Source organism: Salinicola halophilus, from assembly GCF_003206155.1.
GTDB classification, from domain to species: Bacteria; Pseudomonadota; Gammaproteobacteria; order Pseudomonadales; family Halomonadaceae; genus Salinicola; species Salinicola halophilus.
The window spans coordinates 1-113,273 of the sequence record NZ_PZJV01000007.1 but is presented as its reverse complement, the minus strand read 5'-3'; the positions used below and the strand labels follow the sequence as shown (position 1 = coordinate 113,273).

99 protein-coding genes and 4 tRNA genes (1 of these 103 running past the window's edge) are annotated in these 113,273 nt (G+C 65.6%); 40 read left to right on the top strand and 63 right to left on the bottom strand.

The genetic code is table 11. The annotated features are described in order from the left end of the window. Positions 1-1,075, bottom strand: partial view of a DEAD/DEAH box helicase gene (locus DOM33_RS15260; protein ID WP_110670536.1) — the 5' portion only. Its footprint begins 824 nt before the window's first position; 1,075 of the gene's 1,899 nt are visible here — the first part of the coding sequence; the start codon lies at positions 1,073-1,075; its stop codon lies beyond the left edge, outside the window. 138 nt (positions 1,076-1,213) lie between these two features. Here DOM33_RS15260 and DOM33_RS15255 point away from each other — a divergent pair, with 138 nt between their 5' ends. Together DOM33_RS15255 and DOM33_RS15250 are read left to right on the top strand one after the other, a co-directional pair. Beyond that, entirely contained in the window at positions 1,214-1,645 is a 432-nt protein-coding gene (locus DOM33_RS15255; protein WP_110670534.1) for a hypothetical protein, read from the top strand. A 156-nt stretch (positions 1,646-1,801) separates the two neighbouring features. Continuing rightward, positions 1,802-2,116 carry a putative quinol monooxygenase gene (locus DOM33_RS15250; protein ID WP_110670532.1) on the top strand — a complete coding sequence of 105 codons (315 nt, stop codon included), beginning with the start codon at positions 1,802-1,804 and terminating at the stop codon, positions 2,114-2,116. Between the two features lie 109 nt (positions 2,117-2,225). Here DOM33_RS15250 and purL read toward each other — a convergent pair whose 3' ends face one another. After that, entirely contained in the window at positions 2,226-6,149 is a 3,924-nt protein-coding gene (gene purL, locus DOM33_RS15245) for a phosphoribosylformylglycinamidine synthase (RefSeq protein ID WP_110670530.1), read from the bottom strand. 208 nt (positions 6,150-6,357) lie between these two features. On the opposite strand from purL, the gene mltF reads away from it, so the two are divergent. After that, the gene (gene mltF, locus DOM33_RS15240; protein WP_110670528.1) at positions 6,358-7,854 is read left to right on the top strand and encodes a membrane-bound lytic murein transglycosylase MltF; all 1,497 of its coding nucleotides are present in this window, start codon (positions 6,358-6,360) and stop codon (positions 7,852-7,854) included. 66 nt (positions 7,855-7,920) lie between these two features. Beyond that, positions 7,921-9,864, top strand: coding sequence for a sensor domain-containing diguanylate cyclase (locus tag DOM33_RS15235; RefSeq protein WP_162617996.1), 1,944 nt, complete (start codon positions 7,921-7,923; stop codon positions 9,862-9,864). A 100-nt stretch (positions 9,865-9,964) separates the two neighbouring features. On the opposite strand, the gene tadA is transcribed toward DOM33_RS15235, so the two are convergent. Beyond that, positions 9,965-10,459, bottom strand: a complete 495-nt coding sequence (tadA, locus tag DOM33_RS15230; protein ID WP_110670524.1) for a tRNA adenosine(34) deaminase TadA — start codon at positions 10,457-10,459, stop codon at positions 9,965-9,967. Between the two features lie 98 nt (positions 10,460-10,557). Here tadA and DOM33_RS15225 point away from each other — a divergent pair, with 98 nt between their 5' ends. Then, positions 10,558-11,376 carry an acyl-CoA thioesterase gene (locus DOM33_RS15225; protein ID WP_110670522.1) on the top strand — a complete coding sequence of 273 codons (819 nt, stop codon included), beginning with the start codon at positions 10,558-10,560 and terminating at the stop codon, positions 11,374-11,376. Between the two features lie 135 nt (positions 11,377-11,511). Here the strand turns inward: DOM33_RS15225 and DOM33_RS15220 are convergent, their stop codons facing one another. Further along, positions 11,512-12,594: an NAD(P)-dependent alcohol dehydrogenase gene (locus DOM33_RS15220; protein WP_204352715.1), complete on the bottom strand. Its 1,083-nt coding sequence runs from the start codon at positions 12,592-12,594 to the stop codon at positions 11,512-11,514. Between the two features lie 274 nt (positions 12,595-12,868). On the opposite strand from DOM33_RS15220, the gene DOM33_RS15215 reads away from it, so the two are divergent. Next, positions 12,869-13,786, top strand: coding sequence for an AraC family transcriptional regulator (locus DOM33_RS15215; protein ID WP_110670518.1), 918 nt, complete (start codon positions 12,869-12,871; stop codon positions 13,784-13,786). 13 nt (positions 13,787-13,799) lie between these two features. On the opposite strand, the gene DOM33_RS15210 is transcribed toward DOM33_RS15215, so the two are convergent. Then, on the bottom strand, positions 13,800-14,537 hold the full coding sequence (locus DOM33_RS15210) for a sulfite exporter TauE/SafE family protein (RefSeq protein ID WP_110670516.1): 738 nt from the start codon (positions 14,535-14,537) through the stop codon (positions 13,800-13,802). A 114-nt stretch (positions 14,538-14,651) separates the two neighbouring features. On the opposite strand from DOM33_RS15210, the gene DOM33_RS15205 reads away from it, so the two are divergent. After that, a complete protein-coding gene (locus tag DOM33_RS15205; protein WP_110670514.1) occupies positions 14,652-15,155 on the top strand; it encodes a hypothetical protein in 504 nt (167 codons plus the stop codon). 53 nt (positions 15,156-15,208) lie between these two features. On the opposite strand, the gene DOM33_RS15200 is transcribed toward DOM33_RS15205, so the two are convergent. The 5 genes from DOM33_RS15200 to trmB form a co-directional block, all read right to left on the bottom strand. Further along, positions 15,209-15,724, bottom strand: coding sequence for a GNAT family N-acetyltransferase (locus DOM33_RS15200; protein ID WP_110670512.1), 516 nt, complete (start codon positions 15,722-15,724; stop codon positions 15,209-15,211). A gap of 33 nt (positions 15,725-15,757) precedes the next feature. Next, positions 15,758-16,204 (bottom strand): META domain-containing protein, encoded by a 447-nt coding sequence (locus DOM33_RS15195; protein ID WP_162617995.1) that lies wholly within the window; start codon positions 16,202-16,204, stop codon positions 15,758-15,760. 164 nt (positions 16,205-16,368) lie between these two features. Then, positions 16,369-17,742 carry a D-alanyl-D-alanine carboxypeptidase/D-alanyl-D-alanine endopeptidase gene (gene dacB / locus DOM33_RS15190; protein WP_239495388.1) on the bottom strand — a complete coding sequence of 458 codons (1,374 nt, stop codon included), beginning with the start codon at positions 17,740-17,742 and terminating at the stop codon, positions 16,369-16,371. A 289-nt stretch (positions 17,743-18,031) separates the two neighbouring features. Next, complete coding sequence (locus DOM33_RS15185) at positions 18,032-18,361, bottom strand: DMT family transporter (RefSeq protein ID WP_110670506.1); 330 nt, start codon at positions 18,359-18,361, stop codon at positions 18,032-18,034. Next, the gene (trmB, locus tag DOM33_RS15180) at positions 18,358-19,035 is read right to left on the bottom strand and encodes a tRNA (guanine(46)-N(7))-methyltransferase TrmB (protein ID WP_110670504.1); all 678 of its coding nucleotides are present in this window, start codon (positions 19,033-19,035) and stop codon (positions 18,358-18,360) included. The genes DOM33_RS15185 and trmB overlap by 4 nt, the downstream gene beginning before the upstream one ends. Before the next feature lie 446 nt (positions 19,036-19,481). Here trmB and DOM33_RS15175 point away from each other — a divergent pair, with 446 nt between their 5' ends. The 4 genes from DOM33_RS15175 (at position 19,482) to DOM33_RS15160 (ending at position 22,557) form a co-directional block, all read left to right on the top strand. After that, on the top strand, positions 19,482-21,359 hold the full coding sequence (locus tag DOM33_RS15175; RefSeq protein ID WP_110670502.1) for a beta-ketoacyl synthase: 1,878 nt from the start codon (positions 19,482-19,484) through the stop codon (positions 21,357-21,359). Between the two features lie 89 nt (positions 21,360-21,448). Then, the gene (gene coaD / locus DOM33_RS15170; RefSeq protein ID WP_110670500.1) at positions 21,449-21,937 is read left to right on the top strand and encodes a pantetheine-phosphate adenylyltransferase; all 489 of its coding nucleotides are present in this window, start codon (positions 21,449-21,451) and stop codon (positions 21,935-21,937) included. Positions 21,938-21,956: 19 nt separating this feature from the next. Then, positions 21,957-22,205: a YfhL family 4Fe-4S dicluster ferredoxin gene (locus DOM33_RS15165; protein ID WP_110670498.1), complete on the top strand. Its 249-nt coding sequence runs from the start codon at positions 21,957-21,959 to the stop codon at positions 22,203-22,205. Between the two features lie 91 nt (positions 22,206-22,296). After that, a complete protein-coding gene (locus DOM33_RS15160; protein WP_110670497.1) occupies positions 22,297-22,557 on the top strand; it encodes a heme exporter protein CcmD in 261 nt (86 codons plus the stop codon). 99 nt (positions 22,558-22,656) lie between these two features. Here the strand turns inward: DOM33_RS15160 and DOM33_RS15155 are convergent, their stop codons facing one another. Then, on the bottom strand, positions 22,657-24,069 hold the full coding sequence (locus DOM33_RS15155) for an alginate export family protein (RefSeq protein ID WP_110670494.1): 1,413 nt from the start codon (positions 24,067-24,069) through the stop codon (positions 22,657-22,659). A 357-nt stretch (positions 24,070-24,426) separates the two neighbouring features. Between DOM33_RS15155 and DOM33_RS15150 the strand changes: the two genes are divergently transcribed. From DOM33_RS15150 to DOM33_RS15135, 4 genes are all read left to right on the top strand, one after another. Then, positions 24,427-25,779 carry an MATE family efflux transporter gene (locus tag DOM33_RS15150; RefSeq protein ID WP_420820195.1) on the top strand — a complete coding sequence of 451 codons (1,353 nt, stop codon included), beginning with the start codon at positions 24,427-24,429 and terminating at the stop codon, positions 25,777-25,779. 130 nt (positions 25,780-25,909) lie between these two features. After that, on the top strand, positions 25,910-27,223 hold the full coding sequence (locus DOM33_RS15145) for a short-chain fatty acid transporter (RefSeq protein ID WP_110670623.1): 1,314 nt from the start codon (positions 25,910-25,912) through the stop codon (positions 27,221-27,223). A 162-nt stretch (positions 27,224-27,385) separates the two neighbouring features. Then, positions 27,386-27,874 carry an acyl-CoA thioesterase gene (locus tag DOM33_RS15140; RefSeq protein ID WP_239495387.1) on the top strand — a complete coding sequence of 163 codons (489 nt, stop codon included), beginning with the start codon at positions 27,386-27,388 and terminating at the stop codon, positions 27,872-27,874. 36 nt (positions 27,875-27,910) lie between these two features. Beyond that, a complete protein-coding gene (locus tag DOM33_RS15135) occupies positions 27,911-28,969 on the top strand; it encodes a DUF445 domain-containing protein (protein ID WP_204352714.1) in 1,059 nt (352 codons plus the stop codon). Between the two features lie 87 nt (positions 28,970-29,056). Here DOM33_RS15135 and DOM33_RS15130 read toward each other — a convergent pair whose 3' ends face one another. Together DOM33_RS15130 and DOM33_RS15125 are read right to left on the bottom strand one after the other, a co-directional pair. After that, positions 29,057-30,112 carry a hypothetical protein gene (locus DOM33_RS15130; RefSeq protein WP_110670490.1) on the bottom strand — a complete coding sequence of 352 codons (1,056 nt, stop codon included), beginning with the start codon at positions 30,110-30,112 and terminating at the stop codon, positions 29,057-29,059. 195 nt (positions 30,113-30,307) lie between these two features. Further along, positions 30,308-30,646: an I78 family peptidase inhibitor gene (locus DOM33_RS15125; protein WP_162617994.1), complete on the bottom strand. Its 339-nt coding sequence runs from the start codon at positions 30,644-30,646 to the stop codon at positions 30,308-30,310. Positions 30,647-30,902: 256 nt separating this feature from the next. On the opposite strand from DOM33_RS15125, the gene osmF reads away from it, so the two are divergent. Genes osmF through DOM33_RS15100 form a run of 4 tightly spaced genes read left to right on the top strand, consistent with a single transcriptional unit; the run spans position 30,903 to position 34,932 of the window. After that, positions 30,903-31,829, top strand: coding sequence for a glycine betaine ABC transporter substrate-binding protein OsmF (gene osmF / locus DOM33_RS15115; protein WP_110670484.1), 927 nt, complete (start codon positions 30,903-30,905; stop codon positions 31,827-31,829). Then, positions 31,822-33,039 carry an ABC transporter permease gene (locus DOM33_RS15110; RefSeq protein ID WP_239495386.1) on the top strand — a complete coding sequence of 406 codons (1,218 nt, stop codon included), beginning with the start codon at positions 31,822-31,824 and terminating at the stop codon, positions 33,037-33,039. The genes osmF and DOM33_RS15110 overlap by 8 nt, the downstream gene beginning before the upstream one ends. Positions 33,040-33,043: 4 nt before the next feature. After that, entirely contained in the window at positions 33,044-34,171 is a 1,128-nt protein-coding gene (locus tag DOM33_RS15105; RefSeq protein WP_110670482.1) for an ABC transporter ATP-binding protein, read from the top strand. Further along, entirely contained in the window at positions 34,168-34,932 is a 765-nt protein-coding gene (locus DOM33_RS15100) for an ABC transporter permease (RefSeq protein ID WP_338053863.1), read from the top strand. Before DOM33_RS15105 ends, DOM33_RS15100 begins: the two co-directional genes overlap by 4 nt. A gap of 85 nt (positions 34,933-35,017) precedes the next feature. On the opposite strand, the gene DOM33_RS15095 is transcribed toward DOM33_RS15100, so the two are convergent. The 6 genes from DOM33_RS15095 to DOM33_RS15070 all read right to left on the bottom strand — a co-directional run bounded on the left by DOM33_RS15095 (position 35,018) and on the right by DOM33_RS15070 (position 41,065). After that, the gene (locus DOM33_RS15095) at positions 35,018-35,782 is read right to left on the bottom strand and encodes an SDR family NAD(P)-dependent oxidoreductase (protein WP_110670480.1); all 765 of its coding nucleotides are present in this window, start codon (positions 35,780-35,782) and stop codon (positions 35,018-35,020) included. A 98-nt stretch (positions 35,783-35,880) separates the two neighbouring features. Then, a complete protein-coding gene (locus DOM33_RS15090) occupies positions 35,881-36,186 on the bottom strand; it encodes a MarR family transcriptional regulator (protein WP_110670478.1) in 306 nt (101 codons plus the stop codon). Then, on the bottom strand, positions 36,179-38,524 hold the full coding sequence (locus DOM33_RS15085) for an FdhF/YdeP family oxidoreductase (protein WP_110670476.1): 2,346 nt from the start codon (positions 38,522-38,524) through the stop codon (positions 36,179-36,181). Before DOM33_RS15085 ends, DOM33_RS15090 begins: the two co-directional genes overlap by 8 nt. Before the next feature lie 139 nt (positions 38,525-38,663). Then, complete coding sequence (locus DOM33_RS15080) at positions 38,664-39,557, bottom strand: formate/nitrite transporter family protein (RefSeq protein ID WP_110670474.1); 894 nt, start codon at positions 39,555-39,557, stop codon at positions 38,664-38,666. Between the two features lie 175 nt (positions 39,558-39,732). After that, positions 39,733-40,572 carry a formate dehydrogenase accessory sulfurtransferase FdhD gene (locus DOM33_RS15075; RefSeq protein WP_110670472.1) on the bottom strand — a complete coding sequence of 280 codons (840 nt, stop codon included), beginning with the start codon at positions 40,570-40,572 and terminating at the stop codon, positions 39,733-39,735. Positions 40,573-40,933: 361 nt separating this feature from the next. Next, positions 40,934-41,065, bottom strand: a complete 132-nt coding sequence (locus DOM33_RS15070) for an entericidin A/B family lipoprotein (protein ID WP_110670470.1) — start codon at positions 41,063-41,065, stop codon at positions 40,934-40,936. A gap of 160 nt (positions 41,066-41,225) precedes the next feature. Here DOM33_RS15070 and DOM33_RS15065 point away from each other — a divergent pair, with 160 nt between their 5' ends. Next, the gene (locus DOM33_RS15065; protein ID WP_110670467.1) at positions 41,226-41,648 is read left to right on the top strand and encodes an HIT domain-containing protein; all 423 of its coding nucleotides are present in this window, start codon (positions 41,226-41,228) and stop codon (positions 41,646-41,648) included. 21 nt (positions 41,649-41,669) lie between these two features. Here the strand turns inward: DOM33_RS15065 and DOM33_RS15060 are convergent, their stop codons facing one another. The 4 genes from DOM33_RS15060 to DOM33_RS15045 are packed head-to-tail and all read right to left on the bottom strand — an operon-like array spanning position 41,670 to position 44,717. Next, positions 41,670-42,851 carry a nickel/cobalt transporter gene (locus DOM33_RS15060; protein WP_110670465.1) on the bottom strand — a complete coding sequence of 394 codons (1,182 nt, stop codon included), beginning with the start codon at positions 42,849-42,851 and terminating at the stop codon, positions 41,670-41,672. Continuing rightward, positions 42,839-43,516 (bottom strand): DUF1007 family protein, encoded by a 678-nt coding sequence (locus DOM33_RS15055; protein ID WP_239495385.1) that lies wholly within the window; start codon positions 43,514-43,516, stop codon positions 42,839-42,841. Before DOM33_RS15055 ends, DOM33_RS15060 begins: the two co-directional genes overlap by 13 nt. Then, on the bottom strand, positions 43,513-43,971 hold the full coding sequence (locus DOM33_RS15050) for a hypothetical protein (RefSeq protein ID WP_162617993.1): 459 nt from the start codon (positions 43,969-43,971) through the stop codon (positions 43,513-43,515). Before DOM33_RS15050 ends, DOM33_RS15055 begins: the two co-directional genes overlap by 4 nt. Next, positions 43,968-44,717, bottom strand: coding sequence for a hypothetical protein (locus DOM33_RS15045; RefSeq protein WP_110670461.1), 750 nt, complete (start codon positions 44,715-44,717; stop codon positions 43,968-43,970). Before DOM33_RS15045 ends, DOM33_RS15050 begins: the two co-directional genes overlap by 4 nt. A gap of 225 nt (positions 44,718-44,942) precedes the next feature. On the opposite strand from DOM33_RS15045, the gene DOM33_RS15040 reads away from it, so the two are divergent. The 3 genes from DOM33_RS15040 to DOM33_RS15030 all read left to right on the top strand — a co-directional run bounded on the left by DOM33_RS15040 (position 44,943) and on the right by DOM33_RS15030 (position 50,243). Continuing rightward, entirely contained in the window at positions 44,943-46,085 is a 1,143-nt protein-coding gene (locus DOM33_RS15040; protein ID WP_110670459.1) for a glycerate kinase, read from the top strand. Between the two features lie 208 nt (positions 46,086-46,293). Beyond that, positions 46,294-48,768 (top strand): PAS domain-containing methyl-accepting chemotaxis protein, encoded by a 2,475-nt coding sequence (locus tag DOM33_RS15035; protein ID WP_110670457.1) that lies wholly within the window; start codon positions 46,294-46,296, stop codon positions 48,766-48,768. Next, complete coding sequence (locus DOM33_RS15030; protein ID WP_110670455.1) at positions 48,765-50,243, top strand: chemotaxis protein CheW; 1,479 nt, start codon at positions 48,765-48,767, stop codon at positions 50,241-50,243. Before DOM33_RS15035 ends, DOM33_RS15030 begins: the two co-directional genes overlap by 4 nt. A 151-nt stretch (positions 50,244-50,394) precedes the next feature. Here DOM33_RS15030 and DOM33_RS15025 read toward each other — a convergent pair whose 3' ends face one another. After that, positions 50,395-52,035 carry a DNA recombination protein RmuC gene (locus DOM33_RS15025; RefSeq protein WP_239495384.1) on the bottom strand — a complete coding sequence of 547 codons (1,641 nt, stop codon included), beginning with the start codon at positions 52,033-52,035 and terminating at the stop codon, positions 50,395-50,397. Positions 52,036-52,250: 215 nt separating this feature from the next. Here DOM33_RS15025 and DOM33_RS15020 point away from each other — a divergent pair, with 215 nt between their 5' ends. Continuing rightward, positions 52,251-52,814, top strand: coding sequence for a type 1 glutamine amidotransferase domain-containing protein (locus DOM33_RS15020; RefSeq protein WP_110670453.1), 564 nt, complete (start codon positions 52,251-52,253; stop codon positions 52,812-52,814). A 256-nt stretch (positions 52,815-53,070) separates the two neighbouring features. Further along, positions 53,071-54,228 carry an App1 family protein gene (locus DOM33_RS15015; protein WP_338053862.1) on the top strand — a complete coding sequence of 386 codons (1,158 nt, stop codon included), beginning with the start codon at positions 53,071-53,073 and terminating at the stop codon, positions 54,226-54,228. Positions 54,229-54,431: 203 nt separating this feature from the next. Here the strand turns inward: DOM33_RS15015 and DOM33_RS16240 are convergent, their stop codons facing one another. The 4 genes from DOM33_RS16240 to DOM33_RS16230 form a co-directional block, all read right to left on the bottom strand. After that, positions 54,432-54,791, bottom strand: coding sequence for a hypothetical protein (locus DOM33_RS16240; protein ID WP_162617992.1), 360 nt, complete (start codon positions 54,789-54,791; stop codon positions 54,432-54,434). 79 nt (positions 54,792-54,870) lie between these two features. Then, on the bottom strand, positions 54,871-55,524 hold the full coding sequence (locus tag DOM33_RS16235) for a hypothetical protein (protein WP_162617991.1): 654 nt from the start codon (positions 55,522-55,524) through the stop codon (positions 54,871-54,873). 678 nt (positions 55,525-56,202) lie between these two features. Next, a complete protein-coding gene (locus DOM33_RS15010) occupies positions 56,203-57,819 on the bottom strand; it encodes a TIGR04141 family sporadically distributed protein (RefSeq protein ID WP_110670451.1) in 1,617 nt (538 codons plus the stop codon). A gap of 85 nt (positions 57,820-57,904) precedes the next feature. Next, positions 57,905-58,696: a DUF6602 domain-containing protein gene (locus tag DOM33_RS16230; RefSeq protein ID WP_162617990.1), complete on the bottom strand. Its 792-nt coding sequence runs from the start codon at positions 58,694-58,696 to the stop codon at positions 57,905-57,907. Positions 58,697-58,957: 261 nt separating this feature from the next. Between DOM33_RS16230 and DOM33_RS15005 the strand changes: the two genes are divergently transcribed. Continuing rightward, positions 58,958-59,137, top strand: coding sequence for a site-specific integrase (locus tag DOM33_RS15005; protein ID WP_204352712.1), 180 nt, complete (start codon positions 58,958-58,960; stop codon positions 59,135-59,137). A gap of 485 nt (positions 59,138-59,622) precedes the next feature. On the opposite strand, the gene DOM33_RS15000 is transcribed toward DOM33_RS15005, so the two are convergent. From DOM33_RS15000 to DOM33_RS14980, 5 genes are all read right to left on the bottom strand, one after another. Continuing rightward, the gene (locus DOM33_RS15000; protein ID WP_110670449.1) at positions 59,623-61,098 is read right to left on the bottom strand and encodes an aminoacyl-histidine dipeptidase; all 1,476 of its coding nucleotides are present in this window, start codon (positions 61,096-61,098) and stop codon (positions 59,623-59,625) included. A 182-nt stretch (positions 61,099-61,280) separates the two neighbouring features. Continuing rightward, positions 61,281-63,656, bottom strand: coding sequence for a tRNA(Met) cytidine acetyltransferase TmcA (locus DOM33_RS14995; RefSeq protein ID WP_239495383.1), 2,376 nt, complete (start codon positions 63,654-63,656; stop codon positions 61,281-61,283). Positions 63,657-63,665: 9 nt separating this feature from the next. Beyond that, positions 63,666-64,079 (bottom strand): hypothetical protein, encoded by a 414-nt coding sequence (locus DOM33_RS14990; RefSeq protein ID WP_110670447.1) that lies wholly within the window; start codon positions 64,077-64,079, stop codon positions 63,666-63,668. 186 nt (positions 64,080-64,265) lie between these two features. After that, positions 64,266-65,816 carry a DHA2 family efflux MFS transporter permease subunit gene (locus tag DOM33_RS14985; RefSeq protein WP_110670445.1) on the bottom strand — a complete coding sequence of 517 codons (1,551 nt, stop codon included), beginning with the start codon at positions 65,814-65,816 and terminating at the stop codon, positions 64,266-64,268. After that, the gene (locus DOM33_RS14980) at positions 65,813-66,973 is read right to left on the bottom strand and encodes an HlyD family secretion protein (RefSeq protein WP_110670608.1); all 1,161 of its coding nucleotides are present in this window, start codon (positions 66,971-66,973) and stop codon (positions 65,813-65,815) included. Before DOM33_RS14980 ends, DOM33_RS14985 begins: the two co-directional genes overlap by 4 nt. 101 nt (positions 66,974-67,074) lie before the next feature. Between DOM33_RS14980 and DOM33_RS14975 the strand changes: the two genes are divergently transcribed. Beyond that, entirely contained in the window at positions 67,075-67,731 is a 657-nt protein-coding gene (locus tag DOM33_RS14975) for a TetR/AcrR family transcriptional regulator (RefSeq protein WP_110670443.1), read from the top strand. Between the two features lie 92 nt (positions 67,732-67,823). Here the strand turns inward: DOM33_RS14975 and DOM33_RS14970 are convergent, their stop codons facing one another. From DOM33_RS14970 to DOM33_RS14960, 3 genes are read right to left on the bottom strand one after another with little or no spacing between them, the layout of a single operon-like run. After that, entirely contained in the window at positions 67,824-70,043 is a 2,220-nt protein-coding gene (locus DOM33_RS14970) for a xanthine dehydrogenase family protein molybdopterin-binding subunit (RefSeq protein WP_110670441.1), read from the bottom strand. Further along, a complete protein-coding gene (locus DOM33_RS14965; RefSeq protein WP_110670439.1) occupies positions 70,040-71,050 on the bottom strand; it encodes an FAD binding domain-containing protein in 1,011 nt (336 codons plus the stop codon). Before DOM33_RS14965 ends, DOM33_RS14970 begins: the two co-directional genes overlap by 4 nt. Continuing rightward, positions 71,047-71,592: a (2Fe-2S)-binding protein gene (locus DOM33_RS14960; RefSeq protein WP_110670437.1), complete on the bottom strand. Its 546-nt coding sequence runs from the start codon at positions 71,590-71,592 to the stop codon at positions 71,047-71,049. The genes DOM33_RS14965 and DOM33_RS14960 overlap by 4 nt, the downstream gene beginning before the upstream one ends. Positions 71,593-72,102: 510 nt before the next feature. Here DOM33_RS14960 and DOM33_RS14955 point away from each other — a divergent pair. Together DOM33_RS14955 and DOM33_RS14950 are read left to right on the top strand one after the other, a co-directional pair. Beyond that, entirely contained in the window at positions 72,103-72,612 is a 510-nt protein-coding gene (locus DOM33_RS14955; protein WP_204352711.1) for a DUF302 domain-containing protein, read from the top strand. A 108-nt stretch (positions 72,613-72,720) separates the two neighbouring features. Then, the gene (locus DOM33_RS14950; RefSeq protein WP_110670435.1) at positions 72,721-73,431 is read left to right on the top strand and encodes a ribonuclease activity regulator RraA; all 711 of its coding nucleotides are present in this window, start codon (positions 72,721-72,723) and stop codon (positions 73,429-73,431) included. A gap of 194 nt (positions 73,432-73,625) precedes the next feature. Here the strand turns inward: DOM33_RS14950 and DOM33_RS14945 are convergent, their stop codons facing one another. The 5 genes from DOM33_RS14945 to polA all read right to left on the bottom strand — a co-directional run bounded on the left by DOM33_RS14945 (position 73,626) and on the right by polA (position 82,482). Further along, entirely contained in the window at positions 73,626-75,881 is a 2,256-nt protein-coding gene (locus DOM33_RS14945; protein WP_110670433.1) for a xanthine dehydrogenase family protein molybdopterin-binding subunit, read from the bottom strand. Between the two features lie 22 nt (positions 75,882-75,903). After that, entirely contained in the window at positions 75,904-76,932 is a 1,029-nt protein-coding gene (locus DOM33_RS14940; RefSeq protein ID WP_110670431.1) for an FAD binding domain-containing protein, read from the bottom strand. Next, on the bottom strand, positions 76,929-77,639 hold the full coding sequence (locus DOM33_RS14935) for a (2Fe-2S)-binding protein (RefSeq protein ID WP_110670429.1): 711 nt from the start codon (positions 77,637-77,639) through the stop codon (positions 76,929-76,931). The genes DOM33_RS14940 and DOM33_RS14935 overlap by 4 nt, the downstream gene beginning before the upstream one ends. A gap of 408 nt (positions 77,640-78,047) precedes the next feature. Continuing rightward, positions 78,048-79,463: an NADP-dependent phosphogluconate dehydrogenase gene (gene gndA / locus DOM33_RS14930; protein ID WP_110670427.1), complete on the bottom strand. Its 1,416-nt coding sequence runs from the start codon at positions 79,461-79,463 to the stop codon at positions 78,048-78,050. Positions 79,464-79,701: 238 nt separating this feature from the next. Continuing rightward, positions 79,702-82,482, bottom strand: a complete 2,781-nt coding sequence (polA, locus tag DOM33_RS14925; RefSeq protein WP_110670604.1) for a DNA polymerase I — start codon at positions 82,480-82,482, stop codon at positions 79,702-79,704. A 115-nt stretch (positions 82,483-82,597) separates the two neighbouring features. Between polA and DOM33_RS14920 the strand changes: the two genes are divergently transcribed. From DOM33_RS14920 to speA, 3 genes are all read left to right on the top strand, one after another. Further along, positions 82,598-82,924 carry a DUF2782 domain-containing protein gene (locus DOM33_RS14920; RefSeq protein WP_110670425.1) on the top strand — a complete coding sequence of 109 codons (327 nt, stop codon included), beginning with the start codon at positions 82,598-82,600 and terminating at the stop codon, positions 82,922-82,924. 121 nt (positions 82,925-83,045) lie between these two features. Beyond that, complete coding sequence (locus DOM33_RS14915; protein ID WP_110670423.1) at positions 83,046-84,002, top strand: homoserine kinase; 957 nt, start codon at positions 83,046-83,048, stop codon at positions 84,000-84,002. A 213-nt stretch (positions 84,003-84,215) separates the two neighbouring features. After that, positions 84,216-86,123: a biosynthetic arginine decarboxylase gene (speA, locus tag DOM33_RS14910; RefSeq protein ID WP_110670421.1), complete on the top strand. Its 1,908-nt coding sequence runs from the start codon at positions 84,216-84,218 to the stop codon at positions 86,121-86,123. 122 nt (positions 86,124-86,245) lie between these two features. Here speA and DOM33_RS14905 read toward each other — a convergent pair whose 3' ends face one another. The 7 genes from DOM33_RS14905 to DOM33_RS14875 all read right to left on the bottom strand — a co-directional run bounded on the left by DOM33_RS14905 (position 86,246) and on the right by DOM33_RS14875 (position 93,562). Further along, positions 86,246-86,908, bottom strand: a complete 663-nt coding sequence (locus DOM33_RS14905; RefSeq protein ID WP_110670419.1) for a fumarylacetoacetate hydrolase family protein — start codon at positions 86,906-86,908, stop codon at positions 86,246-86,248. Between the two features lie 145 nt (positions 86,909-87,053). Further along, positions 87,054-88,001, bottom strand: coding sequence for an ectoine hydroxylase (thpD, locus tag DOM33_RS14900; protein ID WP_110670417.1), 948 nt, complete (start codon positions 87,999-88,001; stop codon positions 87,054-87,056). A gap of 633 nt (positions 88,002-88,634) precedes the next feature. Next, the gene (locus DOM33_RS14895; RefSeq protein WP_110670415.1) at positions 88,635-88,910 is read right to left on the bottom strand and encodes a hypothetical protein; all 276 of its coding nucleotides are present in this window, start codon (positions 88,908-88,910) and stop codon (positions 88,635-88,637) included. A gap of 145 nt (positions 88,911-89,055) precedes the next feature. Beyond that, positions 89,056-89,661, bottom strand: coding sequence for a Yip1 family protein (locus tag DOM33_RS14890; RefSeq protein WP_110670413.1), 606 nt, complete (start codon positions 89,659-89,661; stop codon positions 89,056-89,058). A 938-nt stretch (positions 89,662-90,599) separates the two neighbouring features. Continuing rightward, positions 90,600-90,675 (bottom strand) — tRNA-Thr (locus tag DOM33_RS14885). Between the two features lie 106 nt (positions 90,676-90,781). Then, a complete protein-coding gene (locus DOM33_RS14880; protein ID WP_110670411.1) occupies positions 90,782-92,311 on the bottom strand; it encodes an efflux transporter outer membrane subunit in 1,530 nt (509 codons plus the stop codon). 144 nt (positions 92,312-92,455) lie between these two features. Beyond that, a complete protein-coding gene (locus tag DOM33_RS14875; RefSeq protein WP_110670409.1) occupies positions 92,456-93,562 on the bottom strand; it encodes an AI-2E family transporter in 1,107 nt (368 codons plus the stop codon). 668 nt (positions 93,563-94,230) lie between these two features. On the opposite strand from DOM33_RS14875, the gene DOM33_RS14870 reads away from it, so the two are divergent. Both DOM33_RS14870 and DOM33_RS14865 read left to right on the top strand, forming a co-directional pair. Then, positions 94,231-94,482, top strand: coding sequence for a hypothetical protein (locus tag DOM33_RS14870; protein ID WP_110670407.1), 252 nt, complete (start codon positions 94,231-94,233; stop codon positions 94,480-94,482). Between the two features lie 343 nt (positions 94,483-94,825). Then, a complete protein-coding gene (locus DOM33_RS14865) occupies positions 94,826-95,302 on the top strand; it encodes a hypothetical protein (protein WP_110670405.1) in 477 nt (158 codons plus the stop codon). A gap of 120 nt (positions 95,303-95,422) precedes the next feature. Here DOM33_RS14865 and DOM33_RS14860 read toward each other — a convergent pair. From DOM33_RS14860 to DOM33_RS14835, 6 genes are all read right to left on the bottom strand, one after another. Then, positions 95,423-95,498 (bottom strand) — tRNA-Thr (locus DOM33_RS14860). Between the two features lie 19 nt (positions 95,499-95,517). Then, positions 95,518-95,592: transfer RNA gene (locus DOM33_RS14855), tRNA-Gln, on the bottom strand. Positions 95,593-95,599: 7 nt separating this feature from the next. Beyond that, positions 95,600-95,675 (bottom strand) — tRNA-Phe (locus DOM33_RS14850). Positions 95,676-95,787: 112 nt separating this feature from the next. Next, the gene (locus DOM33_RS14845) at positions 95,788-96,060 is read right to left on the bottom strand and encodes an oxidative damage protection protein (protein WP_110670403.1); all 273 of its coding nucleotides are present in this window, start codon (positions 96,058-96,060) and stop codon (positions 95,788-95,790) included. A gap of 31 nt (positions 96,061-96,091) precedes the next feature. Further along, a complete protein-coding gene (gene mutY, locus DOM33_RS14840) occupies positions 96,092-97,168 on the bottom strand; it encodes an A/G-specific adenine glycosylase (RefSeq protein WP_110670602.1) in 1,077 nt (358 codons plus the stop codon). A 188-nt stretch (positions 97,169-97,356) separates the two neighbouring features. After that, positions 97,357-99,771: an AsmA family protein gene (locus DOM33_RS14835; protein WP_110670401.1), complete on the bottom strand. Its 2,415-nt coding sequence runs from the start codon at positions 99,769-99,771 to the stop codon at positions 97,357-97,359. Positions 99,772-100,006: 235 nt separating this feature from the next. On the opposite strand from DOM33_RS14835, the gene hisB reads away from it, so the two are divergent. The 4 genes from hisB to hisF all read left to right on the top strand — a co-directional run bounded on the left by hisB (position 100,007) and on the right by hisF (position 102,901). Next, positions 100,007-100,600 (top strand): imidazoleglycerol-phosphate dehydratase HisB, encoded by a 594-nt coding sequence (hisB, locus tag DOM33_RS14830; protein WP_110670399.1) that lies wholly within the window; start codon positions 100,007-100,009, stop codon positions 100,598-100,600. Between the two features lie 55 nt (positions 100,601-100,655). Next, on the top strand, positions 100,656-101,297 hold the full coding sequence (gene hisH / locus DOM33_RS14825) for an imidazole glycerol phosphate synthase subunit HisH (protein WP_110670397.1): 642 nt from the start codon (positions 100,656-100,658) through the stop codon (positions 101,295-101,297). Between the two features lie 81 nt (positions 101,298-101,378). Continuing rightward, a complete protein-coding gene (gene hisA / locus DOM33_RS14820) occupies positions 101,379-102,131 on the top strand; it encodes a 1-(5-phosphoribosyl)-5-[(5-phosphoribosylamino)methylideneamino]imidazole-4-carboxamide isomerase (RefSeq protein WP_110670395.1) in 753 nt (250 codons plus the stop codon). Beyond that, positions 102,128-102,901 (top strand): imidazole glycerol phosphate synthase subunit HisF, encoded by a 774-nt coding sequence (hisF, locus tag DOM33_RS14815; RefSeq protein ID WP_110670393.1) that lies wholly within the window; start codon positions 102,128-102,130, stop codon positions 102,899-102,901. Before hisA ends, hisF begins: the two co-directional genes overlap by 4 nt. An 87-nt stretch (positions 102,902-102,988) precedes the next feature. On the opposite strand, the gene DOM33_RS14810 is transcribed toward hisF, so the two are convergent. From DOM33_RS14810 to DOM33_RS14800, 3 genes are all read right to left on the bottom strand, one after another. Further along, a complete protein-coding gene (locus DOM33_RS14810; RefSeq protein ID WP_110670391.1) occupies positions 102,989-103,756 on the bottom strand; it encodes an RsiV family protein in 768 nt (255 codons plus the stop codon). Between the two features lie 120 nt (positions 103,757-103,876). After that, positions 103,877-104,458 (bottom strand): YjaG family protein, encoded by a 582-nt coding sequence (locus DOM33_RS14805; protein ID WP_110670389.1) that lies wholly within the window; start codon positions 104,456-104,458, stop codon positions 103,877-103,879. Positions 104,459-104,554: 96 nt separating this feature from the next. Beyond that, a complete protein-coding gene (locus DOM33_RS14800) occupies positions 104,555-104,851 on the bottom strand; it encodes an MGMT family protein (RefSeq protein WP_110670387.1) in 297 nt (98 codons plus the stop codon). Positions 104,852-104,919: 68 nt separating this feature from the next. Between DOM33_RS14800 and DOM33_RS14795 the strand changes: the two genes are divergently transcribed. Beyond that, positions 104,920-105,585 (top strand): type 1 glutamine amidotransferase, encoded by a 666-nt coding sequence (locus DOM33_RS14795; RefSeq protein WP_110670385.1) that lies wholly within the window; start codon positions 104,920-104,922, stop codon positions 105,583-105,585. A gap of 7 nt (positions 105,586-105,592) precedes the next feature. On the opposite strand, the gene mnmH is transcribed toward DOM33_RS14795, so the two are convergent. From mnmH to DOM33_RS14770, 5 genes are all read right to left on the bottom strand, one after another. Then, entirely contained in the window at positions 105,593-106,705 is a 1,113-nt protein-coding gene (gene mnmH / locus DOM33_RS14790) for a tRNA 2-selenouridine(34) synthase MnmH (RefSeq protein ID WP_110670383.1), read from the bottom strand. Beyond that, entirely contained in the window at positions 106,702-107,742 is a 1,041-nt protein-coding gene (gene selD, locus DOM33_RS14785; RefSeq protein ID WP_110670381.1) for a selenide, water dikinase SelD, read from the bottom strand. The genes mnmH and selD overlap by 4 nt, the downstream gene beginning before the upstream one ends. A gap of 83 nt (positions 107,743-107,825) precedes the next feature. Continuing rightward, positions 107,826-109,208 carry a DNA repair protein RadA gene (gene radA, locus DOM33_RS14780; protein WP_110670379.1) on the bottom strand — a complete coding sequence of 461 codons (1,383 nt, stop codon included), beginning with the start codon at positions 109,206-109,208 and terminating at the stop codon, positions 107,826-107,828. A gap of 139 nt (positions 109,209-109,347) precedes the next feature. Continuing rightward, positions 109,348-109,806, bottom strand: coding sequence for a copper resistance protein NlpE N-terminal domain-containing protein (locus DOM33_RS14775; protein WP_110670377.1), 459 nt, complete (start codon positions 109,804-109,806; stop codon positions 109,348-109,350). A gap of 156 nt (positions 109,807-109,962) precedes the next feature. Beyond that, a complete protein-coding gene (locus DOM33_RS14770; RefSeq protein ID WP_110670375.1) occupies positions 109,963-111,066 on the bottom strand; it encodes an alkene reductase in 1,104 nt (367 codons plus the stop codon). A 205-nt stretch (positions 111,067-111,271) separates the two neighbouring features. Here DOM33_RS14770 and hisC point away from each other — a divergent pair, with 205 nt between their 5' ends. Further along, on the top strand, positions 111,272-112,324 hold the full coding sequence (hisC, locus tag DOM33_RS14765) for a histidinol-phosphate transaminase (protein WP_110670373.1): 1,053 nt from the start codon (positions 111,272-111,274) through the stop codon (positions 112,322-112,324). A 23-nt stretch (positions 112,325-112,347) separates the two neighbouring features. On the opposite strand, the gene DOM33_RS14760 is transcribed toward hisC, so the two are convergent. Beyond that, positions 112,348-113,088, bottom strand: coding sequence for an SDR family NAD(P)-dependent oxidoreductase (locus DOM33_RS14760; protein ID WP_110670371.1), 741 nt, complete (start codon positions 113,086-113,088; stop codon positions 112,348-112,350). Between the last annotated feature and the right edge of the window lie 185 nt (positions 113,089-113,273).

Sequence of the window (113,273 nt, the reverse complement as noted above, 5' to 3'; positions counted from 1 at the left end):
AGAGCCCCACCGACTCCGTCGGCCGCAGCATGGCGATGACGTCGACGTGGGGCGCATCGAAACCGGTGGTGAGCACCGCCACGTTGACCAGGTACTTCAGTTCGCGGGCCTTGAACGCCGCGATCAGGCGTTCGCGCTCCGGCCCGGGCGTGGCGCCTGTGATCAGCGCGCTCTGCTCCGCCGGCAGTAGCCCGACCACCTCTTCGGCATGAGCGACGGTGGCGGCGAAGATCATCACCCCCTCGCGGTCGGCGGCGCGCGCGAGGATATCGGCGACGATCTGCGGCGTGGCGCGATTGCCCTCGACCACGGCGTTCATGTCGCGCTCGGCAAACTGGCCGTTGCGCTGCGGCATCAGGCGTGAGAAATCGTAGAACGCCATCGCCGCGTCGATGCGCTTGGGCTCGGCGAGATAGCCCTGGCGCACCATCACTCGCAGCGGCTGTTCGAACACGCAGTCGCGAAAGAAAGACGTCTCCGGCCCGCAGACCATGCCGCGGTAGTGGCGGTAGTAGAGAAAGCCCTCGCCGAGGCGATAGGGGGTGGCGGTCAACCCCAGCACCTTGAGGTTGGGCCGGGCCTGACGCAGCCTAGCGATCACCTTTTCGTAGGTGGAGGCCGCACGTGACTGGCTCGCCGGCGAATCCGCCGCCGCTTTCGCGACCGTGTCTGCCGAAATCGACACGCGATGGCACTCGTCGATCACCAGCAGCGTGAAATCGCCGGCGGCGAAGGCATCGAGGCCGTTGACTACCGACTGCACCGAGCCGAACACCACCTGGCGCGTGCTCTCCTTGCGCTTCAACCCCGCGCTGAAGATGTCCGCCTCCAGCCCGTAGGCGAGATACTTGGCGTGGTTCTGCTCCACCAGCTCGCGAACGTGGGCAAGCACCAACACCCGCCCCCGGGCGCGGCGGGCGAGATCGGCGATGACCAGGGACTTGCCGCTGCCGGTGGGCAGCACGACCACCGCCGGATCGTCGCTGGCGCGAAAGTGGGCGATGACGTTGTCGACGGCCTGACGCTGGTAGGGGCGAAGCTCGGGGGCAGCGGGGGCGAGAGCATGCGTGGACATGGCGGGAGGGTATCATGTCAGCTCCGACGCGGGTCGGGCACGAATTGCCCTGAGCTCGCCTGACCCCGAATTCCCGCTGTCTTACAATGGGATCAAGAAGCGACGCCGCTGCGCCGCCGACGATTTGGGAGCCAGACCATGACGAACAGCACATCCACGCAGCCGTCGACGCCTATCGAGGAGTACATCGCGCGTCTCGGCGTATCGGACATCGAGATCGAGGCGATGGACGACCAGGCCGCCCGCTTGCGTCACGACGGGCTCGAGTTCGTGCTGGTAGTGGCACCGGACGAGCCCGCGTTTTTCCAGCTGATGCTACCGGGCGTCTGGCAGGCGGCGGACGCGACGGACCGCCTACGGCTGCTGGAGACCGCCAATGACGTCATGAACACGCTCAAGGCCGCCAAGCTGGTGGTCCACAATCAGGCGGTTCACGTCAGCGTCGAGCAGTTCGTCGCCGGCCCCGAGCAGGGCGCGGCACTGATTCCAGGACTGATGGAGCTGCTCAAGAGCGCCGTAGCCGAATTTCAGGAACGCCTGGGCATGGGCGAGGCGCCGCGGGTCCACTGACATTGCCAGACTCGAAAGCTACATGATCTTCCGTTCCACCGCGCAATGCTCGACCGCGCAATGCTCGCGCTCGAACCATTTCCTTTCTAGGCTCACGTCACGCCCGGCGCCACGGCGCCGGGGTCGGCTCATCCATTTACGCCTAGGGAGCTCGCCATGAGCGATACCAGCCAGTTCGTCGTCATCGCCGAATTCTCCATCAAGCCCGGCCAAGTGCCTGCCTTCCTGGCGCTGGCGCACAACGATGCCAACGAATCATTGGCCAACGAAGAGGGCTGCCTGAGCTTCGAGGTGCTGACGCCCGAGGGCAGCGAAGACCTCGTCGTGCTGCACGAGGTCTACCGCGACCGCGCCGCCTTCGAGCATCACATGAGCATGCCGCACTACGCCCCGTTCAAGGAGGGCGGCGCCCCGCTGCTCGAAGGCGAACCCAAGGTACGCTTCTTCTATCCGGCCACACGCCCGAGCTGAGACCGGTCGGCAACGCCCTTCAAGGTGCCAGTGCCTCAATGAAAAAACCGGCTTNNGCAAGCCGGTTTTTTTGAACCTCAGGCGGGCGCGGCCCGCCTCGAGGCCTGCCTCAGTTCACCCAGGCTCGCGCATTGCGGAACAGCCGCATCCAGGCACCGTCCTCGGTCCACTCGGCCGGGCGCCAGGAGTTGGTCACCGCGCGGGCAACCCGCTCCGGGTGCGGCATCATGATGGTGACGCGACCGTCCGGCGTGGTCAGCCCCGTGATTCCGGCCGGCGAACCGTTGGGGTTGGCAGGGTAACGCGTGGTCACCTGCCCGGCGTTGTCGACGTAGCGCATGGCGATGTGACCGCTGGTCTCGGTGCGGCGCAGGTGACCGCTGTCTTCGAACAGCGCCTGCCCCTCGCCGTGGGCGACGGCGATCGGCAGCGTGGAGCCCGCCATGCCGGCGAGCAGGATCGACGGGCTCTCCTCGACCTTGACCATCGATACCCGCGCCTCGAACTGCTCGGAGCGGTTGCGCACGAAGCGCGGCCAGCGCTCGGCGCCGGGAATCAGTTCCTTCAACTGCGAGAACATCTGGCAGCCGTTGCAGACGCCGAGGCCGAAGGTGTCCTCGCGGGAGAAGAACGCCGCGAACTGATCGCGAGCGCGAGCGTTGTAGAGCGCCGACTTGGCCCAGCCGCCGCCGGCCCCCAGCACGTCGCCGTAGGAGAAGCCGCCGCAGCCGATCAGCCCCTTCATGTCGTCGAGCGCGATGCGCCCTTCGATGATGTCGCTCATGTGGACGTCGACCGCCTCGAAGCCGGCGTGGTCGAACGCCGCGGCCATCTCCATGTGGCCGTTGACGCCCTGCTCGCGCAGGATTGCCACCCGCGGGCGCACGCCGCTATTGATGAAGGGCGCGGCGATGTCGTCGTCGACGTCGAAGCTCGGGCTAGCGGAGAGGCCGGGGTCGCGCGGGTCGAGCAGCGCGTCGAACTCGCTCTTGGCGCACTCGGGATTGTCGCGCAGCGCCTGCAGCCGATAGCTGGTCTCCGACCAGGTTCGCTGGGTGTGCGCGCGGGTCGTCTCCAGCAGCGGCTCTTCGAACAGCGTCACTCGCACCTGATCGTCGTAGCGCGGGCGAGCGATGACGCCGCAGGTCTCGAGGCCGGCAGCGGCAAGCTGGGCGAGCACGAACTCGGTGTCGGCCCGGTTGACCTGGATCACCGCGCCGAGCTCCTCGGCGAAGAGCGCTTCCACCGCGCCCACGGCGTCGTCGATCAGCCAGTCGAGCTTGATCTCGAGACCGCCGCGGCCGGCGAACGCCATCTCCAGCAGAGTGACGATCAGGCCGCCGTCGCTGCGGTCGTGATAGGCGAGAATCTTGCCGTCGGCGTTGAGGCCCTGAATCACGCGGAAGAACGCGGCCAGATCCTCGGCGTCGTCGAGATCGGGGCAGACGTTGCCGACCTGACCGTAGACCTGCGCCAGCGCCGAGCCGCCCAGGCGATTGTGGCCATGGCCCAGGTCGATCAGGATCAGATCGCTCTCGTCCTGGTCGAGGCGTAGCTGCGGCGTCAGCGTCTTCAACGCGTCGGTGACCGGGGCGAAGCCGGTGATGTCCAGCGTCAGGGGGGCGGTGACGCTCTTCTCCTCACCCGCGTCCTGCCAGGCGGTGCGCATCGACATCGAATCCTTGCCCACCGGCACGGCGATACCCAGCGCCGGGCAGAGTTCCATACCGACGGCGTGGACGGCATCGAACAGCGCCTGGTTCTCGCCGATGTGGTCGGCGGCACTCATCCAGTTGGCGGAGAGCTTGATGTCCGAGAGCTGCCCGATGGGCGCCGCGGCGAGGTTGGTGATCGCCTCCGCTACCGCCAGACGCGCACTGGCGGCGGGGTCGATCAGCGCTACCGGCGGGCGCTCGCCCATCGCCATCGCTTCGCCGGCATGGGTGTCATAGCTTGCCGTCGTCACCGCGCAGTCGGCCACCGGCACCTGCCACGGACCGACCATCTGGTCACGCGCCACCGTGCCGGTGATCGAGCGGTCGCCGATGGTGATCAGAAAGCTCTTGGAGGCGACGGTCGGCAGCTTGAGCACGCGATCCAGCGCTTCGCGCAGATCGAGGTTGTCGAGTCCGAGACCCGGCAGGTCGAGCGCACGCCGTTCGAAGCGGCGCTGCATCTTGGGCGGCTTGCCGAACAGCACGCTCATCGGCAGGTCCACCGGGTCGGCCTCGAAATGGCCGTCGCGCACCGCCAGATGGTGCGCTTCGGTCGCCTCGCCCACGACAGAGTAGGGGCAGCGCTCGCGGACGCAGATGGCGTCGAACGTCTCGAGCTGCTCCGGCGACACCGCCAGCACGTAGCGCTCCTGCGCCTCGTTGCACCAGATCTCCAGCGGACTCATGCCCGGCTCCACGCTCGGCACCGCGCGCAGATCGAAGAGCCCACCGCGACCGCCATCCTTGACAAGCTCCGGCAGCGCGTTGGAGAGACCGCCGGCGCCGACGTCGTGAATGAAGGCGATGGGATTGGCGTCATCCAGCGCCCAGCAGCGATCGATCACTTCCTGGGCGCGGCGCTCGATCTCGGGGTTGTCGCGCTGCACCGAGGCGAAGTCGAGATCGGCGCTGGAGGCGCCGGAGGCCATGCTCGAGGCCGCGCCGCCGCCGAGGCCGATCAGCATCGCCGGTCCGCCCATCACGATCAGCTTGGCGCCGACGGCGATCTCGCCCTTCTGGACGTGATCGTCACGCACGTTGCCATAGCCGCCGGCGAGCATGATCGGCTTGTGGTAGCCCCGGCGTTCGATGCCGTTGGCGCCCACCGCTTCCAGCTCGAAGGTGCGGAAAAAACCGTTGAGATTGGGCCGGCCGAACTCGTTGTTGAAGGCCGCCCCGCCGATCGGCGCCTCGAGCATGATGTCGAGCGCCGACTGGATCCGTTCGGGCTTGCCGTAGTCGAAGGCTTCCCACGGCTGCACGAACTCGGGGATGCGCAGGTTGGAAACCGTAAAGCCGGTCAGGCCCGCCTTGGGCTTGCCGCCACGCCCGGTGGCGCCCTCGTCGCGGATCTCGCCGCCGGCACCCGTGGCCGCCCCGGGGTGCGGGGCGATCGCCGTCGGGTGGTTGTGCGTCTCCACCTTCATCAGGATGTGGATGGGCTCCTGCGTCGCGCCGTAGACCCGGGAGTCGGGCGCGGGGAAGAAGCGCCCGCCGCTCGCGCCCTCGATTACCGCGGCGTTGTCGCTGTAGGCGGAGAGCACCTTGTCGGGGGAACACTCGAAGGTGTTCTTGATCATCTTGAACAGCGAGTGACTCTGCGTCTCGCCGTCGATCTCCCAGTCGGCGTTGAAGATCTTGTGCCGGCAGTGCTCGGAGTTGGCCTGGGCGAACATCATCAGTTCGACGTCGGTGGGATTGCGCCCGAGCTCCTCGAACGCCGCGACCAGATAGTCGATCTCGTCCTCGGCGAGCGCCAGCCCGAGCTCGCCGTTGGCCGCCGCCAGCGCCGGGCGCCCGCCGCCGATCACATCCACCGTGGCGAGCGGCGTCGGCGGGTGATGGGAGAAGAGCTTGGCGGCGTCGCTGGCGTCGAACAGCACCGTCTCGGTCATGCGATCGTGCAGGCGCGCGGTCAGCGCCTCGAACGCCTCGGCGTCCGGGGCGGTCTTGAAGCTCACCCGATAGCGAATGCCCCGCTCGATGCGGGTCACGGCGTCCAGTCCACAGTTGTGCAGGATGTCGGTCGCCTTGGAGGACCAGGGCGAGAGCGTGCCGATTCGCGGCACGACCAGGAAGGCGTGACCGGCGCTTGGCATCTCGGGGCCCCCGCCTGCCTCGCCGTGATCCGCGACCCCGTAATCCAGCAGGCGCTCGAGGATCTGGCGCGCCTCGGCGTCGAGATCGGCGTGGTGATCGATGAAGTGGACGTAGTGCGCCGTCAGCGTGTCGACTTCGGGGACGGCGGCGCGCAGCTCGGCGAGCCGCTTGGCGTGACGGAATGCAGATAGCGCAGGCGCGCCTTGCAATTCGAGCATGGCGGGGGAAGCCTCCAGGACGGTCGAGGATCGCGGATCTGTCGGATCGCAGGCAATCGGGCGAATCTAGGCAGCGTGCCGAATTTGTTTGGCGTGCATGATACTGGAAAGCGCGATGGCTCGCTAAGCGCGGCGCCGCTCGGGTACGGATGACAGTCGGCGAGCGGGGGGCTAAGGTGTGGCGTCCGTCGCTACCGATCCCCTCTGAATGTTCGATCTCGCGATGCACCAGCGGCTGATGCGTCCATGGCTGATGTGCCTGGGGCTGATACGCCTGCGGCTGGTGCTGACGATACTCCTGGCCGCGACAGCACTGGCCACTCCCGCCGAGCTGCTCCCCCGGTCGAGCAGCGGCCTCGATCCGATACGTCAACGCGATTTCCTGCAGGTGGCGATGCGCAACGGGCCGCTGACCTTCTACGAAGGCGCCAATGGCCCCACCGGCTTCGAATACGAGCTGCTGCACCGTTTCACGCGTTCGCTCGGCGTGAGCCTGTCGGTGACGTCGCACTCCGCCATCGCCGACGTCTTCGACGACATCGGTCGCCACGATGCCGATCTCGCTGCCGGCGCGCTGTCGCTGGATCACGAACGAACGGGTGTGCGCTACAGCCAGCCGCTGCTCGAGCTGCAGCCACTGGTGGTCTATCGCCGCGGGATGCGACCGGTGCGCACGCTCGATGACCTGCTCGATCTACGCATCGGTACCGTTGCCGGTTCCGGCAGCGCCGAGGCGCTCGCCCGGCAGCAGCAAAACCTGCCGGCGCTCGGCTGGCGCGAGGCGGCGGACCTCAACGTCGCGGACCTGCTGGAAATGGTCGAGCGGGGCGACCTCGACGCCGCCGTGCTCTACACCCACCAGTTCACGCTCAATCGTCTCTTCTTTCCCAACGTCGAGCGCGGCTTTGCGCTGGGCCGGCCGCAGAGTCTGAGCTGGGCCTTCGCTGCCGATACCCCGGTCGATCTACTCGAGGCCGCCAACGCCTTCATCGAGACACAGCGGGAAAGCGGCGCCCTGGCATCGCTCATCGGGCGCTATTTCGGCCACGATGCCTATCTCGAGTACGTCGGCTCGCGGCTGTTCATCCATCACGTGGAAAAGCGCCTGCCCCGCTTCGTGCCCGACTTCAAGGCAGCGGCGCGCGATACGGGCTTCGACTGGCGCCTGCTCGCGGCGCTGGGCTACCAGGAATCCCACTGGGAGCCCGATGCCACCTCGCCCACCGGCGTGCGCGGCTTGATGATGCTCACCCGCCCCACCGCCCGCGAGGTCGGCATCGATGACCGCCTGGACCCCGCCCAGAGTATCGACGGCGGCGCGCGCTATCTTCGCCATATCGAATCCCGCCTGGACGAGGCGATCGACGAACCCGACCGCACCTATATGGCGCTGGCCGCCTACAACGTGGGCCTGGGCCATCTGCTGGACGCCCGCGAGATCGTCAGGCAGCGGGGCGAAGACCCCGACCGCTGGGCCAACGTGCGCGAGGCGCTGCCGCTGCTACAGCGTCGCGAGTGGTACTCGCAGGCGCGCTACGGTTATGCTCGCGGAGGAGAGCCGGTAATCTACGTGCGAAACATTCGCCGTTACTACGAGATACTCAAGTACGTTCAGCGTAGCCAGCAGCAGTTCGACCGGCTCGGAGAGCGCGTGCTCGATGCCGATGAGGTCGCGCCGCTCGATATCGTCGCGCCGCTACTCTAGCCACCCTACCGTCGATGCCACGCCGCCCCTAGGATGACGGCGTCGGTCCGGGAGACGTCGATCGCCATGTCCGCAGCGTCGAAGCTCATGTTCTACCTGGCGCTGCCGCTGCTCTGTCTGATGGCGTGGCCGGGCACGATTCCCGATCAGCGCTGGGTCCTCGTCCCGCTCACCGGTGCGGTGTGGCTGGGCATGCTCGCCGATCGCTGGCACTGTCGGCAGATCAGTCGCTGGCTGCTGATTCCCGCCGCCGTCGCCGCGCTGGCCCTCATGGCAAGTTACGCGGTCGCCGAGAGCTGGATCCCCGCCGCGACCTGGCAGGCCGTGCTCGACTGGCTCCCCGCCGGCGGAAGGCTCTATGACGTCCGCCCGCCGGCGCTGTCGCTTGCCATTCTCATCGGGCTTTCGCTCAATACGCTGCTCTTGATGCGACTCGGGCTCGGCTCGCCCATTCTGCTGGCGCTGGTCGTTTTGGGTCTGTCGATGTTGTCCTATGACACGCTGGCCCCACCCCCCGCCCACGCCACCGCGCTGGTCGGCATCCCGCCGCTGCTGCTCATGACGCTGTGGCTACTGTGGCTGCACCAGTGCCTGGCGCTCTGCCCGATCCTGCGGCGCTATTGGCGACGCATCCTGCCGCCGCTTTGCGTCGGCGCCGTCGTCGCCTCGATCACTCTGCTCGGCTGGCAGAGTCAGCGCGAGAGTGACAACGCGCGTCTTTACAGGCGCATCGCCGAGGACGGCGATCGTCTCGCCACGATGCTCGCCGCGGAGACGAGCTCGCACCTGCAGGCGACGCGGCGCTTCGCCAGCTTCTGGAGCATGCTCGGGCGAGTGCCGTCGCGAGCCGACTGGGAGCGCCAGGCCAAACGCTACTACGACGACTTCGGCTACTTTCGCAGCATCGTCTTCGTCGACCTCGAGGGATCGGTGACGCGGGTCTATCCGCAGCGCGGCAACCAGGCGCTGCTCGGCCTCAACCTCTACGCCACCAATGTCACGATCAAGCAGGTGCTCAATCGCCCGCTGGTCTACGGCATCGAAGGGCTGGGCGGCATCATGAATCTTCGCGGGGGGCGCGGGGTGGTGAGTTTCCTGCCGGTGCGCAACGTGGTCGATGGCACCCTGCTCGGGGCGGTGGGCACGATGGTGAGCATCGACGATCTGATCCACTCGCTGCTGTCACAGACCCGCAGCGACGAACGCGCCATCGTGCTCAGCGGCGAGGATCAGCTCTATTTCTACGACGGCCCCCTCGGCGATCTCGCCGACTGGCAGTACGCCCAGCCGGTCACACTCGGCGCGGACACGCTCACGCTCAGCGTACGCCCGGGCCGTCAGCTGCTGCTCGAGCTGCGCGAGCGCCTGCCGGAGATCACGCTGATCTTCGGCATTCTGCTCGCCTACCTGCTCTACATGGTGCTCTACATCTATCGCCGCCTGAAGCACCAGCACCGACTCGCCAGCGCTGCCAACGATTCCTTGCGCGAGGAGATGACGACCCGCGAGCGCCTGCAGCGCGAGATCGAGTGGCTGGCGACCCACGACGAGCTGACCGAGCTCCCCAATCGCCGCCGGCTGATCACCTGGATGGACACGCAGGGTGCCGGCGCGTCGCTCGCCCTGCTCATCTGCGATCTGGATCACTTCAAGCAGGTCAACGACCACTTCGGGCATCTCACCGGAGACCGCTATCTGCAGACGATCGCGGCACACTGCCGGGCGCCGGTCGAGGCCGCCGGCGGGCTGTTCGCTCGCTACGGCGGCGAGGAGTTCGTCGCCTGTCTGCCGGGCTTCGACCGCAAAGGAGCGCTGGAGATCGCCGAAGCGATGCGCCGGGCCGCCTCGACCGCCGGGCTGATGCGTCCCGACGGTCGACCGGTCACGCTGAGCGTGGGACTGGCACTGCGCGAGGGCGACAGCATCGGCCGCGACCAGCTGCTGCAGGCCGCCGACGACGCGCTCTACCGCGCCAAGCAGTACGGGCGCGATCGCGTCGAGATTGACTGATGTAGCGGTGGGGCTCATGCCGACGCTGCCGTAGGGATTACGCTGACGCCGCGGTGGGACTCATGTCGACACTGCGGGACTTTCGTTGCCCTGCGGCGAACTAGTCGCTGCGGTCGGCGTCGGTGCGGTCGATATCGACTGCGCGACGCTGGGCGAAGAACGTCTTCAGCAGACGCTTGGCGGGGGCGGCGAGCACGCCGCCGCAGACCTCGACGCGGTGGTTGAACCAGGGCTGGACGAAGAGGTTGGCGCGGGACTCCACCATGCCGCCCTTGGGTTCGGCGGCGGCGTAGACCACCCGCGCCAGGCGCGCGTGGATCATCGCCCCGGTACACATCATGCAGGGTTCCAGCGTGACGAAGAGCTGGCAGGCGTCCAGGCGATAGTTGCCGAGACGGCCGGCGGCATCGCGCAGCGCCTGAACCTCGGCATGCGCCGTCGGGTCGTGAGCGGCGATGGGCCGATTGTGGCCGCAGCCGATCACCTCGCCGTCGGGATCGACGACGACCGCCCCCACCGGCACCTCGCCCGCGGCCATCGCCAGACGCGCCTGATCGAGGGCGCGGTGCATGTAGAATTCGTCGCTCTGTCGCATACCCATCCGTCCTGCCGGCCCGCGTGACCCGCCGCGAGTTTGAACCGATACTGGCGGGCGTCACCGATCATCGTTTCTGAAACGCCAAGGATACCCGAATGACGCAAGCGCTGGACGACCTGGTCACCCTACTCAGCCTCGAGGCGCTCGAGGAGAACCTCTTTCGTGGCCAGAGCCAGGATCTCGGCCTGCCGCAGCTGTTCGGCGGTCAGGCGCTCGGGCAGTCCGCCGCCGCCGCCGCGCGTACCGTGGCCGACGACCGCTACCTTCACTCGCTGCACGGCTATTTCCTGCGCCGCGGCGACGCCCACCTGCCCGTGGTCTACTCGGTGGATCGCGTGCGCGACGGCGGCAGCTTCACTACCCGGCGGGTCACCGCCGTCCAGAAGGGGCAGCCGATCTTCTTCTGCAGCGCCTCCTTCCAGGGCCGCGAGCACGGCCTGTCACATCAGACCACGGCCCCCGACGTCGAGCATCCCGAGACGCTCGTCGCCCGCGGCGAGGCGGTCCGCCGGCGCTTCCAGAACCATCCGGTGGAGTTCATCACCGTCGAGGAGCGCCACGCCAACCCGCCCTCGCGGATGATCTGGTTCCGCCTGACCGGCGGTTCACTGCCGCCCGACCCGGCGCTTCATCGGTCGCTGCTCGCCTACGGCTCGGACTTCAATCTGCTGTTGACGAGTCTGCTCGCCCACGACGTCGAATTCGGCGACCCGCGGCTTCGCATCGCGAGTCTCGACCACGCGCTCTGGATTCACGACGACCCCAAGCTCGACGACTGGCTGCTCTACGTGATGGACAGCCCCTGGGCCGGCGGCGCCCGCGGTTTCGCCCGCGGCAGCTTCTACGACAGCGACGGCAAGCTGATCGCCAGTGCCGCTCAGGAAGGGATGGTGCGGGTGCAGGCCGAGTACTGAGCCGCGAGCCGCGAAAGCCGTCTGGACGACATGCAAAGAAAAGCGCCAGCGACGAACGTCGCTGGCGCTTTTTGGCGCTTAGCTTTTAGCTTTTAGCTTTTAGCTCATGGCTCGTAGCTCACCGCTGCCATCTACTCAGCTCGCGTCTTTCAGCGACTGCATGTCGATGACGAAGCGATACTTCACGTCGCCCTTCTGCATCCGATCCCAGGCTTCGTTGATCTGATCGATGTTGATCATTTCGACGTCGCAGGTAATGCCGTTCTCGGCGCAGAAGTCGAGCACTTCCTGCGTCTCCGGCATGCCGCCGATGAGCGAGCCGGCGAGCACGCGGCGACGGAACACCAAGTTGGCGCCGGAGATCGCCGGGTCGATCGGCTCGAGCAGCCCCACCAGGATGTGGGTGCCGTCGGGCTTGAGCGCGGCGAGGTAGGGGTTCAGGTCGTGCTGCACCGGGACGGTGTCGAGCATGAAGTCGAAAGTCTCGGCGATGGCGTTCATCTCGTCGTCGCTGGTGGAGATGACGACGTGATCCGCGCCCTGCTGCTTCGCCTCGGCCTTCTTCGACTCGGAGCGAGTGAACAGCGTGACCTCGGCACCGAGCGCCTTGGCCAGCTTCACGCCCATGTGGCCGAGGCCGCCCATGCCGATGACGCCGACCTTGTCGCCCGGCTTGACGCCGTAGTGCTTGAGCGGCGAATAGGTGGTGATGCCGGCGCAGAGGATTGGCGCGGCGGATTTGAGATCGATTCCGTCGGGCATGCGCACCACGAAGCGCTCGCTGACCACTACCTTGTCGGAGTAGCCACCCTGAGTCAGCGTCTCGTCATGGCGGTCGGGGCTGCCGTAGGTCATCACGAACCCTTCGGCGCAGTAGTTCTCCAGCCCTTCGTTGCACGCCTTGCACGAGCGGCAGGAGTCGACCATGCAGCCAACGCCGACCAGATCGCCGACCTGATACTGGCTCACGTCATCGCCAACGGCGGTGACGCGGCCAACGATTTCGTGGCCCGGCACGACCGGGTAAGCCGCCATGCCCCAGTCATCGCGGGCGAAGTGCAGGTCGCTGTGGCAGACGCCGCAGTAGAGGATCTCGATGGCGACGTCGTCCGGGCGCGGGGCGCGACGCTCGAAGTTCCAGAGTTCCAGCGGTGTGGTGGCGGAGTGCGCGGCGTAGCCTTTCGCCGGGCTCGCTTGGGTATCGGTCGTTTGAGACATGAAAACCTCCGGACTCGAAACCCCGCCGGGACGCGACGAACGCATCCAAAGACGGCGTTTCGGGGTATGAAACCCGGTGGGTCGTGGGTACGTATCCCAGCGGGTGATGTGAACGATGGGAAGTCTGGTCGACATTGCCGCGTTCGGCCATGCTCGTTCCTGTCGCGTCCTTGCGCGATACTACGGCGGTGTCGAGGATAGCTGCTTCCTGCGCGTCCAAGTCATGCACAATAGCCCGATCAACCACTGAATCGTCATGCTTTCGAGATCCGCCATGCTCGACTCCAGCGCCACCGTATCCGACGTGACTTCGAAGACGCCGCCGGCCACCAGCTCACGTCGCTCCACGCATCGCCTCGCCGAGGCGATCGCACCGCTCGCCGTCGGCGAGGGCTTCATCGACACCGCCGTCGAGGGCGTACGCCTCATCGCGGCGCACTGCAGCCACGCCCGCACCCCGTTGATCTACGAACCGGGCCTGTTCGTCATCGCTCAGGGCGACAAGATCGGCTATCTCGGTGAACGGGTCATCCACTACGGGCCGGGCAACTACCTGGTCCAGGCGCTGCCGCTACCGTTCGAGTGCGAGACGCGGGCAGAGGCAGGCGCGCCGCTGCTGGGCATCAACATCGCCTTCGACCCGCTCACCCTCAACGAGCTGGTTCAGCAGATGCCGGTGAAACCGGAAGAGGATGGACGCGCGGCGCCGATGGCCGCCGTCGAGCTCGATGCCGCCATGGAACACGCGGTACTGCACCTGCTCGACTGCCTGAAAGACGAGACCGCCAGTCGCGTACTCGGCCCGGGACGGGTACGGGAGGTGCTGTTCGCCGCGCTGAAGGGGCCGCAGGGCGACTCGCTGCGTCAGCTCGTCCAGCGCAACGGTCAGTACGCGCGCATCGTCGATTCGCTGAACTACCTCCACGGGCACTACCGCGAGACGCTGACCGTCGAAACGCTGGCCGCTCGCGCCAACATGAGCGCCTCGCACTTCCACCACCACTTCAAGCGCACCACCCAGCAGTCGCCGCTGCAGTATCTCAAGCGCCTGCGACTGCTCAAGGCCCGCGCGCTGCTCGGCCAGCACCGGATGAACGTCGCCCGGGCAGCCGGCGAAGTCGGCTATCGCAGCACCTCGCAGTTCAGCCGCGAGTACAAGCGCTACTTCGGCGTCAGTCCCTCTCAGGGTTGAGCCGGCGGCCTCTTCACATCGCGCCGATGAGCCCCCGAGCCAGGTAGTAGCCGCCGACCACGGTGACGATCCAGCGCGTCCAGGTACGAAAGCCGCCGTCGCTCAACCGATTGAGTACTCGATTGCCGCTGCGCGTCCCCAGAAATGCCACCGGAATGCCCAACAGCACCCAGCCCCACTCCTGGGGACCGAGTGCCATCGCGGCACGCCAGTAGAAGACGATCTTCAGCGAATGCGCGACCACCTGCACCAGTGCCTTGGAAGCGACCACCATGCGCCGGTCGAGCCGGGAGCGGATGAAGCCGATATCGATCGTCGGCCCCGAGACGCCAACGGCGATGGTCAACCCGCCGGACACCACACCGCAGAAGAAGGCGTGCCACGGCCGGGTGACGTCGAGATGGAACCAGCGCCTGGGAATCCACACCAGCACCGGCATCAGACCGAGCATGATCAGCACGCCGGTTTCGCTCGGGTGATAGTCCAGAAACGCCAGGCAGAGCGCGGAGGCCGCGGTGCCGAGCGCAATGCGAGCCACGATGGGCCAGGCGATGAAACGACGGGAGAGCCACGCACGCGCACCGTTGGCGCTGAGCTGAATGACCCCGTGCACCGCGATGGCACTGGCGGCCGGCAGCCAGGCGAGCAGAAAGCCCAGCAGGATCAGCCCGCCGGCCATGCCGAACACGCCGGAAAGCACCGAGGTCGCGAACACCACCGCGAGAAAGACGAGCGCCAGCGGAAAGCTCATAAGGGAAAGCTACACTCCAGATACGGTAAGGACGGCGACGCCGATGAGCCGGTCGTAGCGACCGCTACCGGCGCGCCTCCCGGGACCGAGTTTTCCCCACACGAGGCACTCATCATGCGTCACATCTTTTCTCTTTCTTCGGCGCTCGCGTTCGCCGCCGCGACAGTGCTGCCCCCTTCGGCGATGGCCTCCAGCCCTGACGCCTGGGCCGCCCACGAACACCACGTCGTCAGCCGGTGCGTCGCCGCCAGCGGTTTCGAGGACGCCGCCCCCGCCGGCGAACCGGTCATCTTCGATGACGACGCCGGCATTACCGCGCTGCTGATCCAGGGGCACCGCGCAGGCGCCAAACGATCGAGCGACGACGCCCGGACGCAGGATCCCATGGGCGACGATGCCGGCCAGGAGCTCTGCCTCTATCGGCGCGCGAGCGAGACCGTTTACATCGCCGAGGCGGACAAGCTCGCCCAGGGCAGCGACGCCCTTCCCGCCACGCCGACCGACGCGCTCAACGGTCTGGGATCGACGAGCGAGAATGGCCTGGGCGATCCGGACACCCCGGACGACAATGCCCTCAACGGCCTGGACACGGCCCGCGGTGACGCCGCGAGGGAATAGACCGGGCCGCGCACGAACTGACCGCCGCCCGACATCGACTCGCGGCACCCACCTCAGGCGTCGCTGCGTGTCGCGAGTCTGAGCTGGTAGAACGCCAGGTCGAGCCAGCGATCGAACTTGAACGCCGCCTCGCGAATCGTCCCCGAGTGGGTGAAGCCCAGACGTTCGTGGAGCGCGATACTGGCGGCGTTCTCGGCGTCGATACCGCCGATCATCAGGTGGTAGCCCTGAGCCTCGGCGCGCTCGATGAGTGCGGCCATCAGCCGCCGGGCGACGCCGCGCTGGCGAAAGTCACGATCGACGTAGACCGAGTGCTCGACGCTGCTTCGAAATGCCGCCTGCGGACGGAACGCCCCGAAACTGGCAAAGCCCATCAGCCGGCCACTGTCGTCGTCGACGAGACCGATCACCGGCAGACTGCCGTCGCGCTTGGCCTGAAACCAGCCTTCGACGTAAGCGGCGGTTCGCGGTCGGTATTCGTAGAGCGCGGTGGTGTTGACGATGGCATCGTTGAAGATCGCCAGAATCGCCTCGCCGTGACGGGGGTAGTCGCACTCGATGAGAGTCAAGTCGTTGCTCCTGCTCGGAAACCAGCGCGCAGTCTAATACAGCGCATTGGCTTTGAGTTCCGCCAGGGTCTGGCCGTCGGCATCGATGAGTCTCAGTCGCTTGCCCGCCTGCTCGACCCGCGCGGTACGCGCAAGCGCTGCCGTCCAGTCGCGCTCGAGCGTCGCGGCCTCGCCCGGGCAGGCCATACGCGTCGAGGCGATCGGCGAGAAATGCAGCTCGCGGCCGTCGAGCGTGTAGCTCCCCACCAGGCGGTTGCAGCCCGTCGAGCCGGTCACTCTGCCCTGAGTATCGAGCACCATGTGCGCCTCGCGCTGGTCTTCGACGACCGCCACGTCCCTGCCGTCGAGGGTCATGAGCTTCCAGTAGGTGCCGATCAGTTCCTCCGTCGGCTGTCCTTCGCCGGCCGTCGGCGTGGACGGTCCGGCACAGGCCGTGAGTAGTGCCAGCAAGGCTGCCGCCAGTACGCCCTTTCCTCGCATCGTGATTCTCCGCTGTGCAGTTGCCGCCATGTTGCCCCCGCCGCTGCAGCCGGGCAACGGGGCGGGTCGCGCTTGCCCGATCTATCCGCATTCATCGCGCGCATGACGACGAACGCCGACGGGTGTCGGCGTTCGCGCAAGGGTAGATGTCGAACGGCGCTCGATCAGTGGTTTTCGATCATCGCGGTGAGATCGTCCGAGATCATCGGCAGCGTATCGCGCCAGGCGAGATACGGCGTCGAGGCGGTACCGTTGACGAGCACGGAGAAACTCCCCCAGCGGCCGCTCTCGGTGCGGAAATAGCCGGCGATGGCGCGCACCGTGACCGGTTCGTTGAGCGTGCCGGTCTTGATCATCACGTGATCCTGGAAGGTCTGGCTGCCGCGGCGGATGAAGCGCATCGGCCCGTTGGTCGGCACCTGCATGCCGGCGACGAAGGTCGGGAAGAGCGTGGGACGCTCGTACATCGCGCCGAGCAGCGCATTGACGCCCTGCGCCGATACCCGGTTCTCCGGCGTCAGCCCGCTGCCGCTTCTCAACGTCACCGGACCGTGGCCGGGCAGTGCACCGGCGAAACGCTCGAGGGCACTACCCGCCTCCGGCAATCCCTGCTGGGCGCCAGTGGTGAGATCCAGCGCCAGCATGTCGGCCATGAAGTTGTTGGAGTAGTTGAGCGTGCGCAGCAAGAGCTCCTGGAGCGGCTTGCCTTCGATCGCGGCCAGCGGCGTGGCGCTCGAGGGCGGCGGCGCCTGACTCACGGCGTAGCCGCGAATGGCGACGCCGGCCTGCTCGAGCAGCGAGGTGAGCGTGCGCCCGGTCTGGTCCGCCGGGTCCGAACTCGCCTTATAGATGGCCTGCGGCATGGCACCGGCGGGAATCTGTCCGCTCACTCGCAGCAGATCCCCCTGGCTGTCCGTCAGGCGACGCGCGTCGAGCGACACCGAGCCGCCGCCGGCGACGGTCGCGACGTCGTTGTCGACGCGGATCGTCGGCGCCACGGTGTCGCAGCTGGTGACGCGGGCCGGTTCGCCGGGGGCGCCCGGGGTGACCGTCGCACACCAGTTGGCGTAATTGACCGCCGCCGACGAGAGCAGCGCGCTGTAGGCGTTGGTGCCCACGCTTCGAGTCGCACAGCGGTCGGTGGTGATGCAGGCCACCGGACCGAAGCGCCACTGGCTCACCACCAGATCGCCGTCGACCCGCTTCACACCGCGTTCGCGCAGCTTCTGGATCAGCCGCCACAGCTCTTCGGAGGTGAGCGCCGGATCGCCGCCGCCCTCCAGCACCAGGTCCCCGTGGAGCACGCCGCTGGCATCCAGCGAACCGGTCGTCACGAAGCGCGTGGTGAAGCGATGCTGCGGCCCCCAGCGGTCGAGCGTGGCCGCCGCGGTATAGAGCTTGGTCACCGAGGCCGGCGACAGCGGCTGGGTCGGGTTGAGCGCGCCGAGCACTTCGCCGCTGTCGAGCAGCCGCGCCTCGGCACCGAGCACGAACCCGCGATCGGCGAGCTTGGCGACATTGTCGAACCCGGCCGCCACCGCCACGTTCGAGACCAGCGGGAGCGTGAGAAGACACAGAGCCAGGGAACTTCGGATCAGGGAGTGTCGGGCCAGAGGGCTTCGAGCCAGAGAACGTCGAACCAGAGAACGTCGAACCAGAGAGCTTGGGGACAGCCAACGCCGCATGAAAACGCTCGCTCTAAGAAAAGTGAAAGGAAAGCCGCGCCGTCGAGACTATCAGCGTTTCGCCGAATTAGGCGACATCGACCGGTAAACGCCGGCAAAGGGTCTCACTACATGGCGGCCGAGCCGCATGCGGCAGACCCCGTCAATGGGACAGACGGGAGAAGATCTGGATGACGCCGACGCCGGAGATGATCAGCGCCATGCCGAGATAGGCCGGCAGATCGGGGCGCTCGCCGAAGACGACGATGCCGATGAGCGTGACCAGCACGATCCCCAGGCCCGCCCAGATGGCGTAGGTGATTCCCACCGGCAGCACCTTAAGCACCAGCGACAGCGCATAGAACGACAGCGCATAGCCGACGACGACGATGATGCTGGGTATCAGCCGGGTGAATCCCGCCGAGGCCTTGAGCGAACTGGTGGCGACGACCTCGGCGACCACCGCCAGGGCGAGCAGAATATAGCTTTTCATGAACTCTCCAAAGTCGCGTCGAGCACGATGCGATAGCGCCACAGCGTCTGGCCGCTCTCGGCGTACTTGCGCTCGAACGGAGTGAGATGGTCGGCCGCCGGCGTGAACGCTTCCACCGGCGCGTCGCGCCCGCACAGCGTGCTCACCGCCAGCGCGAATTCCTGCGCATAGATCGCCCAGTTGGTGCGAAGTTCGAGCGACCCGCCGAGCGCGATCACGGCCGGGAACACGGGATGACCGTGCCAGCGCTTCTTCAACTGGGCCCGCTTGGGGTACGGGTTGGGGTAGAGCAGATAATGGCGACAGGGTCGCCAGCCCGCGGCTCCTGCCAACCGCCAGAAGTCGACCAGGTCCGCCCGCACCAGCAGTGCGTTCTCCGGCAGCGCGCCGTGATCTCGCCCCAGCCGATCCTCGCTGCGATCGACCCCGATCACCGCGCAGTCGGGGTGGCGTTCGGCCAACTGTCGGGTGGAGAGCCCCACGCCGCAGCCGGCATCCAGGATCAGGGGGCGGTCGATTGCGCTCAGCCAGCGTTCGGCATTGGCGAACGCCGCTCGGGTGTGTTCCGCCGGCGAGCGCTGCCAAACGCTCTCGCGGGCGCGCTCGACGCGGCGGACGAGATCGTCGTGGGGCGCGGTCTGGGGGCTATCGATACGGCGGGAAGCGGCTTTCATGACGGTGACACGGGCTCGGCGAATGAGGGAGACGAAACGATCGCCTAGTCTAGCAGCCGCGTCGCGCCCCGGTGTCGTCCGTGCGCATCCCGCCCCGCGCTTGCGCCGCTCGAGTCTGCCGCCCGCCGCGCGGGGCGTACGGCGCGCCCGCGTGCGGCATGACGCGGGATACGCGCGGGTGTATCATGCCAACCCACATTCAGCCAATCCTGGCAATACGGCCTTGGGTGGCAGGCGCGGCACCCCGTTTATCGTCGATGTCTCTTCGTCATTGGCTTGTCGAGCGAACGCTTTTCACCGCTTTTTCGCCTGACGGCCCCTCGACATTCGCCCCGCCCCGCGGGATCTGACTCCCGCGGGAGCGCGCCGCACCCTCCCCCATCGAAACCGATTGCCCCAACGCTTACGAGGGACATGGCTTGTCACATTTACCGGTGATCGTCGGAATGGGCGGCATCAACGCTGCGGGCCGGACCTCAGGGCACCAGGCCTACCGCCGCACGATTCTCGACGCCCTGCCGCAGACGACCCAGATCCAGACCCTGACCGCGCTGGCGGCCCTGATGCGCCTGGTCACCCAGCGCGACGACGGCCGCTGGGAGACCGCCGACGGCGAGGTGCTCGACACGGCCGCGGCCGCGGATCGCTTCCGGCAGCCGGTGCTCGAGCACACGCTGATTCGGCGGATCGAGGACGACGCCTTCGCCGGGGCGGGCATCCCGGGCAATCGGCCGGTGACCATGAACGTCAGCGAACCGTTCACCTTCACCACCTCGCGCCGCCAGCTGCCGCAACCGCTGCCCGCCGGCTGGGAAACCCGCGAGATCGACGCCAAGACGGTCGAGGTGAGCGTCCCCACCGGCACGCTGGAAGCGCTGCTGCCGGAGCGCCGCCAGGCCTCGGTCCGCGCCGCCGGTCAGCTGCCCCACGGCTTTTCGCCGGAGTCGTTCTACCGCAGCGTTCACCATCCGCGCGGGCTGTCGATGGCGATCTTCGGCGCCAGCGACTGCCTCGGCCAGAGCGGTCTCGACTGGACCGCGCTTCGCGATCGTCTCGATCCGGACGCCATCGCCGTCTACGCCGGCAACTCCATCGGCCAGCTCGACGATGCCGGCTGGGGCGGGATGCTCAAGAGCTACGTCACCGGCAGCCGCGTCACCTCCAAGCAGATGCCGCTGGGCTACGGCCAGATGCCGGCGGATTTTCTCAACGCCTACGTCCTCGGCAGCGTCGGCGCCACCGGGGCGATCCAGGGCGCCTGCGCCACTTTCCTCTACAACCTGCGTCTGGGCGTCGAGGACATTCGCCACGGCCGCCGCCGCGCGGTGATGGTGGGTACCAGCGACGCCCCGGTGACCCCGGAGATCATCGAGGGTTTTCGTGCCATGAGCGCGCTGGCCGACGATCAGAGCCTGATGGCGCTGGACGCTCTCGAACTTCTGACCGACGCCGACTATCAGCGCGCCTGTCGTCCGTTCGCCCGCAACTGCGGCTTCACCATCGCCGAGGCCTCGCAGTTCGTGCTGTTGATGGACGATTCGCTGGCGCTGGAGACCGGCGCGCAGATTCTCGGCTCGGTGCCCGAGGTGCACGTCAACGCCGACGGCTGGAAGCGCTCGATCTCCGCCCCCGGTATCGGCAACTACATCACCCTCGGCAAGTCGGTCGCGCTGGCGCGCTCGATTCTCGGCGACGAGAGCGTGCGCCAGCGCAGCTATCTGCACGCCCACGGCACCAGCACGCCGAAGAATCGCACCACCGAGTCGCACATCTTCGATCAGGTGGCGCGCGCCAACGGCATCGAGAACTGGCCGGTCGCGGCGATCAAGGCCTTCATCGGTCACTCACAGGGCAGCGCCGCCGGTGACCAGATGGCAAGCGCCCTGGGCACCTTCGCCCACGGCTGGATCCCCGGCATCCCGACACTCGATGCGGTCGCCGACGACGTCCACGCCGAGCGACTACGCTTCTTCCAGGATCCGCTCGCCTTCGAGGCCGACGCCAGCTTCGTCAACGCCAAGGGCTTCGGCGGCAACAACGCCACCGGCCTGGTGCTTTCGCCTGCCGTCACCGAGCGGCTGCTGGTCAAGCGCCACGGCCAGCGCGCCGTCGACGACTGGCGCCGGCGCCGCGAGCAGACGCTGGCCGCCGCCGCCGCGCACGAAACCGCCGCCGACGCCGGGCGCTTCGACGTGATCTACCGCTTCGGCGAAGGCGTACTCGACGGTCCGGAACTCGAGGTCAGTGCAGACGCCGTGTCGATTCCCGGCTATGGCCGGCCCGTCTCGCTGAAAGCGGACAACCCTTTCGGCACGCTCGATTGACGTCAGGCTCGATCGGCACGGCACCCGGTCGACACGATGTCCGACCGGACAGACTCGCAAGCGACGGCGACAATGACGAGGTGAATGGCATGCACACCGTGGTCTACCCCGGCACCTTCGATCCGATCACCAATGGCCACCGCGATCTGATCGTCAGAGCCGCGCGCCTGTTCGAACGGGTCGTGGTGGCGGTGGCCGAGAGCCCGCGCAAGACCCCGGCGCTCGACCTCGAGGTACGCACGTCGCTCGCCCGCGAAGTGCTCGGCGACTGCGACAACGTGGAAGTGATCGGTTTCGACGGCCTGCTCACCGAGTTGCTCGCCCGCCTCGACGCCCGAGTCCTGCTGCGCGGGGTGCGCGGCGTCTCTGATTTCGAGTACGAGCTGCAGCTGGCCAACATGAATCGCGCCCAGGCCCCCGACGTCGAGACGCTGTTCCTGACGCCGGCGGTCGAAAACGCCTACGTCTCCTCGACCCTGATCCGCGAGATCTCGCGGCTGGGAGGAGACGTTTCCCAACACGTATCGCCCTGCGTGGTCGACGCGCTGCGTCGGCGATTCTCGGCAGACGGCGGCTGATCGCCGCGAGGAGTTCGACATGGCCCTGATGATCACCGACGAATGCATCAACTGCGACGTCTGCGAGCCGGAGTGCCCCAATGACGCCATCTCCCCGGGCGAGGAGATCTACGTCATCGACCCGGCACACTGCACCGAGTGCGTCGGCCACTTCGACGAGCCCCAGTGCCAGCAGGTCTGCCCCGTGGACTGTATCCCGCTCGACCCCGAACACGAGGAGAGCAAGGAGCAGCTGATGGAGAAGTACGAGATCATCACCGCCGCCTGAGCGGTGATCTTTTCCGTCCAAGCGACAGTCGGCGCCGTGTCGCCATGCAACGCGCGCCGGCCCGCGAGACGTCCCCATCCGAGAGAAGCGCATGACAAACGATCGTCACGACAACGCGAGCCAGGCCCGCTTGCTCAAGCAGTATCGCCGCAACGCGTGGTCGATCCTCGTCGTGGGTGTCGGGGTAGGGTTCGTCGTCATCGCCACCACGCTGATGGGCACGCCGATTCCGCCCACGACGCTGCTGGTCACGATGGGCACGCTCGCGCTGTTCATCATCCTCCAGGTGGTACGCAACGCCCGACTGCTCAAGCGCCTCAAACGGCTGCAGGCTCGCGAGACACCGCACTGACGGTCGTCGAAGCGGCTAGCGCCCGACAGCAAGACGCCATCGCCGCCCCGATCCGTCGATCGGGGCGGCGATGGCGTTTTCGAGGACCGCGCGTCGCGGTCAGAAGGTGTAGGTGGCGTAGAGCTCGATGAGCTGGGCATCGTCGTCGTTGCCGCCGAAACGCTCCTCGGCGCCGGTTTCCGGCGAGGCGAAGGCGTAGATCGCCGACAGCGACAGCCGCTCGGTGACCGACCAGTCGGCGTAGAGGTTGATCTCGTTGGCGAAGTCGCTGTCGCTCACGCCGGCCGCCTCGCGATCGTGATAGCGGAAGTGATAGCCGATCACGCCGGCTTCGAGATCGTCCCGCGGGGAGACGGAAAACCGCACCATGTCGATATCGAGATTGCTGTTGAAAAGCATGTACTCGCCGACGATCTCCCCCATGAACCAGTTACCCCAGCCGCCGGCGAAGTCGTAGAAGAGGGTATCGTAATTCTCCTCGAATTCGGCGTGACGATAGGCGAGCTGAGGCGTCCACGGCAGATCGACGAAATCGTAGGTCGCCTGGACGTACCAGCCGCTGTCGTCGATGCCCTCGTCGTCGTTCTTCTCGTGCACGAGCTGTCCGCCCAGCGACAGATTGGGTACGGCGGCGAACGGCTTGCCCTTGGCGCGCAGGTTATAGACGTCCATGCCGTCGCGGGTGGCGGTGTCGCTGTCGTAGACGCGCAGATAGGCCGCCCCCACCTTGGCCCGCTCCCCGAAGGTGTAGTCGACGTTGATGCCGTTGGCTTTCGTCTCGGTATCCGGCCCGCCGCGCACGTACTGATCCGCCTCCAGATGGAAGAGGTCCCCGTGCCAGCCCTGGCTGTCGATCGATGCCACGGCGGTATTCTCGAAGCCCTCGCTGGGACCGATGTAGTAGCCCGCGTACTTGCCGGTATCGGTGAAGCCATCGCCGACCAGAAAACCCTCGCCGAACTGGAACTTCTGGCGCCCACCGGAGAGCGTGATCGCGTCTTCACCGAGCGTGTCCGCCCACAGGTTGCCGCTGCGCCAGCCGAGGTAGGCGCGGTCGAGCCGGCCGTGCTCCGGATGATTGGGCGTGGCGCCGGCGGCGTCGCCGTAGCGGCTGCCCCGCGTCGCCGCGTAGCTGCCCTGCACGCCGGTGAACCAGGTGCCGGCGTCATCGACGTCCCACTCGGCCGTGAAGCCGGGCTGCACCACCGCCTCCAGCCAGTCCGGGCTTTCGCCGGTCGGGGCGCCGGCATCGATGCTCGAGCTCGAGCCGAAGTTGACGTCGTCGGTGGCGGCGGCGAAGCCGTAGAGCGACAGCCCCCCGTTGAGACGCACGTCGCCGTCGCGGCTCTCGTAGAGCGAATGCGGCGTTGCGGGCGGCACGATGCCGGCATCCTGATAGTCGATGTCGGTGACGGCGGTGTAGGCGAAAACGCTGGAGGCGGGGAGTATCAGCGCGGCGGCGGCAAACGATCGGCGCGACGCGCGACCGATGAACGCGGTTGTTATCGTCATGAGTATTCCCTCGAAAGCGATAAGATCTTGTTATCTCTCGTCGCAAACGGTGTCGACCATGAGGCCTACCGGTAGCGGCGGTTTCCCTACTGTAGAGCAGCCGGTCGTGGGCGCAACTTTCCCGGCCACGTATCCTTTCAGGGTCGCTGCGCCTGTCGCACTCGCCGGCATCGCCACGTTTACCGCCCGCTCTTTCCCCTGGGGGCACCGTGAAGGCGCGCATCGATCGACGTGCATCGACGGCGTATCCTGTGGACCGCACGGGCACGCGCTTCGGCTTTCTGGCCCGTCGCTTGCGGTCAGGCCGGCTGCGAGCCGCCCGCCGACTCATCTTTCATCGACGCGACAAGGACTATCGTGGATCGCCCGACCGCCAGCGACACCGAGCCCCGCCGTTACACCCCGTCCCACATCGGGAAACTGGCCTGGCCGATCATCCTCTCCAATCTCAGCGTGCCGCTGCTCGGGCTGGTCGACACCGCGGTGGTGGGCCATCTGCCGGACTCGCGCTATCTCGCCGCGGTCACCCTCGGGGCGACGCTATTCAGCTTTCTCTACTGGGGCTTCGGCTTTCTGCGCATGGGCACCACCGGGCTCACCTCTCAGGCGGTGGGCCGCGAGAGCGACAGCGACGTTCGTCTGCTGCTGGCGCAGTCGCTGGTGATGGCAGGGGCGATCGGCGTGGCACTGATTCTGCTGGCCGAGCCCTTGATCTCGCTGGGGTTGTGGCTGCTCGACGGCAGTGCGGTGGCGACCGCGCTGGCAAGCGATTACGCCCACATCCGGATCTTTTCGGCACCGGCGGTGCTCGCCAACTACGCCATTCTCGGCTGGTTCATCGGCCAGCAGCGTACCCGTATCACGCTGGCGATCCTGCTGCTCACCAACGGCGTCAACATCCTGCTCGATCTGATCTTCGTGGTCGGCTTCGGCTTCGCCAGCGACGGCGTGGCGTGGGCCTCGCTGATCGCCGACTACAGCGCGCTCGCCTTCGGGCTGTGGCGGGTGGCGGTGCACTGGCGCACTCTCGGCGGGTCGCTGTCACGCGAAGCGCTGCGCTCGTTGTCGCGCTACGCGGAGCTGATCCGCGTCAACCAGCATCTGTTCGTGCGCACGCTGGGGCTGCTGTTCGCGCAGGCGTTCTTCACCGCCCAGGCGGCCAACTTCGGCGACACGGTACTCGCTGCCAACGCGGTGCTGTTGCAGTTCATCATGCTCACCTCCTTCGCGCTCGACGGCTTCGCCAACGCCGCCGAGGCGCTTACCGGGCGCTCGGTGGGCAAGCGCGCCTGGGATGACTTCGGCGATGCTGTCCGCGCGGCGGCCAAGCTTTCGGTGGCGGTGGCCGGCGCGGCGATGCTGATCTTCGCTGTCGGCGGCGATGCGCTGGTAGCGCTTCTCACCGACCTGCCGGAGGTCCGCGCCGCCGCCGCCGACTATCTGCCGTGGATGGTCGCGATGCCGGCGATCGCGGTGTGGAGCTATCTGCTCGACGGAGTGTTCATCGGTGCCACCGAGAGCCGGGCGATGCGCGACACCGTGTGGCTGGCGATCGCCTGCTATCTGCCGACGTGGTGGCTGACGCAGGGGTTCGGCAACCACGGCCTGTGGCTGTCGTTTCTGCTCTTCACTGCGGTGCGTTCGGCGTCGCTCGGCGCCTGCTATTTTCACTATCGGCGCACCCGCTGGACGGCCACGCCCACGACCTGAGGGGGCGCTCGCGGCCGCCTGAGACGGACGCGAGCCCTCGCCGAGGCGCGGCCCGACTCGACCAAGGTTGACTGACGCCGTCGGCGCCCAGGCGCTACGCTCGGCCGACATCCACCGAGAGCCCGTCTCCATGCTCCAGCGTCTATCGCGTCCCGCCGTTCGCATGGTCGAGCGCTATCTGCCCGATCCCTACATCTTCGTGCTGCTGCTCACGCTCGTCGCCGCCCTTGCCGCGATGCTCTTCGAGCGTCAGACGCCGCTGGCGGTGATGCGCGACTGGGGCGACGGCTTCTGGGGGCTGCTGTCGTTCTCGATGCAGATGCTGCTGGTGCTGGTCACCGGCTTCATGCTCGCAAGCTCGCCGCCGATGAAACGCCTGCTCGACCGCCTGGCGAGTCTCGCTCGTTCGCCGGGAAGCGCCATCGTGCTGGTGACGCTGGTGTCGCTGGCAGCGAGCTGGATCAACTGGGGCTTCGGGCTGGTGATCGGCGCGCTCTTCGCCAAGGCGCTGGCGCGGCGCATCCGGGTCGACTATCGGCTGCTGATCGCCAGCGCCTACTCGGGGTTCGTGGTCTGGCACGGCGGTCTCGCCGGCTCGATTCCGCTGACCATCGCCACACCGGGTCACTTCAGCGAGGCCGAGATCGGCCTCGTTTCCACCTCGCAGACGATCTTCGCCGGCTTCAACCTGCTCATCGTCGCCGCACTCTTCGTCATCATGCCGCTGGTCAACCGCTGGATGCTCCCCTCGCCGCGGGACAGCGTCTACGTCAGCGCGTCACGGCTGGCCGAGCCTAGCGCCGACGACCGGGTGACCATCGAGCGCCCGGCGGATCGTCTCGAAACCTCCACGCTGCTCTCCTGGCTAGTGGGTGTGCCGGGGCTCGCCTATCTCGTCTACACGTTCGGCTTCGGCGACGGCGGGCTCAACCTCAATAGCGTCAACTTCCTGTTCCTGATGCTGGCGATCGTGCTGCACCGCACGCCGAGAAGTCTGCTGGCGAGCCTCAACGAGGCGATCAAGGGTGGCGCGGGGATCGTCATCCAGTTCCCGTTCTACGCCGGCATCATGGGAATCATGATGGGCTCGGGGCTCGCCGAGTCGCTCTCCGAGATGTTCGTCGCCATCGCCAGCGCCGAGAGTCTGCCGTTCTGGTCGTTCATCAGCGCCGGGGTGGTCAATCTGTTCGTTCCCTCCGGCGGCGGGCAGTGGGCCGTACAGGCGCCAGTGATGCTGCCCGCCGCCGAGGCGCTCGGGGCCGACGTCGCCCGCGTGGCGATGGGGGTCGCCTGGGGCGATGCCTGGACCAACCTGCTGCAGCCCTTCTGGGCGCTGCCGGTGCTCGCCATCGCCGGGCTCAACGCCAAGGACATCATGGGCTTCTGCCTGATCCAGCTGGTGGTGACCGGCGCGGTGATCGGTCTGGGTCTGACCCTCTTCTAATCCTGTACCAGCGCCACGCCGGGGCCGCCCGCGATGGCGCGATGGGCAGTCGCGGCCAAACGTGATACATCTTGCGCCCAGCGGGCCACGGGCCCAACGACGACGACCGATTCCGAGGCGAGCGTGGCGCAAGACGACATTCCCCGGCAGCACGAGCTGTCGATGACCGTACTCATGACCCCCGACATGGCCAACTTCAGCGGCAAGGTCCATGGCGGGGCGATCCTCAAGAAGCTCGACGAGGTCGCCTACGCCTGTGCCAGCCGCTACGCCGGCAGCTACGTGGTGACGCTCTCCGTCGACCGGGTACTGTTCAAGCAGCCCATTCTGGTCGGCGAACTGGTCACGTTTCTGGCGATGGTCAATCACGTCGGGCGCTCGTCGATGGAGATCGGTATCAAGGTGCTGGCGGAGTCGATTCAGGAACGGGTGATTCGTCACACCAACAGCTGCTATCTCACCATGGTGGCCGTCGACGGCGAGGGCAAACCGGTCGACGTGCCGCCGCTTGCGTTGAACACACCCTTGCAGCAGCTACGCTTCGACAAGGCCGCGCTGCGCAAGAAGCTGCGCAAGCAGGAGGCCGAGGAGGAGCGCGACGCCATGGCCGCGCACCTCAAGGCCTACCCCGCCGGCAGTACTCCGACGTGATACCGCGCCCTCGCCTTCCGCGAACAAGGACGTTCGATGCTCAATAGTGAAACCCCACGCCCGCGCCGGGCGCGCCCCATCAGCCGCCTGAGCGAGCGGCTGCTCGTCGCCTGGGACGTGTCGGTGGTGATACTGGTGATCGTCAATCTGGCGCTTTTGCTGTTCGACAGCCTCTATCTGATTCCGCCGCTCAACGGCGCCTTCGAGGCTGTGGCGCCCGGCCTGCACGCCGCCTACGACGACAACATCCGCGCCAACTTCTTCACCATCGATCTCTACTTCGTCGCCGTTTTCGCCCTCGACGTGCTGCTCGGCTGGATCATCGCCGTGGCCCAGCAGCGCTACGCCCGCTGGTTCTTCTATCCCTTCGTGCACTGGTACGACGTGCTCGGCTGCATTCCGCTGGCGGGCTTCCGCTGGCTGCGTCTGTTGCGCGTGGTCTCGCTGCTGATCCGGCTGCAGCGCCTCGGCGTCATCGACATCAACCGCTGGGCGATCTACCGCTTCTACCGCACCTACTACGGCGTGATGATGGAAGAGCTCTCGGATCGCGTCGCGCTGAAACTGTTGACCGACATACAGAGCGAAGTCCGCCAGAGCGAGCATCTGTCGCGGCGCATCTCGCAGGAGGTAATCCAGCCGCGCAAGGAGGCGCTGGTCGAGGAGGTGGCGGCGAGACTCGAGCGCACCGTCGACAAGAGCTACGCCGAGAATCATCAGGAGATCCATCGCTACGTCGCCGCCCTGGTCGGCCGTACGCTGGAGGAGAACCCCGAACTTCGTCGCCTGCGGCGCCTGCCGATGGGCGATGCGATCTCCGAAGGGCTGGAACGGAGTCTGAGCGACATTGCCAGCCGCGTGGTTCACGAGGCGGTCGACGGCCTGCGCTCGCCGCAGTTCCACCTGCTGCTGTCGGACATGGTGGGCAGCGGTATCGATGCCTGGCTCAAGGTCGACGAGACCACCGACAAGGTCACTCAGGAGGTGCTCATCGATCTGCTGGAACTGCTCAAGGAGCAGATCGCGGTGCAGCGCTGGCGGGACGACTCGCCGCTCGCGCATCCCGCGCGAACCGAGACCCCGCCGACGCGCTGAGCCTCGATCGACGGTCCCGCCCCGGCGGATGCCGAGGCGTCGGATGGCGACCGCTTCGACGTCGCGGCCGTCATCCGGCGGGGCCGGTCAATCGCCGGTGATCTGCAGCAGGGTATAGGGCGCTTCGCACGCCTCGCGAACATCGCGCTCGTCGAAGGAGCCCAGCGACATATCGCGGTCGTTGTCGTAGGCCACGAACAGCCGGTCATGGTCGAGCACGGCCAACCCCTCCGCCTTATGCTCGAACTCCAGTACACCGCCCGCGGCATTCTCGACCATCGAGGGCGCTCGCTCGGCGGCGAAATCGTCGAGCGACAGCGACCAGAGATACCCGCCGATGCGCTCGACGCCCTCGTCCTCGACCTCGAAGCTCGCCATCAGATAGAGGCGTTCGTTGTAGGGATCGTACTCGAGACTGGAGAGCCCGCAGACATGGCGCACGCCGGCGAAGTTCGCGGGGTCGAAACGGTAGCGTTCGCGCAGGGTATCGACGAAGACCAGATTGCCCGTATCGGCGACGCGATAGTGCGCGCCGACGACGCGGCAGACATAGTCGAAGTCGTCGAACGCCTTGCCCTGCTCGCGCACGCCGAAGAGCAGCAGGCCATCGCTTTCGAGCGTCGAATCGGTCGCCGGTACCGCCGCCAGCCCCTCGATCTTGTAATACGGCAGGTCGATCGCGGCATCGAGCTTGCGGCGAAGCTCTAGCGAGCCCTCGATGCCATCGCGCGGGTCAGGGTCGACCACGCGGACCTGCTCGGGCCGGCCGACGGGCCAGATCAGCAGATGGTTGTAGGCGTTGAGCTCGTGGGTCTCGGCGTGGATCCGATCGAAACCGGTCGTCGCGAGGATGTGACGGCCGTCGACGGTCAGCGCGAAATCCTCGTACTTGATCGCGTTCTTGATCGCCGGCGCCGTCAGGTAGGTGAGCGACTCAGGGTCCGGCACGCCGTCGACGAGCGTCACGGCGAAAGCCGCCGAACGCGACTCGCCGGGAATCGGCTTGTCGCTGGCGAGAATCAGTCGATCACCGTCGAAGACCGCAGCGGATACCTCGACATTGACGGGGGTGTCGTCGTCGTGGCGCAGCCCTGAGGGAAAGCAGGTCAGCGTGCCCGATGCAGTGGCATTCATTCGTAGCATCGTTCTCTCCGATGAGCTCGAGTTCTATCCGATGGGCGCAAGCTCTCTTTGCGCACCAGAAAGAGAAGGCGGACCGTCACACGGGCAGACATCGAGACAGGCGGACGTCGATCGCCGACACTGCTGGACGATCCGCCGCCCGCGTTCGACCCCCCGATAAGCGTGCCGCACGAGGGCACGGGGTGAAAAGCGCGATCAGCCGCAGCTGATCGAGGTGATCGTTTCGTCCTCGTCGACGACGACCTGAAGGCGCTCGGGAAGGTGGTCCGTCGTGTAGCTGTGCCCCGGCTCGACGATGCGGATGGTACTGGCGCGTGAGCGGTCCTCGAGCCAGGTTCGCGTGTCGTCGTCGAGGCTCTGACCGGTCAGGCTGCCTACCGCACGTGCACCGCAGGGGTCAGGGGGTGCCGGGGCGAAATCGGGCGGCGGGGGCGGCGCGTCATCCGGCGCCGGCGCGGCGTGACAACCCGCCAGCAACAGGGCGCTCAACGCCATCGCGGCACCCGCTTTCAGCACGTTCTTTCCTTCGCTCATCATGATCTTCCTTAGACAACGTCAGCGTATCGACCCGAGAGGTCGCCTGGCGACCTCGTCGAGCCACTCCTGGCCCCCGGCTTCACGGCCGTCGGCACCGATCGATGCGCCAAGATTAGCAGTTGGCAAAGACGCCGGCACCGGCTGGCTCGACGACAGCGAGCGGACTAGACTCGAACGATACGCGGCATCCTGCCGCCCGAACCGCTCGAACGCCGGGTATCCCCGGCCGCCGCTGATGCCAAGGAAGGACACCATGCGCCATTCGCTCGCCGCAAGCCTCTTCGCCACGACTCTCGCCATGGCAGGTGGCATGGGCCAGGCCGTCGCCCAGGACGACCCCATCCGCGTCGCCTCGAAGATCGACACCGAAGGCGCGCTGATCGGCAACATGATCGTCGAGGTGCTCGAAAACGCCGATCTACCGGTCGAGAGTCGTCTCGAACTCGGCCCGACCAACATCGTGCGGCAGGCACTGATTTCCGGAGATATCGATCTCTACCCGGAGTACACCGGCAACGGCGCCTTCTTCACCGACACTACCGACGATCCGGCATGGAAGGACATCGAGACAGGTTTCGACAAGATTCGCGACGTCGATGCCGAGCAGAACGATTTGGCGTGGCTCACACCGGCCCCGGCGAACAACACCTGGGCGATCGCGCTGCGCCAGACGCTCGCCGAGGATAACGATCTGTCGACCATGGCCGATTTCGGTCGCTGGGTCTCCGACGGCGGCGAAGTGAAGCTTGCCGCCTCGGCGGAATTCGTCGAGAGCGACGCCGCCCTGCCGAGTTTTCAGCGCGCCTACGACTTCACCCTCGACCAGGACCAGCTGCTGGTGCTCTCCGGTGGCAATACCGCGGCCACCATTCGCGCGGCCGCGGAAGGCACCAGCGGAGCCAACGCCGCCATGGTCTACGGCACCGACGGCGCCATCGCCGCGGCCGGGCTGAAGGTGATGGACGATCCCGAAGGCGTGCAGATGGTCTACGCGCCGGCACCGGTAGTCCGTCAGGCGACCCTCGAATCCTACCCGCAGATCGAAGCGCTGCTGGCACCGGTGTTCGAGTCCCTCGACCGCGAAACGCTGCAGGCGCTCAACGGCAAGATTCAGGTCGATGGCCTGCCGGCGGATCAGGTCGCCCGCGACTACCTGACCGAGCAGGGTCTGCTTGACTGACGCCGCCGCGCCATCGTCGAGCGCCGAGCGGCGCTCACCCCTGATCGGCAACCGGGTTCTCCTGACGCTGGTCGTCGTCTGCCTGCTCGGCGTGGGCCTGTTGCCCTTCGCCAGCATGGCGCCCAATCGGCTAGTGTCGGGTCAGTCGATGTCGACGTGGGCCGCATTCGCGCCCTGGCAGCTCGTGACGCTGGCGGGGCTGCTCGCGCTGCTGGCGCTGGCGTCGTTCGCTCACCTGATGCCCCGCCGTCCGGGCCACGCCGTCGCCCTGGCGGCGGCACTCGCCCTGCTGGCGCTGGATTTCGTCGCCCTCGGTGGCTACGCCCACCGCGCCTTGGCGGACGCCTCCCCTGCCGCCCGCGTTTCCCAGGGCAGCGCCTTCTGGGTGCTGCTGTTTGCCGCCGGTCTGATCATGATCGACGCCCTGCAGCGGCTACGTCCGCCCCCCGTCTGGCGGGCGCTCTACGCGGCGACAGCGCTCACCCTCGTCGGCGTCTGTTTCGCGACCGACCTGCTGTCGCCGCTCTCCATCATGCGCGAGTTCGCCAATCAGCGGGACAACTTCGTCGATCAGCTGACGCGCCACCTGGCGCTGGTTGCCGGCGCGCTGGTGCCGGCCCTCGTCGTCGGCCTGCCGCTGGGGCTGCTCGCGCGGCGTCGCCCGGGCGCTCGCAACGTGCTGTTCAGCGTGCTCAACGTCTTCCAGACGCTGCCGTCGATCGCCGTCTTCGGCCTGCTGATCGCGCCGCTGGCAGCGCTCGCCGCGGCACTGCCGTGGCTGCGCGAGGTGGGCGTCGGCGGCATCGGTGCCGCGCCCGCGCTCATCGCACTGGTGCTCTACTCGCTGCTGCCGATCGTGCGCAACACCTACGCCGGGCTCGCCGGCGTCGCCCCGGGCACGCTGGAAGCCGCCCGCGGCATGGGCATGACGGCGCGCCAGATTCTCTGGCGGGTAGAGATACCGCTGGCACTGCCGGTGATTCTTTCCGGGCTGCGCATCGTCACGGTGCAGGCGATCGGTTTGACGGTGGTCGCCGCCCTCATCGGCGCCGGCGGGCTCGGTGCCTTCATCTTTCAGGGACTCGGCCAGTACGCCATCGATCTGGTACTACTGGGGGCCATTCCGACCATCGTGCTCGCGGTGGTCGCCGACTTCACGCTACAGCTACTGGTGGCGCTCAGCCGCCCCACTCGCGCCGGCCAAGGGTGACGCAATGATCGAACTACAGGGCCTCACCAAGCGCTACGCCGGCAAGACCGTGGTCGACGACATCACGCTGACCTTCGAGACCGGCGAATTCGCCGTGCTGATCGGCCCCTCGGGCTGCGGCAAGTCGACCACGCTGAAGATGATCAACCGCCTGATTCCCGCGAGCGGCGGACGCATCACCCTCGGCGGCGAGGACGTTGCCGCGCTGCCCGTGGAGCAGCTGCGCCGGCGCATCGGCTATGCGATCCAGTCGACGGGGCTCTTTCCACACTGGAGCGTGGCGCGCAACGTCGCCACCGTGCCGCAGCTGCTGAAGTGGCCCCGATCGCGCATCGACGACCGCGTCGACGAGCTGCTGGCGATGTTCCACCTCGACCCGACGACGTTTCGCGACAAGCTCCCGCACCAGCTCTCCGGCGGCCAGGCGCAGCGCGTGGGCGTTGCCCGAGCCCTCGCCGCCGACCCGGAAGTCCTGCTGATGGACGAGCCCTTCGGCGCGGTCGACCCGATCACCCGCGAAGTGCTGCAGACGGAGATGCGGCGCGTGCATCAGCAGACCGGCAAGACCATCGTCTTCGTCACCCACGACATGGACGAGGCGCTCTCGCTCGCCACCCGCATCGCCCTGCTCAACGACGGCAAGCTGGTGCAGTACGAACGGCCGGTGGAGATGATGGTCGAGCCCGCCGACGACTTCGTGCGCGAGTTCATCGGTCAGGCGGATCTCGGCCTCAAGCTGCTCTCGCGGCGCTGGGTCCATCAGTATCAGCGCCCGCCGAGCGTTGCCCCCCGCGATGCGCTCCCCGAACCGGGCAGCCACTGGTGGATGATCGATGACGCCGGCCGCCCCACCGCACTGGCCGGCGCCCGGCTCGACGACGAGGACGCCGTCACCCGAGTGAAGGCGGAGTGGACCGCGACGCCGGAGATGAGCATGAAGGAGGCGCTGTCGCGCATGGTGTGGTACCGCGTGATGGTACTGCCGGTGGTCGACGAGAGCGGCCAACTCATCGCCGAGGTCGGTATGCAGGGCGTGATGGGCATCGAGCGGGGGCCGGGCGCCAACGCTTCGTCCACGCGCGCCGCCGGCAACGGCGCTCTGTCCGATAACGACGGCGGGGATCCGGCGTGAGCGGTGCGCGAACGCTTCACCGGCTACGCGCCGCGAGTGCCGGCAGCGGCGTACTGATCGCGCTCTGCGGACTGCTGATCGCGCTGACGCTCGGCATGGCTCAGCTCGAGCCGCTCTTCCGCGCGCTGTTCCCCTCGGTCAGCAACCCGCTTTACACCCGCGACAGCTATCTCAACCTGATGCTCGCGCACATCGGCCTGGTGGTCGTGTCGTCGCTGATTTCGGTCGGCATCGGTATCGCCGCCGGGCTGTTCGTCACCCGCCCCGCGGGGCGCGAGTTCGAACCCATGGTGTCGTCGCTCGCCGCCGTCGGGCAGACCTTTCCGCCCGCCGCCGTGCTCGCCATCGCCGTGCCGCTCGCCGGCTTCGGCTTCGCCCCCACGATCATCGCGCTGTCGCTCTATGGGCTGCTGCCGGTGATCCAGAACACCATTACCGGGCTCGATACCGTCCCCGAGACGACCCGCGAGGCGGCGCGGGGCAACGGCATGAGCGCCTGGCAGATTCTCTGGCGCATCGAACTGCCGCTGGCGATGCGAGTGATCGTCGCCGGCGTTCGCGTCTCGGTGATCATCAACATCGGGACCGCGACCATCGGCTCGACGGTCGGTGCCAAGAGCCTCGGAACGCCGCTGATCGCGGGGCTGGTCAGCAACAACCTCGCCTACGTGATCCAGGGGGCGCTGCTGGTGGGTCTACTGGCGATCGTCGCCGACCTGGCCTTCGAGCGCCTGGAGCGGCGCTTCACCTTCGGCGGCTGATGGCCGTCGTCCACCCCGCATGCGAACCGTCAGTGCCAAACCGCAAGCACCGAGCTGCTGACACCGAACTGCTAGCCCCGAACTGCTAACCAAAGTACTGCGCCCCGTTGATATCGACGACGGTGCCGGAGACGAACGCCGCGCCGTCACTGGCAAGCCACAGCGCCGCGGACGCGACGTCCTCGGGTAGCCCGGCGCGTCCCGCGGGGATGCTGTCGATAGTGGCGCGCTTGGAGGCTTCGGTGGTGAAGGTGGCATGGAACGGCGTGGCCTCGATGAAACCGGGCGCCAGCGCATTGACGGTGATACCGCGGGGCGCGAGTTCCTTGGCGAGCCCGCGGGTAAAACCGAACAGCGCCGCCTTGGCGGTGGCATAGGCGGTCGCGCCGGGGTGGCCGCCGTTGCGGCCGGCGAGTGAGGCAAGGGTGATGATGCGTCCTTGCTGGTCATTCAACAGCCGCATCAGGTGGTGAGTGACCAGAAAGACCGAGTCGACGTTGAGCGCCTGCACCTGACGCCAGAGCGAGAATGGCATCTCCTCAATGGTCGCGCGCTGTACCAGACCGCCGGCGTTGTTGACCAGGATGTCGATGGCGCCGATCTCGCGCTCGAGATCGTCCGCGAACGCCGCCACGGCGGACTCATCGGTGACGTCGAGGGCGTAGGCCAGCGGTGGCGCCCCGCTCGAAGGCGTCAACGCCTCGAGCGCGGCAGCATCGGGCTGGTGGCTGCGATAGGTGACCACCACGCGGGCGCCGGCCTCGGCAAGCCCCCGCGCAATGGCGTAGCCAATACCGGTGCCACCGCCCGTCACGACCGCCACGCGGCCTTCGAGATCGCCTGCTGCCATACCCACCTCTCTCATCGAATGTCGTTCGATCTGGCGACTGTCGTCCGATCTGGCGACCGTCGTTCGATCTGGCGACCGTCGTCTCATCAAGAGAGGGATTATGCGTCGCCGGAGCCGTCCCCGGGAACCTCGACCATGGTCAAGCGAAGCGCCGGGCTCGCCCCACCGGCGGGACGACTGTCGATCCAGCCCAGCGCCTCGAGTTCCGCCGCGGCGCGGCGAACCAGGGCGTGCTCGACCTCGAGCCGGCGCGAGAGCTGCGCGGTGGTCAGCCCCCGCGGCGAGTCGCCGACGTCACGCAGCGCGAGCCAGACCACCCCTGCCAGCGGATCGAGGCCCAGATGCGCCTGTAATAGCGCCGCGAGCGCCTGCGCGAGATCGGCGTCGTCGCCGGTCTCAGGCAAGGCGCGCGCTCGCTTCCAGCCGCACGGCGATGGATTTCGACGCCGGCGTGTGGCTGAAGTCGCCCTTGTGGTCGAGCGGGATCAGCGGGTTGGTTTCGGGATAGTAGGCCGCCGCGCAGCCGGTGGGCGTATCGTAGGCGACGATCTTGAAGCCGTTGACGCGGCGGGTCTCGCCGTCGGCGTTTTCGCCGACCAGATCGACCCACTGCCCGGTGCGAAAACCGAGCCGCTCGATGTCCGTCTGATTGACGAAGATCACCTGTCGGCCGTTCTCGATGCCGCGGTAGCGGTCGTCGTAGCCGTAAACGGTGGTGTTGTACTGATCGTGCGAGCGCATCGTCTGCAACGTCAGCCAGCCCTCGCGCTCGGCGAGACGCTGGTGCATCACCGCCTCCGGCAGCGCGTCGCTCGAGAACTCCGCCTTGCCGGTCGGCGTCGAGAAGCGCAGCTGCGTCACCGGATTGACCAGCCAGAAGCCGCGCGGGGTGCGAACCCGGGCGTTGAAGTCGGTGAAACCGGGAATGACCTCACTGATGTGATCGCGAATGACGTCGTAGTCCTCGCGCATCGCCGCCCAGTCGACCACCTCGCTGCCCAGCAGCCGCTCGGCGATGCCGGTAAGGATCGACACTTCCGAGCGCAGTGCCTTGTCCGCCGGGCGATTGATGCCCGCCGAGCCGTGCACCATGCTCATCGAATCCTCGACGGTGATCAGCTGCGACGTGCCGGCCGTGTTGCGATCGATCTCGCTGCGGCCGATACACGGCAGGATCAGCGCGGACTCGCCGGTCACCAGATGGCTGCGGTTGAGCTTGGTGCTGATGAACGCCGTCAGCCGGCAGTTCGCCATCGAGCGCTCGGTGACACCGCTGTCGGAGATCGCCCGGGTGAAGTTGCCGCCGAGCCCGATGAACACCTTGCCGGGATGATCCCGCATCGCCTGCACCGCAGCTACCGAGTCCACGCCGTGCGCCCGCGGCATCGAACGCGAATATTTCGCTTCCAGCGCATCGAGCAGCGCCTCGGAGGGCTTTTCATAGATGCCCATGGTGCGGTCGCCCTGGACGTTGGAGTGGCCCCGCACCGGCGAGGTGCCGGCGCCGGGACGCCCCAGGTTACCGCGCAGCATCAGTAGGTTGACGATCTCGCGGACCGTCGCCACCGAATGCTGGTGCTGGGTGATGCCCATGGCCCAGCAGGCGATGGTCGCTTTCGAGCGGGCGTAGAGCTCGGCGGCCTGCTCCATCTCGTCGCGGCTCAGACCGGACTGGGATTCCAGCGCCGCCCAGTCGGTGGCTTCTACAGTGGTCCGGTACGCCGCCAGCTGCGCGGTGTGATCGGCGAGAAAGGCGTGATCGAGCACGTCTTCGCCAGCGGCGTCACGGGCGAAGAGCGCCTTGGCCATGCCCCGCACCACCGCCATGTCGCCGCCGAGCTTGGGCCGAAAGTAGTGGCTGCTGATGCGGTGGCTGCCGTTGTGGAGCATCTCGCCGGCTTTCTGCGGGTCGGCGAACTTCTCCAGCCCCCGCTCCTTGAGCGTATTGAAGGTGACGATATCGGCGCCGCGCTCGGCGGCTTCCCGCAGGGTGCCGAGCATGCGCGGATGGTTGGTGCCCGGGTTCTGGCCGAACACGAAGATCGCCTCGGCCTGCTCGAAGTCCTCGAGGCGCACGTTGCCCTTGCCGGTGCCGAGCGCGGCGTTGAGCGCCACGCCGCTCGCCTCGTGGCACATGTTGGAGCAGTCCGGCATGTTGTTGGTGCCATAGAGCCGCGCCAGCAGCTGAAAGACGTAAGCCGACTCGTTGGGCGCCTTGCCGGAGGTGTAGAAGATGGCGTCGTTCGGCGTCGCCAGCGCCTTGAGCTCGTCGGCGATCAGGTCGAGTGCGGCCTCCCAACCGATGGGCTCGTAGTGATCCGTCTCGGCGTTGTAGCGCATCGGCTCGACCAGACGCCCCTGATCCTCGAGCCGGTAGTCGTCCCAGCGCTTGAGTTCGCTGACACTGTGCTTGGCGAAGAAGTCACGCGTGACGCGCTTGGCGGTCGCTTCCCAGGTCACCGCCTTGACGCCGTTCTCGCAGAACTCGAACGACGAGCCGTGCTCCGGATCGCCCCAGGCACAGCCCGGGCAGTCGAAGCCGTCGGGCTGGTTGAGCTTGAACAGCGAGCGCGCGTTGGTACCGATAGCGCGACTGTGGAGCAGGTGCTTGCCGACCGACTTCAGCGCACCCCAGCCGCCGGCCGGGTTGTGATACTCGGTGACCGTCGGGTCCTGCTCGTAGACCGGCCAGTCGCCGGCCGCGCGATCGTCGTGGGCGGAATCGTGGGAATCGTATGACATGCAAAATCTCCAAAACGGTGAGCGACGCCCGATCTCCCTTTACCAGCCGTGACGTCGAATCGCGGCGGCCTTCTCGACCCGCAGGGGGAGAAGGCCAAGCCGCGACGATGGAAAAGCCGCGCTTGTGTCGAACTCTGGCTCAGGCGCGCCTGGCCGATTGCGTCTCCGCGGCCGCTGTCGAGCGCTTGGCGCGGGTCGCTGCCGCGCGGCTGGCATCGACGGCGGCTTCGCCTTGTGCGGCCGGCGCCTCGACCACGGCGTCGAGCGAGTCGTTGGGTCGATAGGCCACGTGATAGGCCAGCCCGACGAAGAGCGCCCCGCCGATCGCGTTACCGATGAACACGGCGATGAAGTTGGGCAGATACTCGCCCCAGGTCACGGCGCCGGTGAAGATGGCCGCCGGAACCACGAACATGTTGGCCACGACGTGCTGAAAGCCGATCGCCACGAAGGCCATCACCGGAAACCAGATACCGAAGATCTTGCCGGCGACGTCCTTGCTGGCGTAACCGAGCCAGACTGCCAGACAGACCAGCCAGTTGCAGCCGATGCCCGACACCAGCGCGTGCCAGAAGTCCGCCTGCACCTTGTGCTGGGCGATCGACACCGTGGTGGCGAGAAAGTCACCTTCCGCCAGCCCCAGGAAATGACCGAAACCGTAGGCCACCGCGAGGCTACCGGCGAAGTTGGCGAGCGTGACCAGCCCCCAGTTTTTGATCAGCGCGCCAGCACCGATGCGCCGCGAGAACAGCGCCATCGGCAGCGTCATCATGTTACCGGTCAGCAGCTCGCCGCCGGCGATCAGCGTCAGCACCAGCCCGATGGGAAAGACCGATGCCCCGATGAAGGTGCGAAGACCGCCCCACTCGGCGGGCATGGTGGCGGTCACGCGGATGTCGAGCAGAAAACCGATGGCGATGAAGGCGCCGGCGAGAAAGCCGAGAATGAGCAGCGCACCCAGCGGGGTCCGGCTCTTCTTGTAACCGGCGGAGACCGCCTGAAGCGCCGTGTCCTGGGGGGAATGGAAAGCCATGAATGCCTCGAGCGATGTCTGAACGGAAACGATGAGTGAAGGCGTGTGACGTTTGGTCACACCCGAGTATCGTATCATTCATATAGCTCAATACGCACAGAAATTATTTGCTCACTAACATTATCGCCGATGGGCTGTGACGCGTCGACGGCCCGCCAGATTCGCGACGGCAGAACTAGACGTCTCCGCGACTGAGCAGCTCCAGGCGCCGCCCGCGATGGCAGTTGATCAGCGTCAGATTGCAGGAGCGGGCGACATTCACCGCCAGCCGCGACGGGTAGGAGAGCGTCGCCAGCGCCGGTATGCGAGCGCGCACGCTCTTCTGCACCAGCTCTAGACTGCAGCGGCTCGAGGTCATGACCGCGGCCGGCATCCGCCCCGCCATCAGACTCTCGCCGATCACCTTGTCGAGCGCATTGTGACGACCGATGTCGAGGCCGAGGCTCGTCGTCTCCCCTGCCGCGGACAGCCCCAGTGCCAGATGCATCCCGGTGGCGGCGCGCTCGCGCAGGGTGTCGAGGCCGCACTGCAGCGCGCTTGCGGCAGGCAAGGCGGTGGTGGGTAGCCGAGTCAGGCCGAACAGCAGCTGCGACTCCTCCTGCACACCACAGGCCCCGCAGCCGCTGGTGGAGAGCGTCGCCCGCGCCTGACTCTCGGCGCGGCGAGCGATCCGGGGCGCCACCGTCAGCCGAACCCGCAGACCGTGCCGGCTCGATTCGGACTCGATCGACTCGACGTCGGCGTAGCGGTCGATGACGCCCTCGCTGTAGGCGAAGCCCACGGCCAGCGCCTCGAGCTGCGAAGGCGTCGCCAGCACGGTCGCGTAGGCGGTGTCGTTGAAGACGATGGAAACCGGTTTCTCGTCCGGCCCGGGGAGCGCCTCGATCGACTCGTGGCTCGCATCGGTGAACGCAAGCGCCGACTCGCTCGCGGCACGCGCGGCGGGTTCGCTCGGAGCAGGGGCCGCATCACACGGGGTATCGCCCCGGCGGGCGCGATCGTCGAGAGCTGACATGGGTGACCTCCGGCCCGGCCGGCGGCGAGGTAAACGGTACGAAAAGAGCGACCGGGCGCGACACTACTTTAGCATGTGCTCGCGTTCGAACCTGCTCGCAAGGTCGCGAAGACACGCCTTCACCGACATCGGTCGGCCGCCGCGCGCGGCGGAAGCCGGCATGCGAAATGGCGCGAGTGAGAATGTCTGGGAAAGCCGCAGAGGCCGGGAAGACACAGAACGCTCGGGGCGGGCAGGAGCATCGGCACTGGGGAGGACGGTCGAGAACCGAGCGGCATACTGCAGCGCGGCGGAGGGAACGAGGGATGGCAAGCGCATCGCCGAAAGCAGAACGCCTGGCGATCGCCAGGCGTACGTCTCGTTAGCTGGCCGCGTCCTGTACGGCTTCGCCACCTTCTTCGATATCCTTGCCCGCGCCACCGATGGTGTTGCAGCCGGCGAGGATGCCTGCGCTGAATAGCGCCAGCAGGGAAAATGCGATGAATCGTTTCATGATGTCGTCCTCCTTAACGGGCTGAAGGATGCGCCGTGACGCATCCGGTCGTACAGTCGTCGACCTGAGTTCCAACATAGCAGAGCGACGTCCTGGTGCGCACAAAATCGGCGTCGTGCCGCCCCGCGCTGCCTAGACACTTCGAAGCTGGAGACACCCCATGCCGAGTCTGACCCTCGATCCCCGCCTCGAGCGCGACAGCGTGCACGTCGTCGATCTGACACTCTGCCAGGTCCGCCTGAGCCTGGACGCCCGCTATCCGTGGCTGGTGCTGGTACCGCGCCGCCCCGACGTCACGGAGCTCTTCGATCTCACCCAGGCCGATCAGCGCACGCTATGGCAGGAGGCCACCGCGCTGGGACAAGCGATGATGCAGCACTTCGAGGGGGACAAGCTCAACGTCGCCACTCTCGGCAATGTGGTCGCCCAGCTCCACGTTCACGTCATCGTGCGCTTCGCCGACGACCCCGCCTGGCCGGGCCCGGTGTGGGGGCACGGCGAGGCGGAGCGCTACGCCGAGGCCGCACTGAAAGATCGCTGCGACACGATTCGCCGCCTGGCCGAGACGCTGAACGTCGGCTGAGCCTCGGGGCGTGCCGCCGCCTCAGCCGCGAGTGAACGGCCCGCTTACCGGCGCCTCGGTGGACTGCGCCGTCGGCGAGCCCAGCAGCGGCGCGCCGGGTGCCTCCCCGCGCTGCCACTGGGCGAGGCTCAGGGAGAGCCCGAGCGCCAGGATCAGCGCGCCGCCGGCCAGTCCCACCCACGCCTGCCAGGGGTGGCGGCTCGCCATCGGCGAGAGCCGCCGCTGCACCCAGTCCCGAGCGAAGACACTCAGCAGCGCCAGCGACGACACCGTCAGCGCCGTGCCCAGCGACATCGCCATCACCGCCACCACGCCCTTGCCGAACTGCCCCAGCAGCGCCGAGGCGCCCAGCAGCAGCACCGCCCCGCTGCAGGGGCGAATACCGATCGACAGCACCGTCAGCAGCGCCCCGCGCCAGTCGCTCGCGGTATCGGGATCGACGTGATGATCGTGCCCGCAGCCGCAGTGCGCCCCGTGCTCGTGCGTGCCACGCAGATCCGCACCCTGCTCGTTCGCACCCTGCTCGTTCGCGCCAGGCGCCGGTGCGGCCGAGCGAACGAAGGGGTCGGGCCGATGGCTGGCGAGTGTCGTCCCGTTCCGGGGCGCGACGACGTCGAAGCGATAGCGGCCAGTCAGCGCCGCGGGCTCGGAAGCGACGGCTGACCCGGCGAACGTCGCCCGATAGAGCCGGCGCAGCGAGCGCACACAGAGCCAGAGCCCGACCAGCGCCACCAGCAGGAAGCTCACCGTCTCGGCCTGATCCACGCTCGCCATCGCCTGACGAGTGAGCCAGCCGAGGCCGAAGACGAGTACGGCGATGAGGGCGATCGCCATCACGCCCTGCAGCAAGGAAGCCAGCGCCGAGAGTGCGATGGCGCGCTTCCACGCCCCGCCCTGCGAGGCGAGGTAGGTGCTCAACACCACCTTGCCGTGCCCCGGTCCGGCGGCATGGAAGACGCCGTAGCCGAAGCTCACGCCCAGCAGCACGCCCCAGGTCGTCACCCCCGGGGCGCGATCGATCTCGGTGATCGCCGAGGTGAGCGCATGGTAGAGATCGCGCTGCCACAGCACGACGTGCACCGCTCCCTGCTGCCACCAGCCGAGCCAATAGATCGCCCAGCCGACGAGCACCACCGCTGCCAGCGGCAGGCCGAATGCCAGCCAGGGTTTCAGTCCGGTTGCGCTGGGTTTCAGGCGGGACATCGAATCTCTCCCGTCTCGGCGAAGAAGCGCCCCAGATTGGGCTCGCCGGACTCGGTCTTGTCGAGCATTGCGGCTTCCATCACTTTCGACGGATCCGGGTCCGCCTTGACGATGTGCGTCGAGCAGCCCGCCGGCGCGCCGGCGAGCGTTAGCGCCCCCGGCAGCGGCTCGCTGCCGTCGGCATTCGCCTCGTGGACCATCTCGATGTAGTAGGTCGGATCGAAGATGCGGTAGTCGAGTTCGTGCCCGGCCATCGGCACGGGTGAGGCGAGCGGCAGCACGAAGCTGAAGACCAGCCGGTCGCCACGCACCTCGGTATTGGTATTGCGCACCTCGCCCTGGGCGACGGGCGCGCCGTCGAGGGTGATGGTGGTGAGATTGTCCTGCGTCGCGAGATTGTTGCGGATCTCGACGCCGAGCGCGTCGAGGCGCTCGGGCATCGTGGTGCCGTCGTCCAGACTGCTCATCTCCTCCATCACCACCTGGCTGTAGAACGGATCCATCCGCCACTGCTGACGCAGCGCCGCCAGCCGGCCGGCCTCGTCGAAGACCCCTTCGACACTGATATCCACCCAGCCGTGCGGGTGGGCGAAAGCCGGGGACGACAGGCCGACGGCGACGAGCGCCAGTAGACCGCTTCCCCAGCGGTAGAACGATCGAATCAAGGCTGTGATCTCATGCGGTTCTGAACGTCGATGAAGAGCGGATCGAGCGCAACGGCATCCAGCGGCTGACCGCCCTGGCGCCCGCTCAACGAGAGATAGGTATCGCCCTGGCGCAGCGCGAGCCCCGGTGGCGGCGTGTCGCCGGTGGTAACCTCGGCATGGATCTGGTAGCCGCTTCGCGACGCCAGTACGGCGTCGACCTGACGCAGATCGCCGTCGGCGTGACGGATCACGAAGCCGCGCTCGGCGAACATCGCAAGCGTCGCCCTGAGCGTCGCGTCGGGATCGGCGTTCAGCGAAATGCTGCGCGGCTCCGGCGCCGGGGCGACCGCGCAGCCGCCGAGCCAGAGCGCCGCCAGCAGCGCAAGCGCCAGGCGCATCGTACGTCGCGACGTCGTTGACGAGGGCGTCGTCGATGGCTGCGCCGTCGAGGGGTGATTGATGGCCCGAGTCATGGCGTAGCCCTCCCCGTCGAAGACGACGCAGGTGCCGGCACGGCGGTGCCCGGCGCCGGGGTTGCGGTAGTGAGCCGCGACTCGATCGCCTGACGCAGCTCGCGGCAGACTCCCTGATGATTGTCGCTGCGCGCGTCGATGAGATAGCCGTCGCGGTCGACCACCACCGAGTCGCGGTCGACGTAGGTGATCGTGCTCGGTGTCGCCACGGAGAGGCGCTCGACGCGTATGGGGTCGCTGTCGTAGCCGTAACCGAACCCTTGAGAGAGGCCGATACCGTAGCCGCTGCGCCCGCCGAACCCGACGCCGCCCCAGAGCCCGGTGCGCCCGAAGGGCGAGTTGAGCGCCCCCAGTCCCGGCTGACGCGTTCGGCGTTCGGCGCTCACCACGCCGAGGGTGACGTCGGTGTCGAGAATGACGTAGCCGCGAGACTCGACCACATCGCGAGTGGCGCGGAGTCGCGCCAGCGGGTCGGCGTCACCCGCCTGCCACTGGCACTCCGGCGGCAGTGCCCCGCCACCTTCCAGCGAGACCGGCGATGGCGCGGAGAGCGACTGGCAGCCGGTGAGCGTGGCCAAGGCCCCCGCGAGCAGCACGCCCGTGCCATGCCGCGCTCGCGCCTGCAGCGCGCTCGCCAGGCGACGGTACCGAGTCGCGTCGCCGTCACGTGTGACGGCGGCGTATGACACGGGTGCGTTGCGACGGCGGGTTTCGCCGCGGTGGTTCGTCATGTCGTTTCGGTTCATCACATCATCCTCGCCGGCGGCGAATGTGAACGGCGTTCAGAATGCCAGTTGGCGTCTTCCGGCGCCACGCTGCCTTGGTCACGCGCCCGGCGCTCGTTGGCGTTCCCTGTCGTGGAGCAATGCCGCTAAGCTGACGACGAGGTCCCGGCGTGGCGGCGCTTCTTCCAACCGCCTGCGGCCAATCGCCGAACCGCCCGCTGCTCTCCACTATCCCAAGAGGACGCCATGAAGATCGTCATCGCCCCCGACAGCTACAAGGATGCCCTCTCGGCGCGCGACGCCGCGGCCGCCATCGCCGAAGGCCTCGCCCGCGGCGCCCCCGAGGCCGAGCTGATCCAGTGTCCGATGGGCGACGGCGGCGAGGGCACGCTGGAGGCGCTGATCGCCGCCACCGGCGCCGAGCGACGTGAAGCGCGCGTCCAGGACGCTCTCGGCCGCGAGCGCACCGCGGCCTGGGGCTGGCTCGCCGAGAGCCGCGCCGCCTTCGTCGAGCTCGCCGAGGCCAGCGGCCTGCAGGCGCTCACACCGGATGAGCGCACCGCGCTTCACAGCACCACCTTCGGCGTGGGCCAGCTCATTCGCGAAGCGCTGGACGCCGGCGCCGAGCGGCTGCTGCTGACGCTTGGCGGCAGCGCCACCAACGACGCCGGCGCCGGCATGCTCGCCGCCCTCGGCGCCCGCCTGCTCGACGCCGAAGGCCGCGACCTGCCCCCCGGCGGCGCGGCGCTCGCCGACCTCGATCAGCTCGATCTCAGCGGTCTGGACCCGCACCTCGCGACGCTCGAGGTCCAGGCCGCCGTCGACGTCGACAACCCGCTGCTGGGCGAGCGCGGTGCCAGCGCGATCTTCGGCCCGCAGAAAGGCGCGACACACGAGGACGTCGAACGGCTCGATCGCGCCCTGGGTCACTTCGCCGAGCGGGTCGCGCAGTCGCTCGGTCACGATGACCGCGACCAACCCGGCGCGGGGGCCGCCGGCGGTATGGGTTTCGCCGCGAAGGCGTTTCTGGGGGCCACGCTGCGCCCGGGCATCGAGCTGGTGATGGAGCACGCAAGGTTCGATCGCTATCTCGAAGGCGCCGACTGGGTGATCACCGGTGAGGGCCAGCTCGACGGTCAGAGCCTTGCCGGCAAGACGCCCATCGGCGTCGCTCGGCGCGCCGCCCGCTTCGGCGTGCCCACCGTGGTGCTGGCGGGCCGGCTCGGCGAAGGCTGGCAGACCGCCTTCGAGCATGACATCACCGCGGCGTTCGCCCTCGCCGACGGCCCCATGTCTCTGGAGACGGCGCTCGACCGCTGCGCCGAGCTGCTGCGCGACCGCAGTCAGACGCTCGGCAGGCTCTGGCACGTCGACCGGGGCGGTCGCTGACATCAGGTCACTCGCTGACATCAGGTCACTCGCTGGCATCAGGTCACTCGCTGACATCAGGTCGATCGATCAGATCGGCCCCGGCACGAAATTTAATTAAAGTTAGCCCGAGTCGTGCCGATGATCGGTGTCATGCCTCATTGCCCCCGTTCGCGCTGATGACAGACCGGATGCCGTCATGAGGAGCCCACCGACCTGGAGTGACCTCATGTCTGCAACCACGGAATCGTCCGCTTCCATCGCTGAAATCGCCTGTTCCAACGACCAGCTCGCCTCGCTCTGGCTGGCCATCAATCGCTCTCAGGCGATCATCGAGTTCGATCCCCAGGGAGAGATTCTCGACGCCAACGACAACTTCCTCTCGCTGATGGGCTATCGGCTCGAGGAGATCGTCGGCCAGCACCACCGCCTCTTCTGTCTCCCCGAGGACGCCGCCAGCCCCGAGTACCGCGCGTTCTGGCAGCAGCTGGCCAAGGGCGAATTCCGCGCCGGCGAGTATCGCCGTCTCACCCAGAGCGGCCGCGAGCTCTGGTTCCGGGCGATCTACAACCCGATCCAGGACGAGAGCGGGCGCACGGTCAAGATCATCAAGATGGCCACCGACGTCACCACGCAGAAACGTCTCGCCGCGGAGCACGCCGGGCGTATCGATGCCATCGAGCGCGCCCAGGCAGTGATCGAATTCGACCTCGACGGCCAGATCCTGACCGCCAACCAGAATTTTCTCGACACCACGGGCTATACGCTCAACGAGATCCGCGGCCAGCATCACCGGCTCTTCTGCGACGGCACCTACGCGCAGAGCGACGACTATCGTCAGCTGTGGCAGACGCTCGCCCGCGGCGAGTTCTTCCAGGGCGAATGCCGCCGCCTGGGCAAGGGCGGCCGCGAGATCTGGCTGCAGGCGACCTACAACCCGATTCTCGATGCCTGCGGACGGCCCTACAAAGTGGTCAAGTTCGCCTCCGACATCAGCGAGCAGAAGCGCATCAACGCCCAGTTCGAAAGTCAGGCCAAGGCGATCGATCGTGCCCAGGCGGTGATCGAGTTCGAACTCGACGGCCACGTGATCCGCGCCAACGACAACTTCCTGTCGCTGATGGGCTATACCGCCAAGGAGATCAGCGGCCAGCATCATCGGCTGTTCTGCGACGAGAACTACGTGCGCGGTGAAGCCTACCGTGACTTCTGGGAGCGTCTGGCCCGCGGCGAGTACGTCAGCGACGAGTTCAAGCGCTACACCCGAAGCGGTGAAGAGGTCTGGCTGCGGGCCACCTACAACCCGATTCTCGATCCGCGCGGCCGCCCGACCCGGGTGATCAAGTTCGCCACCGACATCACCGCGCAGAAACGCAGCACGGCCGAGTTCGAGGGCAAGGTCAACGCCATCGACCGCGCCCAGGCGGTGATCGAGTTCGACCTCGACGGCCACGTGCTCAGCGCCAACGCCCGTTTTCTGGAGACGGTGGGCTATTCCTTCGCCGAGATCGAGGGGCAGCACCACGCGATGTTCTGTCGCCCCGAGTATGCCCAGAGTCAGGCCTACCACGATCTGTGGCAGCGGCTGCGTCGGGGTGAGTTCGCCGCCGGCGAGTTCCGGCGTATCGCCAAGGACGGGCGCGACCTGTGGCTGCAGGCGACCTACAACCCAATCTTCGATGCCAGCGGGCGGCCCTACAAAGTGGTCAAGTTCGCCCACGACATCAGCGCCCAGAAAGCGCGCAACAGCGAATTCGAAGGCCGCATCAACGCCATCGACCGCTCGCAGGCGGTGATCGAGTTCGACCTCAAGGGCAACATCCTGCGGGCCAACGACAACTTCCTCGGCGCGATGGGTTATCAGGCCGACGAGATCGTGGGCCAGCACCACAGCATGTTCTGCGAGCCGGACTATATCGTCAGCCGCGCCTACCGTGACTTCTGGCAGTCGCTCGGCCGCGGCGAGTTCTTCAACGACCGCTTCATGCGACTGGGCAAGCACGGCCGCCGGGTCTGGATCCAGGCCAGCTACAACCCGATCCTCGACGCCGATGCCAAGCCCTACAAGGTCGTGAAGTTCGCCACCGACATCACCGCCCAGGTCGAACTCGAAGAGCAGATTCAGGCTCAGACCTCGGCGATGACCGCCGCGCTGGACAAGCTCAACGACACCATCGCCGGCATCGCCGACAACACCCGCGTGACCCGGTCGCAGGCCCAGGAAACGCAGCGCGAGGCGGAGCGTGGCAGCCAGGCGCTGAAGGACTCGAGCGAAGCGATGAGCGCAATCCAGAAGTCCTCCGAGGACATCGATGCCATCGTCAAGGTGATCGGCGAGATCGCGTCCCAGACCAACCTGCTCGCCTTCAATGCCGCGATCGAAGCGGCGCGGGCCGGCGAACACGGCCTCGGCTTCTCGGTGGTCGCCGACGAGGTGCGCAAGCTCGCGGAGAAGTCCGCCGACGCCACCCGCCAGATCAACCGCCTGCTGGGCGAATCGCTCAAGCGGATCGAGACCGGCAACAGCGTCTCGCGCCGCGCCGCCGATGCCTTCGGGCGTATCGTCGAGGGGGTCGAGCGCACCACCGCCTCCATCGAGGAGATCGACAACACCGCCAATCGCCAGCTCGCCACCGCCGAAGAGGTCGACGCGCTGATCCGCAAGCTCTCCAGCGCGACCAATGCCGAGCGGAGGCAGGCATGACACGCCAGGTCATGGGCATCCTGCGCATCGCCGACAGCGATATCGCGCTCGACGCACGCTGCCTGCAGGAGGTGGTCCGCCTGGAAGCCAACCTGGCCCCGCGCCCGCTGGCGCCGAACTGGTCGCTGGGGACGATGCTGCTGCGCGCCAACCCGCTACCGGTGGTCGATCTTGCCCGACTGCTGGGGCTGGAGAGCGGTGACGCCCCGCGGGAAGCCGGCGATTTCGTGGCCGTGGTGAGCTATCGCGAGCGACGCTTCGGCCTGCGTATCGACCACATTCGCGACGTGGTGGAGGTCCAGCCTTCTCAAGGCTTCGAGCTGACCGACGGCAGCGGCGAGACCCATGCCCTGACGCCTCGCGTACTCGAGATACCGCTGAACGATCGCCCCGCCTACGTGCTCGACCTCGACGCCCTGTTCGCCCTCGATGGCATGGTCGCCGTGCGTGAGCGCGCCGGGCAGACCGACGCCCGCGTGATGGAAGCGACAAACCGTACCGCCGAGCGCTGGCTGATGGCGCGCCGGGGCGAGACGGCGCTCGCGCTGGATACCGCGGTCGTCCGCGAAGTGGTCATGTGCCCCGCGGTGGAGCCGCCGGCGCTGACGCTGTCCGGCTACCTGGGCGACGTTCGCGTGCGCGACTTTACCCTGGCACTGTTCGACCCGTGTGCGCTCATCGGTATCGAGCCCCTGCGGGAGCTGCCGGCGTACATGGTCATTCTCGACGGCCCGGACGGGGCGATCGCGCTGGCTGCCGACCGCGTAGTGACGCTGGTCGAACAGAACGCCCGGCCGAGTGCGGCGGGCGCCGGCTACAGCGATGCCGTGGCCGGTGTCGTCGCCACCGCCAGCGGCGACGCGCTGGTGATCGACCACTACCGCCTGCTGTCGACGCTCAATCTCACCTCGCTGGCCCGCCTGCACGCCGCCATCAGCGGACGCAACGCCGAGGCGAAGGCACGCAAGCTCTGGCGGCGGTTCTCCTACGTGCACTTCAGCTGCGACGGCGAGATGTCGACGCCGCTGGATCAGCTGGAGGCGGTGGCGAACGCACCGGACGAGGCCGAGATCGAGACCGGCGCGCAGCTGGGACGCTCGGTCTCGATGGCCAAGGCCTACGTCGGTGTCTGGCGCTTCAACGAACGCAGCGCCACGCTGGTCGATCTGCGCCTTCTGCTGGGTCGCAACGCCGACACGCCCGCCGCCCACGTGCTGCTGGTCGACGGCGGCGAGGGGCTGGTGGGGTTTCTGGTCGACTCGACCCGGCGCATCGAGTACATCGAGGCACCGGCGGAGAGTCAGTCGATTCGCTGGCGCGGCGACAGCCGCCCCGACGCCACCCCGGCGGAGCGTGCCAAACGGCTGATGTCGCTGGGGGAAGGCGCGCGACGCCAGGTGCTGGCGCTGGTGTGTCTGCAGAGTCTGGCCAACGACTTACTGCGGGAGACGCGCAGCTTGGCCCTGGCGAGCTGAAGTCTGCGGGCGGCGCGATCCGCGCCAAGGCACGCGACGCCGGCTGTATGCCCCCGCCGCCGGGGGCATCGAATCCGGGCGCTTTCCCTTGAATCAGGGCCCTTTCTCTTCAATCAGGGGCCTTTGCCTTGAAGCGGGGCGCTCCACCGCCTCAGGGCTCGTCCGGGCGCTTCTCGTCGCGGTCGTGAGCGTCGGCCACCGGGGCATCGCCGGTGGGCGGCGAGGTTTCGTCCGCGTCGCGGCGCGTATCGCTGCTCGCGTCGTCGCCCTCTGTCACGTCCTCGCGGCCTGTCTCAGCGCCTTTTTCAGTGCCCCTCTCGCGGCCTTTCTCAGCGCCTCTCTCAATGTCTTTCTCCCGGCTTCTCTCGCGGCCTCCCTCCAGTTCCTCGGGGTCTTCGCCCTCGGCGGCCCGCGTGAGGTGTGAGGGTAGCTCGCGCTTCATGCGCACTCCGAGCTTCTCGAGCTGACGCGCCTGCCCGACGAGACTCCCCTGCCCGGTGGAGAGCCGCGACACCGCCTGCTCGTAGCTCGACTGCGCCCGCCCCAGATGCTTGCCCACGTCTTCGAGGCTCGTCACGAACCCCTGAAACTTGTCGAGCAGCTTGCCGGCGCGCTCGGCGATATGCCGGGCGTTCTCGTTCTGGCGCTCGAGATTCCACAGGCTGGCGACGGTACGCAGGCTCGCCAGCAGCGTGGTCGGCGTGACCACCACGATGTCGCGGGAGAAGGCGTCCTGAAACAGCGTCTCGTCGAACTGGAAGGCGACCGCGAACGCCGGCTCCACCGGCATGAAAAGAAAGACGAAATCCGGCGAGCGCAGCCCCGGCAGCTTGGGGTAGTCGCGGCTGGCGAGCGCGTCGATGTGCGCCCGCACCGCCTGCACGTGGGCACGCAGCGCCTGCTCGCGCTCGGCGTCCTCTTCGGCGTTGACGTAGCGCACGTAGGCGTTGAGCGAGACCTTGGCATCGACGATGAGGTGCTTGTCGTCGGGCAGATAGATCACCGCATCCGGGCGCTGGCGGCCGTGCTCGCCCCCCAGCGACACCTCGCGGCGGTACTCGATGTCGCGGCGCAGCCCGGAGCGTTCGAGCACCGACTCGAGCATCACCTCGCCCCAGTTGCCCTGCATCTTCTTGTCGCCCTTGAGCGCCCGAGTGAGATTGGCGGCCTCTTCGGTGATCTGGCGGTTGAGCGTGGCGAGCTGATCGATCTGCACCTTGAGCGTGGTGCGCTCGCGGCTCTCCTGCCCGTGGATCTCCTCCAGGCGCTGACGGAAACCCGCCACCTGCTCGCGAAACGGCTGCAGCAGCGCTTCCAGACTCTCGCGGCTCTGGGCGCTGTAGCTGCGGTTGCGCTCATCGAAGATGCGCCCGGCCAGCGACTCGAACTCGTGGCCCAGCCGGCCCTTGGCGTCTTCCAGCAGCTTGATCTGCTCGGCGTGGTGGTGCTTGGCCTGTTCGAAATGCGTCTCCAGCCGCCCATAGCGCTCGCGCAGGTCCGCCAGGCGCTCGTTGAGCGTCTCGACCTGCTGCTCCCGCGTGGTCAGCCGCTGCTTGAGCTCGCCCAATTGCTCGCGCAGTTCGTCCTGCTGGGTATCGCTCTGGGAGAGCTCCTGCTCGAGCCGCTGCCGCTGACGTTCGCTCTCGTCGAGCCGCGTCTCGAGGTCGTCGTTGACCTCCCGCCGGCGCCGGAGCACCGACAGCGCCGCCACGCCTACCACCAGCGCGCCTAATATCGCGCCCAGCAGCGCCATCCCGATCAGCGACACTGCGCTACCCGCCTCGCCAAACATGCCTCTCTCCTCGTCGTCTTTGCCGTCACCCGGGGGCGAGATACGGGCACCGCCGCCACGGCTGCGTGGCGAGTCTCGGCCCCGGTGGGAACATTCTCCCCTTGAAGTTCGCTGAGACTATCCCAAACTTATGCCTAACGCTGAAACACGGACCCGGATGGCCCGTGGGCGGTTAGTCCATTCATCAATCGTCATATCAAGACCAGGAGGTCAAGATGGCTAATCAACTCGACGGTAAACGTGTCGCCATTCTCGCAGCCGACGGCTTCGAAGAATCCGAACTCGCATCACCGCGTGCAGCACTTCAAGGTCAGGGCGTGGAAACTCACGTCGTGACGCTGGACGGCAAGGGCATTCGCGCCTGGGCCGAAACCGAGTGGGGCGAAACCTACGACGCCGACAAGGCGCTCGATGACGCCGACCCGACGAACTACCACGCGCTGCTGCTGCCGGGCGGTCTGTTCAACCCGGACACACTGCGTACCAACGAGAAAGCGCTGAGCTTCGTCAAAGCGTTCTTCCAGGCCGGCAAGCCGGTCGCCGCGATCTGCCACGCCCCGTGGATTCTGATCAACGCCGGCGTCGTCGACGGCCGTAAACTGACTTCCGTGCCCTCCATTGCACAGGATCTCAAGAACGCCGGCGCCGAGTGGGTCGACGAGTCCGTCGTCTGCGACAGCGGCTTCGTCACCAGCCGTACGCCGAAGGATCTGGACGACTTCAACGCCAAGTTCATCGAAGAGCTCGGCGAAGGTCGTCACAGCAATCAGCACGCCTGATTGCTGCGAGATCGAGAACGACAACGCCCGCCTTCCGGCGGGCGTTTTTGTGTCTGGCCCTCACGCGCGACAAGCCGTACCCAACCGTTGCGCCTGACCGTCGCGCCTGCATACTGAGGCAAGCCGCACCGATACCGGGCCGAATACCGTCGAGGTCTGCCCTGCGCGGACCGTTCACCCATCGATACCGGCCAGGCTGAACGCCGCGGCGCGCCGCCATCGACTGCGCGCCAGCCCCACAAGGACGAGCCAGCCCGTGACCCAAGACGCCACCACGACCCATCGCGACGGCTCCAAGCGCCGGATGTTCTTCGGCAAGCTGATCCACTTCAGCAAGAAGCTGGTCCGCCTGTTCACCCGCCCCATGCGTCGCGACAAGGGCCATGGCGGCGTCATCGTCCACCCCTACCGGGGTTACGGCTCGCAGAAAGAAGCCTTCATCATGGGCCGCGTCTTTCGCCAGCCCCGGCGTCTGGCGCGCTGGGAGCAGGCCGGCGTGATGCAGGACCTGGCCGACCTGGCCCGCCGTCTGGTGCGCCACGGCGTAGCGGATGCCCGCGTCGACATTCGCCTCGGCGCGACGCAGACCACCGTCACTACCGACGCCGATGGCTATTTTCACGCCCATATCGAGATCACCCACACCCTGCCGGCGGAGGCGATCTGGCACACCGCCAAACTGCAGGTGGTCTCCGAAGACGACGCCATCAGCACCGAGACCGAGGTCTACATCCCCCCGGCGAGCACCGACCTGATCGTCATCAGCGACATCGACGACACCGTGATGTACACCGGCGTCGCCAACAAGCTGAAGATGTTCTATCGCCTGTTCATGGAGAAGGCCGATGAGCGCACCGCTTTCCCCGGCGTGGCAGCGCTCTACCGCGCGCTCTACGACGGCGCCGAAGGCAACCGCAAGCGGCCGATGCTCTACGTCTCCCGCGGGCCGTGGAGCATCTACGAGGTGCTGGAGATCTTCTTCAACATGAACCGCATCCCCGTCGGGCCGATTCTCTTCCTGCGCGAGTGGGGCCTGTCGCTCAAGCGCCCGTGGCCGCGCAAGGCGGAGGATCACAAGTCCGACGTGATCCAGAGCATGCTCTCGCTCTACGAGGATCTGCCCTTCGTGCTCATCGGCGACAGCGGCCAGCACGACCCCGAGGTCTACACCGAGATCGTCAAGGCCTACCCCGACCGCGTGCGCGCCATCTACATCCGCAAGGTGGACGACGACGACGAGCGCGACGCCGCCATCGACGCCCTCGCCAAGGAGATCGGGGATTCCGACTGCGAACTGATCCTCGCCAGCGACAGCGCCACCATGGCCGAGCACGCCCTCTCCCGCGGATTCATCTCACAGGAAGGGCTCGACGCCGTGCGCGCCGATACCCGCGCCCAGCAGCAGCGGGAGTGAGTTTTTGTGGACGCTTTGGCTTATCGCCGGAGTGAGGAGGGCTCGGGTATGTGGAAGTGCCAACAAGTTGTGGTGCGCAGGGAGCAATGATGATAGAGGAATGATGGCCGTTAACGCTGAGCACAGCGGCGACCTTGGAATGGCGACGAAGGAGCCATGGAAAGGGCGTCCGGCGGCCACCGGCCGCGTACTGCTGCGACTTGTTAATTTTCTTCGAGGGTGCCAGTTGCGACCCAAGTTAATTTGTTACCAACAACATAGCCTCTGGCTAGCTTGTAAACGAAACCGTCATTCCCATGCTCCAATACATCAATAGCACCTCCGCTGTAGGTAGAGCCATATTCATTAAGAAACTGGAGTTTTGGAGGGCTATCAAACCGAACACCGTATTTTTCGGTGTATTCGCCAAAGTGAGTTAAGACGATCTCACCCTTTACGACCTCTTTTTCATTACTGGCAAAAGGGAAAACCTGAAACAGCCAAGTGGAGAGAAGCCCTGCAGCAACGCTGGTCAGAAAAACCCCGAGTATGTGATCTTTCAGAAATTTACTTATCTTGCTCAACTTGATTCTCACTTGAAAATTAACGCATAACATCACGGGTAAACGGCGCGCAGCGACGGCTATCCCGTGCATGTTCTTGTTATGTTTTGTATTTAGCAATACGATTTAGATCTGACTGGTCCGTAAATACACACAGTTCATTGCTAACCCCCTCATACTCGATATCATGCCATCTGCACATGTTGGTCTCATATGCATTCAATAATTCAGATCCCATCGAAGCGAGTGCCAGACCTTTAAGATGAAACCGAATTTCTCTACCTGTTTCACTATGCCTCAATTTCCTAAGGAGAGTAATAAGTTGATGAGTCAGCATAGATGTTTCATCTCTACCCACATAGTCCAAATATGCGACTTTTGAGATCTTTTGCTCTATCCCAGTTTCCTCTAGTGTATAAAGAAATTTTTCACGCGTTTGGGGATCATTGATATTCTCTCTCAGCTTTTCGCAAAGATATACCCCGTGCTGTCTCGAAGTTTGTAGCTTTTGCCAATCCATTTGATCTACATGAATAACTGCTTGTAGCCTTAGCTGTCGATATATCATATAGAGTGTAAGAACTGAAAGCATAGGCGTATATAAACCGCCCAATGCACTTCCCATTTTTGCCCACTCATCATGTGAAGACCAGATTCCGAATCCAAATTGATAAACGTACACAGCTATAGGAACTAAAAGAATTATTCCAAAAACAATCATTGTATTCTTTGTTCCTAGCTTTCTAAGTGACACGTCAATTTATCCCTATAAATTTCATGTTCGACAAAATTAAGGCATAGCCTAAAAAACATAACGCCGCACTAAGCGGACTAAAATTGTGGGTTAAAATGTGTAGCGAAGCGAAACCTAACCAACTGCTTTAGTTCCGACTTGAGTGCCTTGTTAGGCGAAACCCGAACCAAGCAAATCTGTTTCATCAGTTATTTGAACCGTTTCATATTCTTCGATAATTGCAGCCCCTCGTGTTACCAAACGGTTGTAAAAGCTTGGAACTAAGTCAACGATAAACAAGTGATATCCATTAGCTTTAGATACTTTATATATTATATCTATAAGTGTTTTTCCGAGGCGCTTATGCTGCATAAAGGGAGGCATAAATATATTAGGTATATATACCTGTTGATGTTCATGAGAGATGTTAATTTTAATAATCATAGTTTTTGCTAGTGCATCTTTTTCAACTGTACCTTTAATGAGAATTTCATCCTCTCTAGGTATAATGCGATCCAGCTCATAGAATTGATCTAGATACGGTTTTAAACAGGAGATATTGCTTCTAAGATTCCCGAATTAATTTTACTGCTCATTTCTTACATTACTCCATGTGTGAACTTTGAACGATTCGCCTAACGCCGCGCTCTGCGGCAAATTTGGAGCGCAGCGAAAAATTTGTCCGACAGCAGCGCCTTGTTAGTTTTTCTTTGGCTTGCACTTTTTAGTCTTTAACCAAACGGGGTCAATATCTATTTTAGATAGAGAAATATTGTAATTTAACGCCCATAGTGTTTTTAAAGAATTCTTTAATGTCACCTTTGAAAAAAATGGGAGTTCTTCAGGTATATCCTTGGTTGTAGCAATTGCATAAACCACCCTATATTTACTTGGATCTGGCCTTGGCTTTGGATCATCTAATTTGATTGATGCAGGCAATTTTGGGTTCAATTTCTCTCTGTAGTCAGAGTCTTTTATAAACGCTTCCGCAGCCACAAATCCTTGAGAGAACAGGTGGCTGAGTGTGCTTGAGCTTCTGTATAACTTGACATGAACAAATTCATTTCCACCCTTTATCAAATCACAGTGCTCTAGCTTGTCATAAGGGCCACCAATCTGGATATTCTTTTTATCCATCAAACAAAAAACGCTGTGTGTCTTAGCAACTAACTCGTTATAGTCGCCCTCATCATCATGAGAATATATGGGAAATGAGAATGGATGAGTATCAATATCGCTGAGGTAGTCATCAACTGCTGCCACAAAATCACAGTTTATTTTGTACCATACTCCATTTCTTAGGATGTATTGATCGTTTCCAAATTTAATTTCAGCATACAAGCAGCGGTAGACAGGCCAACTTTTTACAGACTGATACTCATTGTTGTTTACGTGAACAACGTTGCTCTTCATTAGCTCAACTGTAGGAGTAACACCACCAAGGTATGTTATATAGTCCTCGAAAGATAAAACTACATGGCGAAGGGTTTTCTGGTACATATCAAATGAATAGCCGATTTGACCTTCCCAGTCTACTATTTCCGGCTCCCCTAACCAGAAATTAGAAACATTGTTGCTGCTCAAGTATTGATCTAGTTCCAAATCGAGTATTTCAATCTCGTCATAGTCCCTAACCCTATTGATATTTTCTACCCAGCTAAATTTGTCTGGTAGATTAGAGCGATATTGTTTGATAGCCTTTGAAAGAATAGCGGGTATATCTGAAAGGTTGGTTTCTACTGCAATTGTCAGGGCATCCCTACCCGTTACATGACTACCAAATTCTTTTACTAATGATGTGCCTGTTACTGCGTAGAGCATCTCCATCTCAGAATCTAAATGGAGATTAAATATATCTACATCCCGAGTACTTTGAGTTCTTGAATTCAATGGATTGTGATCATAACTGGCTTTATCCAAACTTCTCAGTTTGTCAGGATCTACCGAGTTCAGCGTGACCTTTAGACCGAAATCACGCTCGATAGACTCTTGCTTTAAAAGATGAAAACCAGTGCCAAATGACAGTACAAATGTAGCTCCTGATACTCTTACTAAGAATACAGCACCTACATTTGAAGAGGTGCCAAATTCAGAAACATCAAATTGGCTATCTGTTGTAAACAATCTAGTCCAAGGAGGAGCATCTTTAGGTGGCTGCTTTTTTATGTAAAGACGGGCTGATTCTGCCTCTGGCAAGTCCATTTCAATAGGTTGCTTAGCATTTTCTAGCTTTAGAACATCAGAATCTGGCTTGCTGCCATCTCTCGCCAAATAGATAGATAGCTTTTCCTTTCTGATTTTATTTACTTTTGCCATAAATCCCTTCTCGGCTCAGCGCTGTAAAACTAACGCCCCTATTTAACGGCGAAGGGCTTTTTTCCGAGTCCGTTACAATGGATTGTTAAGTTTCTGGTAGTCGATTAATAACTTCTGAATACTCATATGCCAGAAAATTACTTGCCATTGCCATAGCTTGCATATCAGCAATTACTCTACCTAGACCAAAAACGTCAGGAGATACAGTTTGCAAATGGTATGAGCCTGGTAACAGCTTTTCTCCATTTCTGAGTATGCTCTTGTTACTCATAACCCTTATGATATTACAGCTCCCTGCAACATGAATAATATTCGGTCTCTTATTCATAGGGATCTCTGAATTTTCAACATAGAATTTGTTTAAATGCGCCATTAAAGTCTCAGACTTAAGCCCATCTGAAGCGAATATTACCTTATATGGCCAATCCTCATAGTGAAGCATTTCTCTACCTATTAGGTTTCTAGTGCCAATGGGAGCTTTATCAGGAACTGACGCCAGGTTCTCTAACGATTCTATGAGTTGCTTCTTATCGAGAGTAGATTTAACTGAAACAACTCCGATGCAACCCTCGATGCAGCAAAAAGACTTTCCACCATCTTCGGTCATCAAGTGATTAAACTGAATAGATTTATCATTAGATATAATTACGTCAAGTTGCTTGGATTCCGCACCATCCAACCCAAAGACAAACCCACCCAACTTTACATTACACATCGGAGGGAGATGATCCCGAAGAACTTTGGCGTATATATTCTCACGCGCCATTCCTCTATCAGTAGTATTCGGAAATATACTGGCTACATCTGCTTCGTTTCTTAGAACCTTTCCAACATCAAGAAAATAGCTGTGTAAGCGACGGTAAAAATCTTTAGCCATTTTCTCTCCTAAAGCTTAACAGGTATTAGATAGCAGGCTCGTTTTATCACTTAAACGAGCGCACGTGTTTATGAATTTTTATCCAACCCATCAATCTGATGCTAACCGATTGATTTCTCGTATAGTTAATAACAGCTCGGCAGGTTATGCAGAATTCGCATCCTTGCACGTTCCGCTGAACCTGATATTACTGTATAGGAATACAGCTAGATTAGGTTGCTCATGAATGCTCACAGTCGACCGCCAAAGCTAATGAATCGTGTGAAAGCCATCATGCGCGTGAAACGCTACAGCTCACGCACGGTCAAGACTGACTGCTACTGGATACGCTATTTCATTCGCTTCCATGATGTGCGGCATCTGGCCAGCATGGGTGGTCCCGAGGTAAAAGCTTTTCTTGAGCATCTTGCGATACAACGCCAAGTGGCGGCGGCACGCTGAATCATCCCCTAAATCACATCGTTTTTTATCGTCATGTTCTTAAGCATCTTTAAGAGCAGTTCGCGGCGTTCGCGAATGCCAAACAACTATATCAATTACAGGTCGCGATAAATCACGCTACCGCCCCTACCCGGGCATGGGGCGATGATCGGTCACCGGCCATGCGATAGCCGTGGGGTAACGCTTGATCATCAGTCTTTTTGAATGGACGTTATGGCACCGTAATCAGCGGTTGCACGAAGCGCAATACTTATGGGAGCTGAAGGTGAGTGCTAAGTGATTTTCATCGACGCAGGGAGTCTGGATGTCGCTTATAGAAAAGAACTAGAGGAATTAATGTTTAGAAGAAAGTCCGGACTACGTCGTGGCAGGAAGGAATAGAGAGTAAGGAGTATCAAGCGTGGCGAGTGGTTCTCTCAAATCGCGTTCGGTCGGGAACACACGATGTCGGGAAAACCACTCGCCCTCTGCTTTTCAGGTTCGCATCAAGCCGCTTTGCCGGAGGCGATGTCGGCGACGAGCGCCTTGAGCACTTTCCAGAACTCTTCGACGGAGGCGATCTCGGTGCGCTCGGTGGGCGAGTGCGCGCCGCGGATCACGGGGCCGAAGGAGATCATCTCCAGGTGCGGATACTTGCCGCCGATGATGCCGCACTCGAGTCCGGCATGGATCACCTTGACCGCGGGGTCGGCGCCGAGCTGCTCCTGATGGAGGCGACGAAAGCGGGTCAGCAGCGCGCTGCCAGCGATGGGCGTCCAGCCGGGGTAGGCGTTCTCGACCCGCGTCTTGGCGCCGATCAGCCCGAACAGGGCGGTGAAGCGGTCGGCCAGATTGGCGGCGGCGCTGTCGCGCAGCGAGCGCACCAGCGCGCAGAGGTGAAAGCGGCCGTTCTCGAGCGAGACGACGCCCAGGTTGTTGGAGGTTTCGACCACGCCGGGCACTTCGGCGCTCATCCGCTCGACGCCGTAGGGCGCAGCGTGGAGGGCGGCGACCAGCAGGTCGGTGGCGGTATCGGTCAGCGCTTCGGCATCGCTGCAGGAGAGCGTGGCCGGCGAGAGCGTCAGCGTCACGTCGTCGTCGACCCCGGCAAGCTCGGCGCGGTAGGTCGTCTGCAGCGCGTCCAGTGTCTCCTCGAGCGCCGGCAGATGGCTCTCGTTGATGACGATGGTGGCAAAGGCTTCCCGCGGCAGGGCGTTGCGCAGCGTGCCGCCCTGGTAGTCGACCAGGCGGATGTCGAACTCGTCGAGCTTGCGCAGCGCGCGAACCAGCAGCTGGTTGGCGTTACCCAGCTCCTTGTGGATGTCGGCGCCGGAGTGACCGCCCACCAGACCGGTAAGGGAGATCCGGCGCATCACTTCGTCGTCGTCGCAGCCGCGCATCGGCAGGTCGGCGTCGATCACCACGTCCGCCCCGCCGGCGCAGCCGATGTAGACCTCGCCGCGATCCTCTGAATCCAGATTGAGTAGATAGCGCCCGTCGAGCCAGCCCTCGTCCAGCGACAGCGCGCCCTGCAGCGAGGTCTCCTCCTCCAGCGTGAACAGCGCCTCGACGGGGCCGGTGGCGATGTCATCGGCTTCCAGAATCGCCAGCGCGGCGGCAACGCCAAGGCCGTTGTCGGCGCCGAGCGTGGTGCCGCGGGCGTGGAGCCAGCCGTCCTCGACGAAGGTGTCGAGCGGGTCGGTCAGAAAGTCGTGGGGGTGGTCGCTGTTGGCCTGGGTGACCATGTCCAGGTGGCCCTGGAGGATGATCCCCGGCACGGCTTCATGGCCCGGGGTGGCCGCGCGCCGAATCCGTAGATTGCCGTAGGTGTCGCGGTCGTGGGCGAGCCCTTGGTCGTCGGCCCAGCGCTCGAGGATGTCGACCAGCTTGGCCTCGCGGCCAGAGGCGCGCGGCGTGTTGCACAGGGTGCGGAAATGGCGCCAGACGGGTTCGGGAGAGAGCGTGAGCAGATGGTCGTTCATGTCGATTCCAGGCGCGGCGCGCATCGAACGCGGCGCGTTCCACGATGATGAATGGGTCGACCGGGGGCGAACCAGACGCTCGCCCCCGGCTAAAAAGTGCCCTCACCTTACCCGCCTCCCCCAGGCTTGACCATATTTGCGGGTGCGTCATAGCGACCGCCGCTCGCCATGCGACGGCACGGTCAGTGGCCTGTCGCGCCCCGCTGCCACGCGAGCAGACCGTGGGCGAGCGAGCGCGCCGCCGCCTGACGATCGCGGCGCCCCGCAGCGCCGTCGCCGGGGCCCAGCGCCATGTCTCGGTGCTGAAAGAGCGCCGCCACTGCCGCCGCCGCCGGTACCCGCTCGAACGGCTCGTCGGTGCTCCCCGCCGCTGGGGTTGGGGCGCCCAGGCCGTCCGGCAGCGCGGTGATCGGCTGCTGCCGCCACCAGCAGAGCCACGCCTGACGCAGCCAGGGACGGATCAGCGCGAGTTCGCCGCCACCCGCCGCGAATGCCTCGAGCCGGGCGGTGAGCGCGGCCGGCCACGCCGGGCGCTGCCCTTCGTGAAGCCAGCCGGCGGCGACCTCGGGTTCGATATCGTTGAGCTCGCCGGCGAGCAGATCCGCCAGCAGCGTCTGAAAATCCGCCGCCCACGTCGCGATCTCCGCGACCGCCTGAGGGGCGAGCCCCCGGCCCATCATCAGCGCCGGTTCGCCGCTCGCGGCTTCGCGGGTCAGCCCCGCGCGCAGGCTGGTGAAGCCCCGGTCGCGCCAGAAGCGCATCAGCCCGGGTTCGGCCCCGAAACTGACGCCGAGATGGTCGATGCCCTGCCCTACCGCGGCGTCCGCCACCGCCTCGATCAGCGTCTGGCCGATACCGCGACGGCGGCAGCCGGGGTGCACCGCGATCCGCATGATGCGCCACCACCGGCGCGTTGCCGCCTCGGCGTGGCCGGCGTGCATCGCCAGCGACTGCGCCAGCAGATGCCCCCGCGGGCGCCGCTCGCCCCGCTGGATCGCCCCGGCCAGCGCCGCATCGAAACCGCCCTCGGCCTGCACCACGCAGAGGCCGGCGAGCCGCCCTTCGCAGCGCGCCGCCAGCAGGCGCACGCCGGGGCCGTCGAGCAGCTGGCGCAGATCGGCGGGCGTGGTGCGGTAGTGCGCCTGCACCAGCAGTCCGAACGCCTCCCGCAGCGCGGCCTCGTCATGAGCCAGCGCAGTGCGGTCGAGCCAGTCGAGAGTGAGCCAGTTGAGCGTGAGCCCGTCGAGCTCGCGCGATTCAGCGCCCGCGAAAGGACTCTCGTCGATCTCGGCATCCAGACACAGCAGCTCACGGGTGAGCCGCTCCAGCGGGTCATCCGCCGCCCAGCGGATCGGCGTGGTCAGCCGCAGCCGCCTCCAGTCCGGCGTGAGCCGGTCGAGGGTATCGCGCAGGCGTACCTCGAAGCCGCGCCCGGTCCCTTCGTAGCCGTGGACGGTGGTGGCGAAGGCGATGCGCGGAAAGCGCACCAGCCAATCCGCGAGGCGCGCGGCGGGAATCGAGGCCGCCTCGTCGACGAACAGCGTCGGCGGCGAGCGCCGGTCGATATCGGGATCATCGAGGGCGCTTGCGACGCGCTCCGGTGCCAGCCACTCGATGCGACACTCTCTTTCGTGACTCTCCGTCCCCTTCAGCGTCAGCGTGAAGCCGCCGGGCACGCGCTGCCCCGTCGGCAGCAGCGCACCCAACCGCTCGAAGAGTGGCGCCACCGCGGCCTCGCTGGAGGCGGCGATCCACAGTCGGCGCTCTCCCGCCATCAGCCGCCGGGCGGCGGCGATACCCAGCGCGGCACTCTTGCCCCGACCGCGGTCGGCGATCAGCACCAGCGGCCGGCGCCGACGCAGCCGCGTCAGCCGCCCTACCGCCGCTGCCTGATCGGCGCTCAGACAGTCGGCGTCATCGACATCGTCGATGTCGGCGTGAGACGGGGCGTCCTCACGATCGCTACCGGCTGACGCCCATTCGGCGCCTGGCGGGGCAGGCAACGACGGCCGCGCCGCGTCGGCAGGCCAGGTCACGAGCGCTTCGAAAGCGCCGAGCCGCCGGGCCAGCCGTGCCAGATAGCGCGCCTCGATCTCGCCGGCCTCCAACGGCCAGTGCGCCAGCCGGCGGTAGTCGGCGTCACCCAACCAGTCACCGGCGCTGGGGGCCGCCCAGGCGGCGGGCGTCAGCAGCACCAGACAGCCGCCGGCAACGAGCGTGCCGCTGATCGCGCCGAAGGCATCCGGGTCGAAGCCGCTCTGCCCGGTGGCGTCGAAGACGACCAGATCGTGCTCCTGACCCAGTCGACTGCGGGCGCGCCCCGGGGCGAGACAGGTGATCGACTGCGTCGGCGCCTGCGAGACCGCGCCGATCCAGAGCGGCGACGCCCAGTCGCTCGCCGCCATCAGCGCCTGCGCCCGCGGCAGGGGGTCGTCGGCGGCAATCCAGACGATGCCGCGCCGACGTCGGGCGGCCAGTTCGGTCCGCCAGGCGGGAAGCCAGTCGGCGAGCCTGTCGCCGAGCCTCTCTCCGGGATTATGCGCGTTCGAGGGCGTCACTGGCTCATGTCAGCCGATCAGGCCGTCGAGCTCGGGCGAGAGCCGCGGGCAAAAACGGGCGAGCCCCCACGCCAGCCCCACGCCGAGGAGGGTGAGCGCGATGGGCAGCCAGCTGAAAGCGACGCCGGAAACGAGATAGGCGTAGAGGAAGAACAGCACCATCACCCCGCCGCCGAGGTAGCGGCCGATTTTCACCCCGGCGAGAAAGATGCTGGCGAGCACGCCCGCACAGGGGATCAGCACGTTGGCGAGGTTGATCGCGAATTCCCGCCCTGCCGGCGCCGCGTTGGGCAGCAAGGCGCCCGCGACCAGCTCCCACAGCAGCAGATAGATCACCACCGGCGCGGCGAACGCCCCGATAAGCCGCATCATGGTGCGTACGGGTTCGTCGCTGCCGGGTTTGGGCGAGCCGGGGGTGTTCATGAGCGGTTCCTGTAGCGGTTGGGCAGTGGCGTCACTGATACAGCGTCAACGGTACCGAGGGATCAGTGACGTCGATGGCTCAGCGTGAATGACGCTATTGAACCATCGACGCCCGGCCGGGTGCACGGGCTCGCCGCGGCGACATGGCACGGGCCGAAGACGCGGCCCGAGAGCGTCTTGGCGCGGCTAGTGATCGATCTTTCTGAGCAGCAATACCAGCGGCACGCTGAGCAGATAGATCACGCCCAGCCACAGGAAGATATCGTTGTAGGCAAGCACCTGCGCCTGCACGCCGACGCGCTGACCGAGCAGGGCGACGGCGCTGTGGTAGGGGTCGGCGACGTGGCCGATGAGCATCGCCTGATACTGCGCGATCTCCTGCTGGACGACGGCTCGGCCGGTGTCGATCGCGCCGATGAGCTGATTCCAGTGGTAGTCGGCGCGCCAGTCGCGCACGGTGTCGAGCATCGCCAGCCCGACTGCCCCGCCGAGGTTGCGCATCACGCTGAAAAGCCCGGCGGCGTTGCCGAGCTCCTGCGGCGGCAGCGTACCCATGGCAATGCGCGAGGCGGGGATGATGCACATGATCATGCCCATGCCGCGCACGATCTGCGGCCAGAAGAACTGCCAGAAGCCGGACTCGCTGGTGAGATTCGAGTTCATCGCGGTCCCGATACCCACCAGCGCCAGCCCGATGAAGAGCAGCACCCGCAGATCCACCGAGTTGGTCAGCCGCCCGACGATGGGCGCGGTGAAGAACATCGCCACGCCAGTGACGAACATCACCTCGCCGATCTGCAGGCTCGAGTAGCCGCGCACCCCGCCGAGAAACAGCGGCATCAGGTAGACCAGTCCGTACATCGCGATCCCCACGACGAAGACCAGCCCCGTCCCCACCGAGAAGTTGAGATTGCGAAACGCGCGCAGATCGACGATCGGGTGGGCGTAGGTGAACACCCGCCAGAAGAAACCGACGCAGGAGAGCGCGCAGAGCAGGGTCATGCCGATGATCAGGTCGCTGGCGAACCAGTCGTCCCCCGGCCCCTCCTCGAGCACGAACTCGAGGCTACCCAGAAACAGCGCGATGAGGATCAGGCCGCGGAAATCGAGAAACTTGCCGACCTTGGCATCGCCCTTGTCGATATCCAGAAAGCGCCACGCCATCAGCGTGACGACGATGCCGGGGATGACGTTGACCAGAAACAGCCAGTGCCAGCTGAAGATCTCGGTGAGATAGCCGCCGACGGTGGGGCCGATGGACGGCGCCAGCGTCACCACCATGCCGATCACGCCCTGCACGGTGCCCATCGCCCGGCGCGGGAATAGCGAGAAGCTGATCGCCTGGGTGATCGGGATCATCGCCCCGCCCATGAAGCCCTGGATGGCGCGCAGCACGATCAGCTGATCGATGGTCGTGGCCAGCGCGCAGCCGAGGCTCGCGATGGTGAAGCCGGCACACGAGATGACGAACGCCACCCGCGTGGAGAGCCAGCGCATCAGCACGCCGGAGAGCGGGATCATGATGATCTCCGCGACCAGATAGGAGGTCTGGATCCAGGAAATCTCGTCCTGCGAGGCGGAGACCCCGGCCTGGATCTCGTTGAGCGAGCTGGCGACGATCTGGATGTCCAGAATCGCCATGAACATCCCGAACACCGCCGCGATGAAGCCGAAGCGGTAGTGCCACGACGGCATCTCCTGCGGGCCGGCGCCGGTGGGTGGCGCCACTTCGCTCATGAATCGCGCTCGTCGGCGTCGGCGGGCGCGGTGGCGGCATTGTTGTCACGCGGTCGACGCGGCGCGTCGTCCACGGGGGCATCGTCGAGCGCGGGGGCCGGGTCGAAGTAGATCGCCTGGCCGTCGACCTCGCGGGTATCCACCGACGGCACCACCGAGAGCCCGGCCTGCAGCCGCCAGAGTTCGTCTTCCGGGCCGGTAACGCGGATCTTCACCGGCACGCGCTGGACGATCTTGTTGAAGTTGCCGGTGGCGTTGTCCTGCGGCAGCAGGCTGAACTGGGTGCCGGTGGCCGGGGCGACGCTGTCGACGCGGCCCTCGAATTCGATATCCGGGTAGGCGTCCACCTCGAGCGCGACCGGCTGGCCCACCCGCATGCGCTCGATCTGCGTCTCCTTGTAGTTGGCGACGACGTAGGCGCTATCCACCGGGACGAGCTGCATCAGCGTCAGCGAGGGCTGGGCGAGATCGCCCGGCTCGACGGTGAGATTGCCGATCACGCCGCTGCGTCGAGCGACGATACGCGTCTTGTCGAGCTGGCTCTCGGCGTAGTCGATGTCCGACTCGGCGGCCTGGCGGTTCGCCTTGGCGCTGTCGATCGACGCCTGGTCGGCGGAGAGCCGCCGCTTGGCGGACTCGACGCTGGCCTGACGCGCCGCGAGGGTGGCCTGAGCGACGCGCAGCGAGGCCTGGTCGTCATCGAGCTGCTGGCGCGAGGCGTAGCTGTTGGCCGCCAGCGACTGCGAGCGCTGCAGATGCTGGCGCGCCTGGGCGACGTCGGACTCCGCCGCGCTCACCTGTGCCGTGGCCTCGTCGATGCTCGCCCGGTCGAGTTCGACCTGACGCTCGCTCTGGGTCACGTTGGCCGCGCTGACGGCGAGCTGCGCCTGCGCCTGGGCGAGACGGCTGCGCGTGTCACGGTCATCGAGCCGGATCAGCACGTCACCCGCTTGCACCCGCTGGTTGTCGTCGACGGCCACCCCCAGCACTCGCGCCGAGAGCTCCGAGCGGATGGCCACGCTGTCGGTCTGGACGTAGGCGTTGTCCGTCTCGACGAAGAAACGCCCGGTCTGCCACCAGCGCCATGCGAACACCAGCGCGACGATCAGCAGTACGACCACCGCCAGCGAGGTATAGAGTTTTTTCTTGATCTTCATGCAGGAAACCATGACCGATTCTAGGTGTAGTGTATGCTACGCTTTCTTTTCCAAAACGCTACCGTTTACCGCGCCCCGCGGGCCTTCCTTGCAGGAGTGTCATGTCCTCCCTCCCCCCTCGGCACCCGACCGCTCGGCATTCGCCGACGACCCAGCGCGGACTCAAGCGTCGCGAGGCGCTGCTCGATGCGGCGCAGCGACTGTTTCTGGAGCGCGGTTTCAGCCAGGTGAGCGTCAACGACATCGTCGCCGAAGCGGGCGGCTCGCTCTCCACGCTCTATCGCCATTTCGGCAACAAGGAAGGACTCTTCCAGGCGATGGTCGAGCGCCGCTCGCACCACGTCTACGCCACCCTCACCGGCGACGATATCGACGAGCTGCCCGTCGAAGCGGCGCTCATCCGCTTCGGCACCAGCCTGCTCCACAAGGCGATGGACGACGAGGCGCTGGGTATCTACCGCGAAGTGGTCGCCGAGAGCCCGCGCCAGCCGGAGCTTGCCCGGCGCTTCTTCGACGCCGGCCCGGGACGGATGCGCCGGGTGGTGACGGACTACCTCGACCGCCGCATCGCCGACGGCCGCCTGCCCCACGGCGATACCGCCGAACTCGCCGGCATGTATCTGGGCATGGTGCTCGGCGAGTGGCATCTCATTCAGCTGCTCCAGCTCGAAGCGCCGCCGAGTGCCAGGGCGATCGACGACCGCGTCGAGCGCTGCGCGGCGCTCTTTCTTTCCGGTTTGCTCGCGCGTCAGCCCTGACGACAGCGAAGCGTCTCCCACGAAAAAACCGCCGCACCTAACAGGGTGCGGCGGCTTCTCATTGCCGATCAAAAGCGATCCGGCGACGGCGATCAGTCGGCGGCGAGCAGATCCTCGATGGTGATCGGCAGATCCCGGTAGCGCTTGCCGGTGGCGTGGTAGATCGCGTTGGCGATCGCCGGCGCGACGCCGGTCAGACCGATCTCGCCCACGCCACGACCGCCGAACTCGTTGTGCTTGAAGTCCGGGTAGTCGAGCAGCTCGACGTCGATCTCCGGCGCATCGGCGTGCGTCGGGACGATGTAGTCGGCCACGTTGGCGTTGATCAGCCGCGCATCCCGCGGATCGTAGTCGAGCTTCTCGAGCAGGCCCATGCCGACGCCCATGACGATGCCGCCCTCGACCTGGTTGCGCGCCGTCGGCGGGTTGATCGCCCGACCGATGTCGATCGAGGAGACGACCCGCGCCACGCGAACCCGCGAGATTTCCGGATCGATGCGGATCTCGACGAAGTGCGCGCCGAAGGAGCGGAAGGCGTACTCGTTCTGCTCGTTGCCGGGGGCGGCGCTGCCTTGGCCGTTGACGCTCGAGAGCTTGCTGGTCTCCAGCACCTCTTCGAAGCTCACGCGGCGGTTGCCGTCGGTGAGACAGCCCGCTTCCGCGGAGAGCGAGTCGGCGTCGCTGCCTTCGAACGCCCCGCCGCTGCCGATCGCCACTTCCTTGATCGCATCCAGCGCGTCACGCACCGCCGCGGCGACCGCGGGGAGCACGGTGGCCGTCGCCATGGAGCCGCCGGAGAGCGGGCCCGCCGGCAGGCTGGTCTCGCCCAGCTTGACCTCGATGCGCGACAAATCGGCGCCGGTCAGCTCGGCGACGGCTTGCGCGACGATGGTGTAGGTGCCGGTGCCGATGTCCTGCGTGCCGCAGGCGGCGAAGAGCGAGCCGTCGGCGCGCAGCTCGACCCGCGCCTCGCACGGCTGGCGTCCGGCGGACCAGGTGCAGGAGGCCATGCCGTAACCGATGATCTCGTCGCCGTCGCGCATCGAGCCGACGGCCGGATTGCGGTTCTCCCAGCCGAAGCGCTTGGCCGCACTGGTGAGACACTCGTCCAGATGCTTGCTCGACCACGGCAGCCCGCTCGCCGGGTCAAGCTCTGCGTTGTTCTTTAGCCGCAGTTCGACCGGGTCCATGTCGAGCTCGACCGCCAGCTCGTCCATCGCCGTTTCCAGCGCGAAGATACCCGAGACTTCGCCCGGCGCGCGCATCGGGCAGGGCGTGCCGTGGTTCACCTCGAGCACGCGCTGGCTGGTGGAGACGTTGTCGCAGGCGTAGAAGCTCGGCGTGGCGCTGCCGCAGCCGTCGACGTACTGGTGCACCAGCGAGGTTTCGGTGGTGCTGTCGTGAATCACCGAGGTGAGCTTGCCGCTGCGATCGGCACCCAGCCGGATGCGCTGACGCGAGGCAGGGCGATTGCCGCCGCTGCTCATGTCCTGCTGACGCGGCAGCACCACTTTCACCGGGCGGCCGGTCATGCGCGCGGCCACGGTGGTGGCGACGGCGTGCGGCCACATGAAAAGCTTGTTGCCGAAGCCGGAGCCGATGTAGTGCGAGATGACTTCCAGGTTCTCCTGGGCGAGCCCGAAGACCCGCGCCATGGCGTTGCGCTGGAAGAACACGCCCTGAGTCGACTCGTGGACGACGAGACGCTGACCGTCGTCGTGCCACTCGGCGAGGGTCGCGTGCATCTCCATCTGCAGATGGCTCTCGGCGGCGATCTGATAGGTCGAGTCGACCTTCACTTCGGCGCCGCCGAAGGCAGCTTCCGGATCGCCGCGCGACGTGCCGGAACTCTCCTGCAGCTCGCCCTCGGCGTCGGTCTGCAGTAGCCCCGCGGTCGCGCCGGACATCTTGGTGTAGCGGGCGATCACGCGCTGGGCGGCGGCGCGGGCCTGCTCGAAGGTCTCGGCGACGACCAGTGCCACGTACTGGCCGTGGTAGTAGATGCGCTCGTCCTCGAACGGCAGGCGCACCTCGTTGACCATGTCGCCATGGGCCATGGAGTTCGGCGAGCGGTGCAGCGTCTCGAAGTGTCCGTGATGGAAGATGTCCACCACGCCCGGCATCGCGCGGGCTTCGTCCAGCTCGAGGGACTCGAGCTTGCCGTTGGCGATGGTCGCCGACACCGGGTAGCCGTAGAGCATGTTGTCGGCGTGCAGCTCGCCGGTATAGCCGGCGTGGCCCGTGAGCTTGAACTCACCGTCGATGCGCGGCGTGCGCTGACCGACGACATTCGGTTGGGTCATGTCGTTCATGCCTGGCTCTCCTGTGTCTCGCTCTGCGACGTCTTGTCCTGCGCGGCGTTGCGCAGTGCACGCACGATCGCCTGACGCGCCAGGGGAATCTTGTAGGCGTTGTGCTCGCGGGGCACGGCGTCTTTCAGCGCGATCTCGGCGGCACGCTCGAAGCTCGCCTTCTCGGCGGGCTGACCGACGAGTGCCGCTTCGGCCTCGGTGCAGCGCCACGGCTTGGTGGCGACGCCGCCGAGAGCGAGGCGCGCTTCGCGAATCGTCTCGCCGTCGAGGGTGATCTCGGCGGCGCAGGAGGCGAGCGCGAACTCGTAGGAGGCGCGGTCGCGCAGCTTAAGATAGTGCGAGCCGGCACCTTTCAGCGGCGCATCCAGGGTGATCGCGGTGATCAGCTCACCCTCTTGCAGATCGTGTTCGATGTGCGGGGTATCGCCCGGGAGACGATGGAAGTCGGCGAAGTCGACCTCACGCTCGCCGCCGGGGCCCTGCAGGGTCAGCGTCGCGCCGATGGCAGCGATGCCGACGCACATGTCCGACGGGTGTACGGCGATGCAGGCGTCGCTGCCACCGAGCACGGCGTTCATGCGGTTGATGCCATTCATCGCATCGCAGCCCGTGCCCGGCTCGCGGCGGTTGCACTTGGCCGCCGGGTCGCGATAGTACGGGCAGCGCGTACGCTGCATCACGTTGCCGGCGGTGGTCGCCATGTTGCGCAGCTGGGTCGAAGCGCCCGCCAGCAGGGCTTCGGAGAGCACCGGGTAGTGCGCCTTCACCTCCGGGTGATGGGCAAGGTCGGTATTGGTGACCAGCGCGCCGATCTTGAGCCGTCCGTCGTCGAGACGCTCGACCCGCTTCAACGGCAGCGCATTGATGTCGACCACGTTTGCCGGCTTGAGGACGTCGAGCTTGATCAGGTCGAGCAGCGTCGTACCGCCGGCGACGAAGGCGGTGGCGTCCGCGGACGTTGCCGCACGCTCGACGCTGTCGGCACGGGAAAAGGCGAAGGTTCTCATGCGGTGCCCTCCTTCTGCGTCGCGTCGTAACTCAGCTGCTGGCGGGACTTCTGGATCGCTTCGACGATGTTCTTGTACGCCCCGCAGCGGCAGATGTTGCCGCTCATGGCTTCTTTCACCGAGGCGTCGTCGGTGCCCACGCGCTCGTCATTGAGTAGCGCGGTGGCGGACATCATCTGTCCCGGCGTGCAGTAGCCGCACTGATAGGCGTCGCACTCGAGGAAGTTCTGCTGGATCGGGTGGAGTTCGCCGTCGCGGGCGAGCCCTTCCACCGTAGTGACGTGCTGGCCTTCGCACATGACGGCGAGACGCAGACACGAATTCATCGACTGGCCGTCGACGTGCACGGTGCAGGCGCCGCACTGACCGTGGTCGCAGCCCTTCTTGGTGCCGCCGAGGCCGATCTGCTCGCGCAATACATCGAGCAGCACCGCATTGGGGGCGACCTCGAGCGTGCGCGGCTCGCCGTTGAGCGTGAAATTGAGCGTCTGGGTGCCGGGGGCAGCCTGCGCGCGTGTTCGGGAATGCACGGAATCATCCATCTTGCCGGCTCCTCATGGAGTTCTGAATTCCGGCGCACTCGTGGCTTTGACAGCCGGCACGTAGCGTGCCTCCTTGAGATGCCGGAATTCGGATCGATCGGACGACGTCCGCCACGCATCGATTGCGCTCGAGGCGGGCGGCTCGGTCGTTGTCCATCGCCTGCTAAGGGCGACGGATCGGGGTGTCACGGGTGACATGCGTTCTTTTCTACGGGCCGGCGCCGGGCTTTCGCCTCTCGTTCGCGGCCTCTGTCAGCGCAAGCGTTCCGGCGGTGTCAGGCCGCCAGCTTCGCTGCCCCCGAAGCATAGTCAGGATGTCGCGTGCGTGCTCATCGATTTGGGAAAATTTTCGCCTCGCGTCACCCAGGTTTTGCGCTCGGCGGCGACCGCGGTCATGCTCTTCCCGCCTGACCTTTCACGCCATGTGCACGCGCCCCGGCTCGCGGCATCCGCCCGCCCGGCGCGAGCGTAGAGACCCGCTAGACCCTATCGCTTCACGAGGAGACCCCAATGCCATTGACCCCGAAACGCTGGCTCGCCCTGGCGCTTTGCCTGACCGCCATCGGCATGACCGCCAGCGCCGGCGCACAGTCCACCGCCCGGGCCGAACGGACGCAGGATGGGCCGGCCATCGCGGGGCTGATCCGCACCCCGGTCGACGGTGAAGTCCACACGGTCGCCGGGCGTTTCGTCACCGCGGCGCGCCAGAGCGGGATGACCGTGTTCGCGCGGGTCGATCACCGCCAGGCGGCAATCTCTCGCGATCTGGCACTGCTGCCCAACGAAGTGATCCTCTTCGGCAGTGCCCGGGGCGGTACGCCGCTGATCCAGTGCGCGGCCACCGCCGGTATCGACATGCCGATGAAGGCGCTGGTCTGGCAGGACGACGAGGGCCAGACCTGGCTCGGCTACAACGACCCGGCGTGGATCGCCGAGCGCCACGGTGTCGCCGACTGCGACGGCGTGAAGGCGCTTCAAGACAGCCTCGAGGCCCTGGTCGCCACCACCACCCAGGAGTGAGCGGTGGCGCTGGCGGGGTCTCGCGCCGCCAGCGCTGACCAAGGTCGTATCGACGCCGGCCGGGGCTCACGTAGGCTCGGGTTCCCCCGATACTGCCGGAGCCTGCCCATGCAAGAGTCAACGCGCCGCCAGCTAGAAGGCGTTTCGGTCGCCACCCTCGCCACTGCGCTGTTCAAGCGTGGGCTTCGCCACCAGACGCTGGAGAACGTACGCCCCGTCGCCGGGAAGGGGCGCGTCATGGTCGGCCCGGCCTACACCCTTCGCACCATCCCCGCGCGGGAAGACTTGAACGGTATCGAGGTCTTCCGCGACCCGGCGCACCCGCAGCGCCAGGCGATCGAGCAGTGCCCGGCGGGGCACGTCCTGATGATCGACAGCCGCTGCGACCCCCGCGCCGCCTCGGCGGGATCGATCCTGATCACGCGCCTGATGGTTCGCGGCGGCGCCGGCATCGTCACCGACGGCGGCTTTCGCGACAGCCCCGAGATCGGCGCCCTCGAGATCGCCGCCTATCACCAGCGGCCCTCGGCGCCGACCAACCTCACGCACCATCAGGCCATCGATACCGAAGTCCCGATCGGCTGCGGCGGCGTTGCTGTCTTTCCGGGAGACATCGTGGTCGGCGACGACGAGGCGGTGATCGTGATACCCCAGGCCATCGTCGAGGCGATCGCCCTCGAGGCGGTGGAGATGACCGCCTTCGAGGATTTCGTCACCGAGGCGGTGCAGAACGGACGCACGATCATCGGGCTCTATCCGCCGACGGACGAGCAGTCGCTTGCGGACTTCGCCGCCTGGCGCGAGCGGCACGGGCGCTGACGAGGCGACGCCTGAGGGGGCGGCAATCCAGACCACGATAGCCAAAAACGACACCGCCGGCGCTGAGGCCGGCGGTGTCGTCACGTCGTTGGCGCTGTGGCGAGCGCGGCTTTCTACGGCTAAGCGCTCCGCGGCTTTCTACGGTTACGCGCTCCGCGGCTTTCTACGGTTACGCGCTCCGCGGCTTTCTACGGTTACGCGCTCCGGGCCTGGGGCACGTCCTCCATCAGCTTGTCGAGGGTGATCGGCAGTTCGCGGATGCGTTTGCCGGTGGCGTGATGTACCGCGTTGGCGACGGCGGCAGCGAGTCCGGTGATGCCGATCTCGCCGATCCCGCGCGCACCGTACTCGTTGAACTTGGTGTCGGGATAGTCGAGCAGGATCACGTCGATCTCCGGCTGGTCGGCGTGCACCGGCACCAGATACTCGGCGTAGTTGTTGTTGACCGGACGGGCGTTGCGTTCGTCATACTCGGTCGCCTCGAACAGCCCCATGCCGATGCCCATCACCACCGCACCCTCGACCTGGTTGCGGGCGGTGGTCTCGTTGATCACGCGGCCGACGTCGATGGCGCTGAACACGCGCGCCACGCGCAGGCGCGAGATACCCGGATCCCAGCGTACCTCGACGAAGTGCGCGCCGAAGGAGCGGTAGGAGTACTCGGAGTCGGCGGCATCGGTATGCGCCTCGCCGTCCGCGCTGCCGTAGCGCGCCGCCTTGAGAATGTCGGCAAAGCTCGTCTGCGTGCCGTCGGCGCTGCGCAGACCGCCATCGGCGACTTCCAGCGCGTCGGCTTCGCTGTCGGCGAAAGCGCCATTGTCGCCGGTGGCGTAGCGCTTCATCTCGTCGAGGGCGGCGCGGGCGGCCTTGGCGATCGCCGGCAGCGTGGTCGCGGTGGCCCAGGAGCCGCCGGAGACCGGCCCGTCCGGGTAGGAGGAGTCCCCCAGCTTGACGGTGACGCGATCGATCGGAATACCGGTCACGTCACTCACCGTCTGCGCCACGATGGTGTAGGTGCCGGTGCCGATGTCCTGCGTCGCGCAGGAGGCGAACGCGGTGCCGTCGGCGCGAATCGACACCCGCGCATCGCAGGCCATCTTCATCGCTTCCCAGTTGCATGCCGCCATGCCGTAGCCGACGATCTCACGACCGTCCTTCATGCTGCCGACCTCGGGGTTGCGGTTCGCCCAGCCGAACTTTTCCGCCGCGCGATTCGTCGCCTCGACGATATGGTTGCTGGAGAACTCCAGATCCTGGCTTTCGTCGCGCTCGGCGTAGTTGTCGAGCCGGAACTGGAGCGGATCGACGCCGGCAGCATCGGCCATCTCGTCGACGGCAGACTCCAGCGCGAACAGCCCCGGGGCCGCTCCCGGTGCGCGCATCGACGTCGGCGTGCCGCGGTTCACCCGAGTGGTTTCGTGGCTCACCGTCAGATTGGGGCAGCTGTAGAGGCTCTTGGTCACGCTGCCGCAGGTCTCGACGTACTGGTCGGTGAAGGAGGTGGTATTGATCGACTCGTGGCGCAGCGACACCAGCTTGCCGCTGGCGTCCGTTGCCAGACGCAGGCGCTGACGCGTCTCCGGACGATGACCGGTGGTGGTGAACATCTGCGGCCGCGGCACCACCAGCTGTACCGGGCGGCCGAGCTCGCGGGAGACCGCCGCGGTGGCGATGGCGTGCGGCCAGGTCCAGAGCTTGCTGCCGAAGCCGGAGCCGATGTAGGGCGCGTGCACCGTGATCCGCTCCGGCGGCATGGCGAAGATCTTGGAGAGCGCGTTGCGCGCCACCACCACGCCCTGGGAGGCGTCGAAGATCGTCAGATGGTCGTCGTCCCACCAGGCGGTGGAGGCGTGCATCTCCATCGGGTTGTGCGTCTCCACCGGCGTGCGATAGGTCACGTCGATCGTGTGCGCCGCGCCGTCAAAGTTGGCGGCGGCGTCGCCGCGGGCGTGGTTGCCGCTGCCTTTCTTCGTGCCGTGGGCCTGGACGCCCTGCTCGAGGTTGGCGATCGCGCTCTCCGCGCTGTAGTCGACCTTCACCCGTCGCGCCGCGGCGCGGGCGTTGTCGAAGGTGTCCGCGACCACCAGGGCGACGAACTGACCTTCGTAGTAGACCCGCTCGTCCTCGAACGGCAGCCGGGTCTCCTCGACCTTGTTGCCCTGCGCGAAGCTCGACGGCGAGCGGTAGAGCGTCGGAAAGTGGCCGTGATGGAAGACGTCCACCACCCCCGGCATCTGGCGCGCTTCCTCGACGCTCAGGCGTGAGACCGTGCCGCTGGCCACGGTGCTGAAGACGCCGTAGGCGTAGCTCAGATTGGGCGGCAGGTTGTCGGCGGCGTAGTTGGCCCGACCCGACAGCTTGTCCGGACCGTCGATCCGCGGCACGCCGGCACCGATGATGCCGCCGCGCTTGGCGCCGTCCGTGCCGTCACTCCGATTGTCATTACTCATAGGGTTGCTCCTCGCGGGCGGTTCAGGCGGCGGTCGGGTCGACCGATTGGGTCAGATCGACGAGATTACGCACGATCGCCTGCTGGCCGAGGGGGATCTTGTAGGCGTTGTGAGCGTAGGCAGTGGCGTTGTCGAACGCGCGCTTGGCGACGTCGGCAAAGAGCGCTTCGCTCGCCTGCTTGCCTTCGAGCGCGGCCTCGACCTCCGGGGCGCGCCACGGCTTGGTACCCACGCCGCCCAGCGCCACACGCGCCTTGCGAATGGTGTTGCCGTCGAGGGTCACGATCACGGCGCTGGAGGCGAGCGCGAACTGGTACGACTGACGGTCGCGCAGCTTGAGATAGCTCGAGCGGGCGTTCTGCATCGGCGCGTCGAGCACCACGTGGGTGATCAGCTCGCCGGGCTTCAGCGCGTGCTCCTGTTCCGGCGTGTCGCCGGGCAGCAGGTGGAACTCGGCGAAGTCGATCTCGCGTTTGCCGTCGGGGCCTTCGACCTCGACGGTGGCGCCGATCGCTGCCATCGCCACGCACATGTCGGAGGGGTGAGTGGCGATGCAGCTCTCGCTGGTGCCGAGTACCGCATGGACGCTGCGATTGACCCCGCCGATCGCCGCGCAGCCGCTGCCGGGTTCGCGCTTGTTGCAGTCGGAGACGCCGTCGCGAAAGTAGGGGCAGCGCACTCGCTGCATGACGTTGCCGCCGGTGGTCGCCTTGTTGCGAAGCTGGGTCGAGGCCCCGGCCAGTAGCGCCTGGGAGAGCACCGCGTAGTCTGCGGTCACACGCTCGTCGCGGGCGAGCGCGGTATTGGTCACCATCGCGCCAATGCGCAGGCGGCCGTCGTCGAGGCGCTCGATCTCATCGAGGGCGACGCCGTTGATGTCGACGATCTTGTCCGGCTGCATGACGTCGAGCTTGACCAGATCCAGCAGCGTCGTGCCGCCGGCCAGATAGGCGGCGCCGCCCGTCTGATAGCCGGCCGCCTCGTCATCGCTGCCGTGTGCCTGAATGGCGGCCCGGGTACCGTCGGCGCGGGCGTAGTCGAAATGTCTCATGCCTTGCCTCCCTTCACGTCGCCGCGAGCGGACTGAATCGCCGCGACGATGTTCTTGTAGGCGCCGCAGCGGCAGATGTTGCCGCTCATCGCCTCGCGGACGTCGGCGTCGCTCTCGCCGATCGCATCGTTCTGCAGGATCGCCACCGCGCTCATCATCTGCCCTGCCGTGCAGTAGCCGCACTGGTAGGCGTCGTGCTCGAGGAACGCCTGCTGGATCGGATGCTGCTGGCCGTTCTGTTCGAGCCCTTCGACGGTCGTGATCTCGTCACCGTCGTGGGTGATCGCCAGGCTCAGACAGGAGTTGATCGCCGTGCCGTTGACGAGGATCGTGCAGGCGCCGCACTGGCCGTGGTCACAGCCTTTCTTGGTGCCGGTGAGCGCGAGCCCGTGACGCAGCGCATCGAGCAGGATCACGTTGGGCGTGACATCGAGCTGATGACGCTTGCCGTTGACGGTGAGCGTGATACGCCGCTGGCCCTCGGCGGGCGGCGTGTCGGTCTGGGTCTCGGGGCGATCCGGGGAGCCGGCGTAGCTCACCCCGGAGAGCGCAGGCGCCGCCGCGACGGCGAGCCCGGAGACACCGGCCGCCTGCAGAAAGCGCCGCCGCCCCGGAGAGCGCGGGCGCGAGTCGGGAGAAGTGGAAGCATCCGGGTGCGCGGGATCGAAGGTCCCTACGCCCGGCGTCGAGCGTTCGTTGTCATCCATGTCATCGTCCTCATCGGGGCGTCGTTGGAATCGTTCTTGTCATCGGTTCACCGCGCATTCGGCGGCGGACGCAGGCACGGCGGGGCACCGTGAGAGACGTCGTGGCAATGTGTCAGGCACTGCCACGACGGTGATCATCACTCAGTAAAGCTAGAGAAGGTGTGACAAGACTGCAAAAACGCACGGCGATGCCTGGAGCATCTCGCCGCAACTGTGGAGGAATGGGCATGCCGGGCGCTAACGTCTGACGCAGCGAAATCCGATGTGCGAGGTCGACTCGTCGAGCGGCTGAGCATGGCGGGCGGCTGAGCGTGACGAGCGGCGGGGTATGCATCTGTCTCGTCCAGACGACACCGCCCGCCCCGGCGGTACCGGGGCGGGCGGTTTTTCACGCGGGGCGGGCGTGGCTCAGTCTTCGAGCCACTCGGTGTGGAAGGTGCCCTCTTCATCGACGCGCTTGTAGGTGTGGGCGCCGAAGAAGTCGCGCTGGGCCTGGATCAGGTTGGCGGAGAGTTTCTCGCTGCGGTAGCTGTCGTAGTAGGCGATGGCCGAGGAGAAGGTCGGCACCGGAATGCCGTTCTGGACCGCATGGGCAATGACGTCGCGCAGCGCCTGCTGGTAGTTGCCGGCGATCTCGCTGAAGTGCGGCGCCATCAGCAGGTTCTTGAGCTCGGGATTCTCCTGATAGGCGTCGGTGATCTCCTGCAGGAAACGCGCGCGGATGATGCAGCCGGCGCGGAAGAGCTTGGCGACTTCGCCGTAGTCGAGGCCCCAGCCGTAGTGATCGGAAGCGGCGCGCATCTGGGCGAAGCCCTGGGCGTAGGAGGCAATCTTGCTGAAGAAGAGCGCCTTGCGCACTTTCTCGATGAATTCGCTGCGGTCTCCCTCGAGCGGCGTCTCCGCCGGGCCCTCGAGCACCTTGGCGGCTTCGACGCGCTCGTCCTTCAATGACGAAATGAAACGTGCAAAGACCGACTCGGTGATCAGCGGCAGCGGCACGCCGAGATCCAGCGCGCTCTTGCTGGTCCACTTGCCGGTGCCCTTCTGGCCGGCGGAGTCGAGAATGATGTCGACCACGTCGGCGTCGGTGCGATCGTCCTTCTTGGTGAAGATCCTGGCGGTGATGTCGATCAGGTAGCTGTCGAGCTCTCCCTCGTTCCACTCGCCGAAGACCTCCGCCAGCTCGGCATTCGTGAGGCCGAGCGAGCCCTTGAGAATCGAGTAGGCCTCGCTGATCAGCTGCATGTCGCCGTATTCGATGCCGTTGTGGACCATCTTGACGTAGTGGCCGGCACCGTCGGGGCCGACGTAGGCGACACAGGGCTCGCCGTCGTCGGCACGGGCGGCGATCTTCTCGAGGATCGGCGCGACCATGTCATACGCCTCCTTCTGGCCGCCGGGCATGATCGACGGCCCCTTCAGCGCGCCCTCTTCACCGCCGGAAACGCCGGTCCCGATGAAGTTGAAACCCTCTTCGGAGAGCTCCTTGTTACGGCGGATGGTGTCCTCGAACGGGGTGTTGCCACCGTCGATGAGGATGTCGCCCTTGTCCAGGTGCGGCTTGAGCGAAGCGATGGTCTTGTCGGTGGCGTCGCCCGCCTGAACCATCAGCAGAATGCGCCGCGGCGTTTCCAGCGAGGCGACGAACGCCTCCACGCTGTAGAACGGGACGAGCTTGCTCTCCGGGTTCTCTGCCATCACCTCGTCGGTCTTCTCCGGCGAGCGGTTGAAGATCGACACGGTGTAGTCGCGGCTTTCGATGTTGAGCGCGAGGTTGCGCCCCATGACGGCCATGCCGACGACGCCGATTTGCTGCTGAGCCATTGCTGGTGCTCCTTGCCGATAAAGCCGCCGGCGGCGATGACGAGCCGCACGGCGGGCTAAGAGATGACGAAAGTGAGATGACGGTCATCGGTTAACGTCAGTGTAAGTCAGTGGCGACGATTGTCCGATTCGCTGGCGCTATCGAGGCGATCGGTGAGCCAATCGCCGCTGGGGGCTCGATTCCCTCGGTTCGCCTCAGCCCCCAGCGCGCTTTATTCGATCAGTGCGCTTTGTTCGATCAGTGCGCTTCGTCCCAGTTGCTGCCGCTTTCGGCCTCGACGATGAGCGGCACGTTGAGCGCGGCGGCGTTCTCCATGCGCTGACGGATCGCGGGGATGAACGCCTCGACCTGGCTCTCCTTCACTTCGAAGACCAGTTCGTCGTGGACCTGCATCACCATCCAGGCGTCGAACTCCGCCTCGCCGTCGGCGGGATTCAGCCAGTGGTGCACGTCGATCATCGCCAGCTTGATGATGTCGGCGGCGGTGCCCTGCATCGGCGCGTTGATCGCGGTGCGTTCGGCGGCCTGGCGGCGGGCGTGATTCTGCGCGGCGATCTCCGGCAGGTAGAGACGCCGCCCGAAGACGGTCTCGACGAAGCCATCCTCCCCGGCTTGGGCACGGGTGTCGTCCATGAACTTGGCGACCCCCGGATAGCGGTCGAAGTAGCGGTCGATGTAGGTTTGCGCCTGATTGCGCTCGATGTGCAGCTGCTTGCCCAGCCCCCAGGCGCTCATGCCGTAGATCAGGCCGAAGTTGATCGCCTTGGCGCTGCGGCGCTGATCGGTGGTGACCTTGTCGAGCGCCACGCCGAACACCTCCGCGGCGGTAGCGGCGTGGATGTCGAGGTCGTTGGCGAAGGCGTCGAGCAGGCCCTGGTCGTTGGAGAGATGCGCCATGATGCGCAGCTCGATCTGCGAGTAGTCGGCGGCGACGATGCGATACCCCTCGCGGGCGACGAACGCCTGGCGGATCTTGCGCCCCTCTTCGGTACGGATGGGGATGTTCTGCAGGTTGGGGTCGGACGAGGAGAGCCGCCCGGTCGCCGTTACCGCCTGATGGTAGCTCGTATGCAGCCGCCCGGTCGCCTTGTTGACCAGCCGGGGCAGCTTGTCGGTGTAGGTCGACTTCAGCTTGGTCAGGCCGCGGTGGGTCATGATCAGCTTGGGCAGCGGGTAGTCCAGCGCCAGCTCCTCGAGCACCGCCTCGGCGGTGGAAGGCGCGCCCTTGGGAGTCTTCTTGATCACCGGGATCTTCTGCTCGTCGAACAGGATCTCGGCGAGCTGCTTGGGCGAACCCAGGTTGAACTCGCGCCCGGCGAGTTCGAAGGCTTCCCGCTCGAGCTCGTGGATGCGCCCCTCGAGTTCCTGGCTCTGGGCGTGCAGGCGGTTGGCGTCCAGCGCCACCCCGCCGCGCTCCATGTGCGAGAGTACCGGAATCAGCGGCCGCTCGAGGGTATCGAGCACTTGCGCCAGCCGCCCCGCTTCCTCGAGGCGCGGCCGCAGCTCGGTGTGCAGACGCAGCGTGATGTCGACGTCCTCGCAGGCGTACGGCACCGCCTCTTCCAGCGCGATCTGGTTGAAGGTGAGCTGCTTGGCGCCCTTGCCGGCGATCTCCTCGAAGCCGATGGTCTTCTCGCCGAGATACTTCAGCGCCAGCGAGTCCATGTCGTGCCGCGTGACGGTGGAGTTCAGCACGTAGGACTCGAGCATGGTGTCGGTCAGCGCGCCGGCGACCCGAATGTCGTAGCGCGCCAGCACCGAGATGTCGTACTTGAGATTCTGGCCGATTTTGCCGATGGCGGGGTCTTCGAGCAGCGGCTTGAGCGCGGCGAGCACGGCATCCCGATCGAGCTGGGCAGGGGCGTCGAGGTAGTCGTGGCCCACGGGGATGTAGGCCGCCTCGTGGGCCGCCAGCGAGAGGCCGATACCCACGACCTCCGCCTCCATGTAGTTGAGGCTGGTCGTCTCCAGGTCAAAGCAGAACGCCTCGCTCGCCGCCAGCCGCTCGCGCCAGGCGTCGAAATCGTCCTGAGTCAGCAGGGTGTGGTCGGTGCGCTCGGGCTTGACCAGCGCCGGGTCTTCGTTGACGTCGGTCTCGGTGAGCGCATCACCGGCTTTCACGTCGTCGACGCCTTCGTCCTTGCCCTCGAGCAGCTCGTTCAGCCAGTTCTTGAACTCGAGCCGCTGGTAGAGCGACTTGAGCGCCTCGCGATCCGGCGCCGCCAGATGCAGCTCATCGAGCCCCACCGGCAGTTCGCAGTCGGTCTTGATCGTCGCCAGCTGGTAGGAGAGGTACGCCTGCTCGCGGTTGGCTTCGAGCTTCTTGGGCATCGTCTTGGCGCCGCGAAAGCTAAGGGTCGTGACGCGATCGAGATCGGCGTAGATGGTGTCCAGCCCGCCGTTCATGCCCTGCAGCAGCCCCAGCGCGGTCTTTTCGCCCACGCCGGGTACGCCGGGAATGTTGTCGACCTTGTCGCCCATCAACGCCAGGTAGTCGATGATCAGTGCGGGCGGAATGCCGAACTTCTCCTCGACGCCTGCGACGTCGAGGGTCTCGCCCTTCATGGTATTGACCAGCGTGATGTGCTGGTTGACCAGCTGCGCCATGTCCTTGTCGCCGGTGGAGATCACCGCATCGCGGCCGGACTCGGTGGCCAGGCGCGCCAGGGTGCCGATGACGTCGTCGGCTTCCACGCCCTCGATGCACAGCAGCGGCAGCCCGAGCGCGCGGACGCAGTCGTGAAGCGGCTCGACCTGCGGGCGCAGATCGTCCGGCATCGGCGGGCGGTGGGCCTTGTATTCGGCGAAGATCTCGTCGCGAAAGGTCTTGCCCTTGGCATCGAAGACCACCGCCATGGGACTTTGCGGATACTGTTTGATCAGGCTCTTGAGCATCGAGAGCACGCCGCGTACCGCGCCGGTGGGCTCACCGTCGGCGGTGGAGAGCGGCGGCAGCGCGTGAAAGGCGCGATAGAGGTAGGACGATCCGTCGACGAGAACGATGGGGGCATCTGCCATGAGCGCGAATATCCGTGGCTGGCTTTTCGATGCGCTCATGATACGCAAGGCGTCGCTCGGCGTCAGGGCGAGCCGCGCGCTAGAATCGAGGACGTGACTCGCCAGGAGATCGACCATGCATCGAATACCACCGTTTAGCCGACCGCGCCGCCGCGTGCAGGCCGCCGCGTCGGCGATCGTCACGTTCGCCACGCTGATCGTTCTCGCGCTGCCGGCTCAGGCCCAATCTTCGTCACAGCCCCCGCCGACGCCTGAAGTCATGACCATTCAGGAGGCGGGCCAGACGCTGGAGGAGTATCGCGTCGACGGCAGGCTCTACGCGATTCGCGTCACCCCGGCGAGCGGGGCGGCGTATTTTCTGCTCGACACCACCGGCAACGGTAACTTCGAGCGCGTCAATCGGGATCGGGTCGCGGTGCCGGACTGGGTTCGCGACGATTGACGCCGGCGGCGCGCCCCTCGATCGCCACCCGCGGCGGTGAGCGCGCGCGGGCCGAATCGGTAGGAGCGCGGCGGTCGAATCGCTACAATGCGCCCTTTCCGCCCTGCAGATACGAGTTCCCATGGCCGTATTCACTCCTCTGAACGCCGACCAGGTCGTCCCTTTCCTCGACGAGTTCGCCATCGGCGAGCTGGTGACGCTCGAAGGCGTGGCCCACGGCACCGAGAACAGCACGTTTTTCGTCACCACCGATCAGGGCGAGTGGGTGCTCACGCTGTTCGAGCAGGGGGAGTTCGAGGATCTGCCCTTTTTCGTCGATCTGCTGGACTATTTGGCGGCAGCGAATCTGCCGGTACCGGGCCCGATCCACGACCGCCAGGGCGTAGCCCTGAAGCGCCTCGCCGGTCGCCCCGCCCTGCTCTTTCCCAAGATGCCGGGGAGCCACCCGAGCGCGCCGAATCTCGCGCAGTGCGAAGCGCTCGGCAACGCCTTCGGACGGATGCACGCGGTTTCGCGCGATTTCTCCGGTGAGCGCCCCAATCCGCGGGATCTCGGCTATCTGCAGCGTCGCCATACCGAAGTCCTGGCGTTTCTGAGTGCGGACGATCAGGCGCTGATGCGCGAGGAGATCGCCCACTACGCCGAGGCGTTCGCCGGCGCCGCGCTGCCCCGGGGGGCGATCCACGGCGATCTCTTTCGCGACAACACGCTGTACGACGGCGACCGCCTCGGCGGCATCATCGACTTCTACAACGGCTGCACCGGCGATCTATTGTTCGATCTGGCGATCGTGATCAACGACTGGGCAAGCAACGCCGACGGCGAGATCGACGAGGCGCGCTATCAGGCGATTCTTTCGGCGTATCTCGCCCACCGCCCGCTGAGCGAAACCGAGCGAGCGCTGTGGCCGAGCATGCTGCGCCTGACCGCGCTGCGCTACTGGCTCTCCCGGCTGCTGGTGATCCACGTCGACCCGCCGGCCCACGACATCACGCCCCACGACCCGGCGCGCTTTCGCACCCTGCTGGGCCGCCGGCGCGAGGGGCGCATCCCACCGCTGCCCGCCGCTGCCGGGTAACGCCCGGCGTGTCTGCCGATGGCGCGGACGCCAGCTGGCTGCGCTGTCGGCGTCTCATGCCGGACCACCGCGCTGGAGCGGCCCGCCACGTGCTGTTCATCCTGGATTGGCGGTAGTCGCAGCCGGGCTGCCCCTGCATAATGCGCGCCATTGCGCCCCGGCCTTTGGCATGCACGACGCCGGGTTACCACCGCCGGTCGACCGGAGAGTGCCATGACGATTTCTTCCCCCGCCGCCGAGGCGCGCCGCACCTACAACATCGACCAGTGGGGCAGCGGCTACTTCGACGTCGACGATCAGGGCCGCACCCTGGTGCGCCCGCTGGGTAGCGAAACGCCCGGCCCGAGCCTGGTGCTCGACACGCTGGTGGATCGCCTGCGCGAGGCCGGCCTGCGCCTGCCAGTGCTGGTACGTTTCATCGACATCCTTCACGACCGGGTCGAACAGCTCTGCATGGCGTTCGATCAGGCGATGCGCGAGGAGCAGTACCGCGGCAGCTACACCGCCGTCTACCCGATCAAGGTCAATCAGCAGCGCCGGGTGGTCGAGGAGATTCTGGCGACCCAGGAGCGCGGCCACGGTCGGGTGGGACTGGAAGCCGGCAGCAAGCCGGAGCTGATGGCGGTGCTGGCGCTTTCCGGCGACGGTCCGTCGGTGATCATCTGCAACGGCTACAAGGATCGCGAGTACATCCGCCTCGCTCTGATGGGCGAGAAGCTCGGCCACAAGGTCTACCTGGTGGTGGAGAAGTACTCGGAGCTGTCGCTGATCCTCGAGGAGTCGGCGAACCTCAACGTCACCCCGCGCATCGGCGTACGCGCCCGCCTCTCCTCCGTTGGCAAGGGCAAGTGGCAGGACACCGGTGGCGAAAAGTCCAAGTTCGGTCTCACTGCCGGGCAGATCCTGACCATCGTCGAGCGGCTGCGTGACGCCGATGCGCTGGGGAGCCTGCAGCTGGTTCACTTTCACCTCGGCTCGCAGATCGCCAACATCCGCGACATCCAGCGCGGCCTGCGCGAGTGCGCCCGCTTCTACCACAGCCTGCGCGACGTCGGCGCGCCTGTGGATACGGTCGACGTCGGCGGCGGCCTGGGCGTGGACTACGAAGGCACCCGCTCGCGCAGCTTCTGCTCGATCAACTACTCGATGCGCGAATACGCCAGCAACGTGGTGTGGGCGTTTCGTCAGATCTGCGATATCCACGATCTGCCGCACCCGCGGATCATCTCCGAATCCGGCCGCGCCCTGACCGCCCACCACGCAGTGCTGGTGACCAACGTGATCGGCGAGGAGCGCCTGAGCCATCAGGTGCCGGAGCGCCGCGCCGAGGGAGATGCCAACGTCGACGAGCTATGGCGCGTCTTCGACCGGCTCGAAGGCATGCGCGAGCCACGGGATCTGGTCGAGGCCTACCACGACGTGGTGCAGGCGGTGGGCGAGCTGCAGGATCACTTCGTGCTCGGCCTGGTCGACATTCAGACCCGCGCCGAGGGCGAGTCGGTCTACTTCGCCGCCTGCCAGCGCCTGCTCGAACGGCTCGACAACCGCAACCGCGCCCACCGCGAGATCGCCGACGAGCTTGCCGAGAAGCTCGCCGACAAGCTGTTCGTCAACTTCTCGCTGTTCCAGTCGCTACCGGACGTCTGGGGGATCGATCAGGTCTTCCCGGTGCTGCCGCTGACGGGGCTCGAGCGCCCGCCGACGCGCCGCGGCGTGATTCAGGACATCACCTGCGACTCCGACGGCCGGATCGACCTCTACGTCGACGGCCAGGGGCTCGAGAGCACGCTGCCGCTGCCGGAGTGGGAAGACGACGACGACAAGCTGCTGGGGCTGTTCCTGGTCGGCGCCTATCAGGAGATTCTGGGCGACCTGCACAACCTGTTCGGCGATACCGACTCGGTGGACGTGGCGCTCGACGCCAACGGCGACTGGCAGCTCTCCCACGTGCAGCAGGGGGACGCCGTCGCCGACGTCCTGGGCTACGTCAACTTTGACGCCGAGGCGCTCAAGCGCCAGCTCACCCAGCAGCTGATCGCCAGCTCCCTGAGCGCCGAAGAGCGGGTGCAGTTCGTCGAGGAGCTTTCCGCGGGGCTGAGCGGCTACACCTATCTGGAATGACGGTCTTGGATGACCGAGCCGGCGTAACGCTTCTCAAAACGACAAAGCCAGCGACTACGGTCGCTGGCTTTTTTTGTGCCGCCTCTTGTATGTGCCCCTTGTCCGTAGGGCTCATCGGTGCCCTATCGAGTCTGCGTGACCGCTTCCAGCCCAAGCGAGAGCGCCAGCGACAGCTCGGCGTTTCTCGGTAGCGCGCCGACGCCGGAGGGCGTGCCGGTCAGCACCACGTCTCCCGGCTCCAGGGTGAAGGTGCGTGTCATCTCTTCGAGCAGCGCGGGGATGTCGAAGAGCATGTCGCCGGTGTCGCCGGTCTGCTGGCGCTTGCCGTCGATATCCAGCCGAAAACCGAGCGCGCGCCAGTCGATCCCGGCGGGTACCGGCACGAAACGCGACAGCGGACAGGCGCCGTCGAACCCCTTGGCCCGCTCCCACGGGTGGCCCTTCTCCTTGAGCGCGGACTGCACGTCGCGCAGGGTGAGATCCAGCGCCAGCCCGCCCCCCACGATGCCCGCCAGCGCCTGCTCGCCGGAGACCCGGCTCAGCCGCTCGCCGACCAGCAGGGCCAGCTCGGTCTCGAAGTGGACCTCGCCGTGGTCGAACTGCGCGGCGATCGGCGTCTCGAGCTCCACTGCACTGGTCGCCGGCTTGATGAACAGCAGCGGCGCGCTCGGCACCGGGTTGTCGAGTTCCTTGGCGTGTTCGGCGTAGTTGCGGCCGACGCAGAGAATCTTGCCCAGCGCCAGGCCGGTCTCCCTACCGTCGATGAAGCGGGTGGTCATGGACATGCGGTGCTCTCCACTGAGTTCTCGAAAACCGGTCGCTGCGGCGTCGCCCTGCGCGGCACGAAAAAACCGCCGCCGGCGGTGACTCTCGAGTCTACCCCCGGCGGCGGTTCGTGGCATCAAACGCGAGACGCTCGCGCCGTCGCGGTCAGTGCTGGCCCGGCTGCGGCGCCCACTCTTCGTCCGGCTGGTGCGCCAGGAAGGAGGGACGCGACTGCCTGGCGGCGAACGGCTCCACGCAGGCGTTATCACGACGGTTGTAGACGAAGAACGCATTGCTGCGCGGGTCCGGTGACATGTTGGCGTTGGAGCCGTGCAGCGTGTTGCAGTCGAACATGAGCAGCCCGCCTGCGGCCCCGGTGGGCGCCTGGATGCCGTTTCGCTCGATCAGCTCGCGCAGCGCGTCGTTGCTCGGCACGCCGACTTCCTGCTGCTTGAGCGACTGCTTGTGGTTCTCGTCCGGCGTTTCGCCCAGGCAGTGGACGAAGCACTTGTGCGACCCCGGAATCAGCATCAACGGGCCGTTGAAGTGATGATTGTCGGTCAGCACGATGGAGGCGCTGATGGCGTGCATCTCCGGCATGCCGTCTTCGGCGTGCCAGGTCTCGAAGTCCGAGTGCCAGTCGAACCCCTTGCCGTGAAAGCCGGGCTTGTAGTTGATGCGCGACTGGTGCACGTAAACGTCCCCGCCGACGATCTGGCGCGCACGGCCCATCAGGCGGGCATCGTTGGCGAGCCTGTCGAACCGTTCGGAAAGATGGTGCACCGCGAACAGCGAGCGGATCTCGCGGCTGCCGGACTCGGTGATCGCGAAGTCTCGATCCAGGAAGTCCGGACGTGCCAGCAGCGCGGCCAGCTCGGCGTTGAGCGCTTCGAGCTCGTTCGGCTCGAGAAAGTCGGGTTCGAAGAGAAAGCCGTCGCGCTCGAAACCCTCGAGCTGCTCGCGAGTTAGCGGGCCGTCCAGATGATGCCCCTTGACCACCGCTTCCTGGCGGTCTTGCCATAGCGTGGTCGGGGTGTGGCTCAGGCGTGTCGGATAGCGATCCTGCTTCGTCGACGCCGGTGAAAATTGGGGGGATGCGGTCTGTACTGACATCCAATCACCTCCAAGTTTGTGATCAGGTTTCAGATCCAGTCCTCGGCCAGAAGGCCGCCAGATTGGCTAGAGGTTCGAAGGACCCTCGCTGTCGATAGGTATGAAATTTCAGCGTAGGTCGGGCTGAAGGCCTCGCCACTCGCCTTTCGTCCCGCTCCACGGCGCTCACGGTGTCAGGGGGAAATCCCCCCGGCGATAACTCAGATCAACTCGTGTCTCGCCGTCAAGGGTTTCGTGCAAGCGTGACGGGTAGCGCGCACTCCCCCGCCATACGGCGCTGGGAAGAGCCTCGTGCAGCATCCGCCACCGGTGACAGGGCAATCGTCGCGCCGGTACGGTCATGGCGACTGGTGCCACCAACGAAAACGCCCCGCACGAATGTACGGGGCGTCGGTCCTGCAAAGGGCCGTGACGTCAACGGCAAGACCCTCGGTCAGCGTGCCAAAAGCGCTGGCTTTCACGGCCCTCGCGGTCCGCATGTCCTTGGCGATGAAACGATCCTGTTTCTTCTGTCCTGGCGAGCGTCCCTCCGTGGAACGACGACTAGCCTAGGGCTTTCATGAATAAGCAAAAATGATTCAGGCTAAATATCGCTTTTATCTTGTTACGGCTTGTAAAGGAAATGCCGCCGAGTCAGCGAGAAGCATCTTCTGGTTTGCCGTGTTTCTGACCGCTGTCGTCGCTTTCGCGGGGTGATTCGTGCCCGGGCGTCGCGATGCGTTGGTAGGGCGTCATCGGCTCTATCACGGGATCGGCATAGAACGAGCGAAACGGCTCGGCGATGAGCGGCGCGCGCCGCTTCGGCACGTCACCGAAGGCGCAGCGGAAATCGTTGCAGCCGGAAGCGCTGGCGCCGGCATCGAGGCTTGCGAGGCAGGCAAACAACGTCAGATACACAATGGCTCTCATGGGGAACCCTCGACGGGGCGCGCAAGGTGGTTGAACGGATCACTTGCCGCTCAGTCTACGCGCCGGCGACGAACGCCCTTGGGTGAAATTTCTGCCACTCGACCGATGGCCGCTCTTGTTCCGGCGGCCACCGGGCCGCTTCCCTTCAGAATAGTTCAGCGCCGTAGCCGCCCATCAACACAGTGATCGCCAGCAGCGCCTCAAGCACCAGCACACCGATGGCGAGCCAGGCGCCTGCCGCTTGAATGCCCGACTGCTGATCGATCTCCAGGAAGTACGGCAGCCCGATGAACACGAGGTAGGCGGTATAGCAAAGCCCGATGATGCCCGCGAGCAGGCAGAGCCAGATCAGCGGGTAGAGCGCCACGATGCCGCTGAGAAAGAGCGGCGTCGCCATGTACCCGGCAAAGACCGTACAGCGGTGGGCACTGGGCCGCGAATCGAACCGCTTCGCCAGCCAGTGAATGGCGCGTCCCATGAAGAAGACCGCCGCCAGGATCAACCCGTAGAACACCACCGCGAGCAGTAGCGCCGTACCCAGGCTGAGCTGAACCCGCTCATCCTGCCCCTGTAAATTCTGACCGAAGTGCCAGCCCACCACCGTGGTGCCGATCAGCGAGCAGATGACCGGAATGGCCGCGAGCACCAGTACGTGGGAGCCGTAGAGCTGCTTGACGCTCTCGTTCTCACTGCTGATTTTCTGCCATTCCCGCTTGGGATGGGCAATCAAGCCCCAGACGTGATGAATCATTGTCGACCTCCTCATCGCCACCGCAGCGGCGCGACTTCTTGGCGTGACATCCGTACTCGATGGGCCTCTTCCACAGGCCCACCTAAACTTGACTGTAGTTAAAATTCGCCGGCGAACGCGGGGGGAGTACGAAAACTTCAGCGGATCTTTTAGCCCAGCGACGCCGTGGGCGGCGTCTGGCGCTCGGCCCTGTCGTTACGAAACCTATCCAGCGAAATCAGGCGAGATTTCACCGGTAGGGGGTAACGATGAGACGGTCAGCAATAGGCGAACGGCAGGCGGAGCCAGAGGCATGCGAATATCGCAAAGATGGAAGTGGGCGTAGGGCTTCGATTTTTTGCTCGAACCCGAATTATGCTTAAGATAAAGCCATGTTCCTAAACGTTTTTCTGAGATACACTCAGTAACGGGCAGCGACCAAGAGTCTCGCCCGCTTGTAGGGCTTGTTAGACTTCTTGGGCCTGCGACCGCTTCCCGCTGTAACGACCGTCTCGAGGCTGACGATACGTGTAGCGGGGCTTTTATCGGCCGGCAGCGCTCATGACCTTCCCCGTTCGCACGGCATCTCTCCGCAACCTCCTCTCAGCATGACGACGCATTCGAGTACGAACGCACTGGATGGGCCCGTCACCGACACTGGCATGACCCCTGCCGATAGACTTCGTCTATCGCGTCGCTTTATCGATTCATGACGATAGCGCGGTCACGAATCCGTTGCGCGCCAGATTCGACCTCACGAACGAGATTGTCCTTCTGCACCCGGCATGGCGCGTTTCGGCGATTCAGTCAGCGGCAACGTCCTCGCTACGACGAGAATTCGTACCTAGTGCCTGGCGCGTGGAGGCTGCGGAAAATGGCGCGGAGGGAGAAGAACCCAATGCAGAAAGCCGCTGTAGAAGCGACTTTTGAAATCGATCTCGCGGGGATGCGAGAAAACCTGGTGCCGATGAGTGGACTCGAACCACCGACCTACGCATTACGAATGCGTTGCTCTGCCAGCTGAGCTACATCGGCCAGGCGGCGCCTATCATAATCAGCCAGGCGGACGGGAACAAGCGTTGCCGCCCGCCGGGCCGGTCGTTCGCGACACACCGCCTGCCAAGCGATGTGCAGACACGCGTCACGGAGTGGGCCGAGTATCGGTGGCCGAGATCGCCATGGGATCGGGAGCACTGGGGAAACCGCCCGCCTCATGGGGTACCGCGAGATCGAGCTTCAGCCCGCCGCCGAGCGCCTGCACCAGCTGGATGGAGCGGTCGAGCTGCTGGGTCGCGAGCTGGGAGAGACCCTGTTCGGCGGACAGTAGCTGCTGCTCGCTGCTGAGCACGTCGAGATAGTTGGCGAGCCCGGCGCTGTAACGCTCTTCGGCCAGCCCGTAGGCGGCGAGCGCGTTGTCGTAGGCGCGGCGCTGGCTCTGGCGCTGATCGGCAATGGAGCGAAGCGTGGTGATGTCGTCGGCGACCTCGCCAACCGCGGACACCAGCGACTGATTGTACTGGGCGACGGCGAGGTCGTAGTCGGCGTCGGTGCTTTCCAGACTGGCGCGCAGACGCCCGGCGTCGAAGATCGGCAGGGAGATGGCCGGCGTTACGCTGGCCGATTTCGCGGCGTCGCTGAAGAAGTAATCTCCCGCCGGCGACTGGAATCCGGCCATCGCCGATAGATTGATGTTGGGATAGAACTTTGCCTTGGCCTGTTTGATGCGCTGCGACGAGGCCTCCACTCGCCAGCGGGCGGCGACGATGTCGGGTCGGTTGCCGATCAGCTCGGCGGGCACGACGCTGGGAAGCGCGTCGATGGCCGGCGTGAGGGTTTCCGGACGCGCAATCTCTTCCCCGCGATCCGGCCCCTTGCCGAGCAGAATCGCCAGGGATATCCGGCTGCTGCGGATCGCCTGCTCGGCGGATTCCAGCGACTGGCGGGCGTTGTCGACGGTCACGCTCGACTGCAGGCTCTGGGTCGCGTTGTCGAGCCCGGCACGCAGCAGCTCCTGATTGATGTCGTCGATGCGACGGGCACGGTCGAGCTGGCGCTGGGCGATATCGCGGCTGCGGTAGGCGTCGGCCAGATCGATGTAGGACCGAGCGACGTTGACCGAGAGCGTCAGCGCCGACGCGCGGTACTCGATCTCCTGCGCTCGCGCTTCACCAAGCGCTGCTGCCCAAGCAGCGCGACTGCCGCCCCACAGGTCGAGGTCGTAGTTGAACGACAGCGAAAGCTTGCGCGAGGTGGAGTAGAAACCACCGACACCCTTGGGATCTTCCACTTCCGAGACGCGCGAGCGCGATATCTGACTCGAGCCGTCGACCGTCGGGAACAGACCGGCCCGAGCGGAGGCAATGGCGGCATTGGCGGAACGCAGCCGGGCGCGTGCGACCTCGACGTCCGGCGAGTCGCGCAGGGCCTCTTCGATCAGGTCGTCGAGCACCGGGTCGCCGAGCTGATTCCACCAGTCGACTTCGGGCCAGGCGGCGGGCGAGATGGGTGTCTCACCCAGCACCTGCTGGACGCTGAGCTGGCTGATCGGTTGCAGCCGCCCCTGCGGCTCGATGCCGGCGTAGTTGGCACAACCGGCCAAGCCGAGGCTCGCAATGACACCCATGACGATGCCGGCGAGTGCTCGTCGGTGCGGCCTTGCTCTCGATGACATCCCTGCCCTCATTGACACAAACGGTACGGTCCGAGCGCCGCCCCAGCGTACCTCGATGGCCAGCGTACGACGCCTCATAAGTTTAATTAGCATTCTAACAAGATTCTCGACCCGACGGGAACGCCGATGCGCGTTCGACGTCGATCAGCGATCGCGTAGCTCGAAGGGGATCTCGGGGGCGAGTTGGCGGGCCCCGTTTTCATCCTCGGCCTCTTTCTCGCTACGAAAGAGCGACCAGGCGACGATGAACAGCGCCGCGATGAGCGGCCCCAATACGAAACCGTTGATGCCCATCAAGGTCATTCCGCCCACGGTCGAGATGAGTACCACGTAGTCGGGTAGCTTGGTCTCCTTACCGACCAGCGGCGGGCGCAGGAGGTTGTCGACAAGGCCGATCACCACCACGCCGACGAAGATGAGGATGCCACCTCGAAGGTAATCGCCACTAATCAGCAGGTAGGCGGCGACCGGCACCCAGATGATCGCCGAGCCGATCGCCGGCAGCAGAGAAAGAAACGCCATCAGAACGCCCCACAGCAGCGCCGCCTCGATGCCCAGCAGCCAGAACGTTACCCCGCCGATGGCGCCCTGGACGACGGCAATGATCACGTTGCCCTTGACCGTGGCGCGCACGACGGCGGTGAACTTCTCGATCAGCCGGTGGGTGTAGGTGTCGCTCAACGGCGCAGTGGCGCGAATCTGGTGGCCGAGCGAGCGCCCGTCACGAAACAGGAAGAACAGCAGATAGAGCATGATGCCGGTGCTGATCAGAAACTGCAGGGTGTTCTGCCCGATGCTCAACACGCGAGTCGCGATCAGCTGGCTCCCCTGTTGCAGCGCCGAGGAGAGGCGGTCGCCGAGATCGCTGAGGCTACCCAGGCCGGCATCGCCGAACTGATCCCGCATCACACTCGGCATGGCAGCCTGAAACTGGGCGAGATAGGCGTTGAAGTCGATGTCGCCGCTGTCGACCCGCTGATAGACGCTGGCGCCTTCGCGCACCAAGGAGGCGAAGATCAGCGTTACCGGGATCACGACGATGAAAAAACACGCCATGACGCTGAGAAAGGCGGCGGTATTACGCCGACCGCCCAGCTTGCGCTCGAGACGGCGAAACATAGGCTGGAACAGAATGGCGAGAATGACCGCCCATAGCACGGCGCCATAGAACGGCAGCAGTAGCCAAACGAAAGCGATCGATACCGCTGTCAGCAGAAAGATGAAGGCTCGATGCTGGCTAGACGAGTTCATTGGCGCCCCCGACGCGCTGAAGAGAGCGATAGCATAACGCGTCGACGGTGGGCGATACCGATAAATCGGGAGGAAGGACGCCGGGTTCGATAGCTGAAGCTGGCAAGCCGATAGGAACGTCTGGACTGGCTACGTGCTGTGGCTCGGGACGGTGCAGGCCAACATGATGGAGAGCGACGTTGCGAGGAGGGTGTTCGCGCATCGAAGATCGGAGAGCGCTGGGCCTCACGGCGAAGCGCTCGGTCTGACTGGCGATTCCCTGCCATTGTACAGAGCTTCCTGCTCTCGACGTCACTGTCACTTCTTTGGCGTCCCTGCCCTTCCTTCATACGGATTGCACATGACAGCATCGTGTCATCCAGATGCCGTTTCCATGACGTCTCCAGAATTCGCTAACCCAATGTCCCTGCTAAAAAATTTGGCTCACTCGGCGCCGGTTCTCGAGCGAGCGAATTCAACGCGTTAGCCTCCTGAATTTAACCTGAGGCAAGCAAAAGCTAAAAATCCTTTGGTACAACACTTGTACACGGCCAATGGATATGCAAAATTGCAGTCATCGCCGGCCAAGAAGGCCAGCAGCGAACGGGATACCCCGGACGCAACCGGCAAGGATTGCCAACACTCAACCGACCAGGACGGTCGGACTGGAAAGCCAAGGAGGGCTGACCATGCAACACCAAATCTCCTGCACTCGCTGCGGTAACGTACAATCCCCCGTCACCAATACCGAATGCGCCTGGGAAGAGATCAACTGCATCGAATGCGGCGAATTCCTCGACACCTACGGCCATTGGGAAGATTCAGTCTCCCCCAGCTATTTGATTCAGACCCTGAACCGCTCTCGCATGCTGACTCTTCAGATGGCGCGCGAGTCTCGCCCGGTCAACGACTACCGCGTAGGAGACAGGGTCTCGGCATGATGAAGGTCTCGCTGGATTTGACCTGCTCGGTTTGCGGCCACGGCCAGTTCCGACTGCCGAATCGCCCCGAGGAAGGTTCAAAGGTGTGCTGCGCCAACTGTACGGCTTTCAAATGTCACACGATGGATCTGGAGCGCGCGCTGATGGCCATTGGCCAACCGCGCCCCACACCGCAGCCCTCTATTGCGGCGTAGCTTGCCCGCCGACTGGAAAAACCGCCCAATGTGGCGGTTTTTTATTGCCTGAAATAACTGTGGGCGCCCCAATGGCGACGACTACACTTTGAAACCCCTTCCAGCGGTCAGCCGGCACCGAGGGATTCATAACGACAAGGACGAACGTCATGGCAGATATCGAACAGCTCAAACAGCGGATCAAGGACGCCGTCGCCGCAAGCCAGGAGGAGCGACGTGAGCTCGAGGCCTCACTGAATACCAAGCGGGCGGACCTGAACACGCTGCAGTCGCAGATCGAAACCTGGGTGAAAGAACTCGACCTGGATCAGTCCAATATTCAGTACACGGCGCGGGAACACGTACTGGAGAAGTTCAGCGAAACCTACCGACTCGAGCTCAACGACCAGGTGATCGACCTGGGCGCCTGCAAGATTCACGTGCGCCCGGAGGATGGGTTCCTGGATACCGGCAGAACTCTACTGTTCGCGACCAGCGACGAGGACGACGTCAAGGAGATCATCGAGTCCGATGGCGAGCACTACATCTCGGATCTGCAGTTCGGTCACAAGCGCCATCTTTCTCAGTACGACACGCTGACCGAAGAGATCTTCTACAAGCTGCTCTATGCCTGGCTGAAGCTGTAGGCGCCATTCAGGCATAGAGTCGATGCCACTTCGCCATCGCCGCCGTAGAAACGAAAAAACCGCCTCGATGGGCGGTTTTCTGCAAGGCTGACATCAGCCTTCATGTTCATCTCTAAGCTCTGGTGCCGACACCAGGAGTCGAACCCGGGACCTACTGATTACAAGTCAGTTGCTCTACCAACTGAGCTATGTCGGCGAGCTAGAGACGTTGGCGATGGCTGGGGCAGCAGGATTCGAACCTGCGCATACCGCTACCAAAAAGCGGTGCCTTACCACTTGGCGATGCCCCAGCAATGATGGTGGCCAGAGACGGAATCGAACCGCCGACACGGGGATTTTCAATCCCCTGCTCTACCGACTGAGCTATCTGGCCGTTGCCAACGGGGACGCATTAAACCAACAAGCCGTTTCGGGGTCAAGCCTTTTATTTCAAAAAGATGAGACCGGCTTCCCGGTGGCGTCGAAGGCCGGCCTCGCCGCCGAAATCACTCGCTCGGCGGCACGTACCCTTCCGCGCGATCGGTATCGCGATTATCGAGAAAGCGCTCCATCTGGTCGAGCAGATAAGCCCGGTTTTCGGGGTCGAGCATATTGAGATGCTTTTCGTTGATCAGCCGCGTCTGCTGCGCCTGCCATTCGTCCCACGCCTGCTTGGAGACCGTCTGCTGGATCTCCTGGCCCTTCGCGCCGGGCAGCGGTGGAAAGGGGAGCGCCTCGAGCTCCTGTTGATACTTGCGGCAGAAAACCGTCTGCGCCATGGGTCGTCTCCTGTGACGTGTGTCGATGAGTCTAGTCGTTGAGCAGCGGCGCCTGGGCCACCTTGCTCAATAGCGTCTTGACCGGCGCGGCGAGTCCGATGTCGCCGACGTCGTCGGGGTCGATCCAGCGCGTCGTCGCTTCCCCGACCGCTTGGCTGGCGCTCGGTGCGTCGATTCGCGCCGGCCGCGGGATGATCTCCAGTCTGAAGTGCGTAAAGGTGTGTACGAAAGGCCGCCACGGCTCGCTGAGATGCACGCCAGGGTAGTGGCATGCCAGCCAGTCGTGCAGCGCGGCCTCATCATCGAACTGGGGAAAGCCCCACAGGCCACCCCAGAGACCGCTCGGCGGACGCTTCTCCAGCAGAACACGCCCTGCGTCATCGCGCAGCAGCAGCATCTGCGTCTGTCGCGTCGGCAGCGCTCGCTTGGGCTTGCTGCCGGGGTATTGCCGCTCTTCACCCCGGGCGTGGGCGACACAGACGTCCTCGAAGGGGCAGAGCAGACAGCTCGGCTTGCCCCGGGTGCAGATCATCGCCCCCAGGTCCATCATCGCCTGGGTGTAGTCCGCCGCGCGTTCGTCCGGCGTGTAGCGCTCCGCCAGCGTCCAGAGCGTGGCCGCGACCTCGTTTCGCCCCGGCCAGCCTTCGACCGCATGCAGCCTTGCCAGCACGCGCTTGACGTTGCCATCCAGGATCGCGGCGCGCCGGCCGGTGCTGATGCTGACGATCGCCCCCGCGGTGGAGCGGCCGATGCCCGGCAGCGCGGTCATGGCGTCGAGGTCGTGGGTGGGGAAGATGCCGTCGTGGTCGGCCACCACGGCCTGCGCCGCCTTGTGCAGGTTTCGCGCTCGCGCGTAGTAACCGAGCCCCGTCCAGAGACTCAGCACCTCGTCCTGCGATCCCGCCGCCAGCGACTCGACGTCGGGAAAGCGCCCCATGAAGCGCTCGAAGTAGGGAATGACGGTGGCGACCTGGGTCTGCTGCAGCATGATCTCGGAGACCCAGACGCGATAGGCGGTCTTGTCGTACTGCCACGGCAGCGATTTTCGCCCGTGCAGGTCGAACCAGGTGAAGACGCGCTGTCGAAACGCCTCCACCGACAGATCCATCTCGGCCAAACGGCACCTCTTAACAAAGATTGTCAGGCCGGCGAACGCGAGCGAATGAGCGCTCGCCGACGAAGTCATGACATCGAGAGAACGGGACGTGAGAGGCCCGTCACGTACGGCAGACAACGGCCAGGTAATGGCGGAAGCGCCAACGGACGTCGGCGCAGAGACTGGCGCTTCGCTCAGGCTCAGTCGAATAGACCCCGGATACGATCGCCGAGCTCCCGAGAGGCCCCCTCGCCCAGCGCGTCGTCGATCTTGTTTCGGGTATCGTCGTCGAGAGTCTCGTCGAGCGCACTGCTCACCCGTTCGCCGGCACGCTGACGCAGCTCATTGCCGGCGAGCGATGCCAGTCGTTTCCCCAGCAGCTCGCGGTCGATGCCACACCACTCCCCCGGCGCGCCACCCAGATCGCCTCGACAGCGGACCGGAAAGGCGACCCGCGAAAGCGGCTCGCTCACCGGGCAGACCGCTTCGTCGGCAGTGTCGGTAAAGCGGGCATCGGCGCGGTAGTCGATTCGGCGGTCGATCAGATCGACGTCGCCCCGTCCCGTCAGCGAGACACCGGGAATGGCGATATCCAGATCGTCGTTGTGGACCCGCCCTTCATCGACACTGACGCTGGCGCGAAGCCGGTCGAAGGCGGTGTCCTCGCGCCACTCCCGATTCGACTCGCGCCCCTGTAGCGCCGCCGCGGCCATACAGAGCTGACGCGAGACGTTGACGTCGAGCATGGCACCGTCGTCGATGCTCAGGGCAGCCTGACCTTCGAGGTGGCGCTTGAGCCCTTCGAGCGTGTTGGTACGCGAATCGAAGTCGCCCTGCAGATCGAGACGGCCGCGCAAGGGCGATGGCTTGCCGCTGATCGCCTCGACGAGCGGCGCGACCTCGCTGCCCGCCAGCCGCTGGGTGAAAGACCATTCGATCGGCGTCCTGCGTAGATTCAGCGCACTGGCCGCTTCCAGCGTACCGCCGTAGAGCGACGCCTCGAGGGTGTCGATGCGCTGGCGACCGTCACTGCCGCTGGTCTCCAACGTCACGTCGTTGAGCATTGCGCCTTTCAGCTTCAGCGCTTCCAGCGTCAGACGTCCCTGCTGTCGCAGTTCGGCGAGCCATGCCACCGGTAGTAGCTCGACCTGTTCCGCAGCGGCCATGACCGGGGCCACGCCGAGCGCCCCGAGCCAGGCCGTCTCGGTGGGCTGATCCTGGGTCGCAGCCGCCGGCACCGCCCCGTCAGGGTCGAGGTAGGCATCCAGATCGAGGCGGTCGCCGGCAAGGTCGAACTGGAGCGCGCGGCCGTCGAAGCGGGCCCCGAGCGCGCCTTCGAAAGCGGTATCGTCGAGCGTCAGGTCGAGATCCTCGAAATCGACCCGGGAGAGATCGCCACGGAAATTGGCGTTCGCGGCCAGAGCGGTCAGCGCCTCGGCGTCGGCGGTATCGACGTCGAGGCCGAAACGGATCAACCAGTCTCGCAGCGCCAGCGGCGCCAGCGCCATCCGCCCGTCATAGGTGGGCTCGTCTCCGAGATCGATGAAGGTCGCGCTACCGGTGAGATCGAGGCCGTCGTCGCCGGTGAGTGCGACGTTGGCAAGCCGCGCCGTCTGCGCCTCGAGGTCGGTCTCGGCATCGAGCTTGAGCGTCAACGACAGCGGCGACTCTTCCAACTGGGAGAGGGAGAGCCCGGCGTCGAGCTGAACGCCGTCGGCGCGGTACTGGCGATTGCGGGTGTCCGCAAGCAGGTTGGCGATCTTGAGCGAGAGCGTCTGCGGCGCCTCGGCCACCTCGGGCAGGCGGGCGTTGCCGTCCAGCGTGACGTTCTCGAAGGTGTAGCGCTCGGCGGCAAGATCCATGCTCATGCGCGCCTTGGATTGCACGTGCCCCTCGAGGCGCGGCGCGACGCCGGAGACGTCGAAGGCGAGCTGGACGGGGAACGGCGCGCGCGGGCTGACGTTGGTACCGGTGAGGCTCAGGTCGTCGAGCGTGACGTCGAGGGCGCGTGCGCTATCGGTCTCGCCGTCCGTCGCGCCGCCAAGATCGACATCGCGAAGATCGACATAGTGCACGCGGCTGTTCTCGACCTTGACGCTGGCGACATCGAACGCCACCGGCTTGTCCTCGCTCGAACTCAGCCCCGGACCCGCTGTCGCGGGGCGGGGGGCGTCGGCGGTATCGCCCTCGGCATCGTTCTCGGCAAGGCGGTCGAGCAGCACCTGCCAGTTGCCCCGCCCATCGGCCCCCCGTACGAGACTCAGGCGCATGCCGTCGAGGATCAGGCCATCGACGGCGACATCGCCGGTGAGCAGCGGCGCGAAGGCGACGCTCACCTCGGCGCGATCGAAGCCGACGAACGGCTCGTCGTCGCGAGACTGCTCGGGCAACCACGCCTCGGCGTCTTCGACGCTGACGCCGATCCGGGGGTAGAAACTCCACGAGAGTGGCCCGTCGAGGCGAAGCTCCAGCCCGCTCTGCTCGCGAACGGCCTGGACCAGCCGGGGCTTGAGATCGTTGGGATCGAAAAACGTCGTGATGTAGACCACCGCCACGACGACGAGAATGCCGAGAACCCCTACCGCCGCCAGCAGCGCTCTGATCAGCCCTTTCATGCCGCGCCCTCCCGCCCGCTAGCCGAGCAGGTCGTGCCCCCGACGGGGAACGGGATGGGCTGACTCCGGTGATTCGACTCGATCGCGCGCGCGGCTTGCGGCATGCCTCCTGCTACCCCCTGTCCATGGAACGGCCCGGCCCAGGCCGCTCTGCAATCCCGCCATTGTAGCGGATGCCGGTGCCGATTCTCTATAATGGCCGATTCTCGCCAACCGTCCCGGGAGACTCCCCCGCATGTCCGAGCGCACTGCCACGGTGTCACGCCACACGCAGGAAACGCAGATCACGGTCACGGTGAATCTCGACGGCAGCGGCCGCCTCGAATGTCAGACCGGCGTCCCCTTTCTCGATCACATGCTCGATCAGATCGCACGTCACGGCATGCTCGATCTCACCATCGATGCCAAGGGCGATCTCGAGATCGACGATCACCACACCGTCGAGGATCTGGGCATCACGCTGGGTCAGGCGTTCGCCCAGGCGATCGGCGACAAGCGCGGCATCCGACGCTACGGTCACGCCTACGTGCCGCTGGACGAAGCGCTCTCGCGGGTGGTGATCGACTTCTCCGGTCGCTCGGGCCTGTTCATGGACGTCGCGTTCACTCGCGCCACCATCGGCAAGCTCGATACCCAGCTCTTCTGGGAATTCTTTCAGGGCTTCGTCAATCACGCCCAGGTCACGCTGCACATCGACAACCTCAAGGGGTTCAACGCGCACCACCAGGCGGAGACGATCTTCAAGGCCTTCGGTCGTGCCGTGCGCGCGGCGGTCGAGCCCGATCCCCGCATGGCCGGCCTGATGCCCTCGACCAAGGGCAGCCTGTGAGCGCCTCTCGAGCGGCGCTCATTACTTCGATTCACCTCGCCAACAGGAGCGCGTCATGACGATCGCAGTGATCGACTACGGCATGGGCAATCTTCACTCCGTCGCCAAGGCGCTCGAGCACGTCACCCACGAAAACGTGACCATCACCCGCGACCCGCGTGCCATTCGCGGCGCCTCGCGCCTAGTGCTGCCGGGCCAGGGCGCGATTCGCGACTGCATGGGCGAACTCGAGCGCACCGAGCTTCGCGGGCTGGTCTCCGAGCTGCTCGACGAACAGGCCAAGCCGCTACTGGGGATCTGCGTCGGCCAGCAGATGCTCTTCGAGCGCAGCGAAGAGAACGGCGGTGTCGACTGCCTCGGCTTTCTGCCGGGCCGCGTCAGACACTTCGGACGCGGTCTCCTCAGTACCGACGGTGAGCGCCTCAAGGTGCCGCACATGGGCTGGAACCGCGTGGTCCAGCGCCACGCCCACCCGCTGTGGGACGGCATCGAAGATGGCGCACGTTTCTACTTCGTGCACAGCTACTACGTGGAGGCGGGCCTCGAGGGCGATATCTTCGGCGCCACCGACTACGCCGGCGTCGACGCCCACGTGGTGACCGGCCGCGGCACCGTTTTTGCGGTGCAGTTCCACCCCGAGAAGAGCGCACGGGACGGCCTGCAGCTGCTGGAAAATTTCGTCAACTGGGCCCCCTAGGCGCGGCCCGCGCCCGTTTCGGCGACAAGACCCGACACCGAGCCGCCCCCGGGTGGCCCGTATAGACAAGGATTCGACAACATGCTGGTGATCCCCGCGATCGATCTCAAAGACGGACAGTGCGTGCGCCTCAAGCAGGGCCGCATGGAGGATGCGACGTCGTACGGCGACGATCCGGTCGCCATGGCGGCACGCTGGGTCGAGGCGGGTGCGCGCCGGCTGCATCTGGTCGATCTCAACGGCGCCTTCGAGGGCAAGCCGGTCAACGGCGAGGCGGTCACCGCCATCGCCCGCGCCTACCCCGACCTGCCGATCCAGATCGGTGGCGGCATTCGAAGCCTCGACACCATCGCGCACTATCTCGAGGCCGGCGTCGGCTACGTGATCATCGGCACCAAGGCAGTGAAGGAGCCCGAATTCGTCGGCGAGGCGTGCCGCGAATTCCCCGGCCGCGTGATCGTCGGTCTCGACGCCCGCGACGGCTTCGTCGCCACCGACGGCTGGGCGGAGGTCTCCACGGTCAAGGCGGTGGATCTCGCCCAGCGCTTTCGCGACGACGGCGTCTCCTCGATCGTCTACACCGACATCGCCCGCGACGGCATGATGCAGGGCGTCAACGTCGAGGCCACCGCGACACTCGCCCGCGACGGCGGCCTGCCGGTGATCGCCTCCGGCGGCGTCACCGACCTCGAGGACATCCGAGCGCTGGCCGAGGTCGCCGACAGCGGCATCATCGGCGCGATCACCGGGCGGGCGATCTACGAAGGCTCCCTCGACGTCGCCCACGCCCAGCAGCTCAGCGATGGCATCCGCGCCGGAGGCGCCAAGACATGACGCTCGCCAAACGCATCATCCCGTGTCTCGACGTCGACGCCGGCCGCGTGGTCAAGGGCGTCAACTTTCTGGGTATCCGCGACGCCGGTGACCCGGTGGAGATCGCCAAGCGCTACAACCAGCAGGGCGCTGACGAAATCACCTTTCTCGACATCACCGCGAGTCACGAGGATCGCGACACCACGGTGGAGATGGTCGAGCGCATCGCCGGCGAAGTCTTCATCCCGCTGACGGTCGGCGGCGGCATTCGCCGCTGCGAGGACATCCGCACCATGCTCAACGCCGGTGCCGACAAGGTCTCGATCAACACCGCCGCGGTGACGAATCCGGATTTTGTCCGCGAAGCCGCCGAGCGCTTCGGCAGCCAGTGCATCGTGGTGGCGATCGACGCCAAGCGAGTGAGCGGCGACGACGAAGCGCCGCGCTGGGAGATCTTCACCCACGGCGGGCGACGCCCCACCGGGCTCGACGCCGTCGAATGGGCACGCAAGATGGTGGCGTACGGTGCGGGCGAGCTGCTGCTCACCAGCATGGACCGGGACGGCACCAAGGCGGGCTTCGATATCGGCGTCACCCGCGCCATCAGTGATGCGGTGGAAGTGCCGGTGATCGCTTCCGGCGGCGTGGGCAACCTCGACCATCTGGTCGCAGGCGTGAGGGAGGGCGGCGCCGACGCCGTGCTCGCCGCCAGTATCTTCCACTTCGGCGAATACACGATCCCCGACGCCAAGCGCTACATGGCCGAGCACGGCCTGGAGATGCGCCTCTAGGCCGTGCTCGGCCCCTGCTTGCGTCTATCATAGAAAACGCCGCTGCGATNNATCGCAGCGGCGTTTCTGGTGCCGATGCTGCGCTATTCACGGCAAATAGCGCGCTCGTAGCACCCCTTCGAGCTCGGTGTAAGGAATCGTCAGCGTCGGCTGGCCGATGGCGTAGGGGCCGAGATCGTAGACCTGATACTTGACCGCAAGCCCCTCCGCCAGCGGTGCCGCGTTGTCGGAGATCGACAGCGGCCAGTCCCTCGGGTTGACGTGAATCTCGTCACCGGTCGTCCAGCGCTGGTGCGCGCGTGTCAGCGCCCGCGCGTAAGCCGGACGCTGGCCGGGCACCAGCATGTCGTCGAGGGTGACGACCTGGTGGCTGTCGCGATCGATCACCATGTACTCGGTGAGCGGTAGCCCGTGCGCCCCGCCGCTGAAGAGATAGCCGTCGAGTTCGACGACTCGGGTATGTCGGTTGTCGGCAACGATTGCCGCCTTCAGGTCGACGACATAGCGGGGCACGCCGTCGTCGCGGCGGGGCTCGACGGCGGCGGCATCGAAGACGCTCGCGGCGAATGCGTCGAACGATGTCGCACGAGGGGAAGCATTGCCGTCGGTGATGCCGCCGGCGAGGCCGAACAGCCGCTGCTCCAGCTCGGCACTCAGCGCCGGCAACGCCGGAAAGCGAAGATAGGCCGCCTCGACGGTGGCGCAGCCGTCTCCCGAACACCCCGGCTCGTGTGCACTTTTGACCACCGGCTCGATGCGTAGCGCGTCGTGCCCTTCCCTGTCGCCAAGGCTTTGACAGCCCGCCAGCAGCAGAGTGGCGAGCCCCAGAGCGCCGAGCGCAAGACGTCGATCCATGCTCTTCTCCTCGAACGATTCCGATCCGCTCCGCCGAGCCTCAGCCTCGTGGCGCTCGACATCTTCGGGCCCAGGCTTTGTCTGAAAAGCGCCTGTCCTCGACGTGCGCCGGTTGGCGACTCAATCCAGCGTGAGCCCGAGATTGCTGATGCCGCCGTTTCGCCCCAGTGTTCGCAGATCGCGCAGCGCCTCGCCGTTCTCGACCGCTTCCAGCACCGCATCCTGAAAGTCGTGCTCGTCCTGCATCAGCGGATGCTCGCGACACAGCGCGTCGAGCTGCTCGGCGTCTTCACTGCCCTCGCTCATCTCGATCATCGCACGAACGCCGTTGCGAGAGACACGACTGACCTCGAGCGTCGCCTCCGGCGCCTCGGCGCGCAGGGCATCCACCAGGGTCGTCACTGCCATGATCGTCTCGGTGGCGCGCCGCGCACCGAAACTGTCGTCCTCGGCGGGCGGCTCGATCGCTGCCAATTTGTCTGCCTGCTTGTCGAAGTCGATCTTCGCTGCCTTGACGTTGAGCGACTCCCACACGAGGTCGATGACGTTGTAGAGCATCGCCGGATCCCCGGCGGCGTTGACGTGCGCATAGAGCACGTAGTTGGGCACCATTCGCTCGCTGACGGCGGCCATGAAGGCGATGCCCTGGCGCCGGTCGAGCTTGCGCAGTCGTGCGTTGAAGCCTGCCTGAGTCTCGGCCATGTTGTCTCCTGTGGTGATGGCGGCACGTGTATCCGCCGAATCTCTTTCCCGCGCGTCAGCGTGCGGTGGCGCCTGCATGCCTCGACGGCGTCGAACTCACTCCGGCCAGAGCCGCGAGACCGGAACGCGTCCGGCATCATCGAACAGCACACCTTCGGCCTGCAGCGCCTCTCGCTGGCGTCGAGCACCGTCGTGGTCCGCCACCCGTCGCGAGGCGCCGATCACCCGATGCCACGGCAGCTGATGCCCCGCCGGCAGCGTTCGCATGGCGGTCCCCACGGAGCGAGCGCTCGCCCCTTCGGTCATCCGGGCGATACGTCCGTAAGTGGTCACTCGTCCCGGTGGCACCGAGGCGACGATGGTGTAGATCTGCTCGAGAATCTCTGCACGCATCGCTGTCGTTTCCTTTCGTGTCGCTCTGGCTTGTGGCGGCGCCTTTGCGCCCCCATCATGAATCGATCATGCATATCTACTTTCTTCAGCACAGTCCGCTTCTCGGTCCCGCGCGTCTCGCCGACTGGCTCGAGGGCATGGGCCATAGCCACAACCACTGCCGGCTGGACGAGGGCGAGTTACCGCCGCCGCTCGACAACTGCGACGCGCTGGTCGTGCTCGATGCCCTCGAACCGCCCGACCCGGCCCTGGAAAAGCGCGAGCGCAAGCTGGTCGACCGTGCGCTCAGAAGTCGCAAACCGGTGCTGGGGATCGGCTACGGCGCCGGATTGATCGCCGAGGCGCTTGGCGCCATCGTGTCGCGAGCGGTGGTGCCCGAGGCCGGTTGGCGAACGCTCACCCTCGACCCCGCCAGTCCGTTCGATCTGCCCGAGACCTTCGAAGCGCTACTCTGGCATCGCGACATCTTCGGCCTGCCGGATGCGTCGCTGCCGCTCGGGAGCACGGACGACGGCCCGGTCCAGGGTTTTGCCTGGGATCTCGGCCGCGTGGTCGCGTTACAGTGTCATCTCGAGCTCGACGCCGCGCATACGCAACGTTTGCTCGAGTCGTTCGATCCCGCCGGCAACCCGCGACCCTCACTGCCCGCCGACGTACTCGATGACCCGCGGCGCTTCGACCGACAGTCCGCGGCCCTCGACCGCGTGCTGACGCAGTGGCTGGCCGCCCCCTGAGCCTCGATCAGACATCGGCGTGACGCTGCTGCCAGTCACGGGCGAATTCGAGACAGCTCTGCCAGTCACCGACGTGAAGCGTTCGCCGGGGCCGCGTCTCGAGCTGATAGCGATACATCGGGTCGTAGTAATCCTCGAGCAGCGGCGCGAGCCAGGCGTCGTGCGCCACGACGCCCTGGCTCGACTGGGTCTCGAAGGCCAGCTGCTGGGCGGCGAGCAGATCGTTCAAGCGGGCGCTGCCGAGACGCTTGCCGAGCCGTTTGAGCGCCCCCGTGAGCTGCTTGCGAAAGAGGACTTCGCCGAGCCAGGCGCCATAATGGCGATGATAGAGTGCGACGAGGTCCTCGATGTAGTCCCGCCGGATCTGCTCCAGCCGCCATTCGAGCGGCATCTCGACGCGGATCGTCGGCGCCTCCTTCATCACCTGCCAGAAACCAGCGGGAATCGCCAGCCTGCCGATGCGCTGGGACTCGTCCTCGACCACGCGGCCGCCGGCGATACGGCTCAGATCCAGCGTCAGATCGTGTTCGAAGTCGATCTGCGACGGTCCCGCCAGCGGATGCTGACCGAAGGCGGAGCCCTTGTGGCGAGCGTGTCCCTCGAGATCCACCCCGCCCTCGAGACGATTGACCAGCGCGGTCTTGGCGCAGCCGGTAAGCCCCGCGACCAGCAGCGTCGGCCCGGGACTTCGCGCCTCGAGTCGCTCGATCATCCGGTTGCGCATGGCTTTCCAGCCGCCGCGAATGCGCGGTATGTCGAAGCCCCGCTCGGCCAGCCACTGTTGAACCGTCTGCGAGCGTAACCCACCGCGAAAGCAGTAGAGCACGCTGTCGGGTGCCTCGCGGATCTGCTGTGACCACGCCTCGAGACGCTGTTCGCGGCGCTCGCCGGAGACCAGGCTGTTCCCCAGCTCTATGGCCGCACGCTGGCCGGCATGGCGATAGCGAGTGCCGACCTCGCGCCGCTCGTCGTCATCCATCAGTGGCAGATTGAGCGCGCCCGGCAGACTGCCGGCGGCGAACTCGATCGGCGCGCGGACGTCGATCAGCGGGCGGCCGAGCAGCGCCAGATCGGCATCGAGCCGCTCGAGTCGGTCGGACGAAGCAGGCGTCGGCTTCAACCGCGCACCTCGATCAGTACCTGGCCGTCGCCGCCCTGGCGGCACTCGCCGAACGCCTGCAGATCCAGCCGGTAATCGCGGCCGATCCGCTCGACGTCATCGGCCCAGGCCGGGTCCACCGCCAGCAGCAGGCCGCCGGAAGTCTGCGGGTCGCAAAGCCACTGCCAGTGCGCCTCGTCCATCTTCGCCAGCGCCTCGCCGACCGCTTCACGATTGCGTCCGGCACCGCCGGGGACGGCGCCCTGGCGGCGGTAGGCTTCCGCCTCGGCAAGCCGCGGCAAACGGCCGAAGTCGATATGGGCGGTGACGCCGCTCGCCGCGCAGACCTCGCTGAGATGGCCCGCGAGTCCGAAACCGGTGACGTCGGTCATGGCGTGCACGCCCTGCACCTTGGCGAGCGCCTGGCCGATGTCGTTGGGGATCAGCATCGTCTCTCGCGCCAGCCCTTGGTGACCGGCTTCGAGCTTGCCCTGCTTTTCGGCCGTGGTGAGGATGCCAACGCCGAGCGGCTTGGTGAGATAGAGCCGATCCCCCGGCTTGGCGCCGCTGTTGAGCTTGAGGTTGTCGAGATCCACCAGCCCGTTGACCGATAGGCCGAAGATCGGCTCGGGGGCGTCGATGGAGTGCCCGCCGGCGAGCGCCAGACCGAGCTTGCGACACACCGCCTGAGCGCCGGCGACGACGTCACCGGCCACCTCGGCGGGGATCTTGTCGACCGGCCAGCCGAGAATGCCCAGCGCCATGATCGGCTCGCCGCCCATGGCATAGACGTCGCTGATGGCATTGGTCGCGGCGATGCGGCCGAAGTCGAATGGATCGTCGACGATGGGCATGAAGAAATCGGTGGTGGAGATCAGCCCGCGGCCGTCGCCGAGATCATAGACGGCGGCGTCTTCCCGGCCCTGGTTACCGACGATCAGCCGTTTGTCGCCGGCGCCCGGTCCCGCCTTGGCGAGAATGCGATCGAGAACGTCGGGGGCGATCTTGCAGCCACAGCCGGCGCCGTGGCTGTACTGGGTCAAACGGATGGCGCTCATGGCGATGCTCCTCGTCGGCGTGAATGATCGATCGATGGGATATGAAGTCAGTGCGTGCAGTGTAACCGAGGAGCGCTGCGGACTCAGAGCGCCTCGATCGCCTCGGCGAGCTTGTCGACGGCAACGATCTCCATGCCCGGCGGCGCTTTCTTGGGCGCGTTGCCCTTGGGCACGATGGCGCGGGTGAAACCGTGCTTGGCGGCTTCGACGATACGCTCCTGGCCGCTCGGCACCGGGCGAATCTCGCCGGAAAGCCCCACCTCGCCGAACACGACCAGCTCGCGCGGCAGCGGTTGATTCTTGAGGCTCGACACCACCGCCACCAGCACCGCCAGGTCGGCGCTGGTCTCGAGCACCTTGACCCCGCCGACCACGTTGAGAAAGACGTCCTGATCGCCGGTGAAGAGCCCGCCGTGCTTGTGAAGCACGGCGAGCAGCATGGCCAGCCGGTTGTGATCGAGCCCCACGGCGACACGCCGCGGGTTGCCCAGCGCCGACTCATCGAGCAGCGCCTGGACTTCGACCAAAAGCGGCCGGGTGCCCTCCCAGACCACCATGACCAGGCTGCCGGCGGCGAGCTCCTCGCTTCGGGAGAGAAAGATCGCACTGGGATTCTTCACTTCCTTGAGGCCGAGTTCGAGCATGGCGAAGACGCCCAGTTCGTTGACGGCGCCGAAGCGGTTCTTCTGACCGCGCAGGGTACGAAAACGCGAGTCGCTACCGCCCTCGAGCAGCAGCGAGGCGTCGATCATGTGCTCGAGCACCTTGGGCCCGGCGAGCGAGCCATCCTTGGTGACGTGACCGACCAGCAGCAGCACCGTGTTGGTCTGCTTGGCGAAGCGAGTCAGCGCCGCGGCGGACTCGCGCACCTGGGCGACGCCGCCGGGGGCGGAGCCGATATCCTCGAGGTGCATGGTCTGAATGGAGTCGATGATCAGGATTTCGGGGCGCTCGCGTTTGGCCACGGCAAGCAGGGTCTCGACGCTGGTCTCGGCGAGCATCTTGAGCCCCTGGGTCGGCAGCTGCAGACGATGGGCCCGCATCGCGACCTGGGAGAGCGACTCCTCCCCGGTGACATAGAGCGCACGCTTGGTCTGCGCAAGGCGACAGGCGGTCTGCAACAGCAGGGTCGACTTGCCGGCGCCGGGATGGCCGCCCAGCAGTACCGCAGAGCCGGGGACGAGGCCGCCGCCGAGCACTCGGTCGAACTCGGCGAAGGTCGAGCTGAACCGAGGCACTTCGGTGAGATCGACGCCGGACAGATCGACCACTTCCCGCGTGAGCGCGCCCGCGTAGCCGCCCCTGCCGCCCCCGCTGGGTGTGGTACTACCCGCCCCGGGGCGGGACGCACCGAGACGAATCTCGGTCAGGGAGTTCCATTCGCGGCAGTTGCTGCACTGCCCCTGCCACTTGGTGAATTCGGCGCCACACTCGGTGCAAACGTAGGCGCTTTTCGCTTTGGCCACCCGAATCTCCCCTATCGAAACAGTCGCGACGCGCATGCGCAGCGGTGGGCCCCGTCCCGGCACGCGGTTGCCGTGACGATGGTGCGTCATACAAAGACAAAGGGCGGCCAAAGGCCGCCCTCGCTACCACTCGACGCGGTTACTGGCGCGTCAGGCGTAGCATCTCGCCGTTCTCAAACTGGCGACGCTGCGGGTCGATCAGCTCGAGTGTGCGGTCGTCGATCTTCTGGAAGTAGTAGACCTGACCTTCGCCGTCGGGCGTCAGTTCGTAGACTGTCGCCTGAGGATCGACGGCGGTACCGGTCATCACGTCCCACTGCCCCTCGTACTCTTCGGGGTCCGGGTTCTGGGGATGATTGCGGTAGTCGGCCTCGAGTTCGAAAGTACGATCTTGCGCCTGCGCGGTTTCACTACCGTGGAGATCGACGGTCAGATCGATGCCGTCGCAGCTGCGGCACGGCAGTGTCCCCTGGTAGGTGGTCGTGGCGCCGGAGGCGCTCGTCTCGTTTCCACCGGCCCCGGTCTGGGTGCCTCCGCTGGCACAGCCGGCCAGTACGGCTACCGTGGCGGCGCTGGCCAGCAACGTCCTGATTTGCATTTCGCTTCTCCTTAACTCTGGGCCATTCCGACCGCGATGGCGGCCACTGATTGACAGAATAGCGGCAACGGCGGCACCTGACATCCCATTCCCGCCTGCGGCCGATGCCGTGGCGATTCCGGATCGACCGTCATGCCGCCTCGCCTTACGCGGTCATCAGCTGCGATCGAGCCTGGGGTAGTCGGTGTAGCCCTCGGCACCGCCGCCATAGAAAGTATCGGGATTCGGCTCGTTGAGTGCTGCATCCTGGCGGAAGCGCTCGACCAGGTCCGGATTGGCGATGTAGGGCCGTCCGAACGCCGCGGCGTCACCCAACCCGGCGTCGATCAGCTTTTCCGTACGCTCGGCGGTGTAGTGCCCGCAGTAGATGAGCGTGTTGGAGAACCGGCTACGCAGATCACGCCGGAAATCGTCGGTCAGCTGCGGACCTTCGCCGGTCCAGTCGGGCTCGTTGACGTGCAGATAGGCGATATCGCGACGATCCAGCTCGCCAGCCAGATAATCCATCATCGCCTGGGGCTCGTCGTCGGTGAGGCCGAAGATCTCGATGAACGGCGACAGGCGCACGCCCACGCGGCCACTGCCGATCTCGGCGGTGACGGCGTCGACGACCTCGAGCAGTAGCCGGGCACGATTGACCACGCTACCACCGTAGCGGTCGGTGCGCTGGTTGCTGCCAGTGGCGAGGAACTGCTGCAGCAAATAAGCGTTGGCGGAATGGACTTCCACCATGTCGAAGCCGGCGCGCTTGGCGCGACGCGTTGCCTGGCGGTAGTCGTCGATCAGTGCGGGGATCTCGTCGAGTTCGAGCGCTCGCGGCGTACTGGTCGGCTGCTGCCCGGCGCTGCCGTCGGCGAATTCGGCGAAGCAGTTGGCGCCTTCGGCCCGCAGCGCACTGGGCGCCACTGGCTGCTGACCCTCGGGCTGAACGATCTCATGAGAGATGCGGCCCACGTGCCAGAGCTGCAGGGCGATGCGCCCGCCGGCATCATGGACTGCGCTGACCACGCGCTGCCAGCCGGCTTCCTGGGCGTCGGTCCAGATGCCCGGGGTATAGACATAGCCGCGCGCGGTCGGCGAGATGTTGGTCGCCTCGCTGATGATCAGGCCGGCCCCGGCGCGCTGGGCGTAGTACTCGACCTGCAGATCGCCGGGAATGCTGTCCGGCGTACGCGCGCGGGTGAGCGGCGCCATGAGCACGCGATTGTCCAGTTCGACGTCGCCCATGGTGATCGGAGAGAGCAGTTTCGGGTAAGTCATGGTAATCCTTGTCCTGGCCGAATCCTCACGATGAACGGTGACGGATCCGGCATGCCGGTTCGTTGTAGCGTGCCCCATAGATGCGGCCGATGGGCGGCGAATCAACCCTTCGAGTAGCCTAGGCGCGAGCTTGCGCGGCGTTACCTCAAGGGCCAGTATGACGACATTCCGTCCGTCACCATTTCGTTCCCCGTCGCGAGAGACCATGAGTCGATTCTGGAGCCCCGCCGTTCGCGCCCTGACCCCCTACGTACCGGGCGAGCAGCCGCGCGAGAGATTGATCAAGCTCAATACCAACGAAAACCCCTACCCGCCGTCGCCGCGGGTCGAGCGGGTACTGGCGGAGTTCGACCGCACGCAGCTGCGCCGCTATCCGGACCCGGACTCGCTGGCACTGCGTCAAACGCTTGCGACCGTACACGGTGTCGATCCCGAGCAGGTTTTCGTGGGGAACGGCTCCGACGAGGTGCTGGCGCTCGCCTTTCAGGCGTTCTTCTGCCAGGACGCGCCGCTGCTGATGCCGGCAATCAGCTACAGCTTCTACCCCGTTTACTGCAAGCTCTACGGCATTGATTACCGCACCATTGCGCTCGACGACCGCTGGGAGGTTTCCCTCGAAGCCTTCGATGCGGACAACGGTGGCGTGATCTTCGCCAATCCCAACGCGCCCACCGGTCACGGCCATTCGCGCCAGGCGATCGGCTCGCTGCTCGAACGGGTTCGCGACAGCGTCGTACTGGTCGACGAGGCCTACGTGGATTTCGGCGGTGAGAGTGCGGTGCCGCTGATCGATGAGCATCCGAATCTGCTGGTGACGGGCACCCTCTCCAAGTCACGCAGTCTGGCCGGGCTGCGCCTCGGTTTCGCCATCGGCTCCAGAGAGCTGATCGAGGGGCTGGAGCGGGTGAAGAACTCGTTCAACTCCTACCCCGTCGACATGCTGGCGAGCGAGGTGGCGATCGCCGCGCTGGACGACGAGGCGCACTTTCGTGACTGCTGTGAACGCGTCATGGCGACACGGGAGTGGAGTCGCCGTGAGCTGGAAGCGCTCTCCTTCGAAGTACTGCCCTCGCAGACGAACTTTCTATTCGTGCGCCATCCGGGATACGAGGGCGCCGCCCTCTTCGCCGGTCTGCGCGAACGCGGCGTGCTGGTGCGTCACTTCGATCGTGACGGCCTGAGGGATTTTCTGCGGATCTCCATCGGTACCAATGACGAGATGAAGAGCCTCGTCGAGGCGCTGAGAGCGATCGTCTAGCAGGTCTTCGGACGACGCCTCGATCACCAGGGGATCGGCTTCCCGGCCCAGTCCCAGAAACTGCCGCTCTCCTCGGGGCGGCGATCCGTCATCACCTGCAGCAGCGAATCGGCAACGAATGTCGGCGTGAACAGTTTGCCCGGCGGCACGCTGGCTTGAAACGGTTCGGAGAGCGACGTGTCCGTGGTGCCCGGGTGAAGGCAAAGTACGGTCGCCTGCCGGTTGTAGCGGGCAAGTTCGATGGCTGCCGTACGCAGCAGCATGTTGTGTGCCGCCTTGCTCGCCCTGTAGCCATACCAGCCGCCAAAGCCGTTATCCTCGATCGACCCCACTCGCGCGGAGAGACTGGCGATCAGTGCTGGATGATTTCCCTTCAACGAGCGATTGAGCGCCTGGATCAAGAGCGCCGGTGTGGTGGCGTTGACGTGAAAGAGCGTCGCTAGCGCGGTGGCGTTCAGATCTTCCAGACGTTTTTCGGGCGCGATGTCCCTCGATGAGTCGTGCAGCATTCCCAGCGTATTGAACAGCAGATGAAGGGGTTCACCGCCGAGGGATTCGCCAACGTGAGCGAGCCCCTCAGGCGTGGTGATGTCCGCTTCGATCCCGATGACACGCGTGTCGTCGAATGGCGGCCGACTACGCGAGACCGCGTAGAGCTTGCCGATCTCGGTGGTCTCGAGCAGGCGCTCGATCATCGCTCGCCCAATGCCGCCGCCGGCGCCGGTAACGAGGGCGGTGAACTGGGAAGGTAGTTGATCCAGCATCGTGTGACTCCCGTTGGCACGTTCTTCGACCAAGCCTAGTTCACGAGAGAACCGGCGCGCTGCCTGCGGATGCACGAGAAGGGAGATCAACAAACAACTGAACGGAGATCATCGGGTGGGGGTTAGACCTGACGTAAGCCGGCCCAGGGTGGCATGGCCGCAAGCGCGTCCGGCATGCGCGGGCA

Excerpts from the sequence above, each read along its gene's own strand:
- DOM33_RS15255 (WP_110670534.1), top strand. The coding sequence starts at position 1,214 with ATGACGAACAGCACATCCACGCAGCCGTCGACGCCTATCGAGGAGTAC.
- DOM33_RS15250 (WP_110670532.1), top strand. The coding sequence starts at position 1,802 with ATGAGCGATACCAGCCAGTTCGTCGTCATCGCCGAATTCTCCATCAAG.
- purL (WP_110670530.1), bottom strand. The coding sequence starts at position 6,149 with ATGCTCGAATTGCAAGGCGCGCCTGCGCTATCTGCATTCCGTCACGCC.
- mltF (WP_110670528.1), top strand. The coding sequence starts at position 6,358 with ATGTTCGATCTCGCGATGCACCAGCGGCTGATGCGTCCATGGCTGATG.
- DOM33_RS15235 (WP_162617996.1), top strand. The coding sequence starts at position 7,921 with ATGTCCGCAGCGTCGAAGCTCATGTTCTACCTGGCGCTGCCGCTGCTC.
- tadA (WP_110670524.1), bottom strand. The coding sequence starts at position 10,459 with ATGCGACAGAGCGACGAATTCTACATGCACCGCGCCCTCGATCAGGCG.
- DOM33_RS15225 (WP_110670522.1), top strand. The coding sequence starts at position 10,558 with ATGACGCAAGCGCTGGACGACCTGGTCACCCTACTCAGCCTCGAGGCG.
- DOM33_RS15220 (WP_204352715.1), bottom strand. The coding sequence starts at position 12,594 with ATGTCTCAAACGACCGATACCCAAGCGAGCCCGGCGAAAGGCTACGCC.
- DOM33_RS15215 (WP_110670518.1), top strand. The coding sequence starts at position 12,869 with ATGCTCGACTCCAGCGCCACCGTATCCGACGTGACTTCGAAGACGCCG.
- DOM33_RS15210 (WP_110670516.1), bottom strand. The coding sequence starts at position 14,537 with ATGAGCTTTCCGCTGGCGCTCGTCTTTCTCGCGGTGGTGTTCGCGACC.
- DOM33_RS15205 (WP_110670514.1), top strand. The coding sequence starts at position 14,652 with ATGCGTCACATCTTTTCTCTTTCTTCGGCGCTCGCGTTCGCCGCCGCG.
- DOM33_RS15195 (WP_162617995.1), bottom strand. The coding sequence starts at position 16,204 with ATGCGAGGAAAGGGCGTACTGGCGGCAGCCTTGCTGGCACTACTCACG.
- DOM33_RS15185 (WP_110670506.1), bottom strand. The coding sequence starts at position 18,361 with ATGAAAAGCTATATTCTGCTCGCCCTGGCGGTGGTCGCCGAGGTCGTC.
- trmB (WP_110670504.1), bottom strand. The coding sequence starts at position 19,035 with ATGAAAGCCGCTTCCCGCCGTATCGATAGCCCCCAGACCGCGCCCCAC.
- DOM33_RS15175 (WP_110670502.1), top strand. The coding sequence starts at position 19,482 with ATGGGCGGCATCAACGCTGCGGGCCGGACCTCAGGGCACCAGGCCTAC.
- coaD (WP_110670500.1), top strand. The coding sequence starts at position 21,449 with ATGCACACCGTGGTCTACCCCGGCACCTTCGATCCGATCACCAATGGC.
- DOM33_RS15165 (WP_110670498.1), top strand. The coding sequence starts at position 21,957 with ATGGCCCTGATGATCACCGACGAATGCATCAACTGCGACGTCTGCGAG.
- DOM33_RS15160 (WP_110670497.1), top strand. The coding sequence starts at position 22,297 with ATGACAAACGATCGTCACGACAACGCGAGCCAGGCCCGCTTGCTCAAG.
- DOM33_RS15155 (WP_110670494.1), bottom strand. The coding sequence starts at position 24,069 with ATGACGATAACAACCGCGTTCATCGGTCGCGCGTCGCGCCGATCGTTT.
- DOM33_RS15145 (WP_110670623.1), top strand. The coding sequence starts at position 25,910 with ATGCTCCAGCGTCTATCGCGTCCCGCCGTTCGCATGGTCGAGCGCTAT.
- DOM33_RS15140 (WP_239495387.1), top strand. The coding sequence starts at position 27,386 with ATGACCGTACTCATGACCCCCGACATGGCCAACTTCAGCGGCAAGGTC.
- DOM33_RS15135 (WP_204352714.1), top strand. The coding sequence starts at position 27,911 with ATGCTCAATAGTGAAACCCCACGCCCGCGCCGGGCGCGCCCCATCAGC.
- DOM33_RS15130 (WP_110670490.1), bottom strand. The coding sequence starts at position 30,112 with ATGCTACGAATGAATGCCACTGCATCGGGCACGCTGACCTGCTTTCCC.
- DOM33_RS15125 (WP_162617994.1), bottom strand. The coding sequence starts at position 30,646 with ATGAGCGAAGGAAAGAACGTGCTGAAAGCGGGTGCCGCGATGGCGTTG.
- osmF (WP_110670484.1), top strand. The coding sequence starts at position 30,903 with ATGCGCCATTCGCTCGCCGCAAGCCTCTTCGCCACGACTCTCGCCATG.
- DOM33_RS15105 (WP_110670482.1), top strand. The coding sequence starts at position 33,044 with ATGATCGAACTACAGGGCCTCACCAAGCGCTACGCCGGCAAGACCGTG.
- DOM33_RS15095 (WP_110670480.1), bottom strand. The coding sequence starts at position 35,782 with ATGGCAGCAGGCGATCTCGAAGGCCGCGTGGCGGTCGTGACGGGCGGT.
- DOM33_RS15085 (WP_110670476.1), bottom strand. The coding sequence starts at position 38,524 with ATGTCATACGATTCCCACGATTCCGCCCACGACGATCGCGCGGCCGGC.
- DOM33_RS15080 (WP_110670474.1), bottom strand. The coding sequence starts at position 39,557 with ATGGCTTTCCATTCCCCCCAGGACACGGCGCTTCAGGCGGTCTCCGCC.
- DOM33_RS15075 (WP_110670472.1), bottom strand. The coding sequence starts at position 40,572 with ATGTCAGCTCTCGACGATCGCGCCCGCCGGGGCGATACCCCGTGTGAT.
- DOM33_RS15070 (WP_110670470.1), bottom strand. The coding sequence starts at position 41,065 with ATGAAACGATTCATCGCATTTTCCCTGCTGGCGCTATTCAGCGCAGGC.
- DOM33_RS15065 (WP_110670467.1), top strand. The coding sequence starts at position 41,226 with ATGCCGAGTCTGACCCTCGATCCCCGCCTCGAGCGCGACAGCGTGCAC.
- DOM33_RS15060 (WP_110670465.1), bottom strand. The coding sequence starts at position 42,851 with ATGTCCCGCCTGAAACCCAGCGCAACCGGACTGAAACCCTGGCTGGCA.
- DOM33_RS15050 (WP_162617993.1), bottom strand. The coding sequence starts at position 43,971 with ATGACTCGGGCCATCAATCACCCCTCGACGGCGCAGCCATCGACGACG.
- DOM33_RS15045 (WP_110670461.1), bottom strand. The coding sequence starts at position 44,717 with ATGAACCGAAACGACATGACGAACCACCGCGGCGAAACCCGCCGTCGC.
- DOM33_RS15040 (WP_110670459.1), top strand. The coding sequence starts at position 44,943 with ATGAAGATCGTCATCGCCCCCGACAGCTACAAGGATGCCCTCTCGGCG.
- DOM33_RS15035 (WP_110670457.1), top strand. The coding sequence starts at position 46,294 with ATGTCTGCAACCACGGAATCGTCCGCTTCCATCGCTGAAATCGCCTGT.
- DOM33_RS15030 (WP_110670455.1), top strand. The coding sequence starts at position 48,765 with ATGACACGCCAGGTCATGGGCATCCTGCGCATCGCCGACAGCGATATC.
- DOM33_RS15025 (WP_239495384.1), bottom strand. The coding sequence starts at position 52,035 with ATGTTTGGCGAGGCGGGTAGCGCAGTGTCGCTGATCGGGATGGCGCTG.
- DOM33_RS15020 (WP_110670453.1), top strand. The coding sequence starts at position 52,251 with ATGGCTAATCAACTCGACGGTAAACGTGTCGCCATTCTCGCAGCCGAC.
- DOM33_RS15010 (WP_110670451.1), bottom strand. The coding sequence starts at position 57,819 with ATGGCAAAAGTAAATAAAATCAGAAAGGAAAAGCTATCTATCTATTTG.
- DOM33_RS16230 (WP_162617990.1), bottom strand. The coding sequence starts at position 58,696 with ATGGCTAAAGATTTTTACCGTCGCTTACACAGCTATTTTCTTGATGTT.
- DOM33_RS15000 (WP_110670449.1), bottom strand. The coding sequence starts at position 61,098 with ATGAACGACCATCTGCTCACGCTCTCTCCCGAACCCGTCTGGCGCCAT.
- DOM33_RS14990 (WP_110670447.1), bottom strand. The coding sequence starts at position 64,079 with ATGAACACCCCCGGCTCGCCCAAACCCGGCAGCGACGAACCCGTACGC.
- DOM33_RS14985 (WP_110670445.1), bottom strand. The coding sequence starts at position 65,816 with ATGAGCGAAGTGGCGCCACCCACCGGCGCCGGCCCGCAGGAGATGCCG.
- DOM33_RS14980 (WP_110670608.1), bottom strand. The coding sequence starts at position 66,973 with ATGAAGATCAAGAAAAAACTCTATACCTCGCTGGCGGTGGTCGTACTG.
- DOM33_RS14975 (WP_110670443.1), top strand. The coding sequence starts at position 67,075 with ATGTCCTCCCTCCCCCCTCGGCACCCGACCGCTCGGCATTCGCCGACG.
- DOM33_RS14970 (WP_110670441.1), bottom strand. The coding sequence starts at position 70,043 with ATGAACGACATGACCCAACCGAATGTCGTCGGTCAGCGCACGCCGCGC.
- DOM33_RS14965 (WP_110670439.1), bottom strand. The coding sequence starts at position 71,050 with ATGAGAACCTTCGCCTTTTCCCGTGCCGACAGCGTCGAGCGTGCGGCA.
- DOM33_RS14960 (WP_110670437.1), bottom strand. The coding sequence starts at position 71,592 with ATGGATGATTCCGTGCATTCCCGAACACGCGCGCAGGCTGCCCCCGGC.
- DOM33_RS14955 (WP_204352711.1), top strand. The coding sequence starts at position 72,103 with ATGCCATTGACCCCGAAACGCTGGCTCGCCCTGGCGCTTTGCCTGACC.
- DOM33_RS14950 (WP_110670435.1), top strand. The coding sequence starts at position 72,721 with ATGCAAGAGTCAACGCGCCGCCAGCTAGAAGGCGTTTCGGTCGCCACC.
- DOM33_RS14945 (WP_110670433.1), bottom strand. The coding sequence starts at position 75,881 with ATGAGTAATGACAATCGGAGTGACGGCACGGACGGCGCCAAGCGCGGC.
- DOM33_RS14940 (WP_110670431.1), bottom strand. The coding sequence starts at position 76,932 with ATGAGACATTTCGACTACGCCCGCGCCGACGGTACCCGGGCCGCCATT.
- DOM33_RS14935 (WP_110670429.1), bottom strand. The coding sequence starts at position 77,639 with ATGGATGACAACGAACGCTCGACGCCGGGCGTAGGGACCTTCGATCCC.
- gndA (WP_110670427.1), bottom strand. The coding sequence starts at position 79,463 with ATGGCTCAGCAGCAAATCGGCGTCGTCGGCATGGCCGTCATGGGGCGC.
- polA (WP_110670604.1), bottom strand. The coding sequence starts at position 82,482 with ATGGCAGATGCCCCCATCGTTCTCGTCGACGGATCGTCCTACCTCTAT.
- DOM33_RS14920 (WP_110670425.1), top strand. The coding sequence starts at position 82,598 with ATGCATCGAATACCACCGTTTAGCCGACCGCGCCGCCGCGTGCAGGCC.
- DOM33_RS14915 (WP_110670423.1), top strand. The coding sequence starts at position 83,046 with ATGGCCGTATTCACTCCTCTGAACGCCGACCAGGTCGTCCCTTTCCTC.
- speA (WP_110670421.1), top strand. The coding sequence starts at position 84,216 with ATGACGATTTCTTCCCCCGCCGCCGAGGCGCGCCGCACCTACAACATC.
- DOM33_RS14905 (WP_110670419.1), bottom strand. The coding sequence starts at position 86,908 with ATGTCCATGACCACCCGCTTCATCGACGGTAGGGAGACCGGCCTGGCG.
- thpD (WP_110670417.1), bottom strand. The coding sequence starts at position 88,001 with ATGTCAGTACAGACCGCATCCCCCCAATTTTCACCGGCGTCGACGAAG.
- DOM33_RS14895 (WP_110670415.1), bottom strand. The coding sequence starts at position 88,910 with ATGAGAGCCATTGTGTATCTGACGTTGTTTGCCTGCCTCGCAAGCCTC.
- DOM33_RS14890 (WP_110670413.1), bottom strand. The coding sequence starts at position 89,661 with ATGATTCATCACGTCTGGGGCTTGATTGCCCATCCCAAGCGGGAATGG.
- DOM33_RS14880 (WP_110670411.1), bottom strand. The coding sequence starts at position 92,311 with ATGTCATCGAGAGCAAGGCCGCACCGACGAGCACTCGCCGGCATCGTC.
- DOM33_RS14875 (WP_110670409.1), bottom strand. The coding sequence starts at position 93,562 with ATGAACTCGTCTAGCCAGCATCGAGCCTTCATCTTTCTGCTGACAGCG.
- DOM33_RS14870 (WP_110670407.1), top strand. The coding sequence starts at position 94,231 with ATGCAACACCAAATCTCCTGCACTCGCTGCGGTAACGTACAATCCCCC.
- DOM33_RS14865 (WP_110670405.1), top strand. The coding sequence starts at position 94,826 with ATGGCAGATATCGAACAGCTCAAACAGCGGATCAAGGACGCCGTCGCC.
- DOM33_RS14845 (WP_110670403.1), bottom strand. The coding sequence starts at position 96,060 with ATGGCGCAGACGGTTTTCTGCCGCAAGTATCAACAGGAGCTCGAGGCG.
- mutY (WP_110670602.1), bottom strand. The coding sequence starts at position 97,168 with ATGGATCTGTCGGTGGAGGCGTTTCGACAGCGCGTCTTCACCTGGTTC.
- DOM33_RS14835 (WP_110670401.1), bottom strand. The coding sequence starts at position 99,771 with ATGAAAGGGCTGATCAGAGCGCTGCTGGCGGCGGTAGGGGTTCTCGGC.
- hisB (WP_110670399.1), top strand. The coding sequence starts at position 100,007 with ATGTCCGAGCGCACTGCCACGGTGTCACGCCACACGCAGGAAACGCAG.
- hisH (WP_110670397.1), top strand. The coding sequence starts at position 100,656 with ATGACGATCGCAGTGATCGACTACGGCATGGGCAATCTTCACTCCGTC.
- hisA (WP_110670395.1), top strand. The coding sequence starts at position 101,379 with ATGCTGGTGATCCCCGCGATCGATCTCAAAGACGGACAGTGCGTGCGC.
- hisF (WP_110670393.1), top strand. The coding sequence starts at position 102,128 with ATGACGCTCGCCAAACGCATCATCCCGTGTCTCGACGTCGACGCCGGC.
- DOM33_RS14810 (WP_110670391.1), bottom strand. The coding sequence starts at position 103,756 with ATGGATCGACGTCTTGCGCTCGGCGCTCTGGGGCTCGCCACTCTGCTG.
- DOM33_RS14805 (WP_110670389.1), bottom strand. The coding sequence starts at position 104,458 with ATGGCCGAGACTCAGGCAGGCTTCAACGCACGACTGCGCAAGCTCGAC.
- DOM33_RS14800 (WP_110670387.1), bottom strand. The coding sequence starts at position 104,851 with ATGCGTGCAGAGATTCTCGAGCAGATCTACACCATCGTCGCCTCGGTG.
- DOM33_RS14795 (WP_110670385.1), top strand. The coding sequence starts at position 104,920 with ATGCATATCTACTTTCTTCAGCACAGTCCGCTTCTCGGTCCCGCGCGT.
- selD (WP_110670381.1), bottom strand. The coding sequence starts at position 107,742 with ATGAGCGCCATCCGTTTGACCCAGTACAGCCACGGCGCCGGCTGTGGC.
- DOM33_RS14775 (WP_110670377.1), bottom strand. The coding sequence starts at position 109,806 with ATGCAAATCAGGACGTTGCTGGCCAGCGCCGCCACGGTAGCCGTACTG.
- DOM33_RS14770 (WP_110670375.1), bottom strand. The coding sequence starts at position 111,066 with ATGACTTACCCGAAACTGCTCTCTCCGATCACCATGGGCGACGTCGAA.
- hisC (WP_110670373.1), top strand. The coding sequence starts at position 111,272 with ATGAGTCGATTCTGGAGCCCCGCCGTTCGCGCCCTGACCCCCTACGTA.
- DOM33_RS14760 (WP_110670371.1), bottom strand. The coding sequence starts at position 113,088 with ATGCTGGATCAACTACCTTCCCAGTTCACCGCCCTCGTTACCGGCGCC.